Source organism: Streptomyces sp. NPDC043853 (assembly GCF_056436025.1).
The window spans coordinates 1-112524 of record NZ_JBWKDJ010000011.1; the positions used below are offsets into that span (position 1 = coordinate 1).

Annotated in this window: 99 protein-coding genes, 2 pseudogenes and 1 riboswitch (1 of these 102 only partly in view); of the genes and pseudogenes, 53 read left to right on the forward strand and 48 right to left on the reverse strand. The window is 73.9% G+C overall.

Annotated features, from left to right (window positions below; all coding sequences use genetic code 11):
- The first annotated feature begins 420 nt into the window (after positions 1 to 420).
- The 3 genes from AC067U_RS25950 (at position 421) to AC067U_RS25960 (ending at position 3417) form a co-directional block, all read left to right on the forward strand.
- Positions 421 to 1830: an alpha/beta hydrolase gene (locus tag AC067U_RS25950; RefSeq protein ID WP_478832171.1), complete on the forward strand. Its 1410-nt coding sequence runs from the start codon at positions 421 to 423 to the stop codon at positions 1828 to 1830.
- 247 nt (positions 1831 to 2077) lie between these two features.
- On the forward strand, positions 2078 to 2623 hold the full coding sequence (locus AC067U_RS25955; protein WP_478832172.1) for an EF-hand domain-containing protein: 546 nt from the start codon (positions 2078 to 2080) through the stop codon (positions 2621 to 2623).
- A gap of 188 nt (positions 2624 to 2811) precedes the next feature.
- Positions 2812 to 3417, forward strand: coding sequence for a hypothetical protein (locus AC067U_RS25960; RefSeq protein WP_478832173.1), 606 nt, complete (start codon positions 2812 to 2814; stop codon positions 3415 to 3417).
- A 50-nt stretch (positions 3418 to 3467) separates the two neighbouring features.
- Here AC067U_RS25960 and AC067U_RS25965 read toward each other — a convergent pair whose 3' ends face one another.
- Positions 3468 to 3938, reverse strand: coding sequence for a hypothetical protein (locus tag AC067U_RS25965; RefSeq protein WP_478832174.1), 471 nt, complete (start codon positions 3936 to 3938; stop codon positions 3468 to 3470).
- 233 nt (positions 3939 to 4171) lie between these two features.
- Here AC067U_RS25965 and AC067U_RS25970 point away from each other — a divergent pair, with 233 nt between their 5' ends.
- Entirely contained in the window at positions 4172 to 7012 is a 2841-nt protein-coding gene (locus AC067U_RS25970; RefSeq protein WP_478832175.1) for an NB-ARC domain-containing protein, read from the forward strand.
- The gene (locus AC067U_RS25975; RefSeq protein WP_478832176.1) at positions 6949 to 7701 is read left to right on the forward strand and encodes a WD40 repeat domain-containing protein; all 753 of its coding nucleotides are present in this window, start codon (positions 6949 to 6951) and stop codon (positions 7699 to 7701) included. Before AC067U_RS25970 ends, AC067U_RS25975 begins: the two co-directional genes overlap by 64 nt.
- A 57-nt stretch (positions 7702 to 7758) precedes the next feature.
- On the opposite strand, the gene AC067U_RS25980 is transcribed toward AC067U_RS25975, so the two are convergent.
- Positions 7759 to 8166 (reverse strand): VOC family protein, encoded by a 408-nt coding sequence (locus tag AC067U_RS25980; protein WP_478832177.1) that lies wholly within the window; start codon positions 8164 to 8166, stop codon positions 7759 to 7761.
- Between the two features lie 131 nt (positions 8167 to 8297).
- Positions 8298 to 9374, reverse strand: coding sequence for a polyprenyl synthetase family protein (locus AC067U_RS25985; protein ID WP_478832178.1), 1077 nt, complete (start codon positions 9372 to 9374; stop codon positions 8298 to 8300).
- 573 nt (positions 9375 to 9947) lie between these two features.
- Between AC067U_RS25985 and AC067U_RS25990 the strand changes: the two genes are divergently transcribed.
- Both AC067U_RS25990 and AC067U_RS25995 read left to right on the forward strand, forming a co-directional pair.
- Positions 9948 to 10151: a cold-shock protein gene (locus AC067U_RS25990; RefSeq protein ID WP_478832179.1), complete on the forward strand. Its 204-nt coding sequence runs from the start codon at positions 9948 to 9950 to the stop codon at positions 10149 to 10151.
- A 326-nt stretch (positions 10152 to 10477) separates the two neighbouring features.
- Entirely contained in the window at positions 10478 to 11560 is a 1083-nt protein-coding gene (locus AC067U_RS25995) for a magnesium and cobalt transport protein CorA (protein WP_478832405.1), read from the forward strand.
- A gap of 86 nt (positions 11561 to 11646) precedes the next feature.
- Here the strand turns inward: AC067U_RS25995 and AC067U_RS26000 are convergent, their stop codons facing one another.
- Positions 11647 to 12237 (reverse strand): TIGR03086 family metal-binding protein, encoded by a 591-nt coding sequence (locus tag AC067U_RS26000; protein ID WP_478832180.1) that lies wholly within the window; start codon positions 12235 to 12237, stop codon positions 11647 to 11649.
- A gap of 277 nt (positions 12238 to 12514) precedes the next feature.
- Here AC067U_RS26000 and AC067U_RS26005 point away from each other — a divergent pair, with 277 nt between their 5' ends.
- A complete protein-coding gene (locus tag AC067U_RS26005) occupies positions 12515 to 13261 on the forward strand; it encodes a hypothetical protein (protein WP_478832181.1) in 747 nt (248 codons plus the stop codon).
- A 39-nt stretch (positions 13262 to 13300) separates the two neighbouring features.
- Here AC067U_RS26005 and AC067U_RS26010 read toward each other — a convergent pair whose 3' ends face one another.
- Positions 13301 to 13909, reverse strand: a complete 609-nt coding sequence (locus AC067U_RS26010) for a TetR/AcrR family transcriptional regulator (RefSeq protein WP_478832182.1) — start codon at positions 13907 to 13909, stop codon at positions 13301 to 13303.
- A gap of 148 nt (positions 13910 to 14057) precedes the next feature.
- Here AC067U_RS26010 and AC067U_RS26015 point away from each other — a divergent pair, with 148 nt between their 5' ends.
- Positions 14058 to 14951, forward strand: a complete 894-nt coding sequence (locus AC067U_RS26015) for a phosphatase PAP2 family protein (protein ID WP_478832183.1) — start codon at positions 14058 to 14060, stop codon at positions 14949 to 14951.
- Complete coding sequence (locus AC067U_RS26020; protein ID WP_478832184.1) at positions 14948 to 15865, forward strand: DMT family transporter; 918 nt, start codon at positions 14948 to 14950, stop codon at positions 15863 to 15865. The genes AC067U_RS26015 and AC067U_RS26020 overlap by 4 nt, the downstream gene beginning before the upstream one ends.
- Before the next feature lie 40 nt (positions 15866 to 15905).
- Here the strand turns inward: AC067U_RS26020 and AC067U_RS26025 are convergent, their stop codons facing one another.
- From AC067U_RS26025 to AC067U_RS26040, 4 genes are all read right to left on the reverse strand, one after another.
- The gene (locus AC067U_RS26025) at positions 15906 to 16259 is read right to left on the reverse strand and encodes a VOC family protein (protein WP_478832185.1); all 354 of its coding nucleotides are present in this window, start codon (positions 16257 to 16259) and stop codon (positions 15906 to 15908) included.
- Between the two features lie 76 nt (positions 16260 to 16335).
- Positions 16336 to 17010 carry a hypothetical protein gene (locus tag AC067U_RS26030; RefSeq protein WP_478832186.1) on the reverse strand — a complete coding sequence of 225 codons (675 nt, stop codon included), beginning with the start codon at positions 17008 to 17010 and terminating at the stop codon, positions 16336 to 16338.
- Positions 17011 to 17485: 475 nt separating this feature from the next.
- Positions 17486 to 18391, reverse strand: a complete 906-nt coding sequence (locus AC067U_RS26035) for an NADP-dependent oxidoreductase (protein ID WP_478832187.1) — start codon at positions 18389 to 18391, stop codon at positions 17486 to 17488.
- Positions 18392 to 18432: 41 nt separating this feature from the next.
- Positions 18433 to 19503, reverse strand: a complete 1071-nt coding sequence (locus AC067U_RS26040; protein WP_478832188.1) for an alkene reductase — start codon at positions 19501 to 19503, stop codon at positions 18433 to 18435.
- 251 nt (positions 19504 to 19754) lie between these two features.
- On the opposite strand from AC067U_RS26040, the gene AC067U_RS26045 reads away from it, so the two are divergent.
- The 4 genes from AC067U_RS26045 to AC067U_RS26060 all read left to right on the forward strand — a co-directional run bounded on the left by AC067U_RS26045 (position 19755) and on the right by AC067U_RS26060 (position 25846).
- The gene (locus AC067U_RS26045) at positions 19755 to 20285 is read left to right on the forward strand and encodes a MarR family winged helix-turn-helix transcriptional regulator (protein WP_478832406.1); all 531 of its coding nucleotides are present in this window, start codon (positions 19755 to 19757) and stop codon (positions 20283 to 20285) included.
- Between the two features lie 113 nt (positions 20286 to 20398).
- Positions 20399 to 23179: a glycoside hydrolase family 2 protein gene (locus AC067U_RS26050; protein WP_478832189.1), complete on the forward strand. Its 2781-nt coding sequence runs from the start codon at positions 20399 to 20401 to the stop codon at positions 23177 to 23179.
- Positions 23180 to 23359: 180 nt separating this feature from the next.
- The gene (locus tag AC067U_RS26055; RefSeq protein WP_478832190.1) at positions 23360 to 24199 is read left to right on the forward strand and encodes a dienelactone hydrolase family protein; all 840 of its coding nucleotides are present in this window, start codon (positions 23360 to 23362) and stop codon (positions 24197 to 24199) included.
- 243 nt (positions 24200 to 24442) lie between these two features.
- Positions 24443 to 25846 (forward strand): alpha/beta hydrolase family protein, encoded by a 1404-nt coding sequence (locus AC067U_RS26060; RefSeq protein WP_478832191.1) that lies wholly within the window; start codon positions 24443 to 24445, stop codon positions 25844 to 25846.
- Here the strand turns inward: AC067U_RS26060 and AC067U_RS26065 are convergent.
- Positions 25789 to 26184, reverse strand: a complete 396-nt coding sequence (locus tag AC067U_RS26065; protein WP_478832192.1) for a hypothetical protein — start codon at positions 26182 to 26184, stop codon at positions 25789 to 25791. The two genes, AC067U_RS26060 and AC067U_RS26065, sit on opposite strands and share 58 nt — an antisense overlap.
- A 328-nt stretch (positions 26185 to 26512) precedes the next feature.
- Here AC067U_RS26065 and AC067U_RS26070 point away from each other — a divergent pair, with 328 nt between their 5' ends.
- Positions 26513 to 27013, forward strand: coding sequence for a hypothetical protein (locus AC067U_RS26070; protein WP_478832193.1), 501 nt, complete (start codon positions 26513 to 26515; stop codon positions 27011 to 27013).
- A 163-nt stretch (positions 27014 to 27176) separates the two neighbouring features.
- Complete coding sequence (locus AC067U_RS26075) at positions 27177 to 28058, forward strand: hypothetical protein (RefSeq protein ID WP_478832194.1); 882 nt, start codon at positions 27177 to 27179, stop codon at positions 28056 to 28058.
- A 118-nt stretch (positions 28059 to 28176) separates the two neighbouring features.
- Here AC067U_RS26075 and AC067U_RS26080 read toward each other — a convergent pair whose 3' ends face one another.
- On the reverse strand, positions 28177 to 28368 hold the full coding sequence (locus AC067U_RS26080) for a hypothetical protein (RefSeq protein ID WP_478832195.1): 192 nt from the start codon (positions 28366 to 28368) through the stop codon (positions 28177 to 28179).
- Between the two features lie 205 nt (positions 28369 to 28573).
- Between AC067U_RS26080 and AC067U_RS26085 the strand changes: the two genes are divergently transcribed.
- Positions 28574 to 29596, forward strand: a complete 1023-nt coding sequence (locus tag AC067U_RS26085) for a magnesium transporter CorA family protein (RefSeq protein ID WP_478832196.1) — start codon at positions 28574 to 28576, stop codon at positions 29594 to 29596.
- A 32-nt stretch (positions 29597 to 29628) separates the two neighbouring features.
- Here AC067U_RS26085 and AC067U_RS26090 read toward each other — a convergent pair whose 3' ends face one another.
- The 4 genes from AC067U_RS26090 to AC067U_RS26105 all read right to left on the reverse strand — a co-directional run bounded on the left by AC067U_RS26090 (position 29629) and on the right by AC067U_RS26105 (position 35789).
- Positions 29629 to 30288 (reverse strand): CE1759 family FMN reductase, encoded by a 660-nt coding sequence (locus AC067U_RS26090; RefSeq protein ID WP_478832197.1) that lies wholly within the window; start codon positions 30286 to 30288, stop codon positions 29629 to 29631.
- Positions 30285 to 31385 carry an LLM class flavin-dependent oxidoreductase gene (locus AC067U_RS26095; protein WP_478832198.1) on the reverse strand — a complete coding sequence of 367 codons (1101 nt, stop codon included), beginning with the start codon at positions 31383 to 31385 and terminating at the stop codon, positions 30285 to 30287. The genes AC067U_RS26090 and AC067U_RS26095 overlap by 4 nt, the downstream gene beginning before the upstream one ends.
- 110 nt (positions 31386 to 31495) lie before the next feature.
- Complete coding sequence (locus AC067U_RS26100) at positions 31496 to 33703, reverse strand: S9 family peptidase (RefSeq protein WP_478832199.1); 2208 nt, start codon at positions 33701 to 33703, stop codon at positions 31496 to 31498.
- 304 nt (positions 33704 to 34007) lie between these two features.
- Positions 34008 to 35789 carry an N-acetylglutaminylglutamine amidotransferase gene (locus AC067U_RS26105; protein ID WP_478832200.1) on the reverse strand — a complete coding sequence of 594 codons (1782 nt, stop codon included), beginning with the start codon at positions 35787 to 35789 and terminating at the stop codon, positions 34008 to 34010.
- Positions 35790 to 36190: 401 nt separating this feature from the next.
- Here AC067U_RS26105 and AC067U_RS26110 point away from each other — a divergent pair, with 401 nt between their 5' ends.
- Both AC067U_RS26110 and AC067U_RS26115 read left to right on the forward strand, forming a co-directional pair.
- Positions 36191 to 36526 (forward strand): hypothetical protein, encoded by a 336-nt coding sequence (locus tag AC067U_RS26110; protein WP_478832201.1) that lies wholly within the window; start codon positions 36191 to 36193, stop codon positions 36524 to 36526.
- A 288-nt stretch (positions 36527 to 36814) separates the two neighbouring features.
- Complete coding sequence (locus tag AC067U_RS26115; protein WP_478832202.1) at positions 36815 to 37936, forward strand: glutamate--cysteine ligase; 1122 nt, start codon at positions 36815 to 36817, stop codon at positions 37934 to 37936.
- A gap of 290 nt (positions 37937 to 38226) precedes the next feature.
- On the opposite strand, the gene AC067U_RS26120 is transcribed toward AC067U_RS26115, so the two are convergent.
- Positions 38227 to 38598, reverse strand: a complete 372-nt coding sequence (locus tag AC067U_RS26120) for a hypothetical protein (RefSeq protein ID WP_478832203.1) — start codon at positions 38596 to 38598, stop codon at positions 38227 to 38229.
- 254 nt (positions 38599 to 38852) lie between these two features.
- Here AC067U_RS26120 and AC067U_RS26125 point away from each other — a divergent pair, with 254 nt between their 5' ends.
- Complete coding sequence (locus AC067U_RS26125) at positions 38853 to 39752, forward strand: NAD-dependent protein deacetylase (protein WP_478832204.1); 900 nt, start codon at positions 38853 to 38855, stop codon at positions 39750 to 39752.
- A 100-nt stretch (positions 39753 to 39852) separates the two neighbouring features.
- Here AC067U_RS26125 and AC067U_RS26130 read toward each other — a convergent pair whose 3' ends face one another.
- Together AC067U_RS26130 and AC067U_RS26135 are read right to left on the reverse strand one after the other, a co-directional pair.
- Entirely contained in the window at positions 39853 to 40257 is a 405-nt protein-coding gene (locus AC067U_RS26130) for an SsgA family sporulation/cell division regulator (protein WP_478832205.1), read from the reverse strand.
- Between the two features lie 158 nt (positions 40258 to 40415).
- The gene (locus AC067U_RS26135) at positions 40416 to 41456 is read right to left on the reverse strand and encodes an MBL fold metallo-hydrolase (protein ID WP_478832206.1); all 1041 of its coding nucleotides are present in this window, start codon (positions 41454 to 41456) and stop codon (positions 40416 to 40418) included.
- Between the two features lie 238 nt (positions 41457 to 41694).
- Between AC067U_RS26135 and AC067U_RS26140 the strand changes: the two genes are divergently transcribed.
- Positions 41695 to 43338, forward strand: coding sequence for an SDR family NAD(P)-dependent oxidoreductase (locus AC067U_RS26140; protein ID WP_478832207.1), 1644 nt, complete (start codon positions 41695 to 41697; stop codon positions 43336 to 43338).
- A gap of 17 nt (positions 43339 to 43355) precedes the next feature.
- On the opposite strand, the gene AC067U_RS26145 is transcribed toward AC067U_RS26140, so the two are convergent.
- Positions 43356 to 44135: an NIPSNAP family protein gene (locus AC067U_RS26145; RefSeq protein ID WP_478832208.1), complete on the reverse strand. Its 780-nt coding sequence runs from the start codon at positions 44133 to 44135 to the stop codon at positions 43356 to 43358.
- 218 nt (positions 44136 to 44353) lie between these two features.
- On the opposite strand from AC067U_RS26145, the gene AC067U_RS26150 reads away from it, so the two are divergent.
- From AC067U_RS26150 to AC067U_RS26165, 4 genes are all read left to right on the forward strand, one after another.
- Positions 44354 to 44851 (forward strand): hypothetical protein, encoded by a 498-nt coding sequence (locus tag AC067U_RS26150; RefSeq protein ID WP_478832209.1) that lies wholly within the window; start codon positions 44354 to 44356, stop codon positions 44849 to 44851.
- A gap of 395 nt (positions 44852 to 45246) precedes the next feature.
- On the forward strand, positions 45247 to 49320 hold the full coding sequence (locus tag AC067U_RS26155) for an nSTAND1 domain-containing NTPase (protein ID WP_478832210.1): 4074 nt from the start codon (positions 45247 to 45249) through the stop codon (positions 49318 to 49320).
- A 539-nt stretch (positions 49321 to 49859) separates the two neighbouring features.
- Positions 49860 to 50735 (forward strand): C40 family peptidase, encoded by an 876-nt coding sequence (locus AC067U_RS26160; protein WP_478832211.1) that lies wholly within the window; start codon positions 49860 to 49862, stop codon positions 50733 to 50735.
- A 182-nt stretch (positions 50736 to 50917) separates the two neighbouring features.
- On the forward strand, positions 50918 to 51301 hold the full coding sequence (locus AC067U_RS26165) for a hypothetical protein (protein ID WP_478832212.1): 384 nt from the start codon (positions 50918 to 50920) through the stop codon (positions 51299 to 51301).
- A gap of 174 nt (positions 51302 to 51475) precedes the next feature.
- Here the strand turns inward: AC067U_RS26165 and AC067U_RS26170 are convergent, their stop codons facing one another.
- Complete coding sequence (locus tag AC067U_RS26170; RefSeq protein ID WP_478832213.1) at positions 51476 to 51913, reverse strand: DUF1398 family protein; 438 nt, start codon at positions 51911 to 51913, stop codon at positions 51476 to 51478.
- A 94-nt stretch (positions 51914 to 52007) separates the two neighbouring features.
- Here AC067U_RS26170 and AC067U_RS26175 point away from each other — a divergent pair, with 94 nt between their 5' ends.
- The 4 genes from AC067U_RS26175 (at position 52008) to AC067U_RS26190 (ending at position 57912) form a co-directional block, all read left to right on the forward strand.
- A complete protein-coding gene (locus AC067U_RS26175) occupies positions 52008 to 52559 on the forward strand; it encodes a MarR family winged helix-turn-helix transcriptional regulator (RefSeq protein WP_478832214.1) in 552 nt (183 codons plus the stop codon).
- Complete coding sequence (locus AC067U_RS26180) at positions 52556 to 53407, forward strand: DNA alkylation repair protein (RefSeq protein ID WP_478832215.1); 852 nt, start codon at positions 52556 to 52558, stop codon at positions 53405 to 53407. The genes AC067U_RS26175 and AC067U_RS26180 overlap by 4 nt, the downstream gene beginning before the upstream one ends.
- Positions 53408 to 53586: 179 nt before the next feature.
- Positions 53587 to 56982 (forward strand): S8 family peptidase, encoded by a 3396-nt coding sequence (locus AC067U_RS26185; RefSeq protein ID WP_478832216.1) that lies wholly within the window; start codon positions 53587 to 53589, stop codon positions 56980 to 56982.
- Between the two features lie 105 nt (positions 56983 to 57087).
- The gene (locus AC067U_RS26190) at positions 57088 to 57912 is read left to right on the forward strand and encodes a PIG-L deacetylase family protein (RefSeq protein WP_478832217.1); all 825 of its coding nucleotides are present in this window, start codon (positions 57088 to 57090) and stop codon (positions 57910 to 57912) included.
- A 68-nt stretch (positions 57913 to 57980) separates the two neighbouring features.
- Here the strand turns inward: AC067U_RS26190 and AC067U_RS26195 are convergent, their stop codons facing one another.
- The 3 genes from AC067U_RS26195 to AC067U_RS26205 all read right to left on the reverse strand — a co-directional run bounded on the left by AC067U_RS26195 (position 57981) and on the right by AC067U_RS26205 (position 59531).
- The gene (locus AC067U_RS26195) at positions 57981 to 58346 is read right to left on the reverse strand and encodes a hypothetical protein (protein WP_478832218.1); all 366 of its coding nucleotides are present in this window, start codon (positions 58344 to 58346) and stop codon (positions 57981 to 57983) included.
- 257 nt (positions 58347 to 58603) lie between these two features.
- Complete coding sequence (locus tag AC067U_RS26200; RefSeq protein WP_478832219.1) at positions 58604 to 58996, reverse strand: hypothetical protein; 393 nt, start codon at positions 58994 to 58996, stop codon at positions 58604 to 58606.
- Between the two features lie 52 nt (positions 58997 to 59048).
- Positions 59049 to 59531 carry an Ohr family peroxiredoxin gene (locus tag AC067U_RS26205; protein WP_478832220.1) on the reverse strand — a complete coding sequence of 161 codons (483 nt, stop codon included), beginning with the start codon at positions 59529 to 59531 and terminating at the stop codon, positions 59049 to 59051.
- Between the two features lie 83 nt (positions 59532 to 59614).
- Positions 59615 to 59678, reverse strand: a riboswitch (guanidine-III (ykkC-III) riboswitch).
- 195 nt (positions 59679 to 59873) lie between these two features.
- Here AC067U_RS26205 and AC067U_RS26210 point away from each other — a divergent pair.
- Positions 59874 to 60203: an STAS domain-containing protein gene (locus AC067U_RS26210; RefSeq protein ID WP_478832221.1), complete on the forward strand. Its 330-nt coding sequence runs from the start codon at positions 59874 to 59876 to the stop codon at positions 60201 to 60203.
- Between the two features lie 12 nt (positions 60204 to 60215).
- On the opposite strand, the gene AC067U_RS26215 is transcribed toward AC067U_RS26210, so the two are convergent.
- Positions 60216 to 60770, reverse strand: coding sequence for a DUF3291 domain-containing protein (locus AC067U_RS26215; protein ID WP_478832222.1), 555 nt, complete (start codon positions 60768 to 60770; stop codon positions 60216 to 60218).
- A 32-nt stretch (positions 60771 to 60802) separates the two neighbouring features.
- Complete coding sequence (locus AC067U_RS26220) at positions 60803 to 61525, reverse strand: helix-turn-helix transcriptional regulator (protein WP_478832223.1); 723 nt, start codon at positions 61523 to 61525, stop codon at positions 60803 to 60805.
- A gap of 222 nt (positions 61526 to 61747) precedes the next feature.
- Between AC067U_RS26220 and AC067U_RS26225 the strand changes: the two genes are divergently transcribed.
- The 5 genes from AC067U_RS26225 (at position 61748) to AC067U_RS26245 (ending at position 66001) form a co-directional block, all read left to right on the forward strand.
- Entirely contained in the window at positions 61748 to 62200 is a 453-nt protein-coding gene (locus AC067U_RS26225; RefSeq protein WP_478832224.1) for a nitroreductase family deazaflavin-dependent oxidoreductase, read from the forward strand.
- Between the two features lie 138 nt (positions 62201 to 62338).
- Positions 62339 to 63307 (forward strand): TIGR01777 family oxidoreductase, encoded by a 969-nt coding sequence (locus tag AC067U_RS26230; protein ID WP_478832225.1) that lies wholly within the window; start codon positions 62339 to 62341, stop codon positions 63305 to 63307.
- Between the two features lie 122 nt (positions 63308 to 63429).
- The gene (locus AC067U_RS26235; protein ID WP_478832226.1) at positions 63430 to 63567 is read left to right on the forward strand and encodes a hypothetical protein; all 138 of its coding nucleotides are present in this window, start codon (positions 63430 to 63432) and stop codon (positions 63565 to 63567) included.
- On the forward strand, positions 63564 to 64391 hold the full coding sequence (locus AC067U_RS26240) for a class I SAM-dependent methyltransferase (RefSeq protein WP_478832227.1): 828 nt from the start codon (positions 63564 to 63566) through the stop codon (positions 64389 to 64391). Before AC067U_RS26235 ends, AC067U_RS26240 begins: the two co-directional genes overlap by 4 nt.
- Positions 64388 to 66001 (forward strand): FAD-dependent monooxygenase, encoded by a 1614-nt coding sequence (locus AC067U_RS26245; protein ID WP_478832228.1) that lies wholly within the window; start codon positions 64388 to 64390, stop codon positions 65999 to 66001. Before AC067U_RS26240 ends, AC067U_RS26245 begins: the two co-directional genes overlap by 4 nt.
- Here the strand turns inward: AC067U_RS26245 and AC067U_RS26250 are convergent.
- The 3 genes from AC067U_RS26250 to AC067U_RS26260 form a co-directional block, all read right to left on the reverse strand.
- The gene (locus tag AC067U_RS26250; protein WP_478832229.1) at positions 65991 to 66899 is read right to left on the reverse strand and encodes an ATP-grasp domain-containing protein; all 909 of its coding nucleotides are present in this window, start codon (positions 66897 to 66899) and stop codon (positions 65991 to 65993) included. The two genes, AC067U_RS26245 and AC067U_RS26250, sit on opposite strands and share 11 nt — an antisense overlap.
- Positions 66900 to 67040: 141 nt before the next feature.
- On the reverse strand, positions 67041 to 68537 hold the full coding sequence (locus AC067U_RS26255; RefSeq protein ID WP_478832230.1) for a cellulose binding domain-containing protein: 1497 nt from the start codon (positions 68535 to 68537) through the stop codon (positions 67041 to 67043).
- A 245-nt stretch (positions 68538 to 68782) separates the two neighbouring features.
- Entirely contained in the window at positions 68783 to 70132 is a 1350-nt protein-coding gene (locus tag AC067U_RS26260; protein ID WP_478832231.1) for a pyroglutamyl peptidase, read from the reverse strand.
- A 259-nt stretch (positions 70133 to 70391) separates the two neighbouring features.
- Here AC067U_RS26260 and AC067U_RS26265 point away from each other — a divergent pair, with 259 nt between their 5' ends.
- On the forward strand, positions 70392 to 71204 hold the full coding sequence (locus tag AC067U_RS26265) for a hypothetical protein (protein WP_478832232.1): 813 nt from the start codon (positions 70392 to 70394) through the stop codon (positions 71202 to 71204).
- Between the two features lie 82 nt (positions 71205 to 71286).
- On the opposite strand, the pseudogene AC067U_RS26270 reads toward AC067U_RS26265, so the two are convergent.
- Positions 71287 to 71853 (reverse strand): annotated as a pseudogene (locus tag AC067U_RS26270) (TetR/AcrR family transcriptional regulator); the annotation flags it as partial.
- Here AC067U_RS26270 and AC067U_RS26275 point away from each other — a divergent pair.
- Positions 71791 to 72813, forward strand: a pseudogene (locus AC067U_RS26275) (medium chain dehydrogenase/reductase family protein); the annotation flags it as partial. The pseudogenes AC067U_RS26270 and AC067U_RS26275 overlap by 63 nt on opposite strands.
- A 296-nt stretch (positions 72814 to 73109) precedes the next feature.
- Here the strand turns inward: AC067U_RS26275 and AC067U_RS26280 are convergent.
- From AC067U_RS26280 to AC067U_RS26295, 4 genes are all read right to left on the reverse strand, one after another.
- Positions 73110 to 74111 (reverse strand): hypothetical protein, encoded by a 1002-nt coding sequence (locus AC067U_RS26280; RefSeq protein ID WP_478832233.1) that lies wholly within the window; start codon positions 74109 to 74111, stop codon positions 73110 to 73112.
- 527 nt (positions 74112 to 74638) lie between these two features.
- Positions 74639 to 74842: a hypothetical protein gene (locus AC067U_RS26285; protein ID WP_478832234.1), complete on the reverse strand. Its 204-nt coding sequence runs from the start codon at positions 74840 to 74842 to the stop codon at positions 74639 to 74641.
- A gap of 99 nt (positions 74843 to 74941) precedes the next feature.
- Positions 74942 to 75847, reverse strand: a complete 906-nt coding sequence (locus tag AC067U_RS26290) for an aldo/keto reductase (protein ID WP_478832235.1) — start codon at positions 75845 to 75847, stop codon at positions 74942 to 74944.
- Positions 75844 to 76830: an NAD-dependent epimerase/dehydratase family protein gene (locus tag AC067U_RS26295; RefSeq protein WP_478832236.1), complete on the reverse strand. Its 987-nt coding sequence runs from the start codon at positions 76828 to 76830 to the stop codon at positions 75844 to 75846. Before AC067U_RS26295 ends, AC067U_RS26290 begins: the two co-directional genes overlap by 4 nt.
- A gap of 70 nt (positions 76831 to 76900) precedes the next feature.
- Here AC067U_RS26295 and AC067U_RS26300 point away from each other — a divergent pair, with 70 nt between their 5' ends.
- Positions 76901 to 77812, forward strand: coding sequence for a LysR family transcriptional regulator (locus AC067U_RS26300; RefSeq protein WP_478832237.1), 912 nt, complete (start codon positions 76901 to 76903; stop codon positions 77810 to 77812).
- Positions 77813 to 78007: 195 nt separating this feature from the next.
- Here the strand turns inward: AC067U_RS26300 and AC067U_RS26305 are convergent, their stop codons facing one another.
- Positions 78008 to 78958 carry an esterase/lipase family protein gene (locus AC067U_RS26305; protein WP_478832238.1) on the reverse strand — a complete coding sequence of 317 codons (951 nt, stop codon included), beginning with the start codon at positions 78956 to 78958 and terminating at the stop codon, positions 78008 to 78010.
- Between the two features lie 256 nt (positions 78959 to 79214).
- On the opposite strand from AC067U_RS26305, the gene AC067U_RS26310 reads away from it, so the two are divergent.
- Together AC067U_RS26310 and AC067U_RS26315 are read left to right on the forward strand one after the other, a co-directional pair.
- Complete coding sequence (locus AC067U_RS26310; RefSeq protein WP_478832239.1) at positions 79215 to 80375, forward strand: PucR-like N-terminal domain-containing protein; 1161 nt, start codon at positions 79215 to 79217, stop codon at positions 80373 to 80375.
- Between the two features lie 7 nt (positions 80376 to 80382).
- Positions 80383 to 80787 (forward strand): hypothetical protein, encoded by a 405-nt coding sequence (locus tag AC067U_RS26315; RefSeq protein ID WP_478832240.1) that lies wholly within the window; start codon positions 80383 to 80385, stop codon positions 80785 to 80787.
- Positions 80788 to 80843: 56 nt separating this feature from the next.
- Here AC067U_RS26315 and AC067U_RS26320 read toward each other — a convergent pair whose 3' ends face one another.
- Entirely contained in the window at positions 80844 to 81578 is a 735-nt protein-coding gene (locus AC067U_RS26320; RefSeq protein WP_478832241.1) for an SOS response-associated peptidase, read from the reverse strand.
- A gap of 310 nt (positions 81579 to 81888) precedes the next feature.
- Positions 81889 to 82431 (reverse strand): hypothetical protein, encoded by a 543-nt coding sequence (locus AC067U_RS26325; RefSeq protein ID WP_478832242.1) that lies wholly within the window; start codon positions 82429 to 82431, stop codon positions 81889 to 81891.
- A gap of 351 nt (positions 82432 to 82782) precedes the next feature.
- Here AC067U_RS26325 and AC067U_RS26330 point away from each other — a divergent pair, with 351 nt between their 5' ends.
- Both AC067U_RS26330 and puuE read left to right on the forward strand, forming a co-directional pair.
- Positions 82783 to 83310 (forward strand): NUDIX hydrolase family protein, encoded by a 528-nt coding sequence (locus AC067U_RS26330; RefSeq protein ID WP_478832407.1) that lies wholly within the window; start codon positions 82783 to 82785, stop codon positions 83308 to 83310.
- Positions 83311 to 83441: 131 nt separating this feature from the next.
- Positions 83442 to 84365 (forward strand): allantoinase PuuE, encoded by a 924-nt coding sequence (puuE, locus tag AC067U_RS26335; protein ID WP_478832243.1) that lies wholly within the window; start codon positions 83442 to 83444, stop codon positions 84363 to 84365.
- On the opposite strand, the gene AC067U_RS26340 is transcribed toward puuE, so the two are convergent.
- Both AC067U_RS26340 and AC067U_RS26345 read right to left on the reverse strand, forming a co-directional pair.
- Positions 84358 to 85128 (reverse strand): DUF4232 domain-containing protein, encoded by a 771-nt coding sequence (locus AC067U_RS26340; protein ID WP_478832244.1) that lies wholly within the window; start codon positions 85126 to 85128, stop codon positions 84358 to 84360. The two genes, puuE and AC067U_RS26340, sit on opposite strands and share 8 nt — an antisense overlap.
- A gap of 230 nt (positions 85129 to 85358) precedes the next feature.
- Positions 85359 to 86189 carry a sortase domain-containing protein gene (locus AC067U_RS26345; RefSeq protein ID WP_478832245.1) on the reverse strand — a complete coding sequence of 277 codons (831 nt, stop codon included), beginning with the start codon at positions 86187 to 86189 and terminating at the stop codon, positions 85359 to 85361.
- Positions 86190 to 86447: 258 nt separating this feature from the next.
- On the opposite strand from AC067U_RS26345, the gene AC067U_RS26350 reads away from it, so the two are divergent.
- The 4 genes from AC067U_RS26350 to AC067U_RS26365 all read left to right on the forward strand — a co-directional run bounded on the left by AC067U_RS26350 (position 86448) and on the right by AC067U_RS26365 (position 89751).
- A complete protein-coding gene (locus AC067U_RS26350; protein WP_478832408.1) occupies positions 86448 to 87239 on the forward strand; it encodes a class II aldolase/adducin family protein in 792 nt (263 codons plus the stop codon).
- A 9-nt stretch (positions 87240 to 87248) separates the two neighbouring features.
- On the forward strand, positions 87249 to 88070 hold the full coding sequence (locus AC067U_RS26355; protein WP_478832246.1) for a TetR/AcrR family transcriptional regulator: 822 nt from the start codon (positions 87249 to 87251) through the stop codon (positions 88068 to 88070).
- Positions 88067 to 88960, forward strand: a complete 894-nt coding sequence (locus AC067U_RS26360) for an alpha/beta fold hydrolase (RefSeq protein WP_478832247.1) — start codon at positions 88067 to 88069, stop codon at positions 88958 to 88960. The genes AC067U_RS26355 and AC067U_RS26360 overlap by 4 nt, the downstream gene beginning before the upstream one ends.
- Positions 88961 to 89259: 299 nt before the next feature.
- Positions 89260 to 89751 carry a lamin tail domain-containing protein gene (locus AC067U_RS26365; protein WP_478832248.1) on the forward strand — a complete coding sequence of 164 codons (492 nt, stop codon included), beginning with the start codon at positions 89260 to 89262 and terminating at the stop codon, positions 89749 to 89751.
- Between the two features lie 187 nt (positions 89752 to 89938).
- Here AC067U_RS26365 and AC067U_RS26370 read toward each other — a convergent pair whose 3' ends face one another.
- Positions 89939 to 90628, reverse strand: a complete 690-nt coding sequence (locus AC067U_RS26370) for a hypothetical protein (protein WP_478832249.1) — start codon at positions 90626 to 90628, stop codon at positions 89939 to 89941.
- Between the two features lie 158 nt (positions 90629 to 90786).
- Between AC067U_RS26370 and AC067U_RS26375 the strand changes: the two genes are divergently transcribed.
- Positions 90787 to 91974, forward strand: coding sequence for a PP2C family protein-serine/threonine phosphatase (locus tag AC067U_RS26375; protein WP_478832250.1), 1188 nt, complete (start codon positions 90787 to 90789; stop codon positions 91972 to 91974).
- A gap of 13 nt (positions 91975 to 91987) precedes the next feature.
- Here the strand turns inward: AC067U_RS26375 and AC067U_RS26380 are convergent, their stop codons facing one another.
- Positions 91988 to 93853, reverse strand: a complete 1866-nt coding sequence (locus AC067U_RS26380) for a hypothetical protein (protein WP_478832251.1) — start codon at positions 93851 to 93853, stop codon at positions 91988 to 91990.
- Between the two features lie 34 nt (positions 93854 to 93887).
- Entirely contained in the window at positions 93888 to 95798 is a 1911-nt protein-coding gene (locus tag AC067U_RS26385; protein ID WP_478832409.1) for a glycoside hydrolase family 5 protein, read from the reverse strand.
- 319 nt (positions 95799 to 96117) lie between these two features.
- Between AC067U_RS26385 and gnd the strand changes: the two genes are divergently transcribed.
- The 5 genes from gnd to AC067U_RS26410 all read left to right on the forward strand — a co-directional run bounded on the left by gnd (position 96118) and on the right by AC067U_RS26410 (position 103282).
- Entirely contained in the window at positions 96118 to 97161 is a 1044-nt protein-coding gene (gene gnd / locus AC067U_RS26390; protein ID WP_478832252.1) for a phosphogluconate dehydrogenase (NAD(+)-dependent, decarboxylating), read from the forward strand.
- 113 nt (positions 97162 to 97274) lie between these two features.
- The gene (gene zwf, locus AC067U_RS26395; protein WP_478832253.1) at positions 97275 to 98726 is read left to right on the forward strand and encodes a glucose-6-phosphate dehydrogenase; all 1452 of its coding nucleotides are present in this window, start codon (positions 97275 to 97277) and stop codon (positions 98724 to 98726) included.
- Positions 98727 to 98874: 148 nt separating this feature from the next.
- Entirely contained in the window at positions 98875 to 99618 is a 744-nt protein-coding gene (locus tag AC067U_RS26400) for a beta-phosphoglucomutase family hydrolase (RefSeq protein WP_478832254.1), read from the forward strand.
- A complete protein-coding gene (locus AC067U_RS26405) occupies positions 99615 to 101987 on the forward strand; it encodes a glycoside hydrolase family 65 protein (protein WP_478832255.1) in 2373 nt (790 codons plus the stop codon). Before AC067U_RS26400 ends, AC067U_RS26405 begins: the two co-directional genes overlap by 4 nt.
- Before the next feature lie 77 nt (positions 101988 to 102064).
- Entirely contained in the window at positions 102065 to 103282 is a 1218-nt protein-coding gene (locus AC067U_RS26410; protein ID WP_478832256.1) for an AI-2E family transporter, read from the forward strand.
- Here the strand turns inward: AC067U_RS26410 and AC067U_RS26415 are convergent, their stop codons facing one another.
- The 4 genes from AC067U_RS26415 to AC067U_RS26430 form a co-directional block, all read right to left on the reverse strand.
- Positions 103283 to 103777 (reverse strand): hypothetical protein, encoded by a 495-nt coding sequence (locus AC067U_RS26415; RefSeq protein ID WP_478832257.1) that lies wholly within the window; start codon positions 103775 to 103777, stop codon positions 103283 to 103285.
- 72 nt (positions 103778 to 103849) lie between these two features.
- Entirely contained in the window at positions 103850 to 104902 is a 1053-nt protein-coding gene (locus AC067U_RS26420) for an SCO0930 family lipoprotein (RefSeq protein WP_478832410.1), read from the reverse strand.
- Between the two features lie 161 nt (positions 104903 to 105063).
- A complete protein-coding gene (locus AC067U_RS26425) occupies positions 105064 to 106512 on the reverse strand; it encodes an NADH-ubiquinone oxidoreductase-F iron-sulfur binding region domain-containing protein (RefSeq protein WP_478832258.1) in 1449 nt (482 codons plus the stop codon).
- The gene (locus tag AC067U_RS26430) at positions 106500 to 107636 is read right to left on the reverse strand and encodes a hypothetical protein (RefSeq protein ID WP_478832259.1); all 1137 of its coding nucleotides are present in this window, start codon (positions 107634 to 107636) and stop codon (positions 106500 to 106502) included. The genes AC067U_RS26425 and AC067U_RS26430 overlap by 13 nt, the downstream gene beginning before the upstream one ends.
- A 471-nt stretch (positions 107637 to 108107) precedes the next feature.
- On the opposite strand from AC067U_RS26430, the gene AC067U_RS26435 reads away from it, so the two are divergent.
- Positions 108108 to 109388 carry a PucR family transcriptional regulator gene (locus tag AC067U_RS26435; RefSeq protein WP_478832260.1) on the forward strand — a complete coding sequence of 427 codons (1281 nt, stop codon included), beginning with the start codon at positions 108108 to 108110 and terminating at the stop codon, positions 109386 to 109388.
- A gap of 497 nt (positions 109389 to 109885) precedes the next feature.
- Here the strand turns inward: AC067U_RS26435 and AC067U_RS26440 are convergent, their stop codons facing one another.
- The 3 genes from AC067U_RS26440 to AC067U_RS26450 all read right to left on the reverse strand — a co-directional run.
- Positions 109886 to 111226, reverse strand: a complete 1341-nt coding sequence (locus AC067U_RS26440; protein WP_478832261.1) for a DUF1996 domain-containing protein — start codon at positions 111224 to 111226, stop codon at positions 109886 to 109888.
- Positions 111227 to 111268: 42 nt separating this feature from the next.
- Complete coding sequence (locus tag AC067U_RS26445) at positions 111269 to 111991, reverse strand: DUF4142 domain-containing protein (RefSeq protein WP_478832262.1); 723 nt, start codon at positions 111989 to 111991, stop codon at positions 111269 to 111271.
- A gap of 270 nt (positions 111992 to 112261) precedes the next feature.
- Positions 112262 to 112524: the 3' portion of a MarR family winged helix-turn-helix transcriptional regulator gene (locus AC067U_RS26450; protein ID WP_478832263.1), read on the reverse strand. The gene runs 178 nt beyond the window's last position; only the last 263 of its 441 coding nucleotides appear in the window; the start codon falls outside the window, past its right edge; it ends in the stop codon at positions 112262 to 112264.

Sequence of the window (112524 nt, forward strand, 5' to 3'; positions counted from 1 at the left end):
AGACGGACACGTAGAGCCTTCCGAAGGGGACAAGGGCGGTCGCTTGCATGCCTGGGGCATGCGTGAGCCACTCACGCGGAGGAGAGGGGTTCGTCAGCGGCGGGCGGTCGGCCCGGCCGCCGTGGCGACGAGAACCAGTTAGCCAGGCCCCCGGCGGGCTGGCAACGACCCCCGTCTACGAGCGGAGGTAGTGGAAGGGACGGGACGGTCCGGCCGCGGGGCGGGCGGGCCCGGTCATGCGGCGGAAGGGCGCCCGTCGGGGCTACGGTCCCGGGTCGTATGTGACCTGGGTCCTGTGGGACGCCTCACCGGACGGGGCCCCGATTCTCACCTTCCGTAGCCGGCCGTACCCCCATCGATGTGTGTCCCGGGCCACTCCGGCCGCCGAATCGAAGGCCTCGCGGGGCCCGAGGTGGCGCAGTGAAGGGCAGCCCGTACGAGTGCGCCACCGCCCGCGTCCCCCTCGACCACGCGGCCCCCGCCGGCCGGACCATCGACCTGGCCGTGGTCCGCAGGAAGGCGACCGACGGCGCGCGACGCATCGGAACCGTCTTCGTGAACCCCGGCGGGCCCGGCGGCCCAGGGACCGTGCAGGTCCCGCAGTTCTACGACGCCTTCCCCAAGGAACTGCGGGAGCGGTTCGACATCGTCAGCTGGGATCCCCGCGGCATCGGCAACAGCGCGGCGGTGAACTGCTTCGAGAGCACCCGGGACGCCGAGGCGTGGGGACGGTCCAAACCCGTCGGCTTCCCCGTCGGGGAGCAGGAGCGCACCGCCTGGATCAACGCCTACGAGGAGCTCGGACGGCTCTGCGAGAAGCGCGACGCCGACCTCCTGCACCACGTGTCCACCGCGGACACGGCCCGCGACCTCGATCTGCTCCGGCAGGCCGTGGGCGAACCGCGGCTCGACTACTTCGGCGTCTCCTACGGCACGATCCTCGGCGCCACCTACGCCAACATGTTCCCCGACAAGGTCCGCGCCATGGTCCTGGACAGCAACATCGCGCCCTCCGCGTGGACGAACGGCGGCCGGCCGGACGCCCGGACCACCACCTTCCTGCGCATGGGCTCCGACCGCAGCGCCGCCGCCACCCTGGACCGGTTCCTCGACCTGTGCGGGTCCGCCGGCGCGGACCGCTGTGCCTTCTCGGCGGGCAGCCCGAAGGCGACCCGCGCGAAGTTCGACCGGCTGATGCAGCGCCTCAGAGAACGGCCGGTGGGCACGTGGACGTACGCCAGGACGGTCGCCGACACGGTGAGCGGCCTCTACATCGTCGACCCGGGCTGGGCGTACCTCGCCCGCCGCCTCCAGGACCTGTGGCATGGCCGGGTCCCGAAGGCGCCCGTGTCCCCGCCCCCGCCCCCCGTCGCGCACCCCGACCCGTACCTCGGCGAGGAGCAGGCGGAGGCCGTGTGGTGCGGTGACAGCCCCAACCCCCGTGATCCCGGCGCCTACCACCGCCTGGCGGAGGCCAGTGCCGCGCGGGCGGCCGACGCGGGCCGCTACTGGACCTGGTCCGGGGAGCCGTGCGCCGGCTGGTCGGCCCGGGCCGCCGACGGGTACACCGGTCCGTGGAACAAGCCCACCGCGCGCCCCGTGCTGGTGGTCGGCACCCGGTACGACCCCTCCACGTCCTACGCGGACGCCGAGGCCATGGCGCGGGAACTGGCCGACGCCCGCCTGCTCACGCACGACGGGTACGGCCACACCGCCCTGTTCAACAACGCGAGCAGCTGTGTGAAGGCGTACGAGGGCCGCTACTTCGTCGACGGCACGCTGCCGCCCCCCGGGACCGTATGCCGACCGGACGAGCAGCCCTTCCCCTGAAGGCTCGGACCGGTTCGGGTGCCGGTCCAGGATTTGGGTGCTGCCGGTCCAGGATTCGGGTGCTGCCGGTCCAGGGTTCCCGTTCCGGTCCGCCGGACGAGCCCACCGCCCCCCCGGAGGGTAGGCACGCACGGGTCGGACACTGACCGTGACGACTCGTCGCGTATGGTGACGAGAGGTGCATCTGTCCGTCCCAGCCCGGCCCCGTTCCCGACCGACTGCCCCCTCTCCCAGCCAGGAGCTCCCGATGGTCTACGCCACCCTCCGCGACCGCTACCGGCACCGCTTCCACATCCACGACACCGACGGCGACGGCTTCGTCTCCGAAGCCGACTTCACCGCGCGGGCCGAGCGGCTGATCGACGCCCTGGGCGTCCCGGGCACGTCCGACCGGGCGCGGGCGGTCCGCGACGGGGCCGGCAACCACTGGCAGCAGATCACCGAGCTCGCCGACACTCCCAGGGACGGGCGGCTGAGCGAGCAGGACTTCGTGTCCGCCCTGGAACGCGCCTACGCCGCCGACACGCTCGACCGGGTCGTCCGCCCCTCCGTCGCGGCCCACATCAGGCTCGTGGACGCCGACGGCGACGGGGAGGTCGACTCGGACGAGTTCGTCCGGGCCCAGCAGGCCATGGGTATCCCGGCGGATGCGGCCGCACACGCCTTCCGGCTGCTCGACCGCGACGGCAGCGGCCGGGTGACCGCCGCGGAATGGCAGCAGGCCGTCATCGAGTTCTACACCGACCCCGGCCCGGACTCCCCCGGCGCGCACCTCCTCGGCATGGCCCGTTAGGGCGACTCGGCTCCATGACACCCCGGCTGCTTGCCGGGGAGGAGGCTCACCGGCATGCGCGGATGCCCGGAGGGGAAGGTGACCGCGGTCGGGCGACGGGCCATGACGTGTCGTCACGGCTGTCGTTCCCCACCGGTCGGAGAGCGACCGGTCCCGTCCGTTGATGCCGCCGGAACAGGAGCACGCCGATGCGCCTCTACGCCCAGACCCGAGCACGTCGTTGCCGGCAGGTGCTGGCCGATCTGACGGCCGTGGTCCTGGTGGCCTTCGCGGTGAGGTGTGCGCTGGCCGTCCACGACGGGATCATGCAGCTGGCCGAGCCGGGGCGGAGGGTGGAGGAGGCGGGCGACAGCCTCGCGTCCGGCCTCGGCGATGCGGGGGACGCGGCGTCGAACGTGCCGCTGATCGGGGGCGTCCTGAAGAGGCCGCTGCAGTCCGCCGCCGAAGCCGGCAGCGGGCTCTCGGACGCCGGACGGTCGATGCAGGACCTGGTGGGCCGGGTGGCCAACCTGACGGCCTTCGCCCTGATCGTCCTCTCCGTGGGGTTGGTACTGGCGCTCTGGCTTCCCCCGCGGGTGCGCTGGATCCGGCGAAGTGCCCGGATCCGTACGCTGCTCGACTCTCCCGGCGGCGCCGATCTGCTGGCCCTGCGGGCTCTGACCGGGCCGGTGAAGGACCTGGCCGCCGTCCCGGTGCCGCCGGGAGGACTCGCCGACGCGTGGCGGCGGGGCGACGAGCAGACGATCGGTGCCCTGTCCCGGACGGCGCTCAGGCGGGCCGGTCTGCGCCCCTGAGGCTGCCGGGCCCGGCCGGTGCCGGGCGAAGGCCGCCTCCTTGGACGCGATCAGCGGTGGCCGGGGTTCAGCAGCGCGGCGGCCGCGGTGATGAAGGCCGCGGACGCTTCCTTGGCCGCCCGGCGCCGGGCGTCCAGCTCCGCACGGTCGGTGGCCCTGCGCAGGGCGTACGTGGCATCGGCGGCCCGCTGGGCGGGGCCCGCCAACTCGGGGACCAGGACCTGGAGGCGTACGTGGGGCGCGGTGATCGCCGTCCGGGTGTCGTGGGACTTCGTCTGGGCCTCCAGCTGGTGCTCGGTGCCGGCCTCGATCAGGGTCAGGTTCTCCCGGTGGAACATCGACGAGCGGTGCGCGTCCAGGGCGGCCGCGAACTCGGTGACGGCGCCGAGCCGGTCCTGGCGGTGGGCGTCGGCGCGCTGCTCGGCGCGTGCGGTGACGGCGGCGCGGTGCTGGAGGAAGCCGGCGGTCAGGGCGCCGGCCAGGGTGCCGATCACGGCGACGATCGAAGGCCACATGGACATGGGGTGGCGGGTCCTCTCGGGTGCGGGTCGGAACGGGTGGTCATGGCCTTCGGCCGCTCCGCGGCCGGTTTCGAGGTCAGTACGCGGCCGGTGGACGGGCTGCGCACTCGTCAGGACTCCCTCGATCGGCTGGAGTTCCGAGTCTGCCCTGGCGCAGCCCCCGGGGGCGACCGTGTTCTGCGGAACGAGCCGTCCCCGCCGGGGTCGTTCCGGTGGCTATCGTGGCCCGGCCCGTGAGGACGAGGACCGACGAGGACGAGGGGGAACCCGTGCCGAGTGCGGTACGAGGGGTTGCGCTGGCGGCGGGGGCCTCGCTGCTGGCGGTGCTGGTGTCGCTGGCCGTCAACGCCGCGACCGAAGGCGCCCGTTGGCCGGGACTCCTCGATGTGCTCCGCCGCCACCCCTGGGGGTCGGTGGCGGCTCTCGGGGTCGCCGGGGCGCTCGCCGCCGCAGCAGCGGCCCGGCGTCAGGAGCGGCCGGCCACGGCCGCGGGTGATCCACCGCTGCCCGCGGCCCCCGATATCCCGGACTGGGTCGTTTCCCGGGCCGAGACGGCGGCGGCGGTCCGGGCCGTGTGCGGGCGCAGCCGCCGTCGTACGCGCACGGTGGCCATCACCACGGCCCTGGAGGGCGCCGGTGGGTTCGGGAAGACGGTCCTGGCCTCGGTGGTGTGCGCCGCGCCCCGCGTGAGGCGGCACTTCCGAGGGCGGATCTTCACCATCACCATCGGACGTGATGTGCGCGGCCGGGCCGCGGTCGCCGCGAAGATCGCCGAGGCCACCCGGTTCATCACGGGCGACGCAACCGCCTTCGACGACCCGGATCTCGCGGGCGCGCACCTGGGGCGGCTGCTGGACCGGCGTCCGCGTACGCTGCTCGTCCTGGACGACGTATGGGAGGCGGAGCAGCTCGCCCCGTTCCTCCAGGGCGGGCGTCCGTGCGTACGTCTGGTCACCACACGCCGGCCCTCGCTCCTGCCGCCCGCCACCGACCGCGTGCGGGTGGACGAGATGACCACCCCGCAGGCCAAGGCGGTGCTGACCTGGCAGCTGCCCTCCCTGCCGTCCCGAACCGTGGCCGAGCTCCTCGACACCACCGGCCGGTGGGCCCTGCTGCTGCGGCTCGTCAACCGGCTGATGGCAGTGCAGATCGCCGCCGGAGCGGACCCCGCCGGGGTGGCACGCGAGGTGCTGTGCGCCCTGCGCGTCAACGGGCCCACCGCCGTGGACACGCTGGGTCCGGGCGATCCGCTCGACCTCAACAGCCCGGCCCGCCGTGCGCTCGCCGTCCGGGCCACGGTCGAGGCGGCCACCACCCTGCTGCCGCCGGGGAGCGCGCAACGCCTGGCCGAGCTCGCGGTCTTCGCCGAGGACGAAGCCGTACCGGTCGTGCTGGCGGCACGGCTGTGGCAGGCGAGTGCCGGGCTGACCGAGCCCCGGTCCCGCGCCCTGTGTGCGGAGCTCGCCGGCCTGTCGCTGATCTCGCTGGACCCGCACGACGGGGGCCGGATCTCCCTGCACGACGTCCTGCGTGACTATCTGGCCGAGGAGCTCGGGGAGGCCGGCCTGCTCCGCCTCCACGAGAAGGTCGTCCAGGTGGCGTACGACCTCGCGCCGCAGCCCTGGCAGCTCGGCGACGGATACCTCGCGGATCATCTGGTCGGGCACCTGTCCGCCGCGGGCCGTGCGGGCGAGGCCGAGTCCCTGGCGAGCGATCTGCGCTGGGTGGAGGCCCGGCTGCAGCAGCGCGGTCCCGGCGGTCCTGTCAGCGACCTCGCCCGGGCCGGCACCCCTCGGGCCCGGGCGCGGGCCCGGGAACTGTCCGCCGTCGCCCACCTCCTGTCGCCCTTCGACGGTCGGCCCCGCCTGCTCGCACAGGTGCTGCACACCCGCCTGGAGACATCGCCCCACTGGCGGGATCCGGTCCGATGCCGGAGGGAGGGGGACTCGGGCCTGCTTCCGTACCTGTCCTGCCACTCGGCTCCCGACCTTCCCGATCCCGCCCTGCTGCGGACGTTGACCGGCGTTCCCGAAGTTACGGTGGTGGCCGTGGCTCCCGGCAGCAGCCGGCTCTTCACCAGCAGCGCCGACGGCCGGGTGCGCCGCTGGGATGCGCTCAGCGGCGACTGCACGGCGACGTACGACTGCCACGACGGGCCGGTGCGCGGACTGGCCGTGTCCCCGCACGGGGACTGGTTCGTCACCGGCACCGACGACGGAACCGTGCACTTCTGGGACGTCCAGGACGGCCGGAGCCTGTCGGTGTGGCAGGCACACCGCTCGGCGGTCCGAGCCCTGGCACTCTCCGGCGACGGAACCCGGCTGGTCACCTTGGAGAAGAGGGCGGCCAGGGTGTGGGACGTGGAGAAGGCCACGCGTGTGGCCACCCTGCGGGAGCGCAGGTCGGGTATGGCGGTGCTCGCCATCTCACCGGACGGAACGGTGGTGGCGGGCGGCAGCGGCAGCACGGTGCACCTGTGGGACGTCGCCACCGGACGGCGTACCTCCTCGCCGTGGGTCCACGATGCGGTGTGTTCACTGGTGTTCGCTCCGGACGGCACATGGCTGGCCTGCGGACTGTTCAGCGGGTCGGTGACGGTGCTGGACCCGGTGTCGGGCGCCTCGCGTACGACGCACCTCGACGTGCGCCACCGGCCCGTGCGCGCCCTGGCCGTGTCACCCGAAGGGGACCTCCTGGCCGCTGCCCACGCCGACCGCAGGGTGTGCCTGTACCAGCCGCACGAACAGCGGGCCCCGTCCGTGCTGACCGGCCACCTGGGCGAGGTGCGCGCCCTGGTGTTCGCCCCGGACGGCAGCTTCCTCGTGTCCGGCGGGGCCGACACGTCCCTGCGCCTGTGGGAGCACGCGCGGGCACGCCGCGACGGAGCCCCGGACCGAGTGGCGGCATCGGTGCTCGCGGTCACCTACTCTCCCGATGGGACGCGGATCGCGGTGGTCTACGAGCAGGGTCTGAAACTGGCCCTGCCGACGACCCTCCCCACCCCCGGTCCATGGACAGCGCCGATTGCCGGGCCGTGGCCCACTCCCCGGACGGAACCCACATCGCGACCGTGAGCCGCGGGGCCGTGCGGGTCCTCGACGCCATGGAACGGCGCCCGCATCACCTTCCCGGTGTCAGATGGGACCTGGGACGGGGCCACCCGCAGGAGCGGGGCGACGGATATCTCAGCGTTGCCTATTCGCCCGACGGCGCCGTGCTCGCGGCCGGCCGTGCTGAGGCGGTGGACCTGTGGGACACGCACAGCCGGCAGCGGATCGCCGAACTGCCCGGCCACGGGGGCCCCGTCCACGGGGTGGCCTTCTCGTCCGACGGCAGGACGCTCGCCGCCGGCGGCGACTTCCCGCAGGTGTGGGTGTGGGACCTGGCGACGCACGCGTGTACGGCGCTCCTGGCGGCCGACGCCTCAGCCGTACGGGCACTCCAGTACTCCCGCGACGACGACGGCTTGCTGGCGACGGGCGGGGACGACGGCACGGTCCGGCTGTGGGCCGGGGCGCGGTGTACGGGCGAGCTGGCCGGGCACACGGCCCCGGTGACCGGGGTCGACTTCGCGCCGGGCGGCCGCTTCCTGGCGTCGACCTCCGTCGACGGCACGGCCCGCGTGTGGGACCTGCGGGGCGGGCGGGTGGTGGCAGTCGCCCGGAACGACGGCGCGATGGGCTGTTGCGCGTGGCATCCGGACGGAACGCGGCTGGCGGTGGGCGGGCCGCAGGGCCTGCACCTCTACGACTTCCACCGGTAGCGGCCGGGATCGGCTTCTACGCCGATCCCCTTCGAGGTACCGCACCGGACTCCCGGTTCACGCCTCGGTGATGTTGACCATCCAGGTGATGCCGAACCTGTCGACGCACATGCCGAAGACGTCGCCCCACATCTGCTTCTCCAGGGGGACGGCCACGGTCCCGCCGGCGGACAGCTTGTCCCAGTAGCCGCGCAGCGCGTCCGCGTCGTCGCCGCTCAGGCTGACCGACATGTTGTTGCCGGGCCGGTGGTCCATGCCCGGCGGTGTGTCGGCCGCCATGAGGGTGAACCCGCTGTCGGTCTCCAGCATGCCGTGCATGATCTTGTCGTTGTACTCCGGGCCGGGCCCGCCGTACTGCTCGTAGGTGTTGAGCACCAGCGTGCCGCCCAGGGCGCTCCGGTAGAACTCCAGGGCCTGGCGCGCGTCCCCGGCGAAACTGATGTACGGGTTGAGGCGAGAACTCACTGATCGCTCCATTTGTCACCGGTCATCGGTGTGGGCATCCTACGGGCGCAGACCCCGCCGGACCCGCTCATGTGCACACCGGCGAGGGCGCCCGTCAAGGGTTCACCCCTTCGCCCGCGCCCACCGGCCGGTCACAGGACTTGGTGCGCGGCCCACAAGGGGAGTTGGCGGAAGAACTCGACGGCTTCGGCCCGCCACCTCGGCCGCCAGCCCGCCGCGACCGCGGCGGCCTCCTCGGCGCTGCGCCGGATGTCGCCGCGCAGCAGTTCGTCCACGCCGTGGCGCCGGGCGATGTCCTGGATCCGCCCGACCGTTTCCGGGGTGCAGCCGGGTGCGGCGAGCGCGGACTCCACCAGCGCGCGTTCCCCGCCGGTCGTCGCTTCCAGGACCGCGCACACCGCGTAGCTGCGGCGGCCCTCGCGCAGGTCGGATCCGGCCTCCTTGCCGGTCGTTGCCTCGTCCGCGAAGAGGTCCAGGTAGTCGTCACGCGTCTGTCCGCTCACTCCGACCAGGCGGGCGTAGCGGGCGAGCTCGTGGTGGTGGGCGGCCGGGTCCTCGCCCGCGGCGAGCAGGCCCAGCTGGAGCGGGGCCAGGACCGAGTAGCGGGCGCTCTTGTAGTCGGACACGATGTCCAGTGCCTCGCGGCCGGGGGCCGGGCCGAAGTCGCGTTCCAGGTCCAGGACCTGCCCGAGAACCGTGTCCGCCCCGGCCGTCACCTGTACGGCCGCCATCGCCTGGCGCAGGCCGACGGGTACGGGTGCGGTGAGCAGCACCTGCACGGACAGGAACGCCGCCAGGTCCCCGGCGAGAACCGCCAGCCCCAGGGCCGTCTGCGGGCGCTCGGGGAACCGGCCGAGGTAGGCGTGGTACACCGAGGGCGCTCCGCGGCGCAGCGGGGAGTCGTCGATGATGTCGTCGTGGACGAGCCCGTGCGTCTGGAGCAACTCGATGCTCAGTGCGGCTTCGTCCAGTCCCGCGACGGGATCGGGGGTCACCAGTCGCGCCGCCTCGTGCAGCAGCGCGACCCGCAGGCGCTTCCCGCCGCGCAGCGACATGTCGCGTACGAGCTCCAGGGCCTCGGGCACGAACCGGCTGCGGGGCGGCAGTTGCTGCGCCACCGTGTCGAAGTAGTCGGCGAACAGCGCGTTGAAGCGGTCCCGGTGGCCGGCCAGCCGTGCGTGCACGCCAACCGAGGCGTCCGTAGTCATTGCTCCCCCCTGGAACACGGTGCAGTGGAGCGGGGCGGCAGGCGGCCCGCGCCGCGAGCCCCATTCAACACCACCGCCCGCGGTGCTCCGGCGCTCGGCGGACGCACCGGGACCGCCGGACCGGTCCGGCGGTCCCGAACCTCTGAAGTCGCTCAACTCACGCCTCGACGAGGCCGGTGTGACGGGCCGGACTCGGTCACCGCCGTCAAGGCGCTGCGCGGGGCGGCCCCCGGTCTGAGCCTGCGTGCTTGCCGTGGAACTGGCCAGGGCGACCCGGGGGATCGAGACCGGCCGGCCCCCGCCCGTCCGGACACGCCTTAGGGCCCGGAGTCACGGAGTCGCGAAGCCACGTAGCCACGGCCTGATCACGGCGGTTCACCCAAGGATCCGGCCGCGTTCTCCGAGAACCGTGCTAGCCTCGGTCGAGTTGCAGTTGTGGTACCCATGGAATCTCAGTGCGCCCGGCGCTATGCGATGGGCGCATTTTTGTTTTCCGGAATCTCCGGATGGGTCATTTCAGCGACGGGATCGCGCACCGTGCGTGACCCCAGCACCTCCCAGAAGGAGAACAACATGGCCAGCGGTACCGTGAAGTGGTTCAACGCCGAAAAGGGCTTCGGTTTCATCCAGCAGGACGGCGGCGGCCCCGACGTCTTCGCTCACTACTCGAACATCGTCTCCAACGGTTTCCGTGAGCTCCAGGAAGGCCAGCGCGTGAACTTCGACGTCACGGCCGGCCAGAAGGGCCCGCAGGCGGAGAACATCGTCTCCGCCTGACCTCAGGCTTCACCCTCCGACGGGGCGCGCCGCGCGGCGCGCCCCGTCGGCGTGTCCGCACCCCCGCCTCCCCCCACCACGGCACGGGCATGTCCGACCACCCTGTGTCACAGGTGCCCGACGGACGAGGTCCCTTTCCGAGACCGGACCGGGGAGGCGAGCGCGCACCGGCGGCGGCCGGACCTCGGCCCCGGCCTCCTGCCCGCCGCGGGCGGGCGCGAGTGCGGGCGTGGGCATGGGCGTGGGCGTACGCCACCGACCGGAAGGATCCGTTCGGCGGAGGTGCGAGACTGTCCGACGATCTGCCCGAGGGAGTCGCCGTGTCCGTGTTCAGCACCATCCGCCAGGCGGTCCGCCGCAACTACCGGCGTGCCGTGGATCTCAGCCACCCGGCCCGGTCACCGCTGGGCAGTGCCGTGGTGAACTGTGTCGTCTACCTGGACGGCGAACGCCAGGACGGCTGTGCGGAGGCCGGGGAGGCGTTGCGGAGGGTCCGCCGGGCCGGGTCCGGTTTCGTGTGGATCGGGCTGCACGAGCCGGACGAGAAGGAGTTCGCCGGGCTCGCGGAATTGTTCGGCCTGCATCCGCTCGCGATCGAGGACGCGGTGCACGCGCATCAGCGGCCGAAGGTGGAGCGGTACGGTGACACGCTGTTCGCCGTGTTCAAGACGGTGCGCTACGTCGAGCACGCGGAGCTGACCGCCACCAGTGAGGTGGTGGACACCGGCGAGCTCATGGCATTCGTCGGCGCCGACTTCGTCATCACCATCCGGCACGGCGGCCACGGCTCCCTCGGGCCGCTGCGCGAGGTGCTCGAAGCCGCGCCGGAGCAGCTCGCCAAGGGGCCTGCCGCGGTGCTGCACGCCATAGCGGACCATGTGGTCGATGACTACGTGGCCGTGACCGACGCCGTGCAGACGGACCTCGACGCCGTGGAGAGCGCCGTCTTCAGCGCTCATGCCGGGCAGGGCGACGCCGGCCGGATCTACCAGCTCAAGCGGGAGCTGCTGGAGCTCAAGCGGGCCGCGGCGCCGCTGGACCGGCCGCTGCAGCAGCTCGCCGCCCAGCCGATGCCCGCCGTCGGGCAGGACATCCGCCCGTACTTCCGTGACGTGGCCGACCACCTGAGCCGGGTGACCGAGCAGATCGGCTCCTACGACGCGCTGCTCGACTCGATCCTGCAGGCCCATCTCGCGCAGGTGACCGTGGCCCAGAACGAGGACATGCGGAAGATCACCGCCTGGGCGGCGATCGTCGCGGTGCCGACCATGGTGTGCGGGGTCTACGGCATGAACTTCGAGCACATGCCGGAACTGCGCTGGACGTACGGGTACCCCGCCGTTCTGGGCGTCATCGCCGTCGCGTGTCTCGTCATTCACCGCGGCTTCCGCCGCAACGGCTGGCTCTGAGCGGCCCGGGCGGGGGCGGGCCGCCTGGCCGGGCGGGCCCGTGACCGCTCCGGGCGGACGGCGGCCGGCCTTCCTCGTGGACGCGTCTACGGCTTCCAGCCCGGATCGCGCCCGCTCAACCCGACCGCGCGGTCCAGCAGCGGGGCCTCGTCCGGTACGGGCACGACGGGTCCGAAGATGCCCCCGCCACGGTCGCCCTCCTGGGCGGCCGCGAGCAGGAAGGCGTGGCAGGCCTGCAGCGCGGCCCGGTCCGGCACGTACTGCTGGCCGGTGGCCCGGGCCAGGTCCCAGCCGTGGATGACCAGCTCGTCGGCGGCCACGAGCGCCGCGACGTCGCCGGGGAGGTCCACGCTGCCGGCACGGGTCATACCGGTCCAGGCGGCCGGGTCCCGCCACGCCAGGGCCAGTTCGGCGAGGGTCCGCGGCAGTTCCTCGCGCCAGTCGGCGGGCAGCCGGAGCGGGGCATCGCCGGGGGGCGTGTCGGTCGTGGGGCCCAGGTCCTTGCGGGCCGCGTCGCGGAAGGCGGCGGACAGACCCGCGAGGTGGCCCAGCAGGTCCCCGACCGTGTACTCCGGGCAGGGGGTCCGCTCGCCGAGGCTGGCGTCCGGGACGCCGGTGACGAGGCGGGCCACGATGCGGGCTTGCGGTCCGAGGTCGAACGTCGTCGTATCGGTCATCTGCCGCTCCCTCCGGGACGAACGGGTCCGAGGGTAGACCGGCGGCGCGGCGCGGGCCCGTCGGACACGCGCCCGGCCCGCGGGCTTCCGCACCGGCCTGCGGCGGGACCGGCCCCCGCCCGTCCGAGCCGACCGGCGGTCGTGATGCGGCCTGGCGTTCGTGACCTGGCCTGACGGCCGCCCACCCTGCGCCGGAAGCCGCCGCCCGGGCCGCGCCGGCCGGGACGCCGCACGGCCGGGGTCCCCGTCGCGCCCTTCGTGTGATGGGGTGGCGGGCATGACCGACACCGAGATGATCACGATCCCCGAACGCCTCCACGGATACCCCGGGGTGGCCTTCGGCGGATACGTGGCAGGCGTTCTGGCCGGGTGGGCCGCCGCGAAACACGTACGGGTGGACTTCCGGCGCCCCGTGCCGACCGGGCTGCCGGTGCGGCTCGCCGCGACCCCCGACGGCGGCTGCGCCCTGACCGCCGACGAGACGCTGCTGGCCGTCGCCGTGCCCGTCGATTCCGCCCCGGCCCCGGCGGACGTTCCGGGGGCACCGTCCTGGGCCGAGGCCGAAGCGGCCGCCGAGGCGTACCGGGCGGCCCCGCCGGACGGACAGACCGACTGCTTCGGGTGCGGCCTGGGCCGCACCCCCGCGACCGGGCTGCGCCAGCACTGCGGACCGGTGCCGGGACGGCCGCTGGTCGCCACCGCCTGGAGCCCGGGGCCCGAACTCGCGGGCCGGGACGGGCTGCTGCCGCCCGAGCTGGTGTGGGGCGCCCTGGACTGCCCCGGCAACGCCGCCGGCCGACTGCTCGACGGCCGCCCGGCCGGCGCGGTCACGGCCGCGCTCGGCGCCCTGCTGGTGCGGCCCGTCCGGGCCGGCGAGCGGCTCGTCTCCTACTCCTGGATGCTGTCCTCGGCGGAACGGAAGTACGGCGTCGGCACGGCCGTGGCCACCGCCGACGGTGAACTCTGCGCCGTCGGCGAGGCCTTGTGGGTGGTCCCGCGCACGGCCGGTCACGGCCGGCCGTGACCGCGGCCCCGTGCGCCGCGGAGGCGGCCGTGGTCCGGCTCAGGGGTGCCGGGGCGGCGGAGCGCCCAGGCCGAGGGCCGGCAGCAGGGCCGTGTCGACGAACCGGACCAGGTACTCGGCGTCGGCGTAGCGGCCTTCCAGGAGCGGCCGGATGCGCAGCACGCCCATCAGCTGGGCCGGCAGGAATTCCACGGCGGGATGGTCCGCGCTGATCTCGCCCCGCTCCACCGCCCGTTCGATCATCGCGTCGTAGGCGGCCAGCTCCGGCTCGACGAGCGCTTCGCGCAGGGCCGACTGGAGTTCCTCGTCGCAGAGCACGGCGTGCCCCAGGGCCTGGGTGAGCCGCGTGTCGCGGCCCGAGGTGAAGGCCGCGGTCCGGGCCGTTTCGCGCAGGTCGCCGGCGAGCGATCCGGTGTCCACCGCGGCCACGGCGCCCTGGCGGTTCGCGCGCAGCGCGGCGGCCACGAGTCGGGGCTTGGTCTGCCACTGCCGGTAGAGCGTGGACTTGCCGCAGCTCGCCCGGGCCGCGACGCGTTCCATGGTCAGGGCGTCGTAGCCGTGTTCGCGCAGCTCGTCCAGGACCGCCTGGAAGAACTCCTGCTCCCGCTCCGGTGTGATCTTGGAGCGGCGCGAACTGGTCGGCGTCATGGGGTGCGGCTCTCCTCGGGATCCCTCTGCGACAGGTTCCGTATGCAGTCTAGGGGAACACCCGCGTATCGATACAGCCTCGTATCGATACGGTAGTGTACCGATACGCGAGTGTATCGATTGGGTGCGACAGGAAGAAGGGCCGGCGATGACCGCCCACAGCATCGAGGCCGGCCCGCCGGCAGGACCGGGGGCGGCGCGCCGCCGCCTCATACGCGAGCTGCTGCTCGTCGCCGTGCTCTTCGGCGTGTACAAGGCGGGGCGGACCCTCTCGGCGGACCGTACGGACGACGCCTTCCGCAACGCCGAGTGGATCTGGGACGCCGAGCGCGCCCTCCACCTGCCAGGCGAGGGCTCCGTCCAGGGGCTGCTGCTGAACGGGGGCTCCCTCGTGCACGCCGCGAACACCTACTACGCGGCCGTCCACTTCCCCGCGACCGCCCTCTTCCTGGTCTGGCTCTACCTGCGCCGCCCGGACCACTACCGGTGGACCCGCCGGGTGCTGACCCTCCTCACCGGCGCGGCCCTCGGCCTCCACCTCGCCCTCCCCCTCGCACCGCCGCGGATGCTCCGGGCCGCCAGCCTGGTCGACACCGCGCAGGTCTACGGGCCCTCCGTCTACGCCGCCTCCCCCGCCGGGGACACCACGGCCAACCAGTTCGCGGCCATGCCGTCGCTGCACTTCGGCTGGGCCCTGATGCTCGCCCTCGGGATGATCGTCGCCACCCGTTCCCGGTGGCGGGCGCTCTGGCTGCTGCATCCGCTGGTCACCCTGCTGGTGATCGTGGGCACGGCCAACCACTACTGGCTCGACGCGCTGGTGGCCACCCTGTTGCTCGGCGCGGCCCTCCTGCTGGTCCCCCGCCCGCAGGAGACCGGCGGAGCCACCGACGAAGGTGCCGGTGAAGGCCCCGGCGGAATCCGTGGTGAGGGCCCCGGCCCAACGGCCGCCCGGGCCGCGACCGGGCCGCGGGTCCCCGCACCGGGCCTGCCGGGCCCCCGGAAGGCTCCCGCCGAGCCCGTCGCAGGGGGCGTGCGGTGAACGCCACCGCTCTCGCCGTCGGCCTGAGCCTCGCCTCCTCCCTGGCCTATGCCTCCGCCGCCGTGGCACAGGAAAGGCTGGCCCGGACCTCCGGAGCCCGGACCGCCCGCGCACTGCTCGGCCACGGCGGCTGGTGGTGGTCGGCCTCGCTGAACGCCGGCGCCGCACTGCTGCACGCCGCCGCACTGCGCTACGGCCCGCTCACCCTGGTCCAGCCGCTGGGCGCGCTCACCCTGGTCGCCGCCGTGCCGCTCGGCGCGCGGCGGGCCGGCCGCCGGGTCTCCGGCACCGAATGGCGCGGCACCGCGGCGACCGTCGCCGGGCTGGCGCTGCTACTGCTCCCCGCTTCCGGACCCGCCCCCGAGGACACGCTCACCCTCGCCGAGGCACTCGCCGTCTCCGGGACGACGACCGCCGTGATCCTGGCACTGACCGCGGCCAAGGCCTCCCGCTCCGGGCTGCGCCACGCCACCGCCTCCGGGCTGGCCTCCGCCGTCGCCTCGGCCCTGACCCAGACCGTGGCCGTGGCCGTGGCTGCCGGGCACGACGGATCGCCGCCCGGTCTCCGGATCCTCGGCGTGGCGCTGCTCGTCGTCTGCTTCGCCGTGGCCGGCCTGCTGCTGTCACAGCGCGCCTACCGGGCCGGACTCGGGGCGCCGCTCGCCGTGGTGAACCTGGCCAACCCGCTCGCCGCGGCCGCCATCGGCATGGTCCTGCTCGGCGAACGGCTCCGGGGCGGGCCGACCGGCCTGCTGCTCTGCGTGGCCGGTGCCGCGGCGGCGGCCCGCGGTGTGCTGCTGCTCACCCGGGCCCCGGCGACACCCGTCCCGACCACCGCACCGGCTCCGCTCCCGCGCGTTCCCGCAGACCAGCCGGGCACGCCGATGGCGGCCGGTCCCGCCAGGGCCGCTTGACCTCAGGCGGCTCCGGTGGGTGACCCCTTCTGCGCGAGCCCTACGGACGCCGCGGGCCGAGGACGCAGAACTCGTTGCCTTCGATATCCGCCAGAACGACCCAGGGCTGATCACCCTGGCCGATGTCGACACGCCGTGCGCCGTGCGCCACCAGACGAGCCACCTCGGCGTCCTGGTCATCGGGCCTGAAGTCGAGGTGCAGCCGGCTCTTGGACTTCCTGCGCTCATCGAGCCGGACGAAGTCCAGCCCCGGCAGCCGGTCCGGCTCCGGGCGGATCTCGAACTCGTCGTCAGAGGAGTGGACCACGACCCAGCCGAGGGCCTCGGCCCACCACCGCCCCAAGGCCACCGGATCTTCCGAGTGCACGACTACCTGTTCCCATTCCAAGGTCATCCGGCGAGCCTAGGTCTTCCGGGCTTCGGAGAACAGGAACGCGGGGGCGGCGCCGGGAGCCGGACCAGACGGTTCCTCAGCTGCCCGAGTGGGCGAACCGGCGCATGATGGCCATCAGTTCGTCCGGCGGGGTGATGCTCATGACCCTGGTCTCCGGGTCGAAGGAGCTGATCGAGGTCAGGGTGCCGGCGCGCCACCAGAACACTCGCGGCGAGATGCGTCCCGGGCCGTCCTCGTAGGCGCCCTGCCCGAACTGCGCGAGGGCGTTGACGGCCTCGCCCACGTGGCTGTCGGCCAGCGGGTAGAAGACGAGGTTGTGCCTGTTCGGGACGGTGAGCAGCACTCCCTCGGCCGGGAGGTCGGGGCCTCCGGCGAGGCGCACGGCTTCCTCGAGGACGAGCGCCTTGCTGGCCGCGAACACCGATTCCGGGTGGCCGAGGATGTGGAGGACCGCGCCGCCCGGGAGGTCGATGGTGTCGTGGTCGGACGGCTCGTCGAGCAGGTTGGCGCGCGCCGCCGTCACGAGGACGTCCCAGTCGACGAGGCGGACCTCGTCGTCGGTGAGGATGCGCACGTTCTCGGGGGTGTCGAGGGCGATGCCCGCCAGCAGGTCGGTGGCCAGCGGGCGCAGATACGTGTAGTACCCCCGCGCTTCGGCGGGTATCGACTCCTCGGCGACGAGCCGCAGGTACACGCTGCGCAGGGGATCCGGTGCGGCGCTCTGGCCGGCGGGGCGTGACAGGTCGGTCATACGGGATTCCTTCGGGTGTGCCGTGGGCCGCGGCGGTCGGACGGCGTCGCGGCGCGAGCCCCGTCCTCGACGTGCTCGCCCGGCGGGCCGTGGCCGGCGTTCTCGGCCCGGCGCTCGGCTCCTCCAAGGAGGGCCGCTCGCCTCGGGCGTGGGACGGGTGGACAGGACGGGGCGCCGACTGCTCTGCGGCTCGAGCCCTGGTCGGGAGCCTGGTTCGTACGCCAACCTACCGCGTCTGCCGCGCTGTTCACCGACAGGGGCCGGACCGGGCCCCGACCCAGGGCAGGGCAGGGCAGGGTGAGTACCGCGATCACGGCGCACGGGCGTACGCGGAGCCCCGGGCCGACTCTTCAGGAGGGGTGGGCGGGTGGCGGAATGCGGGCCACGAGTTCCCCCGCCACCCGGATGAGCCCTCGGGCGGGTGGAAGCCGAACCCGAGCTCGGGGGGCCGGGGCCCCGCCGGTGCGTGCGGAGGTCAGGGCACGAGGACGGCCTTGCCGCGGTTGCGGTGGGCTTCCAGGTCTGCGTGGGCCCGTGCCGCCTCCGTCAGGGCGTACGTACGCCAGATCGGAACGGTGATCCTGTCGGCAGCGGCCAGTCGCACCAGCTCCGGCAGGGCGTCCCCGGCCTGTTCGCCGGCGCCGGAGCTGAAGCGGACACCGTACTGCGCGGCGGACAGGTCGGCGATGGTGACGACGTGTGCGCTGTCGCCGGTCAGGGCGACGGAGTCGGCGAGCACGCCGGCGCCGGAAGCGTCGAAGACGAAGTCGACTCCCCGCGGAGCCACGGCCGTCACCCGCTCCACCCAGCCGTCGCCGTAACGGACGGCCGTGGCACCGAGTGCGGTGCTGCGCTCGATGTCGTGTGCACCGACCGTTGTGATGACGGTGATGCCGCGGGCCACGGCGAGCTGCACCGCGAGGGTGCCCACGCTGCCGGCGCCGCCGTGGACGAGCAGGGTGTGCCCCGCCCGCACGCCGAGCCCTCCGAGGACGCGGTACGCGGTACGGCCGACGGTGACCAGTGAGGCCGCGGTCTCCCACGACAGTGCCTCGGGCTTGGCCACCGGCCTGTCGAGCAGCGCGTGTTCGCCGTAGCTGCCGCCGACGGCGGAGCCGAGGACCTCGTCTCCCACCGCCGCACCGGCTCCCTCGCCCACGGCCTCGACCACGCCGGCCGCGTCCAGGCCGGGGATCACGGGAAAGCGGGCGGGAACGGCGCCGGCCATCAGCCCGGAACGGATCTTCATGTCGAGTGGGTTCACGGAGGCGGCCCGTACCCGGATGCGGACCTGGCCCGGGCCGGGTTCCGGCGGGGTGACGTCCGACAGCCGGAGCACCTCCGGGGGGCCGTACTCGGTGAACGTGATCGCCTTGGACATCGGGAACTCCTTGTCAGTCAGTCAGTCAGTCAGTCAGTCAGTCAGACGGTGAGGGTGGGGTAGTCGGTGTAGCCGCGGTGGTCGCCACCGTAGAAGGTCGCCTGGTCCGGGGTGTTGAACGGGCCGCCGACGGCGAGGCGTCGGGGCAGGTCGGGGTTGGCCAGGAACAGGGCGCCGTAGGCCACCAGGTCCGCGCTGCCGTCCTCGACGAGCTTCAGCGCGTCGGCTCCGGTGACGTCGGGGTAGGTGAACGGGTTGAGGACGAACGTGCCGGTCCATGCCTCGCGCAGCTGCGCGGTGAGGCCGCTGTCCGGGCCTTCCATCAGGTGCAGGTACGCCAGGTCCAGGCCGGCGAGCCGGTCCAGCAGGGCGAGGTAGACGTCGCGGGGGTCGTCCTCGGCGATGTCGTTGTACCGGTTTCCGGGTGAGATCCGCAGGCCCACCCTGTGGCCGCCGATCGCCTCGGCCACGGCGGTGACGACCTCGACGGCGAAGCGGATGTGGCCCTCGGTGTCGCCGCCCCAGGCGTCGCCGCGGTGGTTGGTGTTGGGGGCGAGGAACTGGTGGATGAGGTAGCCGTTGGCGCCGTGGATCTCCACGCCGTCGAACCCGGCCTCGACCGCGTTGTGCGCGGCGGTGGCGAAGTCGGCGATCGTCCGCCGGATCTCCGCCTCGCTCAGCTCCTTCGGCGTCACGTACTCCTTCGGCCCCTCGTGCGTGTAGACCTGGCCCTGGGCGGCCACCGGCGACGGCCCCACCGGCACCAGACCGTCGGGCAGCAGGACCGGGTGCCCGATCCGCCCGGTGTGCATCAGCTGCGCGAAGATCACACCGCCCTCGCGGTGCACGGCGTCGGTCACCGTCCGCCACGCCCGCACCTGGCCGGGCGTGTGCAGGCCGGGGGTGTCGGGGTAGCCCTGGCCGACCGGCGAGGGCTGGATGCCTTCCGTGACGATCAGGCCGGCGGTGGCCCGCTGCGCGTAGTACGTCGCCATCAGGTCGGTCGGCTCGGCGCCGGGCCCGTAGGCGCGGCTGCGGGTCATCGGTGCCATCGCCAGGCGGTTCGCCAGGCGCTTGCCGCCCAGGACGACCGGATCGAATGCAGTGGTCATGATGTCTCCCTCGTGAGGGGTGCTCCGCGGTCCCCGTGGCGACCACCCACACCCGTTACCTGCTCGAACAAGTAAATCACCTGTCCGAACAGGTAACTACTCCGGATTCATTCCCGGCGCGCGCCACGAGCCCGAGAACAGCCGTCCACCTGGGGATATTCATTTCGAAAAGAGGACTACTGACTCCAGAGCCCCGCAGCCATGAGCGCGACGGTAGGATCATGCTGATCGAGCAGGAAAGCGAGGGAGCGATGACCGAGTCCACGCCGGGGGCGGGGAACGAGCCCGGGGGCGGGGTACGGGCGGCCTCCGTCCCGGTGCCCGCAGCGGCCGGCGGCGGACCTGTCAGCCACGCGATCTTCCGCTTGGCCCGACTGCACCGCATGTTCGCGGGACAGCTCCTGCGCCGCATCGGCCTGCACCCCGGCCAGGAGCTGGTGATGATGCACCTGTGGGAACTCGGCCCCCAGCGGCAGACCGACCTGGTACGGCTGCTGGACTCCGACGCCGCCACCATGACCCGCACCGTCCGGCGCCTGGAGCAGGCCGGCTTCGTCCGCCGAAGGCCCTCTCCCACGGACAAGCGCGCGTCACTCATCGAGCCCACGGCCGCCAGCCAGGCCCTGCGCCGGGAGGTCGAGCAGGTCTGGAGCCGGCTCGAGGACCTCTCGACGGCGGGACTCACCGATGAGGAGCGCGCAGCGACGCTGCTCGCCCTGGGGCGGCTGGAACAGAACCTCGTGCAGGCCGCCGCTTCCGCGTGCGCGGACACGGAGCGTTAGCGCCCTTCCCCGTCGGCAGAGCCGTCGAATGGCCGAGCCCTCGATTGGTGCGATCGGGCGATGCCCGGTATGGGAAGCATCGCCCGGAGGTGGCGGGACAGCATGCTGAGGCCATGCAGCAACAACAGGACGTATCGACGCAGGCCCGCCACCGCGGCTCCGGGTTCCGGTCCGGCCGCCCGGCCGGGCCGGTCCTGGTCGTCCTGCTCGTCGTACCGCTCCTCGTTCCGCTGCTCGTACTGGGCGCAGCCTTCACCCCGGCCGGCTCCACCGCCCGGGCGGCGCTGGGCCCACAGGTGTCGACCGCGGTCACCGGCGGTCCCGGTTCCGGCACGGCCCTGCGCGGTTTCATGATCCAGTCGTCGGCGCTGGTCGAGGATCCGCCGGAGGAGGTGTCCAAGCCGGGATATGCGACGACCGGCTGGTACCGGGCCGGTCCCCGCTCCACCGTCCTCGCCGCCCTGCTGGCGGCCGGGGTCCACCCCGACCCGTTCCGTTCCACGAACCAGAAGCTGATCCCCGCCGCCGACTTCGAGGTCCCGTGGTGGTACCGGGCCGACTTCTCGGTCACCGGCCCGGAAGCGCGTACGTACCTGGACTTCAGCGGGGTGATCTCCGCCGCCGACGTGTTCGTCAACGGCCGCCGGATCGCGACGGCGGACACCGTCGCGGGGGCCTACACCCGGCACGAGCTCGACATCACCGCTCTGGTCGGACCCGGCACCAACACCGTCGCCTTCCGGATCCGGCCCAACGACCCGAAGAAGCACCTCACCATGGGCTGGCTCGACTGGCTGCAGCCGCCGCCTGACCGGAACATGGGCATCGTCCGCGACGTCGTCGTCCGCCGCAGCGGGGCGGTGGTCCTGCGCGACGCCCACGTCGTCACCGCACTGGCCATGCCCTCGATGGACACCGCCGACCTGACGGTCAAGGCCGGCCTGCGCAACGATTCGCCGGACACCGTCACCGCGCTGATCTCGGGCACGGCCGGCCCCGCGGCCATCAGCCGCCGGGTCACCCTGGCCCCCCGGGAGAGCAGGACCGTCGTCTTCTCCCCCGCCGACCACCCCGGACTCCGCGTGCGTTCGCCGCGCGTGTGGTGGCCGGCCGGAATGGGCGAGCAACCCCTGTACGACCTCGACCTGACGGTGTCGGTGGACGGGACGGCCTCCGACACCACCCGCTCGACCTTCGGGATCCGTGACGTGCGGGCACCGATCGACGCCGACGGCGCGCGGCAGTACCGGATCAACGGCCGCCCGCTGCTGGTCAAGGGCGCGGGCTGGTCCCCCGACGCGTTCCTGCGCTGGGACCGCGCGTACGCCGAGGACCGCCTTGCGTACGTCCGCGACCTGGGGCTGAACACGCTGCGCCTGGAAGGGCGCCTGGAGCCCGACGAGTTCTTCGACCTCACGGACCGGTACGGGATCCTCACGCTCCCCGGCTGGGAGTGCTGCACCAAGTGGGAGGCGGAGTTCAACCCCGACGGGTCCGGGGAGGAGTGGGACGAGGCCGACCACGCCGTCGCCCGGGCCTCGATGGCCGCCGAGGCCGCCCGGCTGCGCCACCACCCCAGCGTGGTCTCGTTCCTCATCGGGAGCGACGCCGCGCCGAACGCGGAGATCGAGTCGGAGTACCTCGAAGCGCTGACGGCCGCCGACTGGCAGGTGCCCGTGGTCCCTTCGGCCTCCGGGGCGTCGGCACCGCTCAGCGGCCGTTCCGGGATGCGGATGACCGGCCCCTACGACTGGGTGCCGCCCGGCTACTGGTACGACAAGCGGGCCGGCGGGGCCACCGGTTTCAACTCCGAGACCAGTGCCGGTCCGAGCATCCCCACCCTGGACACGCTGCGCCGGATGCTGACCCCGGCCGAGCTGGAGACCCTCTGGAAGGAGCCGTCCGCTCCCCAGTACCACCGCTCCCCCTCGCGCACCTTCTCCACGCTCGCGCTGTACGACGCCGCGCTCGCCGGCCGCTACGGGAGCCCGACGGGGCTCGGCGACTACCTGCGGAAGGCGCAGCTGGCCCAGTACGAGAACGTGCGGGCGCAGTTCGAGGCGTACTCCCGCAACGCCAAGGACACCGACGCGCCGGCGACGGGCGTCATCTACTGGATGCTCAACAGCGGCTGGACCTCCCTGCACTGGCAGCTCATCGACCGTTACCTCGACCAGAACGGGGCCTACTTCGGCGCGAAGAAGGCCAACGAACCCCTCCATGTGCAGTACGGCTACGACGACCGGGCCGTGAGCGTCGTGAACAACCGGACGACGGACGCCTCCGGGCTGAACGCCCGTCTCACGCTCTTCAACCCCGACGGGACCCAGAAGTACGACCGCACGGTGAGCGGGGTGAGCGTCGAGGCCGGCGGGGTCACCACGACCTCACTGACCGTCCCGGCCACGGTTCCCGGCCTGGACACCACCCACCTGGCCCGGCTGCTGCTCACCGACGGCGCCGGCCGGGAGCTGAGCCGCAACGTCTACTGGCTCTCCACCCGCGATGACCTCGTCGAACACGACGACACCGACTGGTACCACACCCCCACCACCTCCTACGCCGATCTCACCGGGCTGAACCCGATGGCCCCGGTCTCCCTGGACACGACGGCCACGACGACGGTCACCCCGTCCGGGACGTCGACGACGACCGTGACGCTCCGCCACCCGGGCACCACGAAGACCCCGGCGCTGTTCACCGACGTCGACCTGGTGTCCGAGCACGGAACTCCCCTGCTGCCCGTCCGCTGGAGCGACAACCAGATCACGCTGTGGCCAGGCGAATCGGTGAGCTTGACCGCGACCCGCCGGACGGCCGGGCCGGGCGAGGCCACCCCGCGCGTACGGGTCTCCGGGTGGAACGCCCGGACCGCCACCGTCCCCTCCCGCTGACGAGGCCGCCCGCCGACGACCGCGGTGCGTCCGCGTCCGTCGCCTCCCGGTGTCCACCCGGCCTGCCCGCGGCGGCTCGTCCGTGGAAGACTCGCACGCCCGGGCGGGACCGTTCCCGGGGCCGGTAGCGATGCGATGCGGCGCGGCGCGGCGCCGCGTGCGGAGGGGATGAGGGCAGTCATGGCGGACCACGACCTGACCGGCTACGAGAAGACCACGTTCACCCACGAGGGGACCGGGCGCCGCGTCCTGCGACGCGGCAGCGGGCCGGCCGTGATCGTGATGGCCGAGATCCCTGGCATCACGCCGAAGGTGCTGGAGTTCGCCGACCGCGTGGCGGCCATCGGCTGCACCGCCGTACTGCCCGTGCTGTTCGGGGAACCCGGCCGTGACCCGCATCCCGATGCGCGCGGCCGGCTGGGCACCGCACGGTACTCGGCCTCCTCGATCGCGCAGGTCTGCGTGAGCCGGGAGTTCACCCTGCTGGCCACGGGCCGCAGCTCGCGGGTCGTATCGTGGCTGCGTGCGCTGGCCGCTCACGAGCACGAGCGGTGCGGCGGCCCGGGAGTGGGAGCCGTCGGCATGTGCCTGACCGGGGGTTTCGCCCTGGCGATGGCCACCGACCCGCGGATACTGGCACCGGTGCTGTCCCAGCCGTCGCTGCCGGTGCCCGTCTCGCCCGGCCGCTCGCGGACGATCGACATCAGCCCCGCGGAACTGGCCGTCGTACGGGGGCGCTGCGAGCGGGAGGGCCTGCAGGTCATGGGGCTGCGCTTCCGGGGGGACCGGTTCGTGCCGGGCGACCGGTTCGCGTTCCTGCGGCGTGAGCTGGGCGAGGCGTTCGTCGCCGTCGAGCTGGACGGCGCCGCCGCGAACCCCGAGGCCGTACTGCCCCCACACTCCGTGCTGACCGAACACCTGATCGACGCTCCGGGCGAACCCACCCGCGCAGCGCTGGAGCAGGTGCTCGCCCTGTTCCGCACCCGGCTTCTGGGAGGGGCGGGCACCGGCGCCGCCTGAGCGACCGGGTCGCCGCGGCGGCGGCCCGGAGCACGAGGGAATCGGTCACGACCGGTTCGTGGGCGGCAGGGTCGCGGGGCCGGCGCACGTTCGGCGCAAGGCGCGCGGCGGCGGTCGCGCTGCCGGCCGGCCGGGCGGGTGGGCCACGACCTGCCCGTTCGGGTCCGGGCGGCGTGTCGTGCGCGGGCCTGGAGGCGGGAGCCGGGATGTCGGCGCACCGGGTCGCGGCTACGGTCCGAAGACATGACGGACACACGCGATCAGCGTTCCGGTGCCACCCGTCGCGCCCTGCTCGTCGCCGGGGCGGGTGCGGCCCTCGTCGCGGGCTGCGGCCGTGGCGACGGAGCACCCGGTGCTCCGGCAGCCGCCACCGGCGGCTCCGTGACGCCGACTCCGGCCGCGAAGAACATCACCCCGGGCGCGATGACGCTGTTCCGGGACCCGGGGTACAACTTCAACGGGCTGCTCGCACTCGGTGCCGCCGGTGCCGGTGCCTCCGAGGTCGGCGAGGTCCTCACCGCCGTGAACGCGATCAATGGGGCGGGGCTGGGCGCGCAGACGTTCGTGAAGACCTTCCGGGAACTCGGCGACCGGCTGCTGAAGGCACCCCCGGGCGCCCCGGCCGACGGCCGGACCAGGCGCTTCCGGGCGCTGCGTGCCGCCCAGTACTACGGCCAGGCGCTGTTCTTCGTCCTCGGTTCCGATGACCCGGGCAGCGAGGAGCGGCTGTACCGGGCGGGCCGCGCCGCCTGGGACGCCTTCTGCGACCTGTGCGAGCCCGCCCCGGTGAAGGCGGCCGTCCCGTACGGTGCGACGCCCCTGCCGGTGTGGTTCTTCCGCCCCGACCTGTCGAACACTCCCCGGCCCACCGTGATCCTGACCAACGGCAGCGACGGCCAGAACGTGGACATGTGGACGTACGGGGTCCCCGCCGCGCTCGAACGCGGCTGGAACGCCCTGGTCTACGACGGCCCCGGGCAGGGGCAGCTGCTCTTCGTCGACCGGGTCGTGTTCACTCCCACGTGGGAGAAGGTCGTCACGCCCCTCGTCGACTGGCTGGCGGCCCGGCCCGATGTGGACCGAAACAAGATCGCCCTGACCGGGCTGAGCATGGCCGGGGACCTCGCCCCGCGGGCGGCCGCGTTCGAGAGCCGGATCGCCGCCCTGGTCGCCATGCCCGGCTGCGTGGAGCCGTGGCTGGGCTTCCCGCCCGAGATCCGGCAGATCCTCACCCCCGACCGGGAGGAGACCAACCGCATCTGGAACGAGGAGGTCGTTCCCGAACTGCCCCCGGACGCGGCGGCCACGATGAAGAAGAGGTTCGAGCCGTTCTCCGTCCCGGCCATGCTCCAGGCCCGCCAGGGGAAGCTGTTCACCGATTTCTACACGCCCGCCACCCGGGTCCGGGCCTTGTCGATCACCGACGTGGTGCCGCGCATCAAGGCGCCCACCCTGGTGCTGGATTACGAGGGCGAGCAGTTCTACCCCGGCCAGCCCCGCCGGATGTACGACGCCCTCACCTCGCCGAAGGACTACCTCGAGCTGACCGCGGCGGAGGGTGCGCAGCTCCACTGCTCCCCCATGGCCCCTCAGCTGCACTGCGAGGTCGTTTTCGACTGGCTGGAGGAGAGGCTGTCGGGCTCGTGACCCCGCGGCGCTCCCAGGCCCTGGCCGACGGGGTGCACTTCCTCCCCGAGCCCCTTCGTCCACGTCCGCAAGGGCCGCAGGACGCCGTCCGCTTCTGCCCAGAGGGTGATGGACACGGCGCGGTGGACGGTGCCGTGGGTGCTGATGAACTCGCGGTACCGCTTGAGCGCGGCGGGCCGGCTCTGCCAGATGCCCTCGACGACCGGTCGGCCGGGCCGGACCGTCGTCGTCACGTGGAACCGCCGGTCGGCGCCGGGCGCACCGCCCTCCCGGCCGCCCTCGTCGCCCGCGCTCGCGACGGCGGCGCGGCCTGCTGTGCGAGGAGTGTGTCCATCCATCGGCTGCCTTCCTTCGTCGTGGGCTGCTCGCAGACTCTCATCCGCCTCTGACAGCGGGCCCGTCCGGCGTCTTCGCGTAGGAGGGGGGACTCCATTGCGCCCTGGGCACGGCCGGCGGTCATGGCACGGGAAGTCGGGACTTGACACGCGCACGGTTGCGGCGTGCCGGCCGACGGGCCCCGTGGTTCCGCCGCCTCGGACTGTCAAGCCCCGAGATGCAGGGACGTGCCCCGCCCGGCCGCGCGGGGCCTACTGGAGGCAGGCGCAACGAGCGCCGGACGAGGTCCCCGCAGGCCGATGCGGCCGGCACGTACGACAGGAGTCAGCGATGGCGATGGTAGGGCTGTTCTGGATCACCGAGGACGCGGTGTACGTGGGTTCCCCGCCGGGCACGGAGGGGCACGGCGTCCGCGTCACCTCGCACGGGGTGCACGCGCGGGGCCCGGACGGCGACCGGTCATGGTCGTGGTCCGGCCTGCGTTCCGCCGTGGTGGAGGCCGCGCCCGTGGTGGGCCCCGCACGGGGCGCGGGCCGCTTCCTGGCGGCCGTGCTGGAAGCGGTGGTCACCATGGGACCCGTATGCGTGGGCGCGGAACCACCTCGGATGTTCCTGGTCCTGGAGACGGAGGACGGCACGGCCGAGGTGCCGGTGCCGGCCGCGACGGCCGGCTACACCTCTCGGGAAGTCTCCCTGTCGCAGCGCCTCCTGGCCCGCTTCCGGGAAGGCGCGGCAGATCCCCGGACCCTCCGGGCCTGGAGCTGGGACCACGGCGGCACACCGAAGCCGAGCGAGCGCGAAGCCCTTCTGCGGGAGTGGACGGACGCCTGAGGCGCGTCGGACGAACCGGTGGGCGGTCCGGGCGACATGGGAGGGAGGTACATGAAACGCCTCTGCAATGACCGCGATATCCGGTCGGCTCTGGCAGAGTCGGTGCCTGTGGAGCGGCGCGCGAAGGCAGGTGCCCCATGCGCCCAGTGACCCGGGATGTGCCATGAGCGACGCAGCAGGCGACGCGGGGGGCGGGGCCGGCCGGAACACCGGTCGGCGCGCCGAGGGCGCGGGACCGTTCACCACCCGGCTCACCTGGCGGCCTCCCGGTGGCGGCACCGCCGTGTGGGAGTCGCGGCCCGCCCGTCGGCTCGGAGTCATCGCCGTCCGCCCGCCCGGGGCCCCCGCCGGCGGGCACACCCGCGCCGATCCGGCCGCCCTGCGGAGGCTGCGCGGGCTCAACACCCTTGCCGCCACCGCCTTCATCATCGGCGGAGCGCTCTTCGCGGCCGGCGCCGCCGTCGCCCAGTTCGGCTCCGGCGACGCCACCACGTGCGCCTCGGTCTATTTCGCCGGCGGTCTGTTCTTCAACACGGGCGGCTACGTCTCGCTGCTCCAGGTCGTCAACGGCCCCCGCCACCTGCCCGGCGGCGAGGGCCGGCTGGTCACGTCCGGCTGGCGCTGGTGGAGCTACGAGCCGACCCGGGTGGACTGGCTGAGCACGTTCGTCCTCCTCGTCGGCACCCTGGTGTTCGCCGTCGATCTGCTGGACTCCTTCCTCCAGGGACTGACCGTCCAGCAGGTCAACCGGCTGGTCTGGGCGCCCGATGTGATCGGCTGCGCCCTCTTCCTGATCTCGGGTCACCTCGGGTTCGTCGAGATCTGCCACCGGCCGTGGCCCTGTCTGCGCAGCCGCAGCCTCGGCTGGTGGATCGTCGCGGTGAACCAGCTCGGGTCCGTGCTCTTCATGGTCTCGGCGCTGGCCGCCTACACCCGCCCCGCCACCGGCAGTCTGATCAGCACCGACATCGCCAACTGGGGCACGCTGCTCGGCGCTTCCTGCTTCTCCCTCGGCGGCTTCCTCCAGCTGTACGAACACCCCTGAGGAGCGCCCGCCACGTGGGACGGCCGCCGGGTGCGTCGCCGCGGACCTGGGTTCGCGCAGGGCTGTGCTCCCGGGGTGGGCAGGTTGCTCGGCGAGCATCGCGATGCGGCGGTCCCGGTCAGCAGGTGAGTCTGGTCCCGATCCGGTAGCGCAGTTCCCGGGCGGCGTCCCTGACCTCCTCCGGCTGTCCGGCCGCGTCCAGCTCCGCCAGCAGCACCATCAGCGCACGGGCCTCGCCCTCGCGCAGCAGGGGCCGGCGCGGCTCTGCTGCGTCGGGGTCCAGCAGTCCGTCCAGCAGGTAGGTGTCCATGCCCCAGCAACCCTCCGGCCGGCCGGAGGGTCACGGGGCCCGGGTGCGGCTGACGGCCGGGGGCGGGCCGTCGGGCAGGTACGGACAGCCGGAATTCGTCATCCGTTCGGGCCGCCCGGTGGCGCACACGAGTGCCTGCGCATGCGGGGAGGGGCGGGCGCGCGGAGCCTGGAAGCCGCAGGCTCCGGGACGGATGGCGAGGGCGATGATCGTAACGGTGGTGTCGATGCCGGAGGTGACCGTCACCCGTACGGATGCGGCGGAGGCCCGCGACCGGCTGACCAACGACCGTTTCGTGCTCGTCGACGTCGAACTGCCGGACGAGGACGAACAGCGGGAGAGGGAGCGGGAGAGGGAGAGGGAGCCGGACGGGCGGGAGGCGGGAGAGGAATCGGTCGCCGATCGGCTGGGCCTGGACACCGCGGGCATGGACTGGTTCGGGAGGGCCCATGAGCCCCCTCGGGCCGAGTACCTGGGGGACCGGGCGGGGTTCGTCGTGCCCGTGGTGCATGAGGAGCGGGTCGTCCACCTCCACGTGGCGGTGAGCGAGACCTTCCTGGTCACCGTGCACCGGGGCCGGGCGGACCTGGCCGAACGCATCACCGAGGCCCTGCTGCACGAGCGGCCCCCCGACACCGTGGCCGTGCTCTTCCTCCTGCTCGGCGAGGCTCTGGGCACCTTTCGCCGGGCCTCTGTGCGGGCCCTGCTGGAGGCGGAGGAACTGGAGGACGACATGTTCGAGGAACGGAGCCCCGAGCAGGTCTACCGGCTGGCGCAGCTGCGCCGCCAGTCCGCCCGCCTCCACCACAGCCTGCGTCCGTTCCTGGAGGTCCTCGACGAGGTCCTTTCCCGGCGGATGATGAGCCGCAGCTTTCCCAAGGAGCGGCAGCGGCTCGTCCGGGAGTTCCTGACCAGCGCGCGACTGGTGCTCGCGGACATCGAATCCCTCCAGGAGGCCACCCGCCGGGCGTTCGCCAGCTATTCCTCGCTCATCGCCGGCGAGCAGAACGGTGTGATCAACCGGCTGGCCATCGTGTCGGTGGTCTTCCTGCCGCTTTCGTTCCTGACCGGGTTCTTCGGAATGAACTTCACCTTCCTGACGGACAACCTGGAGAGCGAGGACGAGTTCTGGCTGCTCGCCGTGGGCTTGCAGGCGCTCGTCCTGTTCATCTCGCTCTACGTGCTGCACCGCACCCGGATCTGGCGCAGGCTGCGCGAGGACGACTGACCGGTCCGGCAGGCCCGCCCGGTCGGCCCGCGCTACTCGGCCCGCAGTGCGGCCAGCCGCTGTTCGAACGGCACCGGTTCGAAGCCCTCCGCCGGAACCGAGCGCATCGAAGTGATCGCGCCCGTGAGCGAGCGGGGCGCGATCGCGGCCGCGGTGTCCACGTCCGGGGCGGAGTCGACGCCGGCGGGCGCCATGAAGCGTGCCAGTTCCGCGCCCGCGCGGGTGATGCGCTGCGCCAGGCCGTTCTCGCCCCAGTCCTCCGAGGCCGCGTACACGGCGGTCGGCAGGACGAGCGCGCGCAGGTAGGTGAAGAGCGGGCGCATCGCGTGTTCGGTGACCAGGGAGTGCCGGGCCGTTCCGCCGGTCGCGCCGAGGAGCACCGGCTTGCCGGTGAGGGCGTCCTTGTCGATGACGTCGAAGAAGGACTTGAACAGGCCGCTGTACGAGGCCGCGAACACCGGGGTCACGGCGATCAGGCCGTCCGCGGCGGCCACCGCGTCGAGCGCGGTGGCCAGCCGGGCGGCCGGGAACCCGGTGACGAAGTGCCGGGCGATCTCCGTGGCCAGGTCCCTCAGTTCGATGACTTCGAGGTCGGCGTCCGCGTGGCGCCGCGTCGCGGCCGCGAGCCGGTCGGCGAGCAGCCGGGTCGAGGAGGGCGAGCTCAGGCCCGCCGATACGACGACGAGCTTCATGCCTGTGCCGCCTCCTTCGAGGTCTCCCGGGCCGCGGCGACGCGGGCCGCGTGCGTGGGCGCGTCCGGTACGCCGGCCGGGCGCAGGTTCGCGAACTCCTTGCGGAGGACCGGTACGACCTCTTCGCCGAGGAGGTCGAGCTGCTCCAGGACGGTCTTCAGGGGCAGGCCCGCGTGGTCCATCAGGAACAGCTGGCGCTGGTAGTCGCCGACGTAGTCCCGGAAGGACAGGGTGCGTTCGACGACCTGCTGCGGCGAACCGACGGTCAGGGGGGTCTGGGAGGTGAACTCCTCCAGGGAGGGGCCGTGGCCGTAGACGGGTGCGTTGTCGAAGTAGGGGCGGAACTCGCGGACCGCGTCCTGGGAGTTCCTGCGCATGAAGACCTGGCCGCCCAGGCCGACGATGGCCTGCTCGGGGGTGCCGTGCCCGTAGTGGGCGTAGCGCTGCCGGTAGAGGTTCACCATCTGCTTGGTGTGGGAGGCCGGCCAGAAGATGTTGTTGTGGAAGAAGCCGTCGCCGTAGTACGCGGCCTGTTCGGCGATCTCCGGCGAACGGATGGAGCCGTGCCAGACGAAGGGCGCGACGCCGTCCAGCGGGCGCGGGGTGGAGGTGAAGGACTGCAGCGGGGTGCGGAACTTGCCCTTCCAGGTGACGACGTCCTCGTCCCACAGGCGGCGCAGCAGGGCGTAGTTCTCGATGGCGAGGTCGATGCCGTCGCGGATGTCCTTGCCGAACCAGGGGTAGACCGGGCCGGTGTTGCCGCGGCCCGTCATCAGGTCGACGCGGCCGTCCGCGACGTGCTGGAGCATCGCGAAGTCCTCGGCGATCTTCACCGGGTCGTTCGTGGTGATCAACGTCGTGGACGTGGAGAGGATCAGGTTCTCGGTGCGCGCGGCGATGTAGCCGAGCATGGTCGTCGGCGAGGAGGGGACGAACGGCGGGTTGTGGTGCTCGCCGGTGGCGAAGACGTCGAGGCCGACCTCTTCGGCCTTCTGCGCGATGGCCAGCATCGCCTTGATCCGCTCGTGCTCGCTCGGCGCGCGTCCGGTCGTCGGATCGGGTGTGACGTCACCGACGGTGAAGATCCCGAACTGCATGGCTCCCCTTCCAAAGTTGTTTACGATTCAACTATACCCCGGAACGGCAGATGCGGCGGTCGTATTCCCGAGGGAGCGCGGGAGGGGGTGCGGGACCCGTCGGCGGGCCGTCAGCGGAGCGTGGGTTCGGGCGCGAGGTGCTGCTGCAGCCAGTCGGCGGCGGCCCGCCGGTAGAGGCGGCGGTTGTCCGCCCGGAGGAACTCGTGGCCCTCGTTGCGGAGGGTCAGCAGCTCGGCCGGCACCCCGCGGTCACGGGCCGCGCGGACGAACTGTTCCGACTCCGTCGGGGGCACGTTGGTGTCGTGCTCGCCGTGGACGGCGAGGACCGGTGCGCGCAGGCGGTCGATGCGGCTCATCGGGGACAGGGCGCGCAGGAGGGCCCGGTCCTGTTCGGGATGGCCGTACTTGGCGGCCGCCGACTGGGCGATCCACGGCTCGGTCCCGGAGAAGAAGGTGGCGAAGTCCGACATGCCGCAGACGGCGACTCCGGTACGGAACAGCTCCGGGTGCCAGACCAGCGAGGCCATGGTCAGGTAGCCGCCGTAGGAGCGGCCCATCACCGCCAGCCGCAGCGGGTCGGCGTACCCCTCGGCGACCAGGTGCGCGGCGCAGTCCGCCACGTCCTCGATGGCGGCGAAGCGGCCGGTACCGAGGTCGGCGTCCACGAAGGAACGCCCCCACCCCGAGGAGCCCCGGACGTCGGGGGCGAAGACGTCGAGCCCGCGGCCGAGGATCTCGTGGTAGAGCGGGCTGAACACCGGCCGCTCCTGCTCCTCGGGGCCGCCGTGGAGGTGGATCACGCACGGGGCCGGCCTGCCGGGGTCGCGTTCCGGTGCCCGGTAGTACCAGCCGCCGAGCACCAGCCCGTCGCGGGCCCGGCAGCGGAGCGGCACCGGACGGACGGGGGGCCGACCGGGCGGGGCCGCGTCCCGGTCGCTCGCGGTCCAGCCGGTGCGCGCCGGGGCGAAGTCGCCGGTGACCCGCCAGATGCCGGGCCTGCGCATGGAGCCGGACAGGGCGGCGAACAGCCCGCCGCGCGCGACGGGCGCCATCCGGGTCACGACCTCGTGGGGCAGGGGCGACCGGTGGTGCGGACCGAGACGGTCTCCCCCGTCGCCGCCCTGCAGCCCGAGGCTCTCCAGCTCGGTCGCGCCGTGCACGTTCCACGCCAGCAGCGCCCACCGGCCGTGGTCGGGGAGGCTCAGCAGGTCGAGCGCGGTGCCTTGCCGCTCCGCCGCCACGGTCAGGGCCTCCGGGGCCCCGTCCGCGTCCAGCCGGGCCCGCACGAGCGCGGCGAACTCGCGGTCGGCGTCACTGCGCAGCCACAGGTTCCGGGAGTCCGCGGAGAGCCGGCCGATCCACGGGTCTCCGTCGGCGACGTGCAGCCTGAAGGTGATGCGGCCCGAGTCCCGGTCCAGCAGGAGCGCCTCGCGGCGCCCGCGCGGGCCGCGGCGCAGCAGGACGAGGCGGCCGTCGGCGCCGATGTCGCACACCCGCAGCGAGGCGGCGCCCGCCTCGCTGAACAGCCGGAGGGGTGCCCGGGTGCCGTCGGGGTCCAGGAGGTAGGCGGCGAGCCGTCCGCCCGCCTCCGACCCGGCGGGCGCCGCCGTGCCGTCGGGTGCCACGGCGGCGGGGGACGCCGGCGGGGAGGGCGGTGAGGGCGGCGGGGAGGAGGGCCGCTCCGGTACGGGCGGCACGGGGCCGTGCCCGGTCGCCGGTCGGCCGTCCGCCGCCCGGGCGAGCGGTCCCGGGCCCGTCGCGGGGCCCGCCGGTCGAAGGAGGATCGCGTGGCCGTCGCGGTCGGCGAGCCCCTCCGCCGGCGGGCCGCCCTCGGCCGGGCCGGGGTCGGCGTCCTGTGGCATGTGGCCCCCGCCGCGGTGGGCGCCGGCGGCTACGGGCTGCGCGACGGTGACGGCCAGGGAGGCCCCGTCCCGGGTCCAGCAGCCCAGGTGGGCGGAGGCGCCCGGCTCGGCGCCCGCGAGCACCTGTCGGCCGGTGCCGTCCGGCCGGACCACCAGGACGCGGGTGTGCTCGCTGCCGCCCGGCGCCGCGGTGTACGCGATCCACCGGCCGTCGGGCGACCAGGAGACCTCCGTCACGGGATCCGGGTCCGCGTCCAGGAGACGGGCCGCGCCGCCGTCGGCGGGACCGGTCCACAGCTGGGGCACCCCGGACCGGTCGCAGATGTACGCCACGTGGTCACCGGTCGGGTCGGCGGACGGGTACCAGCACCCGTGTGCCGTGAGCACGGTGGGCGGGGCCGCGTTCCCGGTGTCGGCGAGGCGGACCGGGACGGGGGCCGCGGCCGGGTCCGGCACGGGTCCCGCCCCGGCCGCCGCGGCGGGTTCGGGCGCCGTACCGGCTTCTCCCGGGCGTCCCGGCGGCGTACGTGCCGGGCGGGCGGGCGGGGGCGCGGTCCGGGGGCTGCCGGGTACCGGCCCTGCCGTCGTCCGGTGGCCGTGCGGCCCCGGAGGCGCGGCGGACCCGGCCTCGGTGCGCCGGGCCCGGCCCGGCGCGATCGCGTCGGGGGGCCGGGAGCGGTTCTGCCGTTCGGAGCGGTCCAGGGGCATGGCGGGGCCTGTTCGAGGGCTTCCGGGAACTCTCACCGTTCAGTCTTCAGTGTCAGCCGATGCCGTGGGTTTGCAACCAGATCTCCAGCGAGGCCACCTGCCAGAGGGTGCTGGCCCCGCGTTTCGTACGGTGGCGGGCCGGGGCGGCGAGCAGCTCGGCCACCCGGTCCTGGTCGAAGAGGCGGCGCCGGCGGGCCTCGGGGGCGGTCAGGGCGTCGCGTACGCGGTGGAGCACCGGCGGGGCCATGTGCCGGACGGCCGGCACCGGGAAGTAGCCCTTGGGCCGGTCGACGACCTCGCGGGGGAGGATCCGGCGGCCGATGTCCTTGAGCACCCCCTTCCCGTCCTGTGCCAGCTTCAGCTCCGGGGGACAGCGGGCGGCGAGTTCGACCAGTTCGTGGTCGAGGAACGGGACGCGCGCCTCCAGACCCCAGGCCATGGTCATGTTGTCGACGCGTTTGACCGGGTCGTCGGCCATCAGCGCGTGGACGTCCAGGCGCAGCGTCGCGTCGAGCGCGCTCTGCGCGCCGGGGGCCGCCATGTGGGCGTGGACGAAGTCCCGTGAGGCGTCGTGCGCGGCCACCAGGTCGGGATGCAGCAGGGCGGCGACCTCGCCGTGCGTACGGTCGAAGTAGACGTCCTCGTAGGCGCCCGGTGCCTCGGCGCGTGCGGCCGCCGCGATCGGGGGGTACCAGTGGTAGCCGGCGAACACCTCGTCCGCGCCCTGCCCGCACAGGACCACCTTGGCCTCCTTGGAGACCTGTTCCGCCAGCAGGTGGAACGCCACGGCGTCGTGGCTCACCATCGGCTCGCTCATCGCGCCGATCGCCGTCTCCAGCGCGGCGGGAAGGCGGTCGGAGCCGATCAGGAACTGGTGGTGGTGCGTCAGGAACCGCCGGGCGACCACGTCGGAGTACCGGAACTCGTTGCCGTCCTCCCCGTTCTCCGACTCGAAGCCCATCGCGAAGGTGGCCACGTCCTCGTGCCCCTCCTCCGCCAGCAGCGCCACGATCAGGCTGGAGTCCAGTCCGCCGGACAACAGGACCCCCACCGGGACGTCGGCGACCGTGCGGCGCCGTACGGCGGTGCGCAGGGCCTCGTGCACGGCCTCGCGCCAGCGCTCCGGGTCGCCGTCCTCGTCGGCGCGGCGGGTGTACGAGGGCTGCCAGTAGCAGTGGTCGTGGTGCGTTCCGTCGTGCTCGACGACCCGGACCGTGGCCGGCGGGAGCTTGCGGACGCCGTTCAGCACGGTCCGCGGCGCCGGAACCGTGCCGTGCCAGCTGAGGTACTGGTGGAGGGCCACCGGATCGAGGGAGGTGTCGACCCCGCCGCCCGCCAGCAGGGCGGGCAGGGAGGAGGCGAAGCGCAGGCGGTCGCCGTCCTGGGTGAGGTACAGCGGCTTGATGCCGAGCCTGTCGCGCCCGAGTACGACGCGACCGGTGTGGTGCTCCACCACCGCGAAGGCGAACATCCCGACCAGGTGTTCGACGCACCGGCGCCCCCACTGCCCGTAGGCCTTGAGGAGGACCTCGGTGTCGGCCTCGGAGGAGAACCGGTGCCCGAGCCCTTCGAGGCGGTGGCGCAGCTCCCGGTAGTTGTAGATGCAGCCGTTGTAGACGCAGGTGATCCCCAGGCGCGGATCGGTCATCGGCTGGGCGCCGCGGTGCGACAGGTCGATGATCCGGAGGCGGCGGTGGCCCAGGGCCACCGGACCCTGCGACCAGAAGCCTCTGCCGTCGGGGCCCCGGTCCTCCATTTCATCGGTCATGCGTTCGAGCGCGGCGAGGTCCGGACGTCGGCCGTCGAAGCGGACCTCCCCGCTCAGGCCACACATACGGCACCTCCCGCTCCGCTGCCGGATCGGTGCCGCCACCTCGCTGCGGCCGTCCGTCCACCGGGAGCGCGGGCGTCCTCCACCATGTGCGTTCACTCCTGTGCGCCGACGGTCGGCACCCTGCGGTCCCGACCGGACAGGCGATCGACGTAGCGCGCGCCTGCCCACTGGAGGCCGATTCAATCACCGCGGTGTCCGATTTGCACCGGCGGGCCCCGGGCCCCGGAGAGAATGACGGCGCTACGCCCGCAGGTGACCGCTGTCAAGTCGAGGGGCGGCACCGCGGCACGGGAACCGGGCTCCGCGAACGCGTGAACGGACGTGCGTCGGAACGGCGATCGGGGGCAGGCGCGCATCATGACGGACTCTGCTCCCGATAACCGCAGGAGAGGAGAAGTGACATGACGAACCTTCAGCCGGTGGTGCGTGCGCGGGTGGGTGAGGCGGTGGAGGCCCTGACCGGCGGGCCGCGCGCTCGGTTCCGCGGCGGACGCGGCCCGGCGTTGCCGTCCCGCGTCGCCCACGGGATCGCCGGACTCGCGTCCCGTACGGCCGGGTGGGTCGGACAGCGGACCGCGGGCGTCCGAAACGGTCCGGTGCCGTGGCGGAGCGGGCGCCGTACGACGGTGCCGCGCTCGTGGGCCCGTGGACGTAGCGCCGGGCTGCTCGCCGCTGCCGCCGGTCTCGCCGGCCTGGCGGCGAAGGGACTGGCCCGGCGACGCCGGGCGCCCCGCTGACCCCGGCCGTCGTCCCCGGCTGTCGTCCCCGGCCGTGGTGCCGGGCCGTGGTGCCCGGCCGTGGTGCCGGGCCGTGGTGCCCGGCCGACCCTGCCGACCGGGCACGGACGACGGAGGCGGACCGCGCCTCGGACGCGCCTCGGCCGCCGGAGCCGCCCCGCCTGGTGTCCTGGAGTCCGGGCCTCCGTGGCCGGCCGTACGCCGGGACCGAGAGGACTTCACGGCACGTGAGGGCAGGAGACGGCGACGGGCCCGCACTCCGGGCCGACGGAACGGACGGACGGACGTATGCGCAGCGTGGGTGTGGAAGAGGAACTGCTGCTGGCGGACGCGGACACCGGCGAACCGCTGGCCGTGTCGAGCGTGGTGCTCGCCGCGGCCGCCCGGGCCTCCGGAGGGGCGCCCGCCGACCCGGGCGACGAGGGCCACGCGCTCGCGTCGGAACTCCAGGAGGAACAGGTCGAGTTCGCCACGCGCCCGGTGACGGAGATGGGCCGGCTCCAGGAGGAGATCGTCCGCCGGCGTGCGGAGGCGGCACGGCACGCGGCGGCCGCCGGTGCCGTCGTCGCCGCGCTGGCCACCTCACCGCTGCCGGTGCGGCCCTCGATGTCACCGGGACGCCGCTACGAGTGGGTGGCACGGCAGTTCGGCCTGACCGCGCAGGAACAGCTCACCTGCGGCTGCCACGTGCACGTGTCGGTGGAGTCGGACGAGGAGGGCGTCGCGGTCCTGGACCGCGTCCGCCCCTGGCTGGCGGTGCTCACCGCACTGAGTGCCAACTCGCCGTTCTGGCAGGGCGAGGACACCGCGTACGCCGCCTACCGCAGCCGGGTGTGGAACAGGCTCCCCTCGGCGGGACCCACCGACGTGTTCGGCTCCGCCGGCGCCTACCACGCGGAGGTCGGTGCCATGGTCGAGTCGGGGGTGCTGCGCGACAAGGGGATGATCTATTTCGACGCGCGGCTGTCCGCCTCCTACCCGACGGTGGAGGTCAGGGTGGCGGACGTCTGCCTCCACGCGTCGACGCCCGTCCTGCTGGCCGCGCTGGTACGGGGGCTGGTGGAGACGGCCGCCCGGTCCTGGCGGGCGGGCGAACCACCCGCCCGGATCAGCACCGGACTGCTGCGGCTGGCGAACTGGCAGGCCGCCCGGTCGGGCGTCGACGGCCCCGTGCTGAACCCGGAGTCGATGGTGGCGACCGCGCCCGCGGCCGCGCTGGACGCGCTCCGTCGGCACATCGGGCCGGCCCTGGCCGATGCCGGTGACGAGGAACTGGTCCGGGTCGGCGTCGCCGAGCTGTTGGGGCGCGGGAACGGCGCGCGCGTGCAGCGGGAGCTGCTGCGCTCGGAAGGGTCCCTGGCGGCCGTCGTCCGGGAGTGCGCGCGGATCACGACGAGCGGAACCGGCTGACGGGCGTTGACCGGGCACGGTCCGGACGGGTCCGGACGGGTCCGGACGGGGCCGGACTGAGCCGCAGCGGTCCGGACGATCCCGGCGCGGGGCACGGCGGACCGGGGCGCCGGAGGAGTACCCGTCCGACTCCGCGATCGGCATCGGATCGACCGCGCAGGTCGCCGCGTACCCTCCGCCGATGGCCGAGGCCCTGACGGGACGGACGAACGGCCGGAAACGGCCGAACGCCGAACGGGCGGGCGGCGCACGGGAGTTCGGTTCGCTGCCGCACGCCACGCGCCTCCGGCTCAGGCCTCGCCGGAGGCGCCGGCCCCGTAGGTGGTGGTGTCGGTGACAGTGCCGCCCCCGAGGGTCCGGGGCTGCTCCGTGTACGCCTCCCCGCAGACGGTGGATCCGGGGTCGCCGTGCGCCGGCGGGCCGTCCTGGGTGCCGGCGCCGTCATCGCTCTCGCCGCTCTCACCGCTCTCGCCGCTTTCCCAGCAGCCGGGGTAGTCCACGTTCGCTTCACCGTCGTAGGTGCTCCGGACGGTGTGGGGGCCGTCCCGCATCGACTCGCCCTCGCTGTGGCCCACCCGGGTGCTGACGCCGAAGCCGCCCTCGCCGCAGGCGGTCTCGCCCGCTGCCCCCGATCCCTCCCACATGACCTCCGCACCCGGCATCCGAGTCCCCTCCCCGCACCGGCGGCACCCCCACGGTCCCGTCCGAACCGGCTCCCTTCCCGCCCTGAGGTCCTGTTACACCCCGTGCCCTACGCCGGAATGCGCGCGTGCGCCGGGCCAGGCGCGCCCGCAGGCCGGCGCCCCTCGCGTGGGAATCCGGTCGATTCGACCGCGGTGATCGAGTCGCTCCCCCGTCGACCCCGGCTCCGGGCAGGACCGGGCGGCGCGCCGTGGGCGTTCCGTAGGCTGTAGGCATGCGCACGCGGCCCACACTGAGCTGGACCCCCGGCGAGGACCTGCCGCCCGGCACCACGGATCCGGGCCCCGTCGCCGACGCACTGCAGGCCGGGGGCGTGCTGGTGCTCACGGGGGCGGGTATCTCCACGGAGTCGGGCATCCCCGCGTACCGGGGCGATGGCGGGAGCCTGAGCCGGCACACCCCGATGACCTTCCAGGACTTCACCTCCAGCGCCCGGGCCCGGCGCCGGTACTGGGCGCGCAGTCACCTCGGCTGGCGCACGTTCGGCCGCGCCCGGCCCAACGCCGGGCACCGGGCCGTGGCCGCGTTCCAGCGGCACGGTCTGCTCGCCGGTGTGATCACCCAGAACGTCGACGGGCTGCACCAGGCCGCCGGCAGCGAGGACGTGGTGGAGCTGCACGGCAGCCTGGCCCGGGTCGTCTGCCTGTCCTGCGGCGCCTTCAGCCCGCGGGGTGAACTCGCCCGGCGGATGGCGGAGGCCAATGAGGGCTTCGATCCGGTGGCCGCCGGAATGAACCCGGACGGTGATGCCGACCTCACCGACGCACAGGTCGGGGACTTCCGCGTGGTGCCCTGCGCGGCCTGCGGCGGCATCCTCAAGCCCGATGTGGTGTTCTTCGGCGAAAACGTTCCGCCGCGGAGGGTCGAGCAGTGCCGCGCCCTGGTCGGCGGGGCGACCTCGCTGCTGGTCCTGGGGTCCTCGCTGACGGTGATGTCCGGGCTCCGGTTCGTCCGGCAGGCAGCCGAAGCCGGCAAGCCGGTGCTGATCGTCAACCGGGACCCGACCCGGGGCGACCGGCACGCCCTGACCCGGGTCGCGCTGCCCCTGGGAGCGGCCCTGACCTCCGTGGCCGGCCGGCTGCGCGTTCCCGTGGACGGCCGGTCACCGGCCTGAGTGCTGTTCCCGGGTGTTCTTCCCGGGTGCTCTCCAGAGTGCTCTTCCTGGATGCCCGGTCCGAGTGTTCTGCCGACGGTGCGGGTCGGGCTCTGTGCGGTCATCCGGCCAGGAGGGCGTCGAGATGGGCGTCGACGTCCAGATCCTCGGTTCCCGGCGGGACCAGGGCATGGGTCTGCCGGAGGAAGCGGGCCACGGCGGGCGAGTCCGCCAGGACGACGGCCGCGGCGGGCCCGTGCGGGTTCCGGCCGCTCAGCTCCATCAGGAGCGCCGGCCCCGTCTCGGTGGCGGCGGGACGGAAACGGGCGTCCCCCTCCCCCACCGCGCCGTGGAGGCCGTCGGCGAGCATCTGGCGGTCGAAGTGCCAGCACGCCAGGGTTCCCGCCGAGTGGAGGAACTCCGCGCGCACCGCGAAGGGGTCGGCCGAGCTGTAGGACAGTCGCGCGCGAAGCGGCAGCGGGGCCGAGGGGGTCGCGTCGAGCAGCACGTCTATCACAGCGGTCACGCGGAACATGGAGGCCTCCTTGGAAGGGCGCCGTCGAAGGGGTGCGCCTCACCGCACCTGCCCCCGCCGCGCGCTCCCACACCGGCCGGCACGCGGCAGGCCGATACCAGTGCCTCGTCCACGCCGGCCGAAGGCCAGGCCGGAAGCGGGGCCGGAAGTCAGGCCGGAGGGAGGGCGGGCCGGGACCAGGGCGCGTCGGCGTCGCCGGACTCCGGTCGCAGTCCGAGCTCGTGCAGCTGGTTGACGGCCATCATGGCGGTGAACATCGCGTTGGGGTTGGCGCCGCCGACACCCAGGTCGGCGATGGCTTCCGCATAGCGGGCGGTGAACTCACTCAGCCGCAGCCGCGGGCTCTCCCGGGTCAGCCTGAGCGCCGCCTCCTGCAAGGCGGTGGCCTGGTCCAGCAGCCCCTCCAGGTGGGACACCGCCTCGGCGCTCCCGCGCACGGTGAAGGTGTGCCCGTCGGTGAGGAGTACGGCTTCCCCTTCCTCGAAGAGGCGGGAAACGGCGCCGAGCACGCTCTGGATCTTGAGCTGGTCTGCGTCGACCATCGCACCGCAGGCTCCGTTGCCCTCATCGGACAGGTGGAGGAGTCCGCAGTCCCTCAGGTGCACGATCACATGGCCGGCGCAGTGGCCCTGACTGCGCAGCACCCGCACCGCGCCGTCGGCGAAGGTCCAGCCGGTGAAGTGTGGTGAGCCGATCCGGATCCGTTCGAGCGGTCGCTCCTCGTAGGTGCGCGTCGTGGAACCGAAGGGGCGCATCGGCTGGAAGATCGACGCGATCGTGTCGGCGGCCGCGGCGGGCGGGGGCAGGGATTCCGCTGCCCCCTCGATGCGCTCGAAGGCCCGCACCCAGTACGAGGTCGGGTCGCGCATCTGGTCGAGGTCGGCGGCGGGGACGCAGTGCTCGGCCGGCACGCCCAGCTCGTCGGCCAGGTCGTTGTTGGCGACGTGGTCGGGATGGCCGTGTGTGGTCAGCACCAGGCCCCGGGACCAGGGGCCGACCCGGTCGGCCGCCTCGCGCAGGGCCGCGCGGAATTCCGCGGTGGCCCCGGTGTCGACCAGCACCAGAGTGTGGTCGGCGCGGTGGACGAGGGCGTTGCCGACGTCGGGTTGCCCGTGCTGGATGTCCAGTTCCTGCCCGAGGACCAGTACGGTCCGGTCGTCGATCTCGATCAGGTCGCCGAGCGCGGTCATGGATCCTCCCGCGGTCCGGTCGGGGGCCGGCTCCGCTCACGAGCGTACGCCGCACCCCGGGCGCTGTCCCGGGGACGCCGGTGGCCTGCTCCCTCCCGTACGAAATGCGAGTGACGGAGGCCTCCGCGCTCCTGCATCATGGGCCGTCTTCGCCCGGCCGATCCCTTCATCCGCCCATCCGTTCATTCGTTCATTCGTTCATCCACTCGCGCGTTCACGCGTGCGGTAAGGAGTTGTCGTGCAGGCAACGGTCGCGGTCGCTCCCGCCTCGGGTACCCCGATGGACGGCGAGCTCATAAGGGCCTGCCTGGATCTGCTGGAGCGGGCGCGGCAGCTGCCGGTGGACGACGCGCAGCGCCACCTGCTGGAGCGGGCGGCCGGCGCGTTCGTCCGCGACGGGCGGCACCGGCGCCGCGCCCTGGCCCGTGCGAGCCGGGCGGCAGCCGACGCGGAACTGCTCGCCGCCACCACGACGGGCGCCGCGGACCGGATCATGGACGCCGCGCTGCCCACCGGCGCCCGCTCGGACACCGGCTCCCGCACCGGCAGCGGCACCGGCACCGGCACTGGCACTGGCACTGGCACCGGCACCGGCACTGGCACTGGCACCGAGCCGGGCCTGACCGTCCGGGAGTACGTCCAGCTGCGGCCCGGGCCACGGTCAGGGCCCGGTACGAAGGTCCGGTCAGTGGCCGACACCCCGGGCGACGCCAAGCCGGTCGGGCTGCTCAACCGTCCGCAACGCTGCTACGTCTGCAAGAACCACTACCGTCAGGTCCACCACTTCTACCACCGGCTGTGTCCCGGGTGCGCCGAGGACAACCTCACCCGGCGCACGGCCCGCACCGACCTGACCGGCCGCCGCGCGCTGCTGACGGGCGGCCGCGTAAAGATCGGCTACCAGGCCGCTCTGATGCTCCTGCGCGACGGGGCGGAGCTCACCGTGACCACCCGTTTCCCGCGCGACGCGGTACGCCGTTTCGCCGCGGAGCCCGGTGCGGCGAAGTGGTGGGACCGGCTGCGGATCGCCGCCCTGGACCTGCGCGACCCCCGGCAGGTCATCGCTTTCACCGACCATCTGCTCGCCGAGGGCCTGCCCCTGGACATTCTGGTCAACAACGCGGCCCAGACCCTGCGCCGTTCCCCTCATGCCTACAGCGCACTCGTTGCCGCCGAGACGGCGCAGACGACGCAGACCGGGCGGACCGCGCTCCCCCCGGCTCGGATCTGGACCGCTCCGGGGTTCCTCGCGCCCGGCCCCCGTACGGCACCCCTGCCGTGGGCGGCGGAACTCAGCCCGCGGGCCGGCACGCGGCACGCCTTGGCCCACCCCACGGCGGCGGCCGCCCCGATGCCGCACGGGACGGTCGACGAGGCGGGCCTGCTGACCGAGACCGCCGCCGTCAACTCCTGGACGCTGAGGCTGGGACAGGTCGATCCGGCCGAAATGCTGGAGGTCCATCTGGTCAACGCCGTAGCGCCGTTCCTCCTCGCCGACCGGCTGCTGCCCCTGATGGAGGCGTCCCCGCACCAGCACCGCTACCTGATCAACGTCTCAGCCGTCGAAGGCCAGTTCACCGTCCGCAACAAGACCGGCGACCACCCGCACACCAACATGGCCAAGGCGGCCCTGAACATGCTCACGCGTACCAGCGCCGCCGATCTGGCCGCCCGCGGCATCCACACGTGCAGCGTCGACACCGGCTGGGTCACCGACGAGAAGCCGCTTCCCGCGCGGGAGCGGCACGCCGCCACCGGATGGCGTCCTCCGCTGGACATCGTCGACGGGGCGGCCCGCGTCTACCACCCCATCGTGCAGGGGCAGGCGGGCGCACCCGTCCACGGCGTCCTCCTCAAGGACTATCGGCAGGTCGCTTGGTGACCCCTTTCCCCTTCCCCTCAGGAGAAGAGTGAGCGGCCCGTGGGCGCCAGCCGCAGCAGTTGCGGGGCGGCTGCCTGGAATCGCTCGATGCCCGGCAGGATCTCGTCCCGCGCGAGGGGATGCGCTCGTACGGCGGTCACGTGGCGGCGGTGGGTGTTCTCGTCGGGGTAGGAGGTGAAGACCACGGCGACGTTCTCCCCCGTGCGGACCGGCAGTCGGGGAAAGGTGTTGTGCGCCGTCTCGGTGACGAAGGCGGCGAGCGGCGCCGGTCCCGTCTCCCGGAGCAGCGGGAGGAGACCGTCCCGGATCAGCGCGATGCCGTCGCGCAGCCCCGGCGGGAAGGACCACACGGCGGCGGACACGAATCGCTCGGGGGCCGGAGCACCCGGCCGGGGCCTCGGCCGGGTCCGTCGGGACGGAAAGGCGGGGAGTCCTCTCCCGTCCGACAGGGGGCGCAGGAGAAGGACGTCGTCGGAGTCGCTCATGGTGGCGTTGGCCTGCGGGCCGTGCTTCGCCCAGACGGGGCCGCCGTAGAAGGCCGTCAGTGCCTGGTGCCGTGCGGCCATGTCCCGGAAGCCTCTCAGCCAGACGAAGCGGTCCGGGTCGTCGAGGTCCCGGAACTGACCGAGTACGGCCATCCCGGCTTCCTCCTGGGTTTCGACGAACTCCCGGTCGAACAGTTCGACGAGTTCGTCCCGCCGGCCGGATCGCAGGGTGTACTGGCGGAGCTCGAACACCGCGAGTTGGCCGGTGGGGAAGGTGGGGTCGGTCGGGTCGGTCGGGTCGGTCGGTGACATGGCGGTCTCCTGTTCGGTTCTCTGCCGGGGAGTGGGTGCGGGGCCTGCTGCTGGTCCCCTTGCCGGTGCTGGTGCGGTCCGACGGTAGGGCCGCTCCGTGTCAGGAACCGTCAGGGTTTCCGAGAGGTGCTGGACGCGGGTCCGGCGTGCACGACAAAGGGACGTACGGGACGCCCGGCTCTCCGCGAGCGCGCCCGATCCCGGTCTAGGGTTCGATCATGGATCCTCAGAAGGTGACGGCGGACAGCGAGATCGTGGTCGAGTTCGCCGGACTGCACGACTACTACTCCGAGGGCCGGCCGGTCCCGTTCAGGCTGAGGCGGCGCAAGGCGGACGGTGCTTGGCTCTACGAGATCGGCACCCCGGTCGCCGCGATACCCCGACTGGCCGGAGTCGCCGAAGAAGCGGACGTACGGGATTTCGCGCAAGGCATCCTGGACACCATCGACAGGTGGGCCGGGGAGCCGGACTTCCGCCTGTGGTACGACGGGTACGCCGATGTCCGGGCCACGGTCGGCTACGGCCCCGAGCTGTACCTGTCCGTGGAGACGTATTTCAGCGCGCAACGGGATCGCGTGGGCACCGCCGCGAACGGGGAGCCGCTCTACTCCAACCCCTTCGGCGGCGGGCACGTGTACCTCGGTCACATCGAACCTTCCGGCCCCGAGCCCCTGGTCGCCTTCGCGCGGGCGGTACTCGCCGCGCTCGACGCCTGACGTCGCGGCTCGGGGAGCGGGTGCCGCCCGGCGGCTTCCGCGCCCACTGGGCGCGTCAGTGCGCCTGGCCGAGGGCGTCGGGACCGCTGATCCGGCGCCGGACTTCCTCGGTGATCGTGTCGCCGTTCACGCCCTCGCCGCCGCTCTTGCCCAGCAGACGGTTGAAGAACATGAGGGCGAGCCAGGCCAGAACAGCCCGGCAATGAACATGTATTCCGACCGGCGGACACGATCCGGAGGAGACGGCCCGCCGGCCCGGTCGGCGGACCGTGCGAGACCGGTCCGTTCCGGTGGTTCCCGGCGGCGTCGGGATTCAGCCGAACGGGTCAGTGGTCCGCGCGGTGGACGGGCCCGGGTCGCTAGCGTGTGCAGCCGCATCTGCGCGGAGGGCACGCATGGACGGGACAGGCGGACCGTCGCCGGACGAGTCCGGGGCCATGGCAGCCGGGGGCGGCGCCCACGGTGGGGAACCCGAGGCCACGGGCACGGCCGACACGGCGGGAGGCGCGGGCGGGCCCGCGGCGGGCACGGACGCGCCGACAACGGGCACGGGCGAACCGGGCACGGGCGAACCGGGCGGGGGTGCGCTCGGGTCGGCCGTGGGCGCGACCGCCTTCGGGCCGGCCCTCCGGGAGGCCAGAACGGAACGCGGCCTGTCCCTGGCCGCGCTCGCCCGGCTCGTCCACTACAGCAAGGGATACCTGAGCAAGATCGAGAACGGTGGGAAGCCGGCCACCCCCGATCTCGCCCGCAGTTGTGACGCGGTCCTGCGGGCGGGTGGCGCCCTGGCCGCACTGGTGCCGGAGCTGCCGCACCCCCGGCAGGCGGAGCCCTCGGCCGACTGCCCCTACCGGGGGCTGGCCGGATTCGGCACCGGGGACGCCGCCTGGTTCTTCGGCCGGGAGCAGGCCACCACCGCGCTGGTGGAACGGCTCGCCGGCCGGGCGGGCCGGGGCCCGCTCGCCGTGGTGGCCCCCTCCGGGGCGGGCAAGTCCTCGCTGCTGCGCGCCGGGCTGGTGCCCGCCCTGCGGCAGAAGCGGCAGGCCCCCGCGGGGCAGGACCCAGCGGGGCACGGCCCGGCGGCGCCGCTGACACCCGTGGTGGTGTGCACGCCGACCGCGCATCCCCTGGCCGAACTCCTGGCCGCGCTCTCCCGGGAAGGGCTCGTCCCCGCTCCCGCGCCGACCGTACGCGCACTGGCCGCGCATCCCGAGCTGCTCGCGGCCGCGTTGCGCGCGGGCCCGCACCCGGCCGGGCCGGTGCTGGTCGTCGACCAGTTCGAGGAGGTGTTCACGCAGTGCCGGGACGAGGCGGAACGGCGGGCCTTCCTCGCCGTGCTCGCCGCCCTCGCCGCCGGCCCGCCCACGGGCGCGGGCGGCACCGGGCCCGCCGCCGCGCGGGTGGTGCTCGGGCTGCGGGCCGATTTCAGCGGGCGCTGTCTCGCGTACCCGGAACTGGCGGAGGTCTTCACCCACGGTCTGTTCGTCCTCGCCCCGATGACCCGCGAGGAGCTGCGGACGGCGATCACCCGGCCCGCCGAACGCGCCGGACTGGTCCTCGAACCGGGCCTGGTGGAGCTGCTGTTGCGGGACGCCGGCGCCGACGACGGCAACCCCGGCGGCGCGGCCCGCGCCCTTCCCCTGCTCTCCCACGCGCTGCTCGTCACCTGGAAGGCACGGTCGGGCCGGACGCTCACGGTGGGAGCGTACGAGGCGACGGGAGGCCTCCGCGGCGCCGTGGCCCGTACCGCGGAGGAGGTCTACACGGGACTCGACCCCGCGGGCCGGGAGGCGGCCCGGCGGGTGCTGCTGCAGCTGGTGCACTTCGGCGACGGGGAGGTGGAGACCCGCCGCCCGGCCGCCGCCGACCGGTTGACCTCGGCCGCCCGGGACCCGCGGGCGGCCTCGGCCGCGCTGGACTCCCTGGTCCGGGCGCGGCTGGTGACCGCCGGGGAGTCCGCGGTGCAGATCACCCACGAGGCGCTGCTGCGGGCCTGGCCGCGCCTGCGCGACTGGATCCACACCGACCGTGCCGGGCTGCTGCTGCACCAGCAGCTCACCGACGCGGCAGCGGCCTGGCTGCGGGAGGGCCGCGACCCCGAACTGCTGTACCGCGGCAACCGGCTCGCGGCGGCCGACGAGTGGGCGGAGCGGCAGGACGGTCAGGATCCGCCCGGCCCGGTGGAGGCGGAGTTCCTGACGGCGAGCCGGGCGGAGGAACACCGGCGGCGGCAGCGCGCGCTCCGGCAGGCGCGGGCCCGCAGCCGGCTGCTGGCCACGCTGGCCGTGCTGCTGGTCGTCGCGGTCGGCGCGAGCGGGCTGGCCTTCCACCAGCGGTCCCAGGCCGTGGCGGAACGGCGGGTGGCGCAGTCCCAGGCGATGGCGGTGCGGTCGGCGGCGATGGCCGCGGGCCGGCCCGAGGTCTCCATGCTGCTCGCGGCCGAGGCGTACCGGACCGCGCCGACCACCGAGGCCCGCGGGGCGCTGCTGAGCACCCAGAGTCAGGCGTTCGGCGGCCGGCTGACCGGGCACACCGGGGCGGTCAACGGGGTGGCGCTGGCGCCGGACGGCCGGGTACTGGCGACGGCCGGCAGCGACGGCACGGTCCGCCTGTGGGGCGGGCCGGAGCGCCGCACGTCCCTGGGGGTGCTGACCGGGCACGGCGGGGCGGTGCAGGGGGTGGCGTTCGGGGCGGGCGGGAAACTGCTGGCCTCGGCGGGCGCCGACGGCACCGTACGGCTGTGGCGCATGCCCGAACGGCAGGTCGCCGGGATCCTGTACGGGCACAGCGGCGGGGTGCGGGCGGTCGCCTTCTCCCCGGACGGCCGGACCGTGGTGTCGGGCGGTATGGACGGGACGGTGCGGCTGTGGGACGTGGCGACCCGGCGGCTCGCGACCACCCTGCCGGGGCACACGGACACGGTGCACGGGGTGGCCTTCGCGCCGGACGGGCGGACCGTGGTCTCGGGCTCGGCCGACCGCACGGTCAGGCTGTGGGACGTGACCGGCGCGGGGCGGGGGCCTGACCCGGCGTCGAATCGGGCGCCGGACGGGGCGACGGATGCCGGGGCGGCCGCGGCCCCGGCGGCGATCCTGGAGGGCCACACCGACGCGGTGCTGGGGGTGGCCTTCGCCCCGGACGGGCGCAGCGTCGCCTCGGGCGCCGCGGACCGTACCGTGCGCGTCTGGGACACCGGCGGTTCCGCCGGTCCCGGACGGGCCGGGAGGGCGGCGACGGCGGTGCTCCGGGGGCACAGCGACGACGTCAACGCGGTGACCTGGACCCGGGACGGGGCCGGACTGGTGAGCGGGAGCGGTGACGGGACGGCGAAGGTGTGGGATGCCGTGGACCACCGCGTCGCGCACACCTTCGCCGGGCACACCGACTACGTCCTGGCGGTGGCGACCGGCCCGGGCGACCTGCTGGTCACCGGTAGTTTCGACCAGTCCGCGGTGGTGTGGGACCCCGGGCGCGGCGCCTTGGTCGCGCGGCCGTTCGCGCAGCTGTGGCAGTCCGCGTTCTCCTCCGACGGCCGGCTGCTGGCCTCGGCGGGCACCGACGGCTCCGTACGGGTGTGGGAGCCGGCGCACCGCCGACTCGCCGCGACGCTGACCGGGCATCAGGGAGCCGTGTTCGCGGTGGCGTTCTCCCCGGACCAGCGCACGCTCGCCTCGGCGGGCGCGGACCGCAAGGTCAGGCTGTGGGACGCCGCCAGCGGCACGCTGCTGTCCACCCTGGAGGGGCACGGCGGTTCGGTGTTCGCCGTGGCCTTCTCCCCCGACGGCCGGACCCTGGCCTCGGCGAGCGCCGACCGTACGGTCAAGCTCTGGGACACCGCCGGGCACCGGCAGCTGAGCACGCTGACCGCGCACCAGGACTTCGTCAACGCGGTCGCGTTCAGTCCGGACGGCAGGCTGCTGGCCACCGGCAGCGACGACCTGACGGTACGGCTGTGGGACGTCACGGCCCGCGCGGAGCGGACGGTGCTGCGCGGCCACACCGGAGCGGTGCGCAGCGTGGCCTTCTCCCCCGACGGCCTGCGCCTGGCGAGCAGTGGCAACGACGGCGCCGTACGGGTCTGGTCCTGGGCGCCGGGGGCCGACCGGACGGCACCGGGCGGCGGCGCCGCGGTGCTCACCGGACACACCGGGGCGGTGCGGGCAGTGGCGTTCGCGCCGGACGGGCGTCTCCTGGCGAGTGCCGGGATCGACGGCAGCGTACGGCTCTGGGACGTCGGCCGACGCCGCCCGTACGCGACCCTGGCCGGTCACGACGGGGCGGTGTGGGGCGTGGTGTTCGACCCGGTCGCCGGGCGGCCGGCGAGCAGCGGCACCGACGGGACGGTCCGGCTCTGGTCGCTCGACCCGCAGTCGAGCGTCGACGGGATCTGCGCGCTGGTCGGTGACCCGGACCGGGTGGGCGGGCGGCACCTGTCGCTGCCCGAACTCCCCGACCGGCCGCGCTGCTGAGCCGCCGACGGACCCGCCGGTCCCTCCCCCCGGCCCGCACCGCGCCCGTTCCTTCCCGCGCGGCCACGGCACCGCTGCCTTCGCGACCGCGACCGACCTCGGCCGGCCGACCGGCTGGCGGGCCTCGGCCACGGCAACCGGCCAGGCGGGGACGGGGTTTCCCGGGGGTTTCCCGTTTCCCACCTGGCTGGGCGACGCGTGGGTCCTCGACAGGGGTCTCGGCGGCGCGCCAGTCTCGGAGGGCCGGCGAACGGGTCGGTGAGCACGGCGCCGCGATTGCGAACACCGGCGCGAACGACGGGGAACGGGGAACGGGGAACACGATGCGAGGGGTCCACGGGGTGAACGGGCCGGGCAGCGCGGCCTGCGGCACGCGGCTCGGGACGAGGGGGGCGACGGCCGTGACGGGAACGGCGACGACACTGGCGTCGGAAGGGTCAGGAGCGACGGGAGAGGCAGGAGCAACGGGAGGGGCAGGAGCAACGGGAGCAGCGCGAACACCCCTGCCGGGGGCGCCCCGAGGACCCAGGGGCGGCGGCATGCGGGGAGCCGTGCGCGCCCTGTGCCGGGCCGCCGGCGCGACGGCGACGGCGCTGCTGCTCGTCGCCGTCGGAGCCACGGCCTCCCTCGCCGCGCCGGGCACGGGCGGGTCCGGCGCCGCCGGGGCCGCGGCGGACTGCGCGGTGCTCGCCCCGGGTGCCTCCGCCACGGCGGAGAGCGCGGTCCGCGCGGCCTGCGAGCAGATCGGTGTCTGGTACACCTGGGGCGGCGGTCACGGACCCGAGCCGGGGCCGACGTACGGGCAGGTCGATCCGACCGACCCGGCCAGCGAACACGACCCCGAACGCCTCGGCTTCGACTGCTCGGGACTGGTGCGGTACGCGTACGCCCGCGCCACCGGACGGGACCTGCTGCCCGGCAACTCGCGCCACCAGTTCGAGACCCCGCACGCGGCGGCCCGCTTCGGCCCCGAGCAGGGCACCGGGCCGCTGCTGCCGGGGGACCTGCTGGCCTGGGGCTCGGGCGGGGCCATCCACCACATCGCGGTCTACCTGGGCGCGGGCCGGATGGTGGAGGCCCGGCAGTCGGGCACCCGGATCATGGTCAGCGACGTGCGCCTGGGCGGTGACTACGCCGGGGCGGTCCGCGTCGACGGGGCGGCGCAGCAGGGCACGTTCAGCACCTGGGGCACGGACGTGTGGACGCACACCGAGCCGTCCACCGGGAGCGCCCGGGTGCACCGGTTCGCCGGCCCGACCCGGATCCGTGTGCAGTGCCAGAAGCACGCGGAGACGGTGACGGCCGAGGGCTACACCAACGACGCCTGGTCCTACCTGCCCGAGTACGGCGCCTGGATCACCAACATCTACATCAAGGGACCCGCCTGGCTGGACGGCGTTCCCACCTGCCCCTGACCGCGCGGACGGTGTACGCCCGGCCCGGCGCGCCGTGCCGCGCCCGCCCTCGGACCACCACAGGCCCCGCAAGAGCCCCCCACGGCCACCACCGGCACCACCGGCACCACCTTCCGGCAGCCGCCGGCACCACTTTCACCGGGCTCCGCGCCGACCGTCGGAGCCGCACCCAAGGAGGAAGCATGTCCGCACGTACGAAGATCGCCCTCGCCCTGGCCGCCGCCGCCCTGCCCACCGGCCTGGCCACCGCCGCCGCACCCGCCCTCGCGATGCCGGGCACGGGCACGGCCGCCGCGGCCGAATGCGGGGTCCGCTCCGACGGCCGCCTGTGGTGCGGCAACCGTGCCGGCGCCAAGGGCTACGAGCACCGCTCGTACAACTCGGCCGTCCGCGGCCCGCTGAACACCGGCTTCAGCTGGTTCCAGTGCTGGGGCCACGGCGACCGGCACGGCGGCGGAAACGACATCTGGTACTGGACCCAGCTGGACAACGGCCAGTGGGGCAACGTACCCGCCGTGGACGTCCACACCTCGGTCGACCCGGCTCCGGGACTGCGTCAGTGCTGACGCCCGGTGCACGCGCAGAATGACGCGTGCCGTACGTGGAAGGCCCGGCGGGCCGCCTCCTTCACCCGGGGAGGCGGCCCGTCGCCCGTGAGCCATCGGATCGCGCACCGATCCGTCCGCCCCGGCATGGCGCGGCGCGGCGTAGTGTCCTGGTCCTCGCCGAGCGCGCCGGGATCACGGTCGCCGGTGGTCCGGGAGCGTGACGGCCGGGTAGCCCTCGGTGTAGGACTCGCCGTCGGCGCCGTGGTACGTGCAGGTACGGGCCGCGGTGTCGACCTCGTACCAGACGATCCCGGCCTCCCAGCAGCCGCGGGCGAACTCGGGGAACGCCGTCTCGCCGGCCTGGTCGGCGCGCAGGGCGGCGATCAGGCCCGCCCGGTCGAACCGGGGCGCCAGCGCGAAGCCGGTGACCAGCGGTTCGCCCTGGACCACCACGTTGCCGTGTTCGGTCAGGTACAGGAAGGCATTGGCCGGGACCGCCATGCGGCAGTGGGTCACCCCGGCCTGGCGCAGGCTCTCGGCGAGGTAGGGGAAGCCGCCCACCCGGGGGCGGACCGCGGCTCCGATTTCCATCGCGGTCCGGAGTCGGCTGATCGCTTCGGTGCTGGTCATGGTGTTCTCCGTGGGTCCGGTGGGGGTGCGCGTGCGCCTGGAAACGCCGCGCCGGATATGCCATCATGATGACAAACAGACAACATGTTGTCGAATGATGGAGAGGTGGGAACGGCGGATGGCGGAGGAACTGGCCCTCCTCGTCGCAGACGTCTTCGAGGCGGCGGGTGCGCTGCGCCGCGCGGGCGAAGCACTGGCGGCGGCCGAAGGGCAGACGCAGGCCCGCTGGCAGCTGATGAGCGTGGTCAGCGAGGAATCCCTGCCGGTGGCCCGGGCAGCGCGCCGCCTGGGCGTGGCCCGGCAGGGCGTCCAGCGCATCGCCAACGAGCTCGTGCGCGACGGCCTCGCGGAGTTCCGGGAGAATCCCGACCACCGCACCTCGCCCCTGCTCGCCCTCACCGCGGCGGGCGGGCGCGCCCTGGGCGCGATCACCGCCCGGGCGGCGGCCGCGCACCGGACGATGGGCGAAGGGCTGCCGGACGCCGATCTCGCCGCCGTACGCGAGCTGCTCCACCGGCTGACCCGACAGACGGACGCCTGGACGGACGCCCGAGCGGACGCCCGAACGGAAGCCCGAACGGAGCCCGCAGCCGGCCGTCCCGGCGGTTCCGGCCGCCCCGGGAGCGCACGGAAGGAAACGGCATGACGGCGACGGACGGCACCGGCATGGGCACCGGCATGAGCGGCCACGCCGATACGGGTGGCGGCTCCGACACGGGCGGCGGCACCGGCACGGTTGGCGACACCGGCGCGCGCGGCGGCACCGGAGTGCACGCCGACCCCGATGCGGGCAGCCCGGCCCGGGAACTCCGGGCCGCGCTGTCCGACCGGGCCGACCCGGCCCGCGCCGAGCAGCAACGCGCCTATCTGCACAGCGACCTCCACCACTTGGGCGTCGGCGTGCCCGACATGCGCCGCCAGGTCACCCGGACCCGCCGGGCGCTCGGCGCACGACCGGCGCCCTACGTCCTCGCCCTCGCCCGGGAGCTGTGGTCCGCCGGCGAGGGCGACGGGCGGCCCGTGTACGAGTACCGCTGGGCGGCGGTCGAACTCCTCGTGCAGTACGCCAGGGCCATGGACGCGACACATCTGCCGGCCGTCGAAGCCCTGCTGCGGGAGTGCCGCACCTGGGCCCTGGTGGATCCACTGGCCGTCCACTGCGCCGGCGCGATCGCCCTGCGCGACCCGGCGGCCGGCCCCGTGCTGGACCGCTGGGTCGCGGACCCCGACTTCTGGCTCCGCCGCTCCGCGCTCCTGGCACTGCTGCCCGCGATCCGGGCCGGCCGCGCCGATACCGACCGCCTGACCCGCTACGCGGACGCCCTCGTCGACGAGCGGGAGTTCTTCCTCCGCAAGGCGCTCGGCTGGGTCCTGCGCGAAACCTCCACCCGCGACCCCGAGTTCGTCCTCGCCTGGGTGGAACGGCACGGCACCCGCATCGCCCCGCTCACCCGCCGGGAGGCCCTGCGCCGCCTCCCGGCCGAGCGGGCCTGACGGCATCGAACGGGCCGCTCCGGGCCATTGCGACAGCCCGGTGCGGAATATGACGTTCCGACGCGTTGACCTGTTGCGGAACGGTCATTGATCGGCCGTCAGCCGCCGGGCGACACTGAGGTCCCCGCGGTGTCACGTTCCTCCCGCGGGTGATCGCTTGTCTTCCAGGGGGAATTGACGTGTGCACATTTCGCAATCGGCGGACGGGGGCGGCCGCCGTGGCGGCCGTCGCCGCCGTCGCGCTCGCGGCGGGCCTGGCGGCCCCGGTCGCGGCCGCGCCCACACCCGGCCCCTCCGAGGCCCGGCAGGGCGGGGCCTCGGCCCGGCCGGGGTTCACCCGGCTGACCCTGATCACCGGGGACCGGGTCACCGTGGACGCCGAGGGCCGTCCGGTCGGCTTCGTCCCGGCCAAGGGCCGCGAGAAGATACCCGTCTCGGTGCGCCGCGGCCAGGGGCGCAGCACTTTCGTCCCGCTCGACGCGCAGCGTCTGATCGACTCGGGCCGGCTCGACCCCCGGCTCTTCGACCTCACCGAGCTCACCCGGCCCGAGTACCTCAAGGCCCGCGGCGACCGGCTGGGGCTGATCGTCCGCTACGAGGGCGCCGCACCGGCCGCCCGGTCCGCCCTACGCTCCGGCGGCGACCTGCGCGTGGAGCGTACGTACGGCCTGCTCGACGCGGAGGCCGTCACCGCGACCCCGGCCAAGGCCGCCGCGCTCTGGGAGGCCCTCACCGACGAGCAGGCCGGCACCGACGGGCAGGCCGGCACCGCTCGCCGCGCCACCGCCTCCGGCGTCGCCTCCGTCTGGCTCGACGGCATCCGTACCGCGCGCCTGGACAAGAGCACCCGGCAGATCGGCGCCGACAAGGCCTGGGCGGCCGGCTACGACGGCAAGGGCGTGAAGATCGCCGTCCTCGACACCGGGATCGACGCGGGCCATCCCGACCTCGCCGGGCAGGTCCTCGCCGCGCAGGACTTCTCCCACTCCGGCAGCACCGCGGACCGCTACGGCCACGGCACCCACGTCGCCTCGATCGCCGCCGGTACGGGCGCCAAGTCGGGCGGGAGGTTCAAGGGCGTCGCGCCGGGAGCCAAGCTGCTCAACGGCAAGGTCCTGGGCGACAGCGGCTTCGGCGACGACTCCGGCATCCTGGCCGGCATCGAGTGGGCCGTCGCGCAGGGCGCCCAGGTCGTCAACCTCAGCCTCGGCGGCCCCGACGGGCCCGAGATCGACCCGATCGAGGCGGCCATCAACAAGATCTCGGCCGACAAGGGCGTGCTGTTCGCCGTCGCGGCCGGCAACGACGGGCGGTCCGGGCCCGGGTCGATCGACTCCCCCGGCAGTGCCGACGCCGCCCTCACCGTGGGCGCCGTCAACGACGCCGAGGTCCTCGCCGACTTCTCCGGCACCGGGCCCCGCGCCGGCGGCGGCGCCGTCAAGCCCGATGTCACCGGCCCGGGCGTGGACATCACCGCGGCTGCGGCCCCGGGGAGCGCCCTGGTGAGCCGGTTCGGCCAGAACCCGGCCGGCTACCTGACCCTCTCCGGCACCTCCATGGCCACCCCGCACGTGGCGGGCGCCGCCGCCCTGCTCAAACAGAAGCACCCGAAGTGGACCGGTGCCCAGCTCAAGGGCGTGCTCGCCGGTTCCGCCAAGCCCGGCCCCTACACCGCTTTCCAGCAGGGCGGCGGCCGGATCGCGGTCGACCGGGCGCTCGACCGGTCGGTGGTCTCCGAACCCCTCGCGCTGTCCTTCGCCGGCGGTCAGTGGCCGCACGAGGACGACGCCCCCGAGACCCGTAAGGTGACCTACCGCAACCTGGGGACCGCCCCGGTCACCCTGGACCTGTCCGCCACCGCCACCGGCCCCGACGGCAAGCCCGCCCCGGCCGGGTTCCTGGCCTTCGCCAAGCCGCGCCTCACCGTCCCCGCCGGCGGCACCGCCTCGGTCGGCCTCACCCTGAACACCCGGCTCGGCGGATCCGTCAACGGCCGGTACACCGGGCAGGCGCTGGCGACCGCGGCCGGGCAGAGCGTCCGTACGGCGATCGTGGCCGAGCGCGAGGTCGAGTCGTACGCTCTGACCGTCCGCCACATCGGCCGCAGCGGCCGGCACGCCGCCGGCTGGTTCAGCGTCGTCGAGGGCCTGAGCGGTCCCGCCGCCGGCCGGTCCTTCCCGTACCACGAGAACTCCGGGTCCGAGACGATCCGCGTTCCCAAGGGCGGCTACCTGCTCGACGCCCGCATCCTCGAAGATCCGGCGGACCCCGTGCCGGGCCTGGACTGGATCACCCAGCCCCGGCTCGACGTCACCCGCGACACCACGGTCACCGTCGACGCGCGCACCACCAAGCCGGTGGACGTCACGGTGCCCTCGGCGGGCGCCGTCCCGCAGACCGCCACCCCCTCCTTCGACCTGCGGGCCGGCGGCACCACCCACACCTTCGGCTGGTGGCTCGGCTCCTACGAGCAGCTGCGCACCCGCGGCCAGGGACCCGAGCCGGCCGCCGGAACCAGCCTCTTCCAGCAGTGGGACGCCCACTGGCAGGCCGACGGCGAGGAGTACCACGCCACGCTCGGCGGCCCGGTCCGCAGCCCCGCCACCGGCTACACGCGGCACCTGAAGGACTCCGACCTGGCCACCGTCATGGTCTCCCAGGGCGCCTCCGCCCCCGGTAAGGAGGGCATCCTCCAGATCGACGGCCGGCTCCCGGGCGGCAGCGCCCCCGCGACCTGGACCTCTGCGTTCCAGCCCCTCCCGACCTCGACGAAGGCGCGGCTGTCCGCGGTCGACGGCGCCACCTGGAACCTGTCCACGACCCAGTACGGCGTGGACGCGACCGGTTCGTTCGTCGAGGAGGCCTCCTACTCCGCCGACCGCTACCGCGCCTACGCGGGCGGCCGCACCCACACCGAGCGCTTCGGCACCGTCGTCGTCGGGCCGCGCGTCGACACCTCGGCGCGGCTCGGCCTCTACCGCGAGGGCGACAAGGTGTGGGGCACGCTGCCGCTGCTCGCGGACGGCGCCGGGCACAACGGCGCCGACCACTTCGCCAAGGGCAGGACCGTGCTCTACCGCAACGGTGTCGCCGTCGGCACCCAGGCCGTCGAACTCCGCGACGCCAAGCCCTTCGCCGTCCCGTCCGGTGAGGCCTCGTACAAGCTGGTGGCCTCGTCCACCCGGCCCGGGACCGTCACCCGCACCTCGTCCAAGGTGACCGCGACCTGGTGGTTCCGCTCGGCTACCACCGGGGCCGGCGCTCCGGCGCAACTCCCGGCCTCGGTCGTGCGGTTCACTCCGGAGGTACGGCCGGACGGCACCGTGAACGGGGGCCACCCGCACCGCGTGCCGGTCACCGTCCAGGGCCCGGCGGCGGGCAAGGGACTCAAGTCCCTGACGGTGTCCGTCTCCTACGACGACGGGTACACCTGGAAGGCCCTGCCGGTCCAGGACGGCGCCGTCACGGTGCAGACCCCGCCGGCGGGCGGCCATGTCTCGCTGCGCGGCACGGTGGTCGACACCTCGGGCAACAAGTCCGAGATCACCGTCCTCCGCGCGTACCTCACCGACTGACCCGTCAGCCGGCCCCGCACTGCGCGGCAAGGCACTGCACGGCACTGCACGGTACGGCCCCGGAGGGATTCCCCTCCGGGGCCGTACCGCGTCACCATCGGTGACATGACGACCCCACGCACCGGGCCACCTCCACGGACCACCGCGCCGGCCGCCGCCCTCCCCTCCCTGATGGGGATCTTCGGGCACCCGGACGACGAGTCCCTGCTGGCCGGCGGTGTCCTCGCACAGCACGCCGCCGCGGGCGCCCGGACCGCCGTGGTCACCGCCACCTGGGCACCCGGCACTCATCGCTCCGCAGAGCTGGCCGACGCCCTCGCGTTCCTGGGCGCCGGGGAACCGCGGCTGCTCGGGTTCGCCGACGTCCGCGTCCCCGAGTCCGCGCCGGGACGGCCCCGGCTGTGCGATGCACCGGTCGACGAGGTGGTGGGACTCCTCGTCGAACACATCCGGGCGGTCCGGCCCGAGTTGGTCGTGACCCACGACGGCTACGGACAGCTGACGGGGCATCCCGATCACGTACGGACCCACCGGGCGGCGGTCCTCGCGTTCCACGCCGCCGGTCTGGAGCACCTGTACCCGGATACCGGAGCACCCTGGCAGCCCGCGGCCCTGTACGCGGCCACCCATCCGGTCTCGGGGGTGGGCGAGCTGGGCCCGCTCCTGGCGCGGGTCGGCAAGCAGGTGCTGGCCGTTCCGGACGAGCACGTCACCGCGACGGTCGACGTGAGCGACCGGCTCTCACAGAAGTGGGCCGCGGTTCGCGCCCACCGCAGCGAGGTGGCCCGCGACCGGTCCCTGCCCTGCCTCCTCGCCCGCCTGCCGGCTGCGGTCCGGGAGCAGATCATGGCGACCGAGTACTTCACCCGCCTGGGCGCGGTGGCGGGCACCGGGTCCGCACCCGGCGGACTGCGCGAACCGGCGCTGTGAGCCCCGCAGTCGGAGGTCGCCGACCGCGACCGGGATCCGGGGCCGGCCACGGCGCCGCCCGGTGGGGGTCAGGAGGTGCGCTTCAGGGTCCAGGTGTTGGGGTTGAAGCTGGGGACGGCGGAGTAGCGGCAGCCGCTGGAGTAGTAGGTGCTGGTGATGGTCCAGCCGGCGGGCGGCCAGGTGGAGGCGCAGGCGTTGACCTGGGTGCCGACGGGGTAGCCCCGGAGGTCCTTGATCTGCTTGGTGTTGGGCGTGAAGCCGGAGCCGCACCCGCCGCTGTTCCACCACTGGACGTCCACCCAGCCGTCCGGGGTGAGCGTGCTGGAGCACATGGTGAGCGTGTCGCCGGGCGCCGCCGAGGCAGGGCTCGCGGTGATCGCGAGGGCGGTGGCGGCCATGGTGACCAGAGCGGCGGCGTAACGGGTGCGGATCACGGGAGGTCCCTTCCTCGGCACGCTGGGGTCGTCGCCGCCGACGGTCGGCGGGCCGTACCAGGCGCCGCGTCATTGCTATCCGACGCGACAACACCGCAGAAAGTCACCTTCTGGGCATAACTCTGCGGCGTTTTATGGCCGTTGCCGGTACTCGGCACGAAAAAACGGCGCAGCACGGCCATCCGCCACGAGAAGACCGCCGGGTCCTCTCGGGCGTGGCACAGCCGGTCCGCCGAGCACGGCACGTCGGACCGCGGTCACATGCGCCAGTACGTGCCCGTACGGGAGTCGACGTGGACCAGGTGGCGGCCGACTCGTACGACGTGGTGGTCCGTGCCGGACCAGGAGCCGGTGGTGGCGTCGTCGACGGGCAGGGGGGTCCAGACCTCGAGGAAGGTGCTGCCGTCCGTGTTGGCGCCCCACTCGATGAGGTTCGGGCCGTCCCACCGGAAGGTGCCCGCGTCCTCGCCGGGCTCTCCCGTCAGGTGGTGGAAGTGCACCTGCCGGCCGTCGAAGGAGGTCTCACCGGCGAAGCCCCGGCTGTCGGCGAAGTACGGTCCGGCCTGCAGCCACACCACCTCGCCGTCCTCCACCAGGGGTCCGCCGTTGCGGCTGATCCCGCGGCGCAGCCACGCGCCCCGCTCGGGCACCGGGACACCCGGGCCGCCCGGTCGCGGGGCGGACCCGGGAACGGGTACCGGCTCAGGCATCGGTGCCGGTGCCGGTGTCGGTGTGGGTGGCACTGTCGGTGGCACTGTCGTCGACGGCCAGCAGCGAGACCTCGATGTTCCCGCGCACCGCCTGCGAGTAGGGGCAGACCGCGTCCGCCCGGTGGAGCAGGGGCAGCAGGTCCGCCGCGTCCCACCCCGGGAGGGAGACGGTGAGGCTGACGGCGAGGCCGTAGCCGGCGGGCGTGTCCGTGGTGCCCAGCTCCACCGAGCAGGCGACGCGCGCGGCCGAGGCGTCCGCCCCGTACTCGCCGGCGACCTCGGCCAGCGCGGAGGTGAAGCAGGCCGCGAACCCGGCGGCGAACAGCTGCTCCGGGTTGGTGGTTCCGGGCACCTTCTTGCGCGGCGGGGCCAGGTGGACGTCCAGCCTCCCGTCGTCGGTGCGGACCGATCCGGTACGGCCACCGCTCGCGTGCGCGGTCGTCCGGTAGAGGCTGCGGGTGAGCGGCACGGTCATGTGTTCGGCCCATCTGTGCGACGAGGGGACGCCGCCCGGGTCCGGACAGCGGTCGGCAGCTGTCGGTGCGAGCGACGGCGCCTGGCGCGTCGTCGTGCGTAACCGGGTACGGCGCATCTCGTCCGGGGCCTGGGAACCGGGCCGCCGGACAATCTAGCAACGCGGAACGTCCCGACGGGACCGCGCCCGCCCGTGACCCTCCTCACCCGGTGGGCGGGCGAAGGAGGGACAGCGCGCGGCCCGTTCTTCGGTCGGCCGGCGTGCAGGCCCCGTCGGGCCGCACGGGCGGTCTTCTCCGTCGCGTGATCTGATGATCGGAGGTGAGGGCGAAGGGAGCCGGCGATGCCTCTGACGGTGAACACCGATCCGGGTGCCGGACCCGTCCGGGTCATCCGCTGCCAGGGTGACCTCGACATGGACACCCTGGACTCCCTCCAGCGGGCCGGGGAGCGCGCCGCCGCCGAACCGGGGGTCGAACGCCTCGTCCTGGACGTCACCGGCCTGACCTTCATCGACTCCATGGGCCTGCGCTGCCTCCTGCACCTGCGGGAGACGGTGCACCTGGTCCTCGCCGGACCCCTCCCGCACGCCGTGGGGAAGCTCCTGGACCTCTCCGGCACGGACCGGCTGTTCCCCGTCGCCGACGGGGTCGACGCCGCCCGCACCCTGTAGTCCCCACCCCGCCTACGACGCGGGCGCGTCCACGGTTCGGCCGGTCCGCGCCGACGGCACCGACGGCACGGGCGGCACGGGCGGCACCGGCCGCAGGTGCTCGGCCGCTTCGGCCGCGGTGTACGAGGACGCGAAGGTGAAGGCACGGGGGGACGGGCCGTGCGTCCGGAGGTCCGCCAGCCGCTCCAGGGCCTCGTCGACGGTCGGGAGGTGACCGGCGGGCACCCACCAGAGCACCAGGTGCGCCTCGACGTGCCGCTCGAACCAGTTGCGGCGCCCGCGCATCGCCTCCAGGTGCCCGCTGCGGTAGGTGAAGTCCCACAGGGCTTCCCGGGTCTCCCACACGGACATGTTGACGATCAGGTCCTCGCCCGCCGGGCGCAGGGCGGTGGCGTCGTCCGCCCCCTCCTCCACGAGGCGCCAGACGAAGCCGGGCGTGCCGTCGGCGGCGGCGTTGAGCGGCTCGAGCATCTCGACGAACGGCGTCATGCGCGGGTCGTCGAGAGGGTGGAGGAGCGTGGCGACGTTGAACTGGGCGAGGTGGGCGGCGGGCGTGGATGCGGTCATGGCCTCATCCCAGCACGCGCCTTCCTTCTATGTCAATCATCATTGTTTTTAGAAGGTTCGACGATCACACAACACTCCCCCGGCCGGGGGTCCATCCGGGCGCGGACGGGACCGTCCGTGCCGAGCAGCCCCTCCAGCAGCGCGAGGTTCATCCCGCAGACCAGCGGCGGGAAGCGTTCGGCGACGGCATGGAAGGGGCAGTTGCGCATCCGGACGACGCGGCCGACCACCCCCTCGCCGCCCTGCCCGCCGCCGCCTCCGCCACCTTCGCCACCCCCACCGCCCTCTTCGCCTTCCAGGTGCGGTTCGTAGCCGCGGGCGGCCAGCACCTCCATGACCTCGCCGAGGCTCCCGCAGGGTGCCGTGGACCCGCGCTCGGCCTCGCCCCGGCGATGCGCGGCCGCGCAGAGCTCGGCGTCCAGCCCGGCCCGTTCGGCCGCCTCGGCGAGCAGCTCGGCGGCGGTGCGGTAGTCGCGGGCGGGCAACGACACCGAGTGCTCGGTCCGCGCCCGCGTGTAGACCTTGGCCGGTCTGCCCGCCCCCGGCCCGGAGCGGCCGGTCAGGCGGCGGCTGCCGCTCTCCAGGAGTCCGGCCTCGGTCAGCTTGTCCAGGTGGTGCGCGGCGAGCGTGCGTGCCACACCGGCCGCCTCGGCGGCCTCGTTGCGGCCGACCTCGCGGCCTTGGGCCGCTACGTACTCGTACAGGCGGCGGCGCACCGGATCCTGCAGCGCCGCGATCGCATCGATGTCCTTCACCCGACCAGTCTAGGAACAACACAGGTTGGAGATAGAAGCGAAGCGGAACCCCGCCGCGACACCCCGGCTCCGCCACCCTGCCGCGAACCGGATCCCTTGACAGGGTGGGTCCCGTGCGGCGGCCGCCGGCCCCACCGGCGCCGACCGGCCGCACCCAGGAAGTCGGGCAATTCAAGGAAGTCAGGCAACTCAAGGAAGTCTTCGAGGAGAGGACAGGACTCCATGCCACTCGTGGGCGAGTACGAACCCAGCACCCAGCAGTGGGTCCGGGACCAGGTCGAGCAGTACGAGAACTCCGGAGGCACCGAGGGCACGACGCTGCGCGACACCGGACTGCCGGTCGTGATCCTCACCACCCGCGGCGCCAGGACCGGGAAGATCCGCAAGACGCCGCTCATGCGGGTGGAACACGGCGGCATCTACGCCGCCGTCGCCTCCCTGGGCGGGGCTCCCAAGCACCCCGTGTGGTACCACAACGTCCTGGCCGACCCCAGGGTCGAGCTCCAGGACGGCACCGTCCGCCAGGACATGACGGCACGCGAGGTCACCGGCGAGGAGAAGGCCCTCTGGTGGGAGCGGGCCGTGGACGCGTTCCCCGACTACGCCGCCTACCAGAAGAAGACGGACCGGATCATCCCCGTCCTCCTCCTCGAACCCGCCCCCGGCGGCCACTGACGCGCCCCCGCCCCCGGCGCCGCCGAGCACGCGCCCCACCCGTGCTCGTGCCCGGCGGCCGGGTACGCCCCACCCCAATTCGCTGAACACGTTCAAAAAAGGCTATGCTGACACCGCGAGCGAGGCCAAGGAGGTCCGATGAAGATAGTGCTGCCCGGTGGCACCGGGCAGGTGGGCACGATTCTCGACCGCGCGCTGACGGCGGCCGGCCACGAGGTCACCGTGCTGACCCGGCGTCCCGTCCGGGCGCACGAGATCGGCTGGGACGGGGTCACGCTCGGCGACTGGGCGGCGGCGATCGACGGCTGCGACGCCGTGATCAATCTCGCCGGCCGCAGCGTCTCCTGCCGCTACACCCCCGAGAACCTGCGCGCCATGATGGACTCGCGGGTGGATTCGGCGCGCGTGGTCGGCGAGGCGATCGCCGTCGCCGCCCGGCCGCCCCGCGTCTGGCTGCAGATGAGTACGGCGACGGTGTACGCCCACCGCTTCGACGCGGCACACGACGAGGCGACCGGGGTGATCGGCGGCTCGGAGGCAGGCGTGCCGGACTACTGGGCGTACAGCGTCGAGATCGCGAAGCGGTGGGAGCGGGCCCAGGCCGAGGCACCGACTCCCGCGACCCGCAAGGTGGCGCTGCGCTCGGCGATGGTCATGAGCCCCGACCGGGGCGGCGTCTTCGACGTGCTGTCGTGGCTGGCTCGGCTCGGTCTGGGCGGTCCGGTGGCCGGCGGCGCGCAGTACGTCTCCTGGATCCACGAGGAGGACTTCGTTCGGGCGGTGGAGTTCCTGATCGCCCGGGAGGACCTCGACGGGCCGGTGAACCTCGCCTCGCCGGGCCCCCTTCCGCAGCGCGAGTTCATGCGGGCGCTGCGCACGGCCCGGGGCGTGCGGGTGGGGCTGCCGGCGACGCGCTGGATGGCCGAGCTGGGGGCGTTCGCCCTGCGCTCGGACACGGAGCTGCTGCTGAAGAGCCGTCGGGTGGTGCCGGGGCGGCTGGCCGCGGCCGGATTCGCCTTCGCGTATCCGGAGTGGGACGGCGCCGCGGCATCCCTCGTGCAGCGGTCCGGGACAGCTCGTGCCGCGTCGCGGGTGCGGGCCGTTTGACCGGCCGATCGGTACGGGCGCGGCGCGCCTGCGCCGTACGGGCGGCCACCGGTGGAGGATCGGTGGGGCGGCGGTCCCGGAACGGCCGCCCGGTACCGCCCATCGTGTGAAGAGGTCCGGCCTTGACCCTGTTCGACGACCCGCTGGTCCCGTTCCCCCCGCACAGCGGCTCCCACGGCCCCCATGGCCCCCACGGCTCCCACGGCTCCGCCGACGGCCTGCGCCACGGATCCGCCGGCGTCGACCCGGCGGCCGTATGACCGCCGCCGCGGACGGGGGCGCGCCGGCCGGCGGCCGGTACGGCGAGGCCGTCTTCCGCCCCGAGCAGGCGGGCGAGGGCGGGCGCATCGACTTCGGTGCCCTGGCCTACGACGACGTCACCGTGGCGCGGCTGCGGGCGCTCGGGGCCGGTCCGGGGTGGCGCTGCCTCGACGTGGGCGCCGGCACGGGCACGGTCTCCCGCCGGCTGCTGGACGAGGCCGGCGTGGAGAGCGTTCTCGCCGTGGACCGCGACGTGCGCTTCCTGCGCGAGCGGCCCAGGTCGGGGCTCGCCGTGCTGGAGGCCGACGTCACCGCGCCGGACTTCCGCCCCGGCCGGTTCCGGCTCGTCCACGCGCGGTTCGTGCTGATGCACCTGCCCGAGCGCGACCGCCTGCTCACGACGCTGGCCGAACTCGTCGAGCCCGGCGGGGTGCTGGTGCTCGGCGACGCGGTCGACCTGACGAGCGACCGGGCGCCCCGTACGCCGTACACCGACGTGATGCGGGCCATGTGGCAGGGGCTGCGGGCCACCATCGGCACCGACGTCTCCTGGGTGCCGTCCTACCCGCAACTGCTGCGGGCGGCGGGGCTCGGGCCGGTCGCCGCCGAGATCCACGTACCGCCGCTGGTGCCGGGCAGTCCCATCAGCCGCTTCTGGGCGGACACATGGGAACGGACCAGGGCGGCGATGCTCGCGACCGGCCTGGTCGACGACGCGGTCGTGAACGAGGCGGTCCGGTACCTGGGCTCCGACGAGTGCGCCGCGCTGTCCGCCGGCATGCTCACCGCCTGGGGCCGGAAACCCGGCGAGGCCGCGCAGTGACCCGCCCCCGGCCCTCCCGTCAGGACGGCGACCAGGTGGAGGTGCTGATCGTCGGTGGCGGGCCGGTCGGTCTGACCGCCCGGGCGCTGCTGGAGCGGTGGGGCGTGCGGTCCCTGCTGGTCGAGAAGCACCGCGAGCTGTCGCCGTTCCCCCGGTCCCGGCTGGTCAACGTCCGGTCGATGGAGATCTTCGGCCGGCTGGGGCTCGCCGAGAGGATCACGGCCGAGGCGTTCGCGCCGGAGTACGGGCGCATCCGCTTCCGGGACACCCTGCTCGACGGCGACTTCGCCACCGCGGCGATGGTCGGCGTCCACGCGCCCGTACCCGAGAGCCCGGTGACCGGTGTGGTCACCTCGCAGGACCGGCTGGAGCCCACGCTGCTGGCCGCGGCATCCTCACCCGTGCGGTTCGGGGTCGAGCTGCTCGACCTCGCCGAGGAGGACGGGTGCGTCGTGGCGCTGCTGCTCGACCACCACCGCGGTCGGGAGTTCCGTGTCCGGGCCCGCCACGTGCTGGCGGCCGACGGCGCGAACTCCACCGTGCGGGCGCGGCTGGGGATCGGCTGCAGCGGTCCCGGAGCACTGGGGCGGTTCACCACCGTGGTGTTCGACGCCGACCTCGACCGCTGGTGCGGCGGTCGGCCCGCCGGGGTCTACTTCACCTCGCGCGGAGCGTTCGGCCCGCTCTATCCGGAGGGTGGCTGGGCCTGGTTCGTTCCCACACCCGAGGACGCCGGTCGTGCCGACTGGCCACGGCTCGTCTCACAGGCGCTCGGCTCGGGTGCCGGCGTACGGACCAGCGTGTCGCGGGTCCAGCACTGGGTCATGACCGCGTTCGTCGCCGACCGCTTCCGCCGGGGCAGGGTCCTGCTGGCCGGCGACGCGGCACATGCGGTCCCGCCCACGGGCGGGCTGGGCATGAACGCCGGCGTCGCCGACGTGCACAACCTGTGCTGGAAGCTGGCGGGCGTTCTCCGGGGGTGGGCCGGGACCGCCCTGCTTGAGTCTTACGAGGCCGAACGGCGGCCCGTCGCCGACCGCACCCTGAGCCAGGCCGTGGAGAACACCCGCCTCATGCTCCACGTCCAGGACCGGCGCCGGGACCAGCACCGCGCGAGCGATGGTGCGCCGGCCCCGGACCGGCTCGAACTGCCCTGGTCGGAGCAGTACTTCGCGCAACTCGGTCTCGTGCTCGGCGTCGCCTACCGCTCCGGCGCCGTCCTCTCCGACGGCGCCGACGCCGCACCGGCGGGAGCCGGGCCGGGAAAGGGATCGGGAACGGGAACGGGAACGGGAACGGACTACGTTCCCAGCGGCCTGCCCGGCCATCGCATGCCGCACCTCCGGCTGGCGGACGACCGGTCCACCCTGGACGCCTTCGGTGAGTGGTTCACCCTGCTCACCCCGGACACCGCGCACTGGGAGCGGCAGACCACCGCCCCGTGGCCGATGCGCGTCGAGGACCTTCCCGTCGAGCACGCGGATCTCTGTGGCATCAGCCCCGCCGGGGCACTGCTCGTCCGGCCCGACGGACACATCGCCGCCCGCTGGACCGGGCCGCCCCCGGGCGCCTCGGCACTCCGGGACGCGCTCGCCACGCTCACCGGCTGACTTCCCGGGAACCCGTAACGGTCCGCGCCACGGCCACGACGGCCTCGGCGAAGCGCTTCAGGCCGCCCGGGTGGTGAGCGAAGAACAGGTTGGGCTCGATCAGCTCCAGCTCCATGACCACGGGCTTCCCGGCGTCGTCCAGGGCCAGGTCGACCCTCGCGAGGAGCGGGACTTCCGGGGAGGGGACGGCCGCCAGCGCCGCCTTCGCGGTTTCCATCTCCTGGTCGGTCGGCAGGTGGGCAGCGACGTCGGGATGCGGAACCCGGTCGTTGTCTATGGTGCCCGGCTCCGTCAGTACGGGTCCCTTCCGGATCGCGTGGCTGAACTCCCCGCCGACGAAGACCAGGGCGCGTTCGCCCTCCTCGATGCGCGGCAGGTACGGCTGGACCATGGCGACGCGGCCCTGTTCGAGCAACATCCGCGCATGGCGCATGGCGTCGTGGTGCCGGCCGGGCTCGTAGCGTGCCGTGTCGACGGCTCCGGCGGAGACGGCGGGCTTCACCACCAGCCCGCCGTTCTCGGGGAAGGCGTGCGTCCCGTACGGTACGCCGGGTTCGAGGAAGCGGGTGGGGACGACGGCGACTCCCCGCTCGGCGAGGTGCCTCAGGTACCGCTTGTCGCTGTTCCATCGCACCACGGGTGCCGCGTTGCACAGACGCGTGACCCGGGCGGTGGTTTCCGCCCAGGTCAGGAACTCGTCGAGGCGTTCGGCGTAGTCCCAGGTCGAGCGGACCACGGCCAGGTCGAACCCGTCCCATGCCACGGACTCCGAGTCCCAGGGCACCGGTTCGGCGGTCAGACCCTGCCGGCGCAGGGCCTCCACCATCGGTCCCAGATCCACGTCCGCGTGCATCCCCGTCCTGCTGGTCACCACCGCGACCCTGGCCACCTCACTCATGCCACTCCCCCACCGCTCCGTGTCCGACCGCCCCACTCTATGCGTGAGGCGCGGGACGGCCGTGGACAGCGCCACCGGTGGCGACGGTGCCGGCGTACGACGCCGGCGTACCGCGTACGGCGTCGGCCGGCGGCGCCGTGCCTAGCGCAATGCGGCGAACGCCTTCGTGAAGGCGAGCGGCTGCTGGAGCACCGAACTGCAGGTCGGATCGGCGTGGCCGACCTCGCCCGCCGCGCACTGCTTGTCACGGGTGGCGGACCACATCGCCAGCCGGCCGATGCCCTTCGACCTCGCGAAGTCCGTGAGCTCGGTCGCGTCGGAGACGGTGAAGACCTCGCTCGCCACGTCGTTCACGCCGATCATCGGGGTGACGGCGACCGTCTTCCAGGCGGCCGCGTCGGAGAGTCCCAGCACGCTCTTGATCTGCGCCTGCGTGGCCGTCGCCGCCTGGATCGCGTACCGGCCCATGTCACCGCTGTACGCGGGTCCGTAGTCCATGGCCATGATGTTGACGCCGTCGATCCGTACCCCGGCCCGCTTCGCGTCGGCCAGCAGGGCCACGCCCGGCTGCGTCAGGCCCTCGGGCATCACGGGCAGGGTGAAGGCCACGTCCAGGCCCGGGTGCGACTTCTGCAGCCTGGCGATCGCCTGGCCGCGCCGGCTGTTGGCGGCGGTGTCGGGGAGGGCCGCCCCCTCGATGTCGAAGTCGACCTTGGTCAGCCGGTACCGGTCGATGACCTTGCCGTACGCGGCGGCCAGGTCGTCGGCGTTCGCGCAGTTCAGGGCGAGCTCGCGGCCGGCGGCGCCGCCGAAGGAGACCCGTACGTCCCCGCCCTGGGCGCGCAGCGCACCGATCTGGGCGGCGACCTTGTCGCTCGCGAGGTCGGTGACGCCTCCCCACATCGGAGTACAGCCGCCGCCGGCGGTGACGAAGGCGAGGTGGAACTCCTTCACCCCGGCCTTGGCGGCGGTGTCGAGCAGGTCGTAGGCCGGGTACAGGGAGGTGTCCACGTACGGGGCGAAGCGTGCTCCGCGGGAGGGGGTGCCGGTGGTCGGCGGGGGCGTGGCCGTCGGGGTGGGCGATGCGGTCCGGGTGGGGCGCGGCGAGGCCGTGGCGGTGGCGGTCGGGGCCGCCGTGGCCGTCGGGGCGGCGGTGGGACGGCCGGTGGGGCCCGTGGGAGGGGTGGGAGTGCCCTGGTCCACCGAGCACTTCACGCCGTTGATCCGGCAGGCGGTCGGATCGCCCGGACTGCCGGCGCCGCTCATCACGAAGCCCACGGTGACGGACGCCCCTGCCGCGAGCTCGCGGTTCCATGCCGCGGGCTTCACGGTGACACGCCGTCCGTCGACGCTGTGGGTGCCGTTCCAGAGGGAGTCGAGCTTCGCGCCGGCGGGGAGGTCGAACTGGAGTGTCCAGTCCGACTGGTTCTTTCCGGTGCGGTTGGTGATGACGTACTGGCCGGTGTAACCACCGGGCCAGGAGCTGGACTTGGTGTAGACGGCTCCGACCTCGCCGGCCTGGGCGGCGGTTCCGGTGAGGGCGACGGCGGCGCCGCCCATCACCACCGCCAGTGCCACTCCGCCGATCGCCTTCGCCTTGGTGCTCACCCTGCGCCGGTGCCCGTTCGTGCTGCCCATCGCGTGCCTGCCTCTGGTTACTGGTGGGTTGGATGCGGCAGCACGCTAGCCGCCCCGAAAGGGACAAAAGTTCGATCCGGGGCGGCGGGCGCGAGTCTTAGGTTCCGCTTAAGGCAGGCATAGGGAGGGGCTCAGGTCACGGGCGCCGGACGGCGGAGCGAGACCTGCGCGGAGGAGTGGCAGCCCTGGCCGTCTTCGGATCGGCCGGAGGCCGAGCCTGGTCGTTCCGGCAGCGCGGACCGTCGTCACCTTCGGGGAACTGCGCGGTGATCGGCGGTAGTCGTGGGCCACGGACCACGGGCGGCGGCGTGTTCGAGGATGGCGCGGACCTGCGCGGTGATGGCGCTGCGGTTGCGCTCGAACTCGGGGCCGGTCAACACCTGCGGATCGGCGGGCAGTCCGGTGAGGACGGGGGTGTGGACGTGGCCGCCGGGCAGGTGCGGTGCGAGCGCGGAGCGCAGCAGGTTGGAGCGGTAGGCCACTTCGTTGGACAGATAGCCGCCCCCGCCGCCGGCCACCGCCCGCGAGCCCGGGGTCGGCCCGTCCTCGCGGTCGACCGGGTCGGTTCCGCCGACCGGTATCTCGGTGACGGCGCTGTTGAGCCGCACCGGGTAGGGCTCTTGGACGGCACGGGTCACCGCGTCCGCGGGGAGGGTGGTCCGGATGAACTCCGGGCCGGGGCCGACACCGGGTGCGGTGACCGGGCGGGCACGGGTGCCGCCGGAGAGGGCCGCGGAGTTGTCGGGGTAGGGGTCGGCCGAGCGGGACCGGCCCGCCCACGCCTCCAGGGTGAAGACGCCGGGATACCCCTGGCTGACGGTGGCGATGACGTCCGCCGCACCGGGCGCGCGGTACGACAGACGGGCGCCGAAGGCACGCTCCACGATGCCCGCGTCGAAGTCGGCGTAGCGGACGGGGAGTACGACCGCGCGGACCTCGGCGTCGGTGCCGTCGGCGAGCCGGATGCGCCTGCCGTTGAGCTGGAGGACCGCCGAACCGGACGGGTTGGCGCGGCGGATCTCGGCGTCGAGGCCGAAGGGGTCGAAACCGCTGACGAAGACGCGGCGGACGCCGGGCGGGCCCGCGAAGCCGTTGTCGGTGAGGCCGCGGGAGGCGTCCTCGAAGCGGGTGCGCAGCGCCCCGCGGTCCACCGGGAAGCCCGGTTCCCAGCGTGCGAGTGCGGCCGTCATGGCCAACCGTGCCCAGTACAGGGGCCGGTCGTCCCCGGCCGGGAGATCGCCGCCGGGACGGTCACCCTGGGCGCGTCGTACGGCGGCCCGCCACAGCGAACGGCCCCAGGAGTCGAGCAGCCGGCCGGCCTCGGCGGGGGTGCGCGTGCCGCACAGGGCGGCGGGGAAGCGCTGCACGAAGCCCGCCAGTCCTGCTCGCTCGACCAGGGCCGTGGTGCGGGGATCGGCGAGCCGGGCCTGTTCGGCGTCGAGGTGCGCGGTGGAGGAACCCGCTGAGAGCGTGGCGAGCGTGGCGGGCGGTGCGCATGAGGGGGTGTCAGCCGCGTGCGCGGGGAGGCCCGCCACCGGGGCGAACATGCCGGCCAGGAGCAGCGCGATCGTCGCCGTACGACGTAAGGGAATCATGCGGTGTGACATTACACAGGGCTCTACTGCCCTTCCAGACGGCGTCGCCTCGGTGCGGCCGACGGCGGCCGCCCCACTACGCTGACCGGCGTGCTCGACCGACCGACCGAGGAGGGATCGCGATGACACCCGCCGAGCAGCGGAAGCAGCAGATGGATCCGTCACCGTTCACACAGCCGAGGGAAGAGGTCATGGCGACCGCCGACCGCTTCGGGCACCGTCGGCACGGCCGGCCGACCCCTCCCCCCGGCAGGCGTCCGTGAGGTGGAGCGAGGAAGTCCCTTCGTGGCGGGACGTGGTGCGGGCCCTGCACGGGGCCGCGGAGGCCGAGGAGGGCGTCCGGCTCGATGACGGGTCGAGCGATGACGCGATGGACACCTGGGACGTTCCGGTGCCCGAACCCATCCGTGAGATCCACCGCCGGGTCGGGCTGCTCCACGTCGGCGACCACGCCGCTTTCGGTGCCTCACATCCCGACAACGACGGCAACGCCGGCGGTGGACGGGCGTGGCGGTGCGGCGAGCCCGGCTCGTTCCGGATCGTGCACACGAACGCGTACGCCGAGACCTACTACGTCGACGTCGACCGTGACACGGGGGCGTGGGGGCCGGTGTTCAGGTTCTGGGAGGACCACGGTGCCGAGATGGTCGCACCGTCGCTCCAGCACTGGCTGATGGCCGTGGCCGGGCGGGTCCGGTACGCGTCCCGGGACAAGGCGCACTTCGGGGATTTCTCCACCTCCTTCCTGAACTGGTTCTCCGGTGACTTCGCCGATGCCGACGAGGAGTTCCCCGAGGACTCGCCGGAGGCGGTGGCATGCGCGGCCGCGCCGGCGACCGCAGAGCCGGTGACCGCCGGGGAAGCGCGCGACTCGGGCGACCCGGTGCTCGTGGACGCCGCCCGCCGGCTGCCGGAGGCCGCGCTGCTGGCCGACCTGCGCGGGGCTGTCGGGCCGACCGCGGTCCCCTTCGGGCGTCGTCCGTCCTGGCCGGGCGGCACCCCCGTCTACCGGCGCTTCCACGGCGGGGCGATCCTCGCGGCCATCGGAGTGCCCTCGGGCGGCACGGCCTGACGGGTCACCCCTTCCGGGCGCCGAGGCCGCCCGGTTCACGCCCGCCGGCGATCACTGACGGGGCGAGCGCCCTCCCTCCCCGTCAGGCATCTCCGGGCCTCGTGAGGGCCTCCGCCTCGGCGGCGTAGAGGCGGGCGGGGTCGAAGCCCATCCCCGTGAAATGGCCCGCGAGTTCGAGGGACAGGACGCCGTGCAGGCGGGTCCAGAAGGTGAGGGCCCGGCGGAGCGCCGGCGCCGGGGCGGGGTGTTCGCCCGCCCGGGCGCGGTGCTCGGCGAGGTGTGCGTCGAGGGACTCCTCAAGGGGCTCGGCGGCCGGGGCCGCGGGGCCGGGTACGGGCGCGGCTTCCGCGGCGGCACAGGCGTCGAGCATGACGGCCATGATCCCGGAGGCGATGCGGACGGTGTCCTCGGGCGCCCGGTAGCCGGGGACGGGGGTTCCGTACGCCAGGAAATACCGCTGGGGGTCGGCGAGGGCCCACCGGCGCAGGGCTTCGGCGAGGCCGGGGAGATCCGCGGTGCCCGCTTCGACGCGGCCGTCGAAGGTGTCGGCGAGGCTGCGGTAGGCGTCCCGGACGAGTGCGGTGATGAGCTCGTCGCGGTTGGCGTAGTACCGGTAGAGGGCCGGGCCGCTCATGCCCATCTGCGGCGCGGGGCGGTACCGGGCGCGGGGCGGGGACAGGTCGTCGTCGCCATGGAGGCCACCGGGGTCTCTTTCGCCGAGCAGCAGATGCGCCGCGGGCGGTACTACGACCAGCCGCCGTTCCCCTTCGTACCGGGTTACGACCTGGTGGGCACGGTGGTGAGCACCGGGGAGGGCGTCGAGGCGGGCCTGGCCGGGCAGCGGGTGGCCGCGCTGGTGAAGGTGGGTGGCTGGGCCAGTCATGTCGTCGTCGACGCCGAGGACCTCGTACCGGTGCCGGACTCGCTCACGCCGGCTGAGGCGGAGACCGTCGTCGTCAACGGCATCACCGCCTGGCAGATGCTCCACCGCACCGCCCGGGTGCGTGCCGGGCAGGCCGTTCTGGTGCACGGCGCGAGCGGTGGCGTGGGCTCGGTCCTGGCGCAGCTGGCCCGCGCGGCGGGCGCGACGGTGATCGGCACGGCCTCGGCCCGGCACCACGACGCCCTCCGGGAGCTGGGTGTCCTCCCGGTCGACTACCGCGGAGGAAACGTCGCCGAGCGGGTCCGGGAGCTCGCCCCGGGCGGTCTGGACGCGGTCTTCGACCACCTGGGCGGCCGCAGCGTGACCGACTCCTGGAAGCTGCTCGCAGCGGGCGGCACCCTCGTCGCCTACGGGAGCGCCTCCATCCGCGACGACAGCGGCTCCAAGCAGCTGCCCGTACTGAAGATCCTCGCCCGCACCGCACTGTGGAACGCCCTGCCCAACGGCCGCCGGGCCTCCTTCTACAACATCTGGGCGGGCCGGGCACTGAACAAGGCCGCGTTCCGCGCCCGCCTTCGGGCCGACCTGGCCGAGGTCTTCGCCGCCGTCGGCCGCGGCGAGGTCATCGCCCGGATCGCCGCCAGGATCCCGCTCGCGCGAGCCGCCGAGGCTCTGCGGCTGGCCGAGTCCGGCACGGTCACGGGCAAGATCGTCCTGACCCCCTGACCCCGTGTCCCTCCCTGCCCCCTGAACCGCCCCCCGACCCGCGGTCCCGTGCCCCTGCCCCCTGATCCGTGGCCGGTGACCCGTGCCCCCGTGGGTGTCGTCCCTCCCCCGTCGCCGCCGTACGGGCGGGATCCACGCCGTCCAGGTCATGCGGGACCCGCCTCGCCCCGACGGGCGGGCCGGCCCCGCATGACCTGGAGGTCAGGGACGGACGCCGGGCGTCATGCGGGACCCGCCTCGCCCCGACGGGCGGGCCGGCCCCGCATGACCTGGAGGTCAGGGACGGACGCCGGGCGTCAGACCTCGCCCTGCGCGGTCAGCGCCTTCGCGTGGCGTCGCAGGGCCGCGGCGGCCAGGGCGAGCACCGCCGCGGCGCCGAGCAACGCGGAAACCGTCGTCCAGGTGGAACCGACGGCCACGCTGCCTTCCAGGAAGCCCGCGCCGCCGGCGCCGTCGAGGACGTGCAGGACGATGATCCCGCAGGCGACACACGCGGCCGCGGCCCAGCCCATCGCGGTCTCCCGCACCGCCAGCCACGCCGCGGTCAGCAGGCAGACCGCGGCGAGGGCCGCGGCGACCACACCCGCGCCGCCTTCCGCGAACAGCCCGCCCGGGTCCGTCGGGAGGTGGATCAGCGCACCGAGCGGCAGGAGGGCCACCGTGGACCAGCGCAGCCACGAACCCACCGCGGACGGGAGGGGGTTGGTGGCGTCCTCGGCGGTCGGCACACCGACCCCGACCGCGTCCGGCAGGGGTGGTCGCGTTCCCGCCGGTCGGGTTCCCGTCGGAGCGTCCGCCGCCGGGAACGCGTACCCGCCGGGTCTGGAGTCCCTGCCCTGGGGGGCCGGCGCGGGCCCGGCACCGGAGGGGTGCCAGTCGCTGCTGTCGTCGTCGAGGAGGGAGACGAACTCCACCACGTCATCGATCGGTCTGCCGACGGCGATGGCGTGCAGCGTGGTCTCGGCCTGCCGGAGGTCGACCCCCGACGCGTTGAGGAGCGCGACCAGTTCGCGTACCTCGTCCAGGGGCCTGGACACCGCCGCGGCGCGCAGCGCCATGTCGGCGGGGCTGGGCTCGCGGACCGTCCGCGTCAGGAGGACGACGAGGGAGGCGACCTCCCGCAGGGGGCGCTCGGCCGCCGCCGTCTTCAGCAGCGTGAGTATCGCGGCGTCGCCGCCCGCCACGGCCTCCGATACCTCTGCGGGGTCCGACGCCTCTACGGGGGCCGACGCCTCGACGGAGTCCGACGCCTCTGCGGAGTCCGGAACGGCGGCCCGTACGGGCGCTTCAGCCGGCATCGGTGCCGTTGGCGGGGCTGTCACCGGTGCTGATACCGGGACTGGTGCCGGTGGCGTTGCCAGGGCCGTCTCCGGTGCCGGGGTCACGGCCACTACGGGAGGCGCGGCCGGTGCGGGTGCCGCGACCGGGGCGGGAGGCGCGACCAGTGCGGGAGCCGCGACCGGGGCTTCCTGCTCGGCGGGGGGTGGTGCGGTCGGGGCCAGGGGGTGCGGGGCGAGGGGGTGCGGGGGGTGGGAGAGGCCGTTCGGCGCCGGGGGGTGACCGGCCGGCTGTTTGCTGAGGTCTCCGTCGGTATGGACGGTGAAGGGGTTGGGGCTCATATCGCCAGCTCCGTTCACGGACTGCCGTTCGGGCGTCCGTGGTGATCTCTTCTCTTCGGGCGCGTGAACTGCACGCCTAGCACCAATTAGTGTGCTTTTGTGGGCAGTACGCCATCCGGTAACGCCTCTGCTGAGCCAACAGGGCGACGAACTGCTCCGCTCCGGGGCTCGGGCGCTGCCCGCCGGACCGCACCGCGCCCGGTCCCTCATGGCGACCCGTCCCCGATCGGCCGCCGGCCGCGTGTTTCCGGCGGATCGTCCTCCGGCCACAGGCCGAGCATGTCCAGCAGGTCGCTCAGGTCCGCCGCTCCGGTGGCGCGGGAGGCGACCGCTCGGCGGGCGGCCGCGCGGTCCGTCGAGCTGCTCCGGGCCGGCAGCGCGGGTTCGTCGCACGCGAATGGATCCTTCATCCCGCCGATGCCACCACGCCCCCCGCCCGCCCGCAGCCGGCGCTGCTCCATCAGCGGCACTCCCACCCCGTCCGCAGCACTCCCACCCGGTCCGCAGCCTCACTCCCTCGGCGGTGGGCCGGCCGCCGCGGCGGCATCGAGCCGGGCGATCTGCGCAGCGGTCAGGACCAGGTCACCGGCCGCCGCCGAATCGCGGGCGGTACGGGGTCGGGAGGCACCCGGGATCGGGATCACCACGGCGGCACGGGACAACAGCCAGGCCAGGCAGACCCGTTGGGGGCTCACCCCGTGCTCGGCGGCGACCAGGTGGAAGGCGGTGCCCGAGGAGGTCGGACCCGACGGGCCGTCGAGCGAGCTGCGGGAGAGGCCGCCGAGCGGGCTCCACGGCAGGAAGGCGAGGCCCAGTTCCACGCAGCGGCGCAGCTGGGGCTCGCTGTCGCGGACGGCCGGGGAGTACTGGTTCTGCACCGAGACCAGCACGTCACCCAGGACGTCCCGGGCCTGGTCGATCTGCTCGACGGACACGTTGGAGACGCCCGCGGCGCGGATCTTTCCCTCCTGGGCCAGCTCGCGCAGGACGCCCACCGATTCCGCCCAGGGCACCCGCGGGTCGGGCTTGTGCAGCTGGTACAGGCCGATCGCCTCGGTCCCGAGCCTGCGCAGCGATCCCTCACAGGCGCGCCTGATGGTTCCGGGGCGGGCGTCCACGGTCCACGAGCCGTCGCCGGGTCTGCCGCGGCCGCCCTTGGTGGCCACCAGCACGGAGTCGCGGTCCGGACCGCGCCCGGCCAGTGCGCGGGCGATCAGCAGCTCGTTGTGTCCGGTCTCGCCGGCGTGCCAGTGGTAGGCGTCGGCCGTGTCGAGGAGGGTGACGCCCGCGTCCAGCGCGGCGTGCAGGGTGGCGAGAGCGCGTTCCGTGTCGGGCCTGCCTTCCACGGAGAGCGGCATGGCCCCCAGCCCGACCGCCGACACCCGCCGTTCTCCGATGCGGCGTTCTGCGCTCACCGGGCACCTCCGTCCGGCTGCGCGGCCAGGCGGTCGGCGACTGCCTCGTCGACGGCCTGCGGCAGCCACTGGGTGACCCGGCCGAAGGCGAAGCCGAGCCGTGCCGCCCGGCCGTTGTCCATCGGGTAGGGACGGTCGAAGGAGAACGGCGATGCGGTCTGCCCCGGGTCCACCAGGTCGTAGCGGGGGCGGCGCCCGGTCCGGGCTCCCACGAGTCCGGCGATGCCGGTGACGTCCAGCGCGCCGTACGAGCAGGCGTTGACCGGTCCGGTGAACGAGGCCCGGGCCGTCCAGTCCAGGAATGCGGCGATCTCCAGGTGGTGGACGAAGGAGGTCGGGTACGGCTGCCGGTGGACCCTGACCGGGCGTCCGGCGGCGATCCGGTCGACGTAGTGCGCCAGCCGTCCGGTGAAGTCCGCCCGGCCGCCGCCGAGGACATGGGCGGTGCGCACGACGGCGGTGGGGAAGACCGGATCGGTGAGCAGCACGCTCTCGGCCTGCCGCTTGCCCTCCGCGTACGCCGTGGCCTCGTCGGTACCTGCCGGGACACCGGGTACCGGCCGGCCGACCGGGTCGAGGACGTTCTCGGTGAGCAGGACCGCGGCGGCGGGGACGAGGTCGTCCGCAGCGGTCGCCGCAACGGTCGGCGTCGTGGTCGTGGCGGTGGACGTCGCCGGGTCGTACACCTCCATCGTCGAGGTCATCACGTAGCGCCCGGTCCGGCCGGCGAAGACCTCGCGGGCGACGGCGGCCTGGCCGGGGGTGTAGCAGACCTGGTCGATGACCACGTCGAAGGTGCGCGAGCCGAGCGCGGCGCGCAGCTGCCGTTCGTCGTCCCGGTCGGCGACCAGGTGGGTCACCCCGTGCGGCGCGGGTGCCGAGCCGCGGTTCACCACCGTCACTTCCGCCCCCGACTCGCGGAGCAGTTCGACCACGTGCCTGCCGAAGTACCGGCTCCCGCCGATCACGCATACGTTTCGCATGCCCCGACTCTGCCGCGATACCGTCACCAGCAGAACTGGTCAGTCACTGATGACGTATGAAGGAAAACTGATGATCGACGTTCAGCGGCTGCGCGTCCTGCGGGCCGTCGCCGAACACGGCAGCTTCAACCGGGCCGCGGCGGCGCTGCTGCTCACCCCCTCGGCCGTCTCCCAGCACATCGCCGTGCTGGAGCGTTCGCTGGGCCGTCCGGTGGCGGTCCGCAGTACCCGCGGGGTGACCCTGACCGAGCCCGGACGGCTGCTGGTGGAGGCGGCCGAGACCATCTCGGCCGAACTCGACCACGTGCGCCGGCAGATCGACCGGCTGGGCGAAGAGCGGCCCCGGCTGACCGTCGCCACCTTCACCAGTGGCGGCCGTTTCCTGCTGCCCGCGGCCCTGGCCCGCTTCGTCGCCGCCCACCCGGATGTGGAGCTGACCGTACGGGAGAGCGAACCGGAGAACGCCCTGCCGATGATCCGGCGGGGTGAGGCGGACCTCGCGCTCGCCTACCACTTCGACGGGCCGCTGCCGGTCCGGCCCGACGAGCGGCCCGGCATCGACTGGACCCCGCTGATGGACGATCCGCTGTCGGTGGTCCTGCCCCACGGGCACCGCCTGGCCGGGCGCACCGGCGTCGGCCTGGGTGAACTGGCCGGGGAACGGTGGGTGCTGGGCTGCCTGAAGACGGAGGCGTACCTGCGCCGCCAAGCGGAGCGGGCCGGCTTCGAGCTCCGTGTGGCGGCCTCCACCACGGACTACTTCTTCGCCCAGAGCCTGGTCGCGGCCGGGGTGGGGGTGTCCCTGGTGCCGAAGGTGTCGCTGGATCCGGCTCCCGGGCTCGCCGTGATCGACGTCGAACCTCCGCGTCCGGCCCGGCACATCGGGGTGGCCGTCCCGCGACGCCGCCGACCCCACCCGTACGCCACCGGCTTCGTGGAGGCGCTGTCGGTGGCGGCCACGGGGCACGACGGGCCGGCGTAGGGATCGGCCGGTACGCAGGCGCGCCGAAGACGACGACGGCCGGCGGCGGCTCCCGCCAAGGTCATATCCGACGTTCAAGCGGGCTGTCACGGAACGGACTTATGGCAGGACGGTGCCCGGCGCGCGGGGAGGAGCGCGCCGGGCGGGGTGGTTCGGCGGCGGGTCACCGGCGGGTGCGGTGGGTCACCGGGCGGGTCAGAGGAGCGGGCCGAAGAGCGGCAGGACCACCCGGCAGGGGACCTCCCGCGGGTGTGCGGGATCGAGGGCGTTGAGCACGTGGGTCAGGGCGACCGGGTCGTAGCCGATCTCCAGGTGGTCGGTGGCGTCGAGCGCGCACCCGTCCTGCACGGTGATGTTGGTGACGTGCGGACCGGTCGGCAGGAAGGCGTTGGCGTAGGGGGTGACGACCTCGTCGTAGCGGGTGGCGATGGTCGTGTACTCCACTCCCGGCACGGTCATGCCCCCTTCGTTCAGGTCGGCGAGGAAGGCCGAGCCGGCCTCCTGCTCGACGCAGGCGGCGCAGGTGTCGTCGAGCAGCTCGTTCGCCGGTTGCAGGAGGTGGAGGCTACGGCCGAGTTCGGTGATGCCGGAGAGGGTGGTGCCGTGGTTGTTGGGGGCGATGCCGACGAGTTTGCCGACCTTGGCGGCTCCGCCGAGGTTCTTGAGGTAGTAGCGGGGCATGAGGCCGCCGCCCTGGGAGTGTCCGACCAGGTCGACCTCGGGGGCGCCGGTGGCGGCGAGGACCCTGTCGACGAACTCCGAGAGCTGACGGGCCGAGTCCGCCATGGGGCCGGTGCCCTGGACGGGGGATCCGGGAGCCGCGCCGTAGTTGAACGCGTAGACGCAGTAGCCGGCGTTGGCGAGCAGCGGGGCCGCGCCGCGCCAGTAGTCGTTCATGTTCTCCAGCGTGCCGTGCACCAGGACCACCGGGTGGGGACGGGCGGCGCCGGGACGGCAGGACCAGTCGTTCGCCCCGGGCGGGGGCGTGTCGGGGGCGGCGAAGCCCCGCACGAACCCGGCGGCGAAGCCGTACTCCACCGGGTGGGGGGTGGGGGCGGCGGCTGCCGGCGGGGCGCCGGCGGTCAGCAGGCCGACCGCGCCCAGCGCCGCGGCGGCGAGCGCCCGTGCTCGCTTCCATCGCATCATTCACACCTTCCGATTCCCGCCGGAATTCCCTGGCGGCCGGCGGACGGAAGCCGAAGCTAGGCGGGCCCCGACGGGCCCGTCAACGCGCCGAACACGGCACCGGTGAATCCTCTCGGCGGGTGCCAGGATTTCCCGTCCGGCGGCGCGGAAACTGTCATGGGCGTGAGCGTTCCCGAGGCTCCGGGACGGGACGAGGGCCGACGATCCTCACGCCAGAGGCGTTGACTCGCCGGTAACTTCGCCGGATACTCCTGCTGTGCCTGGACCTTGGGGGACCCTTCCACGACAGTTCTCAAAAGAGCTGAGGGACGAGGAGAAAAGCCTCGCCGCGGAGATCATCAGGGAGATCAGGGCGGCCATACCGGAATTCTCGCGCCCCCTCTCGGGGAAATTCGGAGCGGGAATCCAGAACGGGGTGGAGACCGCGCTGGCGGAGTTCGCCGACCGGGTCGAGAATGCCGGCGGCCTCGATCCGGAACGGTTGCGGGTCTACCGTTCGCTCGGCCGCGGGGAGCTCACCGAGGGCCGCAGCCTTGACGCGCTGCAGGCCGCGTACCGGCTCGGCGCCCGGGTCGCCTGGCGGCGGTACGCGCGGGTGGCACGCCGTCACGGTCTCGGGCCCGAGCCGCTGGCGACGCTCGCCGAGGCGGTGTTCGCACACATCGACGAGATCGCCGCCGCCAGTGTGCAGGGGTTCGTCGAAGCGCGGGCCGACCGCGCGGGGGCGCTGGGACGCGCCCGGCACCACCTGTTGCGGGCCCTGCTGGAGGGGGCGTCGGAGGACGAGGTGCGACAGGCGGCCGACGCGGCCGACTGGGTCCTGCCGGAGCACGTGGTGTGCGTGGCGCTGGACCCGCCGCCCGCCGGCCGGCCCCGACCGCCGCGGCTGCCGGATGCGGTCCTCGCAGACTTCGAGCCGCCGGAGGCGCATCTTCTGCTTCCCGCACCGGAGTTCCTGCACGACCCGCAGGTCCGGGCGGTGCTCCGGGGCCGGGGCGCGGTGATCGGACCGCCCGTGCCCCGGGACCGGGCGGCGCGGTCGCTCCGCTGGGCGCGCACCCTGCGCGCCCACTCCCCCGTGCGGTCCGCCGAGCCCGTGGACTGCCGTGACCGGCTCGCGGATCTGCTGCTGCTCGCCGACCGTCCGCTCGTCGCGCTGATCGCCGAACGGCGGCTCGCGCCCCTGGCCGGGCTGTCCCCCAAGCAGCGGGAGCGGCTCTCGGCGACCCTGCTCGCCTGGCTGCAGTCCGACCACGGCACCGCGCCCGAGGTGGCGGCGCGGCTCCGGGTCCATGCACAGACCGCCCGCCAGCGGCTGCGCCGGGTCCAGGAGCTGTTCGGGGAAACCCTGGAGGCGCCCGGGGCCCGGTTCGAGCTGGAGGTCGCCCTGCGGGCGGCGTCGGGGCACCCCGGATAATGGCCCGATGACTCTGACGCTGAAAGAGGGCCGGCGGGTGAAGCTGGCGGCGGACCTCGAGCTGACCGGTGCGCTCACCCTGGCCGCCGACTCGCCCGGGGAGACGGCTGCCGCTGTCGGGACCCTGGCCCTGGCCGCGGGCACGCCGGGCACCGTGGAGCGGGTGAACGAGCCTCAGGAAGTGGTCCAGAGCCAGGAAGTACGGGAGTACGTGCGCCTGAAGTCGCTCCTGGACGACTTCGGCCACCAGATGCCCCCGGGGAGCAGGGGGCAGCTGGAGGAGCAGGTCGCCGCCCTGGAACCGGAATGGATCGCCCACCAGGAGCGGAAGCCCCGCGTGACGGTCCGCGTCCGCCTCGACAACCACTTCGTCCTCGACGAGGCCGCCGAGGACCTGTTCGTCCCCGCCTGACCCGGGACGGCCGGCCGAGGTCAGGCATGTCCTTCGGGTCAGGCATGTCCTTCGGGTCAGGCAGGCAGAGGGTCCAGCAGGTGGGGACCGTTGTTGCGGACGTTGTTGACGGCCGTGGTGACGGCGGTGACGGTCAGCCGGCCGCCGGACGGGGTGTGGAGGAGGGCACGCAGCCCGGCGGGATCGTTGTGGGCGGGGTCCAGCCAGTCGGCGTAGTCGCCGGGTTCGAGGGCCAGCGGCATGCGGGGATGGATGCGTCCGGCCGCGTCGGTGGCCTCGGTGGTGATGATGGTGGCGGTGGTCAGCCAGGCCGCCGGATCGTCGTCCTCGGCCACGGCCGGATCCCGCCAGAACTCGTACAGGCCGGCCATGGCCATGACGTCCCGGTCCTCCGGGCGGATGAAGTACGGCTGTTTGTACGCCTTGGCCTTCGCGGTCGCGGGTACGGCCACCCACTCGTAGAAGCCGTCCGCGGGCAGCAGGCACCGGCGCCGGCCGAAAGCGCGCCGGAAGGCCGGCTTCTCGTGGACCGTCTCCACCCGCGCGTTGATCATCCGGGAGCCCACGGACGGGTCCTTGGCCCAGGACGGCACCAGCCCCCACCGCACGGACCTCAGCTGCCGCACCACCTCGCCCGTTTCCCGGTCGGCGCGCTCCAGGACCGCCCACACCGGGTCGGTCGGAGCGACGTTCCATGACGGTCCCGGCACGTCCCGGCCGGTCTCCGGGCGCGCGCCGAAGAGGCCGGACAGGTCTTCCGGGGCCCGGGTCGAGGCATAGCGACCACACATACCTCCACTGTGCCACCCCGGGCGGGGCGATCGAGGGGAAGCGTCCCCGATCCCGTCCGGAACACGGAGGGGGTCTCCACCGCCAACACCCCCGTAGCCGTCACGGACGGCCTGCGTCACGGTCACCGGCGTCGGCAACGCGCCCTGCACCCTGACCAACACGGCCTCGGTGTCGGGCGGAGGCAGCGGATCCCACGTCACCCATCGGACCTTGGGGGCGAACACGGACCGGCTCCCGGACCGGCCGGCCCCTCCGCCCGGGAGGTGGGGACGACCGGCCCCGCCGTGGCGCAGAGGCTCGGCGGACCGCTCAGGAAGTCCGGCGGGGGCGTACGGCGCGTCGCGGGCGGCGCCGAACCTGGGGCTCGTCCCCGGTGGCCGAGGGGGACGAGAAGCCGCCCGGCACGGCGACCGGAGCCGGCCGGCCCGTGGCGGGCGCGGGAACCGTCGCCACACCGGCCGGGGCCGGGCCGCCCTGCGCCCGGCCGACGACGGACATGTGCGGGATCATCGGCCCGCACGCCTGGCACACCTCGGCGAGCGTCCAGACCTGCCCCACGGCGGCGTTGTGCACGAGGACCAGGAGGGTGCCGCCGGAGCAGTGGACGCGGTCCTCGTGGAGGGAGCACTGTCTGGCCCCGCAGGCGCAGGCGGCGTGGGGACGGGGTGTGGCCAGCCGCGCGTGCGCCCGGGCGTGCTCGGCGGCGAAGCGCTTCAGGGCCGCGGTGTCCCTCGACCGGGGCGGCATGCGGCAGGCTTCGGTGCTGCAGGTGACGGAGGCGGTGTGGTCGGCGTGCCCGGTGAGCCGGACCGTCCAGGTCCGTCCGGGCACACGCGTCGCAGGGGTGAGCATCGAGTCCGGGTCCGATCGTCGTGAGTGAGGTGGGATGAGTCGTAACTGCTGCGTCGCCGATCGCGGCGGGTGGACTTCGCGGGGCTGTCGGCCCGGGCGGGACTTCCCGTAACGCGGACTACGGCGGCAGAGTCGAAGGACGACCTCAAGGGTGTGCCCTTGTTGTCGCACGGGCCGCGAACCTTGTCAACAGCGTCGCGCTACCGGGAGTGACGGTCCGGCCGGGCCGTACGGCCCGGCCGGCAGCCGTAACAGCGCTGTCCGCCGTCCGGGTTGGGCCGTCCGTGGGCGAGTCGGACCGGGGAGCCTGCGGGCGGTCGTTTCGGAAAGTATGATCAAGCGATGGCTGACATGACCGAAACCACGCCCGGTTGGCTCCCCACGGACGAGCTGGAAATGGCCCGGGCCCGGATGCCGATCCTCTACGTCGAGGCCGTGCCCGTGCGGGTGGACGACAGCGGCGAAGTCACGAGCATCGGGCTGCTGCTGCGCATCGGTCCGGACGGAACGGTCAGCCGGAACCTGGTGTCCGGCCGCGTCCTGCACCACGAGCGGATCCGGGACGCGCTGCTGCGGCACCTGGAGAAGGACCTCGGCCCGGTCGCGCTGCCCCGCGTCCCGGCCTCGCTGCAGCCCTTCACCGTCGCCGAGTACTTCCCCACCGCGGGCATCACCTCGTACCACGATCCCCGTCAGCACGCCGTGTCCCTCGCCTACATCGTGCCTGTGACCGGCGACTGCCGGCCCCGGCAGGACGCGCTCGACCTGGTCTGGTTCAGTCCGCAGGAGGCGGCCTCGCGGGCCGTGCAGAGCGAAATGACCGGTGGGCACGGGGTGCTGCTGAAGCAGGCTCTCGCCCACGTGGGCCACACGTACTGAGGGAACGGGGCGCGCGTACCGACGCACCTGCGGCATGGGCACTGACCTGCGCGGCGGGTCCGTGAGCCGGAACGCGGTGGCGCGGCCCCGCCGCCGCGGCAGGGCGAACGGCCGGCGGTAGGGTGCCGCCCGTGTCCGAGCATCAGCGCGACCTCGCCGGCTACGGCGCCCTGCCACCGCACGCCGCCTGGCCGGGCGGTGCCCGTGTCGCCGTCAGCCTCGTCCTCAACTACGAGGAGGGCGGCGAGCGGACCGTCCTCGACGGCGACCCCGCCTCCGAGGACTACCTCCACGAGATCGTCGGCGCGCCGCCCGTGGTGGGCGGGCGCGACCTCAACGTCGAGTCGATGTTCGCCTACGGCTCGCGCGCCGGGTTCTGGCGCATCCACCGCACCCTCGCCGCGCACGGCGCGCCGCTCACCGTCCACGCCGTGGGGCAGGCGCTCGCACGCAACCCGGACGCGGCGCGGGCGATGGGTGCCGCCGGCTGGGAGGTGGCGGGCCACGGATGGCGCTGGACCGACTACCGGCACGTGCCCGAGGACGTCGAGCGCGCCGACATCGCGCGCTCGGCCGCCACGATCGAACGGCTCGTCGGACGCCGGCCCGTCGGCTGGTACACCGGCCGTACGAGCCCCCGCACGCGGCGGCTGGTCGCCGAGGAGGGCGGCTTCCTCTACGACTCCGACGACTACTCCGACGACCTGCCGTTCTACGTCGAGGTGGCCGGGCGTCCCCATCTGGTGGTGCCGTACGCCCTTGACACGAACGACTTCAAGTTCCTGATCGTGCACGGCTTCACGACCGCCGACGACATGCTCGCGTACCTCGTCGACGCGTTCGACGCGCTGCACGCCGAGGGCGCGGACCGCCCCCGCATGATGAGCGTCGGCCTGCACTGCCGGATCACCGGCCGGCCCGGCCGCATCCGCGCGCTCGACGGTTTCCTGCGGCACGTGGCACAGCGCGGCGGGGCGTGGGTCGCCACGCGCGAACAGATCGCGCGCCACTGGCTCGCCACGCACCCGCCGTCGTCACCCGGCGGTGTCACCTGACCTTGGACAGGTACGTCCGGACCGCGGTGGCGTCGCGGTTCCAGAAGGTCACCATGGGGTTCTCGGAGACGTCCAGGGCCCCGCCGTCGGGGATCGCGACGGCGAGCGGCCTGCCCGCCTCGTCGTTGGCGGTACGGCTGTGGAAGCCGATGCTCAGCGAGGTCACCGGGTCGGTCTGCTGGCCCCCTCGGAAGAGGCGCAGGCCCGCGTACGCCTTCTCGCCCGCCCCGATCGTGGCGGGCGCTGCCGCCGGGGACTCCATGGGAGGAGGCGGAACTTCGGTGCCGGCACCGAAGTGGACGATCGGGAAGTAGTACAGGGTGCAGGGCTTCTCGCCGGTGTTGACGGCCGTGAGGAAGAGGTTCTGGCCGCTGTCCTGCCGCTCGAACGTGCCGGTGATCGAGATGTTGGCGCCGGTGCAGGCGACGGAGGTGGGCTTCGGGCCGCCGCCGGAGCCCGTCGGGGCAGCCGAGTTGCCCGGTCCGCCGGACGTGCCCGGGGTCGCGGAGGGCTGCGGCCCGCCGTTTCCGTCGCCCGGCGTGGTGGAGTCGGCGGGCGCGCCGGGGCTCTGGGTGCCGGAGGGAGCCGGGCTCCCGCCGCCGGGGGTGCCGGACGCGGACGCGGTCGCGCTCGGGACGCCGGACGGGGTGGTGCCGGCGCCGCGGTCCTGGCCGGCCGAGTCACAGGCCGTGGCCGACAGGAGCGCGAGGACCGTCGCGACTCCGAGGACGCACAGCTTCAAGCCTCTGCGTGAAACGCGCATGTTGAACCCCCGTATGTGCTGTGACCTGCTGGGACGTGGGACCGGGCAATCGTCTCTTTACCCGACGGGCCGCCAGCATTCCTGCCGCGCGAAGAAGCTGTTACCAATCGAGCATTTGAAACCTCCCCTCCCTGAAGGGCGGGGATTCCTAGCTCACTTTGGCTTACGGCTGGACCATCCGGTCGCGGGGAGGGCCGGCCCGCGCCCGGGCGCGCCGGCCGCGCGGCAGATCAGCGAGGAGCCGGCCGGCCGGTCGAGGAGACCAGGACGCCGACCTTGTCGATGCGGTGCTCGGGATTGCCGCGGTCGTCGCGCCAGAAGTTCCCGACGGCGTTGTCCTCGGGTGTCGCGCAGGTGGAGAGCGTGATCATCGCCCGGTCGGGCTTCTTCCCGGGCTCGCCCGGGACCGCGGCCCGCTGCTCCGCGAGGGACCGCTCGGAACGGAACGAGGTCTTCCTGCTCCCGGTGATCCGGTACTCGTGCACCAGGCCGGCCACCGTGACGAAGACGGAGTCGCCGGCGTCGAGGGACGGGAGGTCGCGCAGCGGGCCGCCCGCGGAGAGCCGGTGTGCCGTGACGAGGTAGTTGCCTGTCTCGCCGGGGCCGACGCCGCCCCGGCCGCCGTACGGGCTGGCGGCGAGGCCCTGGTTCTGGATGCGGGTGCCGGGCCAGTCGTCGGTGGTGCCCGCGTAGGGGACGACGCGCAGGTCCCGCAGGCCTATCCGGGGGATGGAGAGCAGGGCGGGCTCGCTGCGCGGGTCGCTCGTCGGGGACGGGGCGGACGGGGGCGGGGGCGGGAGCGGTGACGGGGTGGCCCGGGACACGGCGGCAGGGGAGGTCGCCGTACGCGCGGCGGCCGCCGTGTTCAGCGCATTCGCCGTGTTCATCGCGTTCGCCGCGTTCGTCGTGTTCGTCTTCGGCGTGTTCGCGGAAGGCGGCGCGGCGGCGGACTTCGCCGGCCTGCCGTCGGCGGTCGCCGTGCCGGTCCCGGTGGAGCAGCCGGCGAGCACGGCCAGGACGGCGGAGGCGGTCACGGCCAGGAGGTGTCGGTGCGTCGGCATGGCGTTCCAGGGTCAGGGCGGGCTGTCGCGCCCTCGCCCCGGTCCGGGCCTATCGGGCAAAGCGACCGTAGCCGACCGGGTTATCCGGGGAAAGGGCTGCCGGACGTGAGGTCGGCCATGACGGGCCCGCACCGCTTTTCTCCCGGGTCTTGATTTGATGCGTCCAGTGGACTCATTATGTGCGTCCGACGGACGCATAGTGGAGTGGGGCGGGGCGTGGACCAGGCGACGAAAACGCACGGGGACGACGACTACGGGCTGAGCGGCAGCGCGTTCGTGCCGCGGCAGGAAGATCTCGTGCTTCCGATGCCGCCCGTGTTCACCGACGCCGCGGAGGAGCGCGAACACCGCAAGCAGCGGCTCGCCGGTGCCTGCCGCGTGTTCGGCCGGCTCGGATTCTCCGAAGGGGTCGCCGGGCACATCACCGTGCGGGACCCCGAGTACCCGGACATGTTCTGGGTCAACCCGTTCGGGATGTCCTTCCGGCACATCCGGGTTTCCGACCTGATCCTCGTCGACCACGAGGGGCAGGTCCGGCACGGCAGGCGACCGGTCAACCGGGCCGGATTCGTGATCCATTCCGCGATCCACGCCGCCCGGCCCGACGTCATCGCCGCCTGTCACGCCCACGCCGTCCACGGGAAGGCCTTCTCCAGCCTGGGGCGCCTGCTGGACCCGATCACCCAGGACGCGTGCGCCCTGTTCGAGCGGCACGCCCTGCACCGCGACGGCGCCGGTGCGGTGGTGGTCGACGAGGAGGCCGGGCGGCAGCTCGCCGCGGGGCTGGGGCCGCACCGGGCCGTCATCCACCAGAACCACGGCATCTTCACCGTCGGCGAGTCGGTGGACGAGGCGGCCTGGTGGTTCGTCTCCATGGAGCGCAGCGCCCAGGCTCAGCTGTTGGCGGAGGCCGCTGGCACCCCGCACCTGATCGAGCCCGAGGCCGCGCGGTACACCCGGGACCAGACCGGGTTCCCGCTCGCGGGCTGGTTCTCCTTCCAGCCGCTCTGGGACGAGATCGCGCGCACCGAACCCGACCTCTTCGAGTAGGCCACGACCGTGACACTCCCTTCCGAGAACCACCCGGACAACGGCGCGGAGGACCGCCCGGAGAACGGCCCCGAGCACGGCCCCGGGAACGGCGCCGGGAACGGCGCCGGTCCCGGCCCGGCCCCCGCGGAGCCCGGCTCCCCCGCCTGGTGGCGGGCCCGGTACGCCGAACGCGAGCGGCGCAGGCCCCGCCGGGGCGGGCTGACGCTCGACCGGATCACCGCGGCGGCGCTCGAACTGGCCGATCGCGAGGGCCTCGACGCGCTCACGATGCGACGCCTGGGCGACCACCTCCAGGTCCGCCACACCTCCCTCTACCGGCATGTCGCCAGCCGGGAGGAGCTGCTCATCGAGACCGTGGACCACATGCTCGGCGAGATCCGGCTGCCCTCCCTCGAAGGCGACTGGCGGGCCGGGCTGGAGCGGGGGGCCCGGGAGTTCCGCCGGGTCCTCGCGGCACATCCGGCGGTCGTCCCGCTGCTGACCAGCGGACAGCTGCTGGGGCCCAACGCCCTGCGCGCCCGTGAGCACGCCCTCGGGCAGCTCCTCGCCCACGGATGGGCGCCGAGGTCCGCCGTGCACGTCTACCTCACGGTCACCCACTTCGTGATCGGTGCGGCGGTGCTCGACTCCGGGGGAGCGGCGCGCACCCCCGGGCAGCGGGCCGCGATGGCCGAGCTGTTCTCCTCCCTGTCCCCCCGCACCCACCCGGTCGTGCACCGGCACGCCGAACTGCTCAACTCCCTCGATCCCGAGGACGAGTTCGAGTTCGGGCTGCGGACACTGCTGCACGGACTGGGCCACCTGCACGCCGAGGAGGCCCCGGCATGACCGGTGACCGGACGCGGGGCGGACGGGTCCTGCCGCCGCTGCGCGAGTGGACCGGGGGCGGCAGCACCCTGCGCATCGGTGCCCACGCGGTCTTCGTACGCCAGGACGGGCCCCCGCGCGGCGCGCCCGTCACCCTGATCCACGGCTTCCCCACGTCCTCCCACGACTGGGCCGCGGTCGTGCCGGCGCTCGCGGCGGCCGGGCTCCGGGTCACCACGGTGGATCTGCTCGGGTTCGGGGAGAGCGACAAGCCGCGGCGCCACCGCTACTCGGTGCTCGGCCAGGCTTCGCTGGTCGAGGAGGTCTGGCGCCGGCTCGGGACCGGGAGCACCGCCCTGGTCGCGCACGACTACGGGGTGAGCGTCGCGCAGGAGCTGCTGGCCCGCGATCCGGCCCGGATCACGCGCGTGGCGTGGCTCAACGGCGGTCTCTACCCCGATCTGCACCGCCCCGTGCCGGTCCAGCGGCTGCTGCACGGGCCGTTGGGGCCGCTGCTGGCACCCCTGACGACGGAGCGGCGGTTCGCCGCGACCCTCCGTTCCGTACTGGGGCGGCCCGTTCACGACGAGGACGTCGCCGACCTGTGGGCGGCCGCGTCCCGCGCCGGCGGTCACCGCCTCGCACCACGGCTGCTGCGGTACATCGACGAGCGCCGGCAGCACGCGGGGCGCTGGACCGCGGCGCTGGAGGGCTTCGAGGGCCCCACGCTGTTCGTGTGGGGCCCCGCGGACCCGATCAGCGGGGCCCACGTCCTCGCCCGGATCCGGGTGCGGGTGCCCCGGGCGCGGATCGTGGAGCTCGGGGGGCCGCCGGCCGCCGGGCACTATCCCCAACTGGAGGATGCCGTGGCGGTCTCGGCCGCCCTGGCCGGGTTCCTGGCGGCGCCCTGACCGGCGGCAGTGGCACCGCGCCTGTTACAGGGCCGCGCACCCGTTCGGCGCACGGCCCTCCGCGGCCTGCAGGACCGATTCCCCTGCCCTGCCCCCGCGCGCGTCAACTCGGCCTTGACCCGTGTTCCTTGCAGGCAACTGTCACCGATATGTTTGTATCGAGTAACACACGTGCCAGTTGTGGAGGTTGGTCGCTTTTGGGGCCCAGAGTGTGGGTCCTCGGCAGAACGCCGGGAACCGCACGGAGTCCAACCGGCCCGACCGGGCCGGGCGGGCTGATCATTCGAGGAGCCCTTTCCATGTCTGCTTCTTCCACCACCCGTCGTCTTCTCGCCACGGCCCTCGCGGCCGGCGCCCTGATCGGCGCGGCGGCCCTGCCCGCCGCCGCCCACGACGACGACCGTCACGACCGGCACGACCGCCGTGACCGGCACTCCTCGATCGTCATCGGCGAGGTCCAGCGCGAGGGCCACGGCCGCAACAACCGCGCCCTGAACCAGGAGTGGGTCGAGGTGGAGAACACCGGCCGCCACGCAGTCAACCTGCGGGGCTTCACCCTCACCGACCGCGACGGCAACCGCTACCGCTTCGACCGCCTGCGCCTCGAAGGCCACTCCAGCGTCCGGGTCCACACCGGCCACGGCCGCGACTCGCACCGCGACGTCTACCAGGACCGCCACCACCAGGTCTGGGACGAGCGCGACACCGCGACCCTCCGCGACGACCGCGGAAACGTCCTCGACACCGTGTCCTGGGGCCACCGCGGGCACCGCCACGACCACCGCCGCTGACCACAACCCCGGCGGCGGCCCGCCCGGATGAGCTGCCGCTCCCCCCTTTCGTATGGCGTGCCACGGCGACCCCGCCGCGGCACGCCGCACCCTGCCCGCCGCCGGGACGGGCCGCGATACGCCATCCGGGCGGGCCTGAACGAGCCCTGGCCCGCTCCGGCGGCAGCGCCCGCACCACCTCCCGCGCCTACAGGGATTCGTCGGCCGCCCGGTCCATGAAGGTCTGCAGCGCGTTCAGCTGCTGCTCTACCGCCTGGGTGAACTCGGCGGCCGGCTTCTTCGCGTCGGCGCCTTCGGGGCCCTTGGCGTACCCGTCGGTCGCGATCTCTCCGACGCGGACGGAGCGAGTCTCGATGTCCTCCAGGCCGCTCCGGCCGTCCCGGGGGGTCACGAGGCGGGCCGTCGCGAGTGCCCGGGCGAGGTCCGTATTGGCCGGGGCGTACCCCTCCTCCATCTGCCGGCGCCGGTCGGCCGCGCTCTTGGAGGGGTCGAGACCGTCGCTCAGGAGCTGGCTGGCCTGCTGCACGTACTTGTTCGTGCTGCCGGCCAGGTCGACGTAGGCGGCGCGCCGGATGTCCGCGCGCCGGGCCTGTGCCTCGTACCGGCGCGTGTCCTTGGCCTCGAAGTAGGCCAGCATGCTTCCCGTGAGCCCGGCGAGGGCCCCGATCAGGGCGCCCGCGAGCGCGGCGAAGACCGGCCCCCGCTGCTTCACCGGCCTTCCGTTCCCACCGCCCCTGTCGCCACCGCCAGCCTCCCGCTCGTCATCCTTATCGGTCTTATCCGCCTTATCACCCTTGTCGGTCTTGTCGTCCTTGCCGACCTTCTCGACCTCGTCGTCCCTGCCGCCGTTGCCGCCCTCATCGTCCTTCCGCGTCATGAAGTACCCGTACCTCGGACGGGAAGGAGCGGCACCGCCAACCGCCTGAGGGCGCGGACGGTTGCGGGGCAACATGCCGCTGTCGGAGTAATGGACGGTTCGGGGCCGTTCTCTCCGCACGCTGTGACCGTCGGTCACGCTTTCGTCAGGAGGGCCCTGTGCGCACGTCACGTTGGTGGCCGGTGCCGCGGTGGGGGCCCAAGGGGCGGCGGGCCGTGCGCCACCGCGATCCCGTCGTCTCGCTCGTGGCCGGTGAAGAGGTGGGCTTCACACCGGTGGAGCCGCCCCCTTGGATGAGGTGGCTGCCGTTCGCCTACGTGGCTGTCGTCCTGCTGCTGGAGGCGGGTCTCCAGAACGAGTGGGCGGTGAGCTTCTTCCTCATCGCGCTGCCCCCGATCGCCGCGTGCGCGTTCGGGCCGGTGGTGGTGGCCGCGCTCACCGTGTTCGCGATCCTCCTGGAGGGGTTCCTCGCGAGCACTGCGCACCACCTGTGGGAGAACCATCACGTCACTGCCGACATCGCCACCGCCGTCGTGGGCATCCTGTCGACGGCGCTCGCCGCGCACCGCACCCGCCAGGCACGCCACCTCGTCCACGCCAACTCCGTCGCCGAGGCGCTGATGCGGACCCTTCTGCGGCCCGTTCCACACCAGGTCGGGCAGGTGCTGGCGGCCAGTCTGTACCGGCCGAGCGAGGTGGGGACCATGGTGGGCGGTGACCTCTTCGACATCCGTACCACGGACTGCGGGGAGCGGGCCATCATCGGCGACGTGCGCGGCAAGGGCCTGCAGGCGGTGCGGGCGGTCGCGGCCATCCTCGGCAGTTTCCGCGAGGCGGCCTACGAGGCCGGGGACCTGCCGACGGTCGCCGCCCGGCTGGAGCGCCGACTGGTGCGGGAAGCCAGGGAGATCCCCGACGAGGAGCTGTTCGCCACGGCACTCCTGATCGAGTACGACAGCCTGACGGACCGGGTGACGTTCACCAATCACGGCCATGTGGAGCCGGTGCTCATCTCCTGCGGCGAAGTGCGCGCGCTGGAGGGCCCGCCGGTGCTGCCGCTGGGCCTGGGCGGGCTGGCGGCTGCGGACGGGCCGGTGTCGTGGAGCCACCGGTTCGTCCGGGACGACGTGCTGCTCCTGGTCACGGACGGGCTGGCGGAGGCCCGCGACCACGACGGCGAGTTCTACCCGCTGGTGGAGCGGCTCCGGCGGCATTTCACCGGACGTCCCACGCCGGGCCCTGCCGAAGTCGTCGACTTCCTCAACTGCGATCTCCCCCGCTTCGCCCGTGGCCTGCACGACGACGTGGCCATCCTCGCCATCGCTCCGCACCGTGGCGCTGGGTGATCCCGCCGGGGTGTCAGCCGATGCGGGTCAGGGCCTCGGCGGCGGCACGCCTGAGTTCTTCGTCCCGCACGGCGTCGCCTCCGTAGCGGCGCTCGGAGTCGACCACGGCGCGGAGGACGGGTACGGCTGCCGCGGCCGGCCGGCCGATGCGGCCGAGTACCTCGACGGCTCGGAGGGTTACGGGTGGCAGCCGGTGTCCGGTGAGCCCGCGCAGTTCCGGCAGCAGGACGCCCGTGGCCGTGGCCGCGTCACCGGTGATCCTCCACCACGCCTCGGCGGCACCGACCCGGGTCCACTCTCCGGGACTGGTGAGCAGGGGGCGCACGGCATCGGCGCAGGGCGCGGCGAGCGGGCCGAGGTCGGCGAGGTGGCGCAGGACCGGGCTGCCGGGGCCCTGCCGGGCCGCCGTACCGATCACGTGCAGCGCCAGGCCGGCGTCGCCGGTGACCCGCCAGTGGGCCCAGGCGGCGGTCTGCCGCCCGTGCCAGCGGGGCTCCTGGCACCCGAAGCCGCTGCCGTGGCGCGGGGGCCGCAGTTCGCCCCGGCCGAGCCGGGCCAGCAGGTCGGCCGCTGTCCTCGCCGCGGGGCCGATGCTCCCGAGGGCCTCGGCCGCCTGGCGGGCCCGCGGGGTCTCGAGCAGCGCGATCAGCTCGGGGGTCGTGGGGGCGGCGGCCGGTCCCCACCGGGTGAGGGCGGCCAGCACCGCGTCGACGCCGCGGGCGTCGGAGCCGGAGGCCAGGCGCTCGCGGAAGGCCGGAAGGAGGTGTGGGGCCCATCGCTCCGGCGGAAGTGCCGGCTCGAGGAACCCATGGCCGACGCACGCGTCGTACCAGGTCAGGGCACGCTCGTCGGCCACGGCCACCAAGGCCGTCACGGCAGCGGAGTTGCCCGCCGGCAAAGGGGCCGGACCGGACCGTTCGAGGTGGCGGACCAGCCGGTCCGCGTAGGGGGCCACGCCCGAGCCGGCGCGGGCGAGGACCTCCAGCGCCGCTCCGGCGACCCTGCTCTGGTCATCGAGTCCGGCGAGGACCTCCTGCCACCACCCCTCCGCCGGGCGGCGCCAGTGCCGGAGCTGCGTGCCCGCCGCCCGTACGGCCTGCTCGCGCACCTCCGGGTCGGTGTGGCCGGACAGTTCGGCGACGAGCTCGGCGACCGCCGAGGGGTCGTCCGCGAGCCCGGTGGCGAACTCCTGCACGATGAGCCGGCGGTGGGGCCACCACGGCTCGAAGGGGAGACCGCCCATGCCCAGCTCGGCGACCGAGCGGCCGGCCACGCGGCCCAGTCGTCTCGGTGCATCCGTCGTGTCGTCCGTTGCGGCATGCGGCAGTGCCGCGAGCGCCGCGGCCAGCCGGACGCACGGGTCGGGGTGTGCCTGCCACTCCCCGAGCCACCGCGCGGCCGCAGCGCCGTCCTCGCCCGGCCACAGCGCTCCCACCGCGAACAGGTGGGAGCACAGGGTCCTCGGGTCCGGCTCCGCGGCGGCCTGTCGCCTCAGCGGCTCCATCACCTCCGGGTCGTCGCAGGGCAGCCGGCCGAGCAGCCATGCCGCGTGGCCCCGGACCGCCGGCGCCGGGTCGGCGAGCAGGGGCAGCACCCTTCGGCGGTTGGCCGTGAACACGGCGAGACCGGCCTGCCGGGGCACCGGTGGCTGGTTGCCGATGAGTCGGGCACGGCCTGCCAGGAAGCCGAGGACCAGGACCCGGCACCGTCGGTCGAGTTCGGGGAGCAGCTCGAACAGGCGGGCCACCGTCGAGGTGAAGAGCGGGTGGTCGAACGCGGACCACCCGATCCGCTCCTCGAGGCGGGCCCAGGACTCGCGTTGCCGTCCGACCGTCGTCAGGTCGCGCAGCAACGCCTCGATCTCGCCCTGGTCGTCCATGAGCGGGAGCCTACGCGTCCGGTCGGGCCGGCCGTCAGGGGGACAGCCTGCGGCAGAGCAGGGCGTCCGGGGTGCCCTGGCTGCCGACACGGGTGGTGAAGGCGATGCCCGCCGCGTACTCGTCCGTGCCGCACTGGCCCTTGTGGCGGCCGTACGCGAACTCCCCGCCGGGGTCCCCGGCCGGCCGGTTGTCGCCGCGGTCGAACCACACCGTGCGCCCGGCGGTGCCCAGGGCCGTTCGGGCCGGTGCGCACAGGGCCGACGATGTCCGGGCGCCGCGGACGGCGTAGCCGATGAGGAAGGCGCCCTGCGGGCACTGGAGTTTGGTGTACCCGCCGGCCCAGTCGCCGCCGGGCGGCACGTGCCGCTCGTCGCGTACGACCGTCTGCTCGTGCCCCGCGGCCCGCAGGTCGCCGGTGCCGGCGTCGCCGCACAGGCCGCGGCCGCCGGTGTGCGAGAGCCCGGTCAGCCGCAGGCCGTCGGGGCAGGCCGCCTTGCGGGCGCCGGAGTCCCAGTCGCCGGTGGCGCGGACGCGGAGGGACTGGACGAAGTCCCGGTGGTCGGTGGTCAGCTGTTGCCACAGCGGCGTCCGCGGCACGGCGCCGGTGCGTCCGCCGGCGGCCGTCAGGCGGTCCCACACCGGGGTGCGCCAGTCCCCCGGGTCGAGGAGGCCGGAACGGGTGCCGTCCGGGGCGTAGCGGAGCATGGCCCAGCTGTCGTGTCCCGCCCAGCCCACCAACGGCCAGTACGCGAAGTCCGCGTCGGCGCCGATCAGTTCCTCGGCCATGTTCGTGAACCAGGCGCGCGGCTTGGGGTTCTGCTCGTCCGCGCCGATGCCGAACTCGCTCACCCACACCGGGGCCGTGAAGTGCCGGCCGGTCTCCGCGGACACGAAGAAGGCCTGGTCCTTCAGGACCTGGTGGAGCTCGGTGCGGGACAGGTCCTGGTAGCGGGGGTCGCTGGTCTCGCCGAGGCCGGTGGCGCCGCTGTGGTGCGGGCCGGTGTAGCCGTAGAAGTGCGCCGAGTAGACCAGTTTGTTCGAGACCACGAGGGTGTGGGAGAGGGTGCGGGCGGGGGTGAGCGCGGGGCGGCCGTGGGCGAAGCCGTCCACCGGGATGCCGGTCCAGTTGATGCCCTCGACGACGACCAGCAGGTCGGGGTTGGCCTCGGTGAGGATGCGGTCGGCGGCCTCCTGCGCCGCGGCGTGCCAGTCGTGGGCGTCGCCCATGCCCCAGTTGGGGTCGTCCCACACGTCCCGGCGGACCTCGTTGTAGAGGTCGGCGCCCGCCACTTTGGGCTCCGCGCGGTAGCGGCGGGCCATGAACACCCAGTCGTCCGCCCACTGGCGGGTGGACTGGGAGCTGTTCCAGCGTTCGTTGCCGTCGACGCCGCAGCACCAGCGGGTGGTGTTGGTGTGGTTGTTGAGGATCACGGCGAAGCCCTCGGAGGCCAGCGCGGCGACCACGGAATCGAACACCTGGAGCGGGGTCTTCCCGCGCAGCTGCGGGTTGGCGGCCACCGCGGAGTCCGGTACGGGTGCGGTGGCGCGGATCATCTCGTTGGAGAAGGGCAGCCGGATGCTGTTCAGGCCCAGGCGGTGGAAGTCGGCGAGCAGGGCGGGCAGCGGGACCCGGTCCAGGCCGAGCGGGATGCCGTGGGAGTCCTGGCCGGCGTGGTGGGATGCGGGGTCGGAGATGTCTCCGGATCCCGACCAGGAGCCCTGGGCGCCGTCCCAGTTGGCCGCCGCCAGCCGGAAGCGGTTGCCGTCGGCGTCCACGACGTACCGGCCGCGGGTGGACAGCGGCGGGCGCCACGCCGGGGCCGCGGCCACGGTCGCGGCCGTCACCGGGGCGGGCGCCGGTGGTGGCACCGCCCCGGCGGCACCGGGCGTCACCGAGGGGGCCGCCGGGCCGGCCGGGGGTGCGGCGGGCGGGGCCGCCGCCACCGTCCCCGTCACCGCGAGCCACAGGGCCGTGCCCGTCCCCAGCACTCGCAGGAACCGTCGCCGGTCTGCCACGTCCGCCCACCCCTTCGTCGCCGGATGTCTGTTCGACGGCCGTAAATTACTGGCCGGTTGCGTCAGGCGCCACCCCTGTGGGAAACCCTCGTCCGCCCGGTCGGCGGAGCACCGCGCGCCGGATCCGCGGCGGGCGCGCACAGTGGGAACTCCCGCAGGGCGGTCCGACCGCTGCCCCGCATACGGAGCGGCAGGCACCACGCGACGAGGGATCGCCGGACCGGCGGCCCGGAACGGAAGAACCGCGATGACCTCTGACGCAGCCATGCAGCTCGGCATGGTCGGACTCGGCCGGATGGGCGCCAATCTGGTGCGCCGGCTCATGCGGGACGGCCACCGCTGTGTCGTCAACGACGTCAGCCCGGACGCCGTGCGGGCACTGGAGCAGGACGGCGCCACGCCCGCCTTCTCCCTGGAGGAGCTGGTCGAGCGGCTCGAACGGCCACGGGCCGTGTGGCTGATGGTGCCGGCCGGAGTGGTCCAGGAGACGCTGGACCGGCTCGTCGGCCTCCTCGACCCCGAGGACATCGTCATCGACGGCGGCAACTCGTACTACCGGGACGACATCAGCCGGGCCGAGAGCCTCGCCGAGCGGGGCATCCACTACGTCGACTGCGGCACCTCGGGCGGCGTCTGGGGCCTCGAACGCGGCTACTGCCTGATGATCGGCGGTGAGCAGGGCCCCGTCGAACGGCTCGGCCCGCTCTTCCGCACCATCGCACCGGGCACCGGCAGCGCCGAGCCCACCCCCGGCCGCACCCAGGCCGGCGGCACCGCCCCGCAGGGCTACCTCCACTGCGGCCCGAACGGCGCCGGCCACTTCGTGAAGATGGTCCACAACGGGGTGGAGTACGGGATGATGGCCGCCATCGCGGAGGGCCTCTCCATCATCCGGCACGCCGACGCCGGCCTGCAGAAGCGGACCGCCGACGCCGAAACCGCCCCGCTCTCCGATCCGGAGGCCTACCGGTACGAGATCGACGTGGCCGAGGTCGCCGAGGTGTGGCGCCGCGGATCGGTGGTCGGATCGTGGCTGGTCGACCTCACCGCCGACGCCCTCGCCCGCTCCCCGCGGCTGGAGGACTTCACCGGCCGGGTGTCGGACTCCGGCGAAGGGCGCTGGACCGTGCTGGCGGCCATCGAGGAGAGCGTGCCCGCCCCCGTCATCAGTGCCGCCCTGTGGCAGCGCTACGAGTCCCGCGACCTGGGCGCGTTCACCGCCAAGGTGCTGTCCGCGATGCGCAGCGAGTTCGGCGGCCATGCCGAGAAGCGTGCGGGCGCCGGCTCCTGACGGGCCCGAGCGGCACGACCGGTAGCCCGCCGACCCGCCCAGCAGCCCGCCCACCGACCGGCCCACCAGTCCGCCCACCGGCCGCCACCGCCCGACAGCAAAGGACCTCCGCCATGGCCGAGTCCGCGCACTCCCGTCCGCCGCGCCCCGCCGACCATGTCATCGTGCTGTTCGGTGCGACGGGCGACCTGGCCCGGCGCAAGCTGCTGCCGGGGCTGTTCCACCTCGCCAAGGCGGGGCTGATGCCCCACCGCTACAGGGTCGTCGGCTCTGCCCCGGCGGCCGTGGCCCTGGACGACGGGGCGTTCCGGGCGCACGCGCGGCAGGCCGTGACGGAGTTCGGCAGCTCGAAGCCCGAGGGCCCGGCCTGGCAGGAGTTCGAGTCGGCCCTGTCCTTCGGCGCGGCCGACGAGGGCGCGACGGAACCCCTGGTGAAGGCCGTTCGGACGGCCGAGCAGGAGGTCGGCGGTACGCCGCGGCGGCTGTTCCACCTCGCCGTGCCGCCGGTGGCGTTCACCTCCGTGATCGGGATGCTCGGGAGCACGGGGCTGGCGGAGGACGCCCGGGTGATCGTCGAGAAGCCGTTCGGCACCGATCTCGCCTCGGCACGGGCCCTCAACGCGGCCATCCACGCCGTTTTCGACGAGTCCCGGGTGTTCCGCATCGACCACTTCCTGGGCAAGGAGGCGGTGGACAACATCCTCGCGCTGCGGTTCGCCAACGGGCTGTTCGAACCCATCTGGAACCGCGAGCACATCAGCCACGTGCAGATCGACGTACCGGAACACATCGACATCCAGGGCCGCGCCCACTTCTTCGAGGGCACCGGCACCTTCCGCGACATGGTGGTCACCCACCTGTTCCAGCTCCTGGGGTTCGTCGCGATGGAGCCTCCGGTGGCCCTGGAGGCCCGGTCGCTCCGGGACGAGCAGGTCAAGGTCTTCCGCAGCATGCGCCCGCTGGACCCGGCGCACGTGGTCCGCGGCCAGTACACCGGCTACCGCGCCGAGCCCGGGGTCGATCCGGCCTCCGACACCGAGACCTTCGTCGCCCTGCGCGTCGGCATCGACAACTGGCGCTGGGCGGGAGTGCCCTTCCAGCTGCGCACCGGCAAGGCGCTGGCCGAGGGCCGGCACGTGGTCACCCTCGGTCTGCGCAAGCCCGCGCTGAGCATGTTCCCGCTCGACGCGCGGGCGGCGGGCGGCGGGCGCGGCGACGCACTCGTCATCGACTTCGCCGACCCCGGCTCGCTCACCACCCGGATCCTGGTCAAGGAACCCGGCCCGGTGATGCGGCTGGCGGAGGCCGAGATGGTGTTCGGCTACGGCACCTCCTTCGCCGCCGCCAACTCCCTGGAGGGGTACGAGCACCTCATCCTGGAGGCGATGCTCGGCGACCAGTCCCTCTTCACCCGGTCCGACGGCATCGAACGGCTGTGGGAGGTCGCCGCCCCGCTGCTGGAGGCGCCCCCGCCCGTACGGCCCTACGAGAAGGGCAGCTGGGGACCCGAAGGCATCAAGGCGGTCACCGCGCCCCACCGGTGGCACCTCCCCGACGGGCACTGACCGGCGCCCGGTCCGGGACGCTGCGGGCACCGGCCGGGGGCGGGGCGCTGCTCCGAACGCCACACCGGGTCAGCCGCACGGGGGACCCTGCTCCCGCCGGTGCCGCCGCAGGTCGCGGGAGCCGCCGCCCCCTCCTAGCCTCGACGGCATGCTGGGACTCCCCGACCACGTCACCACCTGCCTGTTCGACCTCGACGGCGTGCTCACCAAGACCGCGAAGGTCCACGCGGCCGCCTGGAAGCAGATGTTCGACGACTACCTGCGCCGGCGCGCCGCCGACGAGGGCAGTGTCTTCGTACCCTTCGACGCCGTGCACGACTACGACGAGTACGTGGACGGCCGCCCCCGCGAGGACGGCGTACGCACCTTCCTCGCCGCCCGCGGGATCACCCTGCCCGAGGGCAAGGCCGAGGACGGCCCCGCGGAGGAGACGGTGCACGGGCTGGGCACCCGCAAGAACGACCTCGTCCTGCGCATGATCCGCGAGCAGGGGGTGGAGGCGTACGAGGGCTCGGTGGCGTACCTCCGGGCCGTCCGCGACGCGGGACTCCACCGCGCCGTCGTCTCCGCCAGCGCCAACTGCCGCGACGTGCTGGTCGCGGCCGCCATCGAGGACCTCTTCGAGCAGCGCGTCGACGGTGTCACCGTCACCGAGCAGCACCTGCGCGGCAAGCCCGCCCCCGACAGCTACCTGGCCGCCGCGAAGCTGTTCGGCGTGGAGCCGAGGAACGCCGCCGTGTTCGAGGACGCCCTGGCGGGCGTCGCCGCGGGCCGGGCCGGTGACTTCGGCTTCGTCGTCGGCGTGGACCGCACCGGTCAGGCAGCCGAACTCCGCGACCACGGGGCCGACATCGTGGTCACCGACCTCTCCGAGCTCCTGGACCGCGGATGATCACGCACACCTGTTTCGCCACCGAGCCCTGGCAGCTCCGGGAGACCAGCCTCGACCTGGACGTGCTCGCCCAGAGCGAGTCCGTGTTCGCCCTGTCCAACGGCCACCTCGGATGGCGCGGCAACCTGGACGAGGGCGAGCCGCACGGCCTGCCCGGCGCCTATCTGGCCGGCGTGCACGAGACGCACCCCCTGCCCTACGCCGAGGCCGGCTACGGCTATCCGGAGTCCGGGCAGACCACGATCAACGTCACCGACGGGAAGATCGTGCGGCTGCTCGTCGACGACCACCCCTTCGACCTGCGCTACGGCGAACTCCTCGCGCACGAACGCGTCCTGGACTTCCGTACCGGAGTACTGACCCGGACGGCGGAGTGGTGCACGCCGTCCGGGCGCCGGGTACGGCTGACCACCCGGCGGCTGGTGTCCCTCACGCAGCGCGCCGTAGCCGCGATCTCGTACACCGTCGAGGCGGTCGACGGGCCGGCGACCGTCGCCGTGCAGTCCGAGCTGGTCGCCAACGAACAGCTGCCCGGCCTCTCCGCGGACCCCCGGGTGTCGGCCGTCATCGACTCCCCGCTCCTCCCCGAGGAGGACCACGCGCGCGACACCCGGCTGCGGCTGATCCACTGCACCCGCGAGAGCCGGCAGCGGGTCGCGGTGGCCGCCGACCACCTCGTGGACGGGCCCGAGGGCACCACGTACGCGGCGGAGAGCGAGCCCGACGTCGCCCGGCTGACGGTCACCGCGGATCTGGCTCCGGGGCAGCGGCTGAGCCTGGTCAAGTTCGTCGCCCACGGCTGGTCGGCGCAGCGGTCCCTGCCCGCGCTCCGCGACCAGGTGGAGGGCGCGCTCGCGGCGGCCCGGAGCACCGGCTGGGAGGGGCTGCTGGCTGAGCAGCGCGGCTGTCTCGACGAGTTCTGGTCCAGTGCCGACGTCGAGGTGGAGGGGGACGCGGAGGTCCAGCAGGCCGTGCGGTTCGCCCTCTTCCACCTCTTCCAGGCCGCCGCGCGGGCCGAGCAGCGCGCCATCGCCGCCAAGGGCCTGACCGGCACCGGGTACGACGGGCACGCCTTCTGGGACACCGAGTGCTTCGTGCTGCCGGTCCTCACCCACACCGCGCCTCTCACCGTCGCCCCCGCCCTGCGGTGGCGGCACGCGACGCTGCCCAGCGCGCTGGAGCGGGCCCGGCAGCTCGGCCTGCAGGGGGCGGCGTTCCCCTGGCGCACCATCAGCGGCGCCGAGTGCTCCGCCTACTGGCCCGCCGGCACGGTCGCCTTCCACGTCAACGCCGACATCGCCGGGTCCGTCGCCCGGTACGTGGCCCTCACCGATGACGAGGACTTCGCCCGCGGCCCCGGCCTGGAGCTGCTGGTGCACACGGCGCGGCTCTGGCGGTCCCTCGGCCACTTCGACGCCGAAGGCGCCTTCCACATCGACGGGGTGACCGGGCCGGACGAGTACAGCGCCATCGCGCGGGACAACCTCTACACCAACGCCATGGCCCGGCTGAACCTGCTGGCCGCGGCCGACGCGGTGGGGCGCCACCCCGACCGGGCGCAGGACCTGGACGTGGGTGCCGAGGAGGCGGCGGACTGGCGGAACACCGCCGCCCGGGTCGCGATCCCGTACAACGACCGGCTGGAGGTGCACGAGCAGGCCGCGGGGTTCGCCGACCAGGAGCCGTGGGACTTCGACGGCACCGCCGAGGACCAGTACCCGCTGCTGCTGCACTTCCCGTACTTCGACCTCTACCGCAAGCAGGTCGTCAAGCAGGCCGACCTGGTCCTCGCCATGATCGCCTGCCCGGACGACTTCACCGCCGACGAGAAGGCCCGCAACTTCGCCTACTACGAGCCGCTGACCGTGCGGGACTCCTCCCTCTCCGCCTGCTGCCAGGCGGTCCTCGCCGCCGAGACCGGCCATCTGCGCCTCGCCTGGGCCTACACCCGCGAGGCGGCCCTGATGGATCTGGACGACCTCGAACACAACACCCGCGACGGCCTCCACCTGGCTTCGCTGGCCGGTACCTGGATCGCCCTGGTGCAGGGGCTGGGCGGGCTGCGCCGGCCCCATCCCCTGACCTCCCCCCAGAGCGGGGGCACCGAGGCGCCGCTGCGGTTCGCCCCGCGCCTGCCGCCCTCCCTGACCCGGCTGGCCTTCACCGTCCGCATGCGGGGCCGCAGGCTGCACGTGGACATCGGGCAGGACTCGGCGCGCTACACCCTGCTCTCCGGTGAGCCCCTCACGGTGGTGCACCACGGCACCGCGGCCGTGGTGGGCGCGGACGCGGCGGCCGAACTTCCGGTCCCGGCGGCGGACGAGGCCCCCGAACCCCGCCAGCCCAAGGGGCGTGCCCCCCGGGCCTGAAGGGGCGGCGGCCGCAGGACGGACGGGCACGGCGGGCGGGCAGGCGGGCGGGAACGGTGGGCGAAGGGAGGTACGGGATGGACGGGATCAGAGGTCGGCTGGACCGGCTGAAGGGCCGGACGGCCGCGCTGCGCGAACGCCGCGCCCTGGAGCAGGCGCGCCAGGAGGCCGAGGAGAAGGCCGAGCGCGCCCGGCAGGCGGAGGCCCGGCGGGCCCGTCCCCGGCCCTCCGACCCGGCCCGGACGGTGCCGTGGGGCGTACGGGTCGCGGCCGAGGCGGGGTGGCGGTTCGTGGTGATCGCCGCCGCCGTGTGGATCGTGATGCAGGTGATCGGTTCCGTCCGGCTGGTCGCGCTCGTCCTCGTCGCCGCGCTGCTGGTCACCGCGCTGCTCCAGCCGACGGTCGCCCGGCTGCACCGCGGCGGGCTGTCGCGGGGACTGGCCACCGCGGTCACGGCGCTCTGCGGGTTCATCGCGCTCGGCCTGGCCGGCTGGTTCGTCGTATGGCAGGTGCTCGACAACCTGGGCAGTCTGTCCAGCCGCCTCCAGGAAGGCATCCAGGAACTGAAACGGTGGCTCCTGAACAGCCCCTTCCACGTGACCGAGGAGCAGATCAACGACATCGCGGGAAAGCTGAGCGACGCGATCGGCACGCGGACCGACCAGCTCGCCTCCACCGGCCTCCAGGGCGTGACCATCCTGGTGGAGGTGATCACCGGTCTGCTGCTGACGATGTTCTGCACGCTCTTCCTGCTGTACGACGGGAAGCGCATCTGGCAGTGGACGCTCCGGCTCGTCCCGGCGGCCGCCCGGCCGGGGTTGGCCGGCGCGGGACCCCCGGCCTGGCGCACGCTCACCGCGTACATCCGCGGGACGATGATCGTGGCGCTGATCGACGCCGTGTTCATCGGTGTGGGCATCTACTTCCTCGGGGTGCCCCTCGCCGTGCCCATCGGCGTGGTGATCTTCCTGGCCTCGTTCGTGCCCCTGGTCGGTGCCGTCGCCTCGGGTGCGCTGGCGGTGATCGTCGCGCTGGTCACCCAGGGCGTGTTCACCGCCCTGATGACCCTGCTGGTGGTGCTGCTCGTGCAGCAGATCGAGGGCCATGTCCTCCAGCCGTTCATCCTGGGGCGGGCCGTACGGGTCCACCCCCTGGCGGTGGTACTGGCCGTGACCACCGGGGGGCTGGTCGCCGGGATCGGCGGGGCGGTGGTCGCGGTCCCGCTCGTCGCCGTCGCCAACACGGTGGTCGGGCACCTCCGCGCCCATGCGGGCGACGAGGAGCCGGAGTCCTGATCAGGGGTGGGAGCCTCCGGGGGTGTGGCCCGGGGACGGGGACGAGCCGTGCGGCGGTGAAGTGCCGTGCTGCGGGGACGTGCCGTGCTGCGGGGCGGACTCGATGGTGCCGCCCAGGCGGGTGCGGAGCGGGGTGAGGGCGTCGGGGGTCGCCGCCGTGACGACCCAGCGGGGGCCGACGAGGTAGGTGCCCCCGTAGTCACGGGCCTCCGTCAGCCAGGCGTCGCGGCCCTCGTCGGTGGCGAACGTGGCCATGCGGTACGCGCCCGGGCCCGACCCGCACGCCCCCTCGCGCACCTCCTCCGCGTCGACGGTGGTCTCGGGGGTGCAGCCGAGTGCGGTGGCGATCTCCTGGAGGGAGGCGGGACGGACGGCCGGGGCCCGGGCCGGGGCGGAATCCTGCGGGGCGGCCGCGCCCCCGTCGGCGCAGCCGCCGCACAGCAGCAGCAGGGGCAGGACGATGCGGACGGCGGGGCGGCGGGAGGTCGGGGGCACGGCTGCCTCACAGGGGGCGGGGGACGTCGGGGAGGATCGGGGAAGGGCCGGGCGAGGAGGTGCCGGGCTCCGTCAGGCGGCCTTCTTGCCGGTGTCGGTGACGGCGAACCACAGGTTCTGCGCCTTGTGGCCGTTGGTCTGCCCGGGTTCGGTGTCGCCGGTGAAGGTGTAGACCGGCCAGCAGTCGATGGTCAGCTGTTCGGTGCCGTCCGGCCGCTTCACCTTTCCGACGAGCTCGGGACGGATTCCGGAGGTCTTCGTCTCGTCCACGGGTGCGGCGGGCTGCCACGTCTCCGCACAGGCGCCGACACAGGCGATTTTCATCGGCCAGGCGCTGTCCTTGGCGAATCGGTAGAGCGTCCGCCACTGGCCGTCCACGAGAATCTTCCCCAGCTTTTCGTTCGATGCCACGGAGAGTTCCTTTCCTTCGTTCGCCCCGGTATCCGCGGGCTTTCCGCCCATGTCCATTCCGGAATGGCCGGACCCACCCGGCTTCTGTTTTTCGCCGGCTGCCTTCTTGCCGTCCGGCGCGAGGGCGTGCCAGGTTCCTCCGACGCCCTCGCCCTTCGCCTCGCCCGGCGCGGTGTCCTTGGCGTAGCGGTACACCGGCCAGCCCCCGAGCGTGAGCTGCTTGGTGCCGTCCGCCCGGGTGACCGAACCGAGGAGGCCGGCCTCGATACCGGAGGTGGCGGCCGCGCCGTCGGCGGGCACCGGCGGCCAGGCCGCGGCGCAGTCCCCCTCGCAGTTGGACTTCGGGGGCTTGGCCGTGTCCTTGTCGAAGCGGTAGAGGCTGGCGCCCTCGCTGTCGGTCACCACGGTGCCGATGCCGGCGATCTCCCGTACCGCGAGCCGGCCGGCCGGTCCGTCCTTCTCCGCGGACTGCGCCGCCCCGCCGTACGGATCGCTCGCGTCGCCGGTGTCCGTTCCGGAGCCGCCCGAGCCGTAGCCCGAGCCCGAACCCGAGCCGTAGCCCGAGCCCGAGCCGTAGGCGTCCTGCTGGGCCTTTCCGGCGGCTGCCGGCTGTACGAGGTTCGCGCTGCGGGTGTTGTTCTCGCCGTTGCTTCCGCAGCCGACGGCCAGGGACAGGACGACGGCCACCGATCCGGCAGCCGCCAGGCGGCTCATCTTCTTCACGGTTACTCCTTCGAGTCGGTTCCGGAGGGGCTTGCCGAGATATTCATAAACCCTGCGAAGTCCCCGGAATTGAAACGGGCGGGAATTTATCAAATTCCGCCAACGCGTGAACTGCGGTGGCTGTGCGGCACGTTCCGGCGTGTGCCGCCCGTTCATTCCTGGATGCGGAGGGCGAGCGCGGGGCAGCGCCGTACCGCGCGCAGGGCCTTGGGCCGCAGCCGGCCGGGAACGGGCATCACGGCCTGTGCCGGGTAGCCGTCGGCGTCCAGGCGTACGACGTCCGGCAGCAGGTCCACGCACAGCCCGTGGCCCTTGCACAGCGTCCAGTCCACGACGAGCCGTTCGGGGTCCTCCTGGGCGTGCAGCGGCAGTGTCCCCAGGACGCGGCGTCCGCAGCCGCTGCCGAGGGCGTGGTCGCGGAACTCCTCGGAGAAGACGGTGAAGGCGGAGGCGACGAAGGAGGCGGTGCCGTCCGGATGGCTGCACGCGCCGCGCCCGCGCACCCCCCGCGCGCGGGCCTCGACGGCCTCCCAGGCGGCCCTGCCTCCCCCGGCGACCAGCTCCTCCACGGCGGAGGCCAGCGAGGGCAGTCCCCTGACGCAGGGGCCGCACTGGCCCGCCGACTCGTCGGCCATCCAGCGGACCACCCGGGCGACCTCGCCGGCCGGACAGGTGTGTTCCGGCAGGGGCAGCACCGCCCCGGCCCCCAGGACGGCGCCGGCCGTGGCCAGCGACTGCCGTGACAGGGTCACCGAGCGGGCCGCCAGGGGAGCCAGCCACCGCCCGTGGTAGCCGCCCACCAGGACGCCCTCGCCCGGGGCGAACCCGAACAGTTCCAGGACGTACGCCAGCGAGGTACCGGCCGGCACCTCGACGACCGCCGACCCGGCCACGGTGAGCAGGATGGTGCCGGGCTCGCCCGGCAGGCCGACCGAGCGGTAGGCGGAGGGGCCGAGCCGGGCGGCGACGGCGAGCTGGGCGTAGGTCTCGGTGTTGGAGAGCAGGGTCGGCACTCCGCCGAGGCCGCGGTCGCTGGTCCGCACCTTCTGGCCGGACGGCAGTGCGGCCCTGCCCTCGATGCCGTTGATCATCGAGGTGCCCTCGCCGGTGACGAAGCGTTCGGGAAGGCGGGCCACGCGGACCCGGCCGCCGGCGGGTCCGCGTTCCGCGATCGCGGTGCGTACGGACTGCACGACGTCCTCGCGGGTCGCGCCGATGACCACCTCTTCGGCCTGGAGCGCGGCAGCGGCCAGCAGGGCGCCGTCGAGGACCAGGTGCGGGGTGTGCAACAGGACGGCCGTGTCCTTGAGGCAACTCGGCTCGCCCTCACTGGCGTTGACGACGACGGCGGTCCGGCCGTCCCGTGCGCGGGCGGTCCTCGTCACGGCCCGCAGTTTGCGGGCGAAGGGGAACCCCGCTCCCCCGCGGCCCCGCAGGTCGATGTCTTCGGCGAGGCCGGCGAGGTCCTCCGGTCCGTACGCGGGCAGGGGTCCGTGTACGGCCAGGTGGGCGTCCAGGTCCAGTCTCGGCAGCATGTCGAGCCCGGCGAGGACCCGCGGCGGGCCCACGCAGCCGAGGACGGGGGTGGTCACGCCCGCCACGAACGGCTCCGTGCGCCGCCCTCCGGCCGGGCGGGCGGCTCGGGGGCGTCGGCCCTGCGCGTGACCACGTCGAGCCTGCTGGTGACGAACGGGGACTCGGCGCCGTAGGGCAGGCGGTCGGGGACGGTCGGGTGGACGGGACGCTGCGGGGGCACGACCCATCCGGGGGCGGGCTGCGGACCGGGGGCCGGGTCCGCGAAACCGGCCGCGAGCGGGTCCGGCCGCCCGGCGGCCGGTTCCGGGCCCGCCGCCTGCCGGGCCAGCCGTGCGGTGAGGAGTTCGGCGGCCCATTCGGCCGGCCGCCGCACGAAACCGTCCTTCGCCTTCGCCCGGCCCTGCCCCGGGGCGCGTCCGGCGGACGGCGGCTGGGCGGCGGCCGGGCGGGCGCGTTCCGCGCCCAGCCGCGCCCTCAGCCGTACCAGGAGCAGGGCCGCGACCGCGAGGATGCACAGGGCGTACGCGACCGTCACCCAACCGGCGGCGGCACGGCCGGACTTCAGGCCGTGCACCAGCGCGGCCCCCCAGGCCGGGTAGGCCCCCAGGTGCAGGGCGCGCCACCAGGAGGACCGGCCCTTGGTCGCGAACGCGCTGCGGACGGCGCCCGACACCGCCACGGACACGAAGAAGTACCCGGCCAGGCTGCCGAGGCCGATGACGACGGGCCGGTCCTGGCCCCCGAAGGGGACGAGGACGTCGACGGCGCCGGCGCGCGACTCGGCGACCTTGACCCAGACGTGCAGGACGAGGAACCCGAGGCCTCCGACGGCCAGTCCGCGGTGCACCCCCTGGGCGATCAGCCGGTGGCCCGAGGTGAGCAGGACCCGGTCCGTCGCGGCCAGGCCCCACAGCACGGCGGAGGTCAGGGAGACGAGGGCGAGGACGCCCGCGCCGTAATCGAGGAAGTCCCACAGGTGGGTGAGGGCTCCCGCACGGGCCAGTACGCCCAGGGCGAGCAGGGCGGCGAGGGCGGCGCAGGCCAGGGTGGCGGGGCGGATACCGCCGGCCCGGGACAGCAGCGGCGGCCTGCGTACGGCCCGCCGCCCGGTGCCCGTGGCCTCGCCGGCGTGGCGTCTGCCGCGGCGGACCCGGTGGGAGCGGGGTGTACGGGGCGGGGACAGGGACATCGGGTTCTCCCATACGTCCAGGTCCGAGGCATTGCTCTGCGCTCTCGGTGCCCGGGGGTCGACGGAACTGCTCCGCGGCGGGCGGCAGTTGGGAGGCTCGCCGACCGGGAGCGGGGGCCGGAGTGCAGAAGCATCGTGGACTTCCGCAACACCTCCACCACGTTTATCGAATCGTGACAAGTTCTTGCGCGCGTGGCATCGTGCTGCCCCAAGTCCCCGGAGGATTCCCTTCCAACGGCGTGGTGACAGGAAGGAGCCGACTGCTCGTGCGACTCCCGGTGCGTCACCGCCCGCCCGACGGCAAAAACGAGGCAAAGCCGCGGGACAGCAAGTGGATGGCACTCTCCCGGAGGGTGTACGAGGTGCTCAACTCCCCGTCTGCACTGGCGCAGACGGGGAGGGGGGCGGCGCGAGGGGCCTGCCACCCTCCCCCATGGGGGCAGGTCGTACCCCGGCAAGAACGAGGTAACAATGTGCGAACTGCTGAACCGTATCTGGGCCCGCCCCCGAGGCGAATGGACCCGGGTCCTGCGCAGGGAACTGCCCGCGCTGGCGTCCACCATGGTGGAAGAGCTGAAGGACGGGATACCCGGCTTCGCCGAGCTGGTCGACGACCACGACGAGGAGGCGGTGCGGGCGTTTGAGACCGCCCTGCTGACCGCGCTCGGGTACCGCGAGCCGGTACCCGCCCCGCCGCCGCGGGCGCAGGACCGGGAGGCGGTGCACGGCACGGCTCCCGACGAACTGTCCGAGCGTTTTCCGGGGGACGCCTACGAGACCGCGGCCGGGCATCCGGAGGTCGACGGGGACAGGGCCGTGGGCCGCGGCCTGGACCGGATCCCGCAGCAACGCCGGCCGGCGGACGCCGGAGAGCGGATCCCGCTCCGGCCCGCTTCCGGGCAGCGCGGGACGGTCCCGCTGACGGTCGTACCGGCCGGCGGTCCGGCCCGCTCCTCCGAACGGTCCCGGCGCGAGCTGTTCTCCGCTCTCACGAGTGACATGCCCATGTCTGAAATTGCCCTGTCGGAACTGGCCCGCGCGGCCGACTGGCCCCTGGCGAACGAGGTCCGCGCCATCGCCATGGTGACGCCGGGCGAGACGCAGCAGCTCGCCGCGGCCCTGGACGACGGGCTGGCCGGCATGGTCTGCGGCCAGCCGTGCCTGCTCGTCCCGAGTCCGGAGGACCCCGACGCCCGCGGCGCCCTGGAGGCCCTGCTGCGCGGACGGCTCGCCGCGGTGGGCCATCCCGTGGCCCCCGGCGAGACCGCCCACTCCCTGCGCTGGGCCATGCGGCTGCTGGCCCTGGCCCCGAACCGGCCCGGCCCGGACGGGCAGACCCTCTTCGTCGACGACCACCTCTCGACGCTCCTGCTGCTGCAGGACGAGCCACTGGCGCACGCACTGGCGGCGCGCTGGCTGCAGCCGCTGGCCAACCTGACGCCGCGCCAGAGCGAGCGGCTCGAAGTGACCCTGCTCGCCTGGCTGGAGGGCGGCGGAGCTCCCGAGGCCGCGAAGGCGCTACACGTGCACCCGCAGACCGTGCGCTACCGGATGCGCCAGCTGGAGAAGCTGTTCGGTGCCGCCCTGCGCGACCCCAGGACGCGCTTCGAGCTCGAGATGGCGCTCCGCAGCCGGCGGCTGATGGGCCAGGTACGGCGCCAGAACCCGCGGGCGGTGCGCAAGGTCCGCACCCCCGCGCCCGACGTGACCCCCCTCGGTCTGGGGCGCATGGCCCGCGTCAACGGCCTGTAGCGACCGCGTGCCGCGTGGGGCGGCCCCTCCCCTCCGCCCCGCCCGGTCCGCGGTCCGCGCCCCTGCAGCCCCGGTCCCCTCTGCGCCCACGCGGCGCGAAGGGACCGGGGCTGTGGCGCGTCCGGGGGCGTACGGGACACCAGGGGGTGCAGGGGTGAGGGGGGTGCTGGGCTGCGGGGCTGCGGGGCTGCGGGGCTGCGGGGTGGCTCGACCTCAGGGGCGTACGGGACGTGTGACGCCGGCGGCACTCGGGGCACCTGGGTGACTTGGGCCGGGCACCGGACTCGGGCCGCGGACGGTGCGTGCGGCGTGTGCGGCGCGCGTACGGCGCATGCCCGCGTACGCCGCACGCCCTGGCGAGTACGGGTCCCCGCCCTCGCGGGAGTGCAGGGCGGGGACGCACACGAACGCGGTGCCGGCCCGGAGTCGTCGCTCCGGGCCGGCACCGCGCGTAGGTGGGTTCGGGATCGTGATCGGGATCGGCGGCAGGGGCGGGGTCAGCGGCAGGAGCGCCCGCCGTTGATGCAGCGCACCGCGCGCCCCATCAGGCCGTCCGACATGACGTTGATGAAGTCGCCGTGGTCGGTCACCGGCTTGTGCAGCTGCTCGGGGAAGCTGTCCACCGCGAAGCGCGAACCGGGCGGCACGCTGTAGACGATCCGCTGCACCAGCTGCGGTACGGCCCGGAAGCCGGGCTTGCAGGACCCGTCGCGGTTGGCGAAGGCCACGTGGGTGCGGTGGTTGGCGCTGTCGATGTTCCGGCCGTCCCAGCAGCTCTGGAAGTTGAAGGTGCGCACCACGTCGCTGCCCTTGGGGCAGATCGGGTACTTGTCCTTGAGCTGCCGGTTCTCGAACCCGGTGCAGCTCCATGAGGCGTTGGCGTTGGCGTTGCCGTTGGTGAGGGCCTTGGCATCGCCGGTGATGATCCGCAGGAACCGCGGCATGGCGGTGACCTTCGACGCCGGGCTGCCCTTGAACTCGATCGTGACCTGCTTGGGCCGCAGGATCGTGCCGACGTTCCCGTCCTGGCCGCCGCCGGGCGCGTTGGCGTCGCGTTCCGCCCGGCCGTCGCGGAGCCGGAGCACCGGCCAGTAGTAGGTGGACTGGTCACCGTTGGTGCAGGTGGTCCCGGACGCGGCGAGGCTGTTGTTGGTGGAGAAGGCGTCGGTGGTCCTGTTGCCGACGTAGTCGTGCATGTGGTGGGCGCCGTTGCTGACGCCGGGCGCGACGATGACGTTGTCGGGGTTGAAGTGGCCGTTCTCGTTGCGGCCGCAGTTCACGGAGAAGGACCCCGTGGAGGCGCCCTGGCGGTTGGCCGGTTTGCGTACGTTCGGCCGGACGGCGCCGATGGCGACGAAGTCGCTGCGCGAGGGCGAGCGCCCGCCCGCCGCGGCCGCCGCGCCGCCTTCGGCCGAGGCCTTCTGGTCCGCCGCGGCCACGGCCTCGACCTCGGCCTTCTGCATCCGGCAGTTGCTGAGGCCTTCGAGACCCTGCGGGCGGGTGCCGGCTCCGGCGAGCGCCTCGCCGATGGCGTCGATGGTCTTGCCGCGCTCTTCCTTCAGGCCGTCGAGCAGCGCGTCGCCGTCGGCGCGGCCGGAGGAGAGGCGTGTGTAGGCGTCGGCGACCTGGGTGTCCAGCCGGGCAAGGTTCCGGTCGACCTCCTGCCGGGCCTGGTCGGGAACGCTGCGCAGCTTGTCCCCGACGTCCGGACAGTCGATGGTGGCCGTCGCCGGCGCCTTGGCCTCCTCCTGGCCGGCGAAGGCGCCCTGGGCGACGAACACGACCCCGCCGCTGCCCAGGACCAGGGCGGACACCGTGGCGAGGAGCTTGCGTGACATCCACGGACGTCGTTTGCGGCCCTGTTGACTCATGCGATCACTTCACTTCGTCGGTCGGAGGGGAGTGGAGGGGGTGCGTGGGGCGACGGAGCCGGCGGGCGGAGTGTCCGTGAGGCCGTCGAAATCGACCAGGCCGCTGGCTTCGAGCACGCTGATGTGGTCCAGGACGGTGGAGTTGGCGTCCGTGGCCAGGGCCCGGACCATCGAGTTGCGGGTCTGCGCGCGCACCTGTGCCACGAGGGTGAACACCTTGCCGTGCGCGCGGCGCAGCAGCTGGATGAACAGCGGTTCGTACGCGGCGCCCCGGGCCGCGTCCAGCTGGTCGAGCCAGCCCTGCTGCTGGGGGGAGGGCCGGCTCGGCAGCTCCATGCCGAGGGCCTGGCCCACTTCGAGGACGCGCCGGTCCAGTTCGGTGTGGCCCTCGACGAGGTGCTCACCGGCGATGCGGATGGCGGGACGCTCGCCCTTCTGCAGGGCCTGTCGGCCCGCGGGCAGTTCCCACAGGCCGGCCAGCCGCACCTTGCGGACGAAGTCCCGGTCCTGGGGGGTCAGCGGCCCGAAGGCCGTGCTGATGACGCCGAGGCCGTCGTCGTCGGCGGACGGGGGCGGCGCGGTGGCCGCGGCGGTCCTGCCCCCGAAGGTGTGCGCGGGGATCAGCAACGCGAGCAGCGTGAAGGCCAGGGCGGCGATGACGGCGCCCGTGGCCAGCACGTGTCTCGACGCCAGCGACATGCCGCCGACGGCAGAACGACGCAATGACAGCACTGTGCCTCCTTGTCACGGGGACCGGGAGGGCGCATGCGGGACGGAAGGCCGCGGCGGTCATGCCGACGAAGGCGGCGTGCCGACGGGTCGATGGAGCGGTGTGCCGATGTACCGATGCCGTCACGTGCACCGGCGCCGTCACGCACCCGCGCTCCCCGGATGCCAGGTGACGGTAGTGCCGGGCGCGGGCCCCGTTCCGAAGGGCATCACGAATGGACAAAGATCCGGGCGGCGCCCCGGAGGCTGGTACTGTGCCGCGCTTCCGCGGGGTCAGGCTCCGCTCTCCATGCTCGGACGGAGGCGTTCGAGGAGGGCGTGGAGGGTCGCGGTCTCGGCGGCGTCGAGGGTGTCGAGCGCACCGCGGGTGAGCTGCATTTCCTCCCGGACGCGGCGGATGGTCTCGCGGCCCCGGTCGGTGGCGACGACGTTCTTCACGCGGCGGTCGGCGGGGTCGGCTTCGCGCCGGACCAGCGCGCGGGCCTCCAGGCGGTCCACGATCCCGGTGACGTTGGAGGCGTCACAGACCAGCAGGG

Excerpts from the sequence above, each read along its gene's own strand:
- AC067U_RS25960 (WP_478832173.1), top strand. The coding sequence starts at position 2,812 with ATGCGCCTCTACGCCCAGACCCGAGCACGTCGTTGCCGGCAGGTGCTG.
- AC067U_RS26030 (WP_478832186.1), bottom strand. The coding sequence starts at position 17,010 with ATGACCGACCTGTCACGCCCCGCCGGCCAGAGCGCCGCACCGGATCCC.
- AC067U_RS26175 (WP_478832214.1), top strand. The coding sequence starts at position 52,008 with ATGATGGAGAGGTGGGAACGGCGGATGGCGGAGGAACTGGCCCTCCTC.
- AC067U_RS26145 (WP_478832208.1), bottom strand. The coding sequence starts at position 44,135 with ATGTCACCGACCGACCCGACCGACCCGACCGACCCCACCTTCCCCACC.
- AC067U_RS26430 (WP_478832259.1), bottom strand. The coding sequence starts at position 107,636 with ATGTCCCTGTCCCCGCCCCGTACACCCCGCTCCCACCGGGTCCGCCGC.
- AC067U_RS26435 (WP_478832260.1), top strand. The coding sequence starts at position 108,108 with ATGTGCGAACTGCTGAACCGTATCTGGGCCCGCCCCCGAGGCGAATGG.
- AC067U_RS26060 (WP_478832191.1), top strand. The coding sequence starts at position 24,443 with ATGACGGACACACGCGATCAGCGTTCCGGTGCCACCCGTCGCGCCCTG.
- AC067U_RS26285 (WP_478832234.1), bottom strand. The coding sequence starts at position 74,842 with ATGAAGGATCCATTCGCGTGCGACGAACCCGCGCTGCCGGCCCGGAGC.
- AC067U_RS26090 (WP_478832197.1), bottom strand. The coding sequence starts at position 30,288 with ATGAAGCTCGTCGTCGTATCGGCGGGCCTGAGCTCGCCCTCCTCGACC.
- AC067U_RS26210 (WP_478832221.1), top strand. The coding sequence starts at position 59,874 with ATGCCTCTGACGGTGAACACCGATCCGGGTGCCGGACCCGTCCGGGTC.
- AC067U_RS26230 (WP_478832225.1), top strand. The coding sequence starts at position 62,339 with ATGAAGATAGTGCTGCCCGGTGGCACCGGGCAGGTGGGCACGATTCTC.
- AC067U_RS26330 (WP_478832407.1), top strand. The coding sequence starts at position 82,783 with ATGACCGAAACCACGCCCGGTTGGCTCCCCACGGACGAGCTGGAAATG.
- AC067U_RS26120 (WP_478832203.1), bottom strand. The coding sequence starts at position 38,598 with ATGCCGGGTGCGGAGGTCATGTGGGAGGGATCGGGGGCAGCGGGCGAG.
- AC067U_RS26150 (WP_478832209.1), top strand. The coding sequence starts at position 44,354 with ATGGATCCTCAGAAGGTGACGGCGGACAGCGAGATCGTGGTCGAGTTC.
- AC067U_RS26025 (WP_478832185.1), bottom strand. The coding sequence starts at position 16,259 with ATGACCTTGGAATGGGAACAGGTAGTCGTGCACTCGGAAGATCCGGTG.
- AC067U_RS26080 (WP_478832195.1), bottom strand. The coding sequence starts at position 28,368 with ATGGACACCTACCTGCTGGACGGACTGCTGGACCCCGACGCAGCAGAG.
- AC067U_RS25985 (WP_478832178.1), bottom strand. The coding sequence starts at position 9,374 with ATGACTACGGACGCCTCGGTTGGCGTGCACGCACGGCTGGCCGGCCAC.
- AC067U_RS26305 (WP_478832238.1), bottom strand. The coding sequence starts at position 78,958 with ATGATGCGATGGAAGCGAGCACGGGCGCTCGCCGCCGCGGCGCTGGGC.
- AC067U_RS26440 (WP_478832261.1), bottom strand. The coding sequence starts at position 111,226 with ATGTCACGCAAGCTCCTCGCCACGGTGTCCGCCCTGGTCCTGGGCAGC.
- AC067U_RS26410 (WP_478832256.1), top strand. The coding sequence starts at position 102,065 with ATGGACGGGATCAGAGGTCGGCTGGACCGGCTGAAGGGCCGGACGGCC.
- zwf (WP_478832253.1), top strand. The coding sequence starts at position 97,275 with ATGGCCGAGTCCGCGCACTCCCGTCCGCCGCGCCCCGCCGACCATGTC.
- AC067U_RS26190 (WP_478832217.1), top strand. The coding sequence starts at position 57,088 with ATGACGACCCCACGCACCGGGCCACCTCCACGGACCACCGCGCCGGCC.
- AC067U_RS26045 (WP_478832406.1), top strand. The coding sequence starts at position 19,755 with ATGACCGAGTCCACGCCGGGGGCGGGGAACGAGCCCGGGGGCGGGGTA.
- AC067U_RS26325 (WP_478832242.1), bottom strand. The coding sequence starts at position 82,431 with ATGCTCACCCCTGCGACGCGTGTGCCCGGACGGACCTGGACGGTCCGG.
- AC067U_RS25965 (WP_478832174.1), bottom strand. The coding sequence starts at position 3,938 with ATGTCCATGTGGCCTTCGATCGTCGCCGTGATCGGCACCCTGGCCGGC.
- AC067U_RS26240 (WP_478832227.1), top strand. The coding sequence starts at position 63,564 with ATGACCGCCGCCGCGGACGGGGGCGCGCCGGCCGGCGGCCGGTACGGC.
- AC067U_RS26280 (WP_478832233.1), bottom strand. The coding sequence starts at position 74,111 with ATGCCGGCTGAAGCGCCCGTACGGGCCGCCGTTCCGGACTCCGCAGAG.
- gnd (WP_478832252.1), top strand. The coding sequence starts at position 96,118 with ATGACCTCTGACGCAGCCATGCAGCTCGGCATGGTCGGACTCGGCCGG.
- AC067U_RS26380 (WP_478832251.1), bottom strand. The coding sequence starts at position 93,853 with ATGGACGACCAGGGCGAGATCGAGGCGTTGCTGCGCGACCTGACGACG.
- AC067U_RS26010 (WP_478832182.1), bottom strand. The coding sequence starts at position 13,909 with ATGACGCCGACCAGTTCGCGCCGCTCCAAGATCACACCGGAGCGGGAG.
- AC067U_RS26170 (WP_478832213.1), bottom strand. The coding sequence starts at position 51,913 with ATGACCAGCACCGAAGCGATCAGCCGACTCCGGACCGCGATGGAAATC.
- AC067U_RS26180 (WP_478832215.1), top strand. The coding sequence starts at position 52,556 with ATGACGGCGACGGACGGCACCGGCATGGGCACCGGCATGAGCGGCCAC.
- AC067U_RS26015 (WP_478832183.1), top strand. The coding sequence starts at position 14,058 with ATGACCGCCCACAGCATCGAGGCCGGCCCGCCGGCAGGACCGGGGGCG.
- AC067U_RS26315 (WP_478832240.1), top strand. The coding sequence starts at position 80,383 with ATGACTCTGACGCTGAAAGAGGGCCGGCGGGTGAAGCTGGCGGCGGAC.
- AC067U_RS26105 (WP_478832200.1), bottom strand. The coding sequence starts at position 35,789 with ATGTGTGGCCTGAGCGGGGAGGTCCGCTTCGACGGCCGACGTCCGGAC.
- AC067U_RS26085 (WP_478832196.1), top strand. The coding sequence starts at position 28,574 with ATGATCGTAACGGTGGTGTCGATGCCGGAGGTGACCGTCACCCGTACG.
- AC067U_RS26370 (WP_478832249.1), bottom strand. The coding sequence starts at position 90,628 with ATGACGCGGAAGGACGATGAGGGCGGCAACGGCGGCAGGGACGACGAG.
- AC067U_RS26000 (WP_478832180.1), bottom strand. The coding sequence starts at position 12,237 with ATGACCGATACGACGACGTTCGACCTCGGACCGCAAGCCCGCATCGTG.
- AC067U_RS26320 (WP_478832241.1), bottom strand. The coding sequence starts at position 81,578 with ATGTGTGGTCGCTATGCCTCGACCCGGGCCCCGGAAGACCTGTCCGGC.
- AC067U_RS26205 (WP_478832220.1), bottom strand. The coding sequence starts at position 59,531 with ATGACCGTGCCGCTCACCCGCAGCCTCTACCGGACGACCGCGCACGCG.
- AC067U_RS26070 (WP_478832193.1), top strand. The coding sequence starts at position 26,513 with ATGGCGATGGTAGGGCTGTTCTGGATCACCGAGGACGCGGTGTACGTG.
- AC067U_RS26050 (WP_478832189.1), top strand. The coding sequence starts at position 20,399 with ATGCAGCAACAACAGGACGTATCGACGCAGGCCCGCCACCGCGGCTCC.
- AC067U_RS26135 (WP_478832206.1), bottom strand. The coding sequence starts at position 41,456 with ATGACCGCGCTCGGCGACCTGATCGAGATCGACGACCGGACCGTACTG.
- AC067U_RS25955 (WP_478832172.1), top strand. The coding sequence starts at position 2,078 with ATGGTCTACGCCACCCTCCGCGACCGCTACCGGCACCGCTTCCACATC.
- AC067U_RS26035 (WP_478832187.1), bottom strand. The coding sequence starts at position 18,391 with ATGTCCAAGGCGATCACGTTCACCGAGTACGGCCCCCCGGAGGTGCTC.
- AC067U_RS26115 (WP_478832202.1), top strand. The coding sequence starts at position 36,815 with ATGCGCAGCGTGGGTGTGGAAGAGGAACTGCTGCTGGCGGACGCGGAC.
- AC067U_RS26125 (WP_478832204.1), top strand. The coding sequence starts at position 38,853 with ATGCGCACGCGGCCCACACTGAGCTGGACCCCCGGCGAGGACCTGCCG.
- AC067U_RS26260 (WP_478832231.1), bottom strand. The coding sequence starts at position 70,132 with ATGATTCCCTTACGTCGTACGGCGACGATCGCGCTGCTCCTGGCCGGC.
- AC067U_RS26400 (WP_478832254.1), top strand. The coding sequence starts at position 98,875 with ATGCTGGGACTCCCCGACCACGTCACCACCTGCCTGTTCGACCTCGAC.
- AC067U_RS26365 (WP_478832248.1), top strand. The coding sequence starts at position 89,260 with ATGTCTGCTTCTTCCACCACCCGTCGTCTTCTCGCCACGGCCCTCGCG.
- AC067U_RS26225 (WP_478832224.1), top strand. The coding sequence starts at position 61,748 with ATGCCACTCGTGGGCGAGTACGAACCCAGCACCCAGCAGTGGGTCCGG.
- AC067U_RS26095 (WP_478832198.1), bottom strand. The coding sequence starts at position 31,385 with ATGCAGTTCGGGATCTTCACCGTCGGTGACGTCACACCCGATCCGACG.
- AC067U_RS26295 (WP_478832236.1), bottom strand. The coding sequence starts at position 76,830 with ATGCGAAACGTATGCGTGATCGGCGGGAGCCGGTACTTCGGCAGGCAC.
- AC067U_RS26345 (WP_478832245.1), bottom strand. The coding sequence starts at position 86,189 with ATGCCGACGCACCGACACCTCCTGGCCGTGACCGCCTCCGCCGTCCTG.
- AC067U_RS26250 (WP_478832229.1), bottom strand. The coding sequence starts at position 66,899 with ATGAGTGAGGTGGCCAGGGTCGCGGTGGTGACCAGCAGGACGGGGATG.
- AC067U_RS26055 (WP_478832190.1), top strand. The coding sequence starts at position 23,360 with ATGGCGGACCACGACCTGACCGGCTACGAGAAGACCACGTTCACCCAC.
- AC067U_RS26065 (WP_478832192.1), bottom strand. The coding sequence starts at position 26,184 with ATGGATGGACACACTCCTCGCACAGCAGGCCGCGCCGCCGTCGCGAGC.
- AC067U_RS26215 (WP_478832222.1), bottom strand. The coding sequence starts at position 60,770 with ATGACCGCATCCACGCCCGCCGCCCACCTCGCCCAGTTCAACGTCGCC.
- AC067U_RS26420 (WP_478832410.1), bottom strand. The coding sequence starts at position 104,902 with ATGAGCCGCCTGGCGGCTGCCGGATCGGTGGCCGTCGTCCTGTCCCTG.
- AC067U_RS26405 (WP_478832255.1), top strand. The coding sequence starts at position 99,615 with ATGATCACGCACACCTGTTTCGCCACCGAGCCCTGGCAGCTCCGGGAG.
- AC067U_RS25990 (WP_478832179.1), top strand. The coding sequence starts at position 9,948 with ATGGCCAGCGGTACCGTGAAGTGGTTCAACGCCGAAAAGGGCTTCGGT.
- AC067U_RS26075 (WP_478832194.1), top strand. The coding sequence starts at position 27,177 with ATGAGCGACGCAGCAGGCGACGCGGGGGGCGGGGCCGGCCGGAACACC.
- AC067U_RS26160 (WP_478832211.1), top strand. The coding sequence starts at position 49,860 with ATGCGGGGAGCCGTGCGCGCCCTGTGCCGGGCCGCCGGCGCGACGGCG.
- AC067U_RS26300 (WP_478832237.1), top strand. The coding sequence starts at position 76,901 with ATGATCGACGTTCAGCGGCTGCGCGTCCTGCGGGCCGTCGCCGAACAC.
- AC067U_RS26110 (WP_478832201.1), top strand. The coding sequence starts at position 36,191 with ATGACGAACCTTCAGCCGGTGGTGCGTGCGCGGGTGGGTGAGGCGGTG.
- AC067U_RS26155 (WP_478832210.1), top strand. The coding sequence starts at position 45,247 with ATGGACGGGACAGGCGGACCGTCGCCGGACGAGTCCGGGGCCATGGCA.
- AC067U_RS26040 (WP_478832188.1), bottom strand. The coding sequence starts at position 19,503 with ATGACCACTGCATTCGATCCGGTCGTCCTGGGCGGCAAGCGCCTGGCG.
- AC067U_RS26255 (WP_478832230.1), bottom strand. The coding sequence starts at position 68,537 with ATGGGCAGCACGAACGGGCACCGGCGCAGGGTGAGCACCAAGGCGAAG.
- AC067U_RS26165 (WP_478832212.1), top strand. The coding sequence starts at position 50,918 with ATGTCCGCACGTACGAAGATCGCCCTCGCCCTGGCCGCCGCCGCCCTG.
- AC067U_RS25975 (WP_478832176.1), top strand. The coding sequence starts at position 6,949 with ATGGACAGCGCCGATTGCCGGGCCGTGGCCCACTCCCCGGACGGAACC.
- AC067U_RS26005 (WP_478832181.1), top strand. The coding sequence starts at position 12,515 with ATGACCGACACCGAGATGATCACGATCCCCGAACGCCTCCACGGATAC.
- AC067U_RS26360 (WP_478832247.1), top strand. The coding sequence starts at position 88,067 with ATGACCGGTGACCGGACGCGGGGCGGACGGGTCCTGCCGCCGCTGCGC.
- AC067U_RS26340 (WP_478832244.1), bottom strand. The coding sequence starts at position 85,128 with ATGCGCGTTTCACGCAGAGGCTTGAAGCTGTGCGTCCTCGGAGTCGCG.